Here is a 115066-nt window from a genome sequence, read left to right as displayed (position 1 = left end):
CTGCGCCAGAAAATGCCGAACCTGAGCCATCATTTTCTTGAAACCGTGCGCGACCACGCCTGAAGCCAGCACATGAAGGGGGGGCCGGCGCCTAGCGCCAGGCCTTCAGCACCGGGTTGACCACCACTTCCTTCACATGCTCGATCTTCAGCAGGCTGTCCTTGAAAACCATCAGTTCTTCAAAGCTCCTGTACCGAACGTCGAGCATCATGTCCACGTCGCCAAACAGGGAATAGGCATGCACCACCTGGCTGAACTGCTGGATCTTCGGAAACACCAGATGGCAGTTGCTGCCATTGAGCGTCAGCATCAAGAACGCCGCTTGCAGGGTCTCATCGCCCTCGGCGACGTTGATGGTGAAGCCCAGGATGATGCCTTTTTCAATCAGCTTTTGAACGCGCGACTCCACTGCGGTTCGAGACTTGTGAACTTGCCGCGCCAATTGCGCCAGGCTGACTCGGGAGTCATCCTTCAAGGCTGCAATGATCAGTTCATCAATCTTGTCCACTCTGCCGCCCCCACACCGTTCTTTTCGATAGCAGACTTTCATTGTCGCTCACGCATGCCTTCGGCCGATCACGTCGCAGACTGTACGCCAGGCGCGGGCTTTACGCCCAATCGACTTATCCACACCGCCCCCAGGATCACCAGGCCACCCAAGGCCAGGCGACCCAACGGCTCGTGCTGGTTCCAGATCAGCAGGTTCAGCAACAATCCTACCGGCACATGCAGGTTGTTCATCACCGCCAGGGTTCCGCCATGCACCAGGCAGGCGCCTTTGTTCCACCAATAAATGCCAAGGGCAGTGCTGACCAGCCCGAGGAACAGCAAGACACCCCATTGCAGCGGCGCTTGCGGCAGGAAATCGGCCTTGCCGAACAACAGGAACGCCGGCAACACCACCAGCAACGCACCGAGGTAGAAATAACCGAAACGCCGGTAGTGCGGCAGGTCACTTGGGTAGCGTGCCACCAGGTGCTTGTACATCACTTGCCCGGCGGCGTAGGTGAAGTTAGCCAGTTGCAGCAGCAGGAAGCCCATCAGGAAGTGCGGGGTGATCTGGTCGAAGCGAATCACCGCCGCCCCCGCCACTGCCACCAGGGCAGCAACCAGTGCCCACGGGTTGAAGCGCCGGTTGAGCGCATCTTCGATCAGGGTCACGTGCAACGGCGTGAGGATGGTGAACAGCAGCACCTCCGGCACCGTAAGCACACGAAAGCTCAGGTACAGGCACACATAGGTCACGCCGAACTGCAGCGCGCCGATCACCAGCAGGCCGCGCATAAAGGCAGGTTCGACCGAACGCCAGCGAGTCAGCGGGATAAAGACCAGCCCGGCCAGTACCACACGCACCAGCACCGCGAAGTAGCTGTCGACGTGACCGGCGAGGTATTCGCCGATCAAGCTGAAGGAAAATGCCTGAATCAGGGTGACAACCAGTAGATAGCCCATGTGCGCCTCGCATCGAATGGGCGGGACATTAAAGGTTTTCGGCGATTGAAGAAACTCGGGGCAAAAAAAACCCGACCTCGCTAAAGCGGCAGTCGGGCAGGAGCACTCAGGAGCAACAAGTGCAAAGGGAGGTTCGTACGCGTACTTGAAGGGTTTGCGTGGAGCGATATAAACACCGCGCGATTATCTGACGATTAAAGGATCAACCACCTCATGCCACGAGCTGTACCAGCTGGGCCTTGGCGTGGTTGATGCCCTTTTCCTGGAAGTCCCCGCTCAGGTTCACCCCTTCGGCGTGAATGAAAGTGACATCGTGGATGCCGATAAAGGCCATGACCTGGCGCAGGTACGGTTCCTGGTGATCGGAACTGGCACCGGTGTGGATGCCACCCCGGGCGGTCAACACAATGGCACGCTTGCCGGTCAACAAACCTTGCGGCCCGGTGGGGGTGTACTTGAAGGTCACACCCGCCCGCAACACGTGATCCAGCCAGGCCTTGAGGGTGCTGGGGATGGCGAAGTTGTACATCGGTGCGGCCATCACCAGCACGTCGGCGGCCAGCAGTTCGTCGGTCAACTCGTTGGAGCGGTCGAGGGAAGCCTGTTCGTTACCGTTGCGCTGATCCGCCGGTTTCATCCAGCCGCCGAGCAGGTTGGCGTCCAGGTGCGGAACCGGGTTGAGCGCCACGTCACGCACCGTGATCCGGTCCGTCGGGTGGGCGGCCTGCCATTGGCTGATGAACTGCTGGGTCAGTTGACGGGAGATTGAATCCTGCTGGCGGGCGCTGCTTTCGATGATCAGGACATTGGACATGGCTTCGTAGGCTCCATCTGTAATTGCTGTAAGTCGATGGAGTGGAGATTAGACAGAGCCAATTCGATAAAAAAGCGCAAAAAACTGCTATAACCAATCTATAAATTTGTTTATAAGCGGAGTATCGCGAGGGGCATGCTCCGCTGCTGTGTTATTTCGGCGCGCAGGCCAACGCGATACGCATCTTGATAATGGCGCGGTTGAACTTGACCGTGGTGTTGGTGCTTTTCCCCGCTGGCACCGTAACCGTGCGACGACGCGGCGATTCCGGGCCATTGGTGAACGTTACCGAACACACGGCGTCCTGGGTGCCGTAGTTATTCAGCTGGATCGAGCTGATATCGCCGTCCACGTCGGAGGCGGTGTAATCGATGCTCACGCCGTCGATCTTTTTCGTCACGTCGATGGGGTAGGCAAACGCGCTCATCGGCAGCAGCGTCAGCAACACACAACAGAATTTTCTCATTCGGCAGTCTCCAATAGGGACCGCCAGCTTAGGACAAGAGGAACACATCTTGAAAGCGCCCCGCGTTACCCTCGATCAATGGCGCACGCTGCAAGCCGTCGTCGACCACGGCGGCTTCGCCCAGGCAGCGGAAGCGCTGCACCGTTCGCAGTCCTCGGTGAGCTACACCGTGGCCCGTATGCAAGACCAACTCGGCGTGCCGCTGCTGCGCATCGACGGGCGCAAGGCGGTACTCACCGACGCCGGTGAAGTGCTGCTGCGCCGCTCCCGGCAACTGGTGAAAAACGCCAGCCAGCTGGAAGACCTCGCCCACCATATGGAACAGGGCTGGGAAGCCGAAGTGCGGCTGGTCGTCGATGCGGCCTATCCCAACGCGCGCCTGGTACGCGCACTCACCGCGTTCATGCCGCAGAGCCGTGGTTGCCGGGTGCGTTTGCGGGAAGAGGTGCTGTCCGGCGTCGAAGAGCTGTTGATCGAAGGCGTGGCCGACCTGGCGATTTGCGGCTTCAGCATCCCCGGCTACCTGGGCACCGAAATGAGCGACGTGGAGTTCGTCGCCGTGGCCCACCCCGAGCACGCCTTGCACCGCATGAACCGCGAGTTGAGCTTCCAGGACCTGGAAAGCCAGATGCAGGTGGTGATCCGCGACTCCGGCCGCCAGCAACCCCGGGATGTGGGCTGGCTTGGCGCTGAACAACGCTGGACCGTCGGCAGCCTGGCCACCGCCGCCGCCTTTGTCGGCAGCGGCCTGGGCTTTGCCTGGCTGCCACGGCACATGATCGAGCGTGAACTCGCCGAAGGCGTGCTCAAGCAGCTACCCTTGGAACAGGGCGGCAGCCGCCACCCCACGTTCTACCTGTATTCAAACAAGGACAAACCCTTGGGGCCGGCAACGCAGATCCTCGTGGAGCTGCTGCGCACCTTTGACACAGCCCCTCTGGACGCGCCTTTCGCCGCTCCCCAGCAAGCCTGAAACGGAGTTCATGCATGGCCTGGTTCGACCATGAAGGCTGCAGCCTGCACTATGAGGAATACGGCCACGGCACGCCGCTGATCCTGATCCACGGCCTGGGCTCCAGCAGCCAGGATTGGGAACTGCAGGTGCCGGCGCTGGCCCGCCACTACCGCCTGATCGTGGTGGATGTGCGCGGCCATGGGCGCTCCGACAAGCCTCGGGAGCGCTACAGCATCGAAGGGTTCACCTACGACCTGATCGCCCTGATCGAGCACCTGGACCTGCCGCCCGCCCATGTGGTGGGCTTGTCCATGGGCGGCATGATCGCCTTCCAACTGGCGGTGGACGAACCCGGCCGGGTCAAGAGCCTGTGCATCGTCAACAGCGCGCCGCAGGTCAAGGTACGCAGTGCCCGGGAGTACGGGTGGTGGGTCAAGCGCTGGACGCTCGCCCGTGTGCTCAGCCTCGCCACCATCGGCAAGGCACTGGGCGAGCGCCTCTTCCCCAAGCCGGGTCAGGCCGACCTTCGCCGCAAGATGGCCGAACGCTGGGCAAAAAACGACAAACGTGCTTATCTCGCCAGCTTCGATGCGATTGTGGGCTGGGGCGTACAGGAACGACTTTCGAGGATTACCTGTCCAACCCTGGTCATCAGCGCCGACCACGACTACACCCCCGTGGCCCAGAAAGAAAACTATGTAAAACTGCTGCCCGATGCGCGACTGGTGGTGATCGAGGATTCCCGCCATGCCACGCCCTTGGATCAACCCGAAGTCTTTAATACCACCCTGCTCGATTTTCTAGAGACAGTCGAAACCACTACCCAGGATCACTGACCCATGCTGAAAAAAATCGCCTTTTTTGCCGGTTCCGTTCTGTTCGCTGCCAACCTGATGGCCGCCGAGCCTTCCAAGGCGCCACACGTATTGATCTCCACCACCAACGGCGACATTGAAATCGAACTGGACCCGGTCAAGGCGCCGATCAGTACCAAGAATTTCCTCGCCTATGTCGACAAAGGCTTCTACACCAACACGATCTTCCACCGCGTGATCCCGGGCTTCATGGTCCAGGGTGGCGGGTTCACCCAGCAGATGTCGCAAAAGCCGACCGAAGCGCCGATCAAGAACGAAGCCAGCAATGGCCTGCATAACGTGCGTGGCACGCTGTCGATGGCCCGCACCTCGAACCCGGATTCGGCCACCAGCCAGTTCTTCATCAACGTGGCTGACAACGCCTTCCTCGACCCGGGTCGCGATGCCGGTTATGCCGTGTTCGCCAAAGTGGTCAAGGGCATGGATGTGGTCGACATCATCGTCAACTCCCAGACCACCACCAAGCAAGGCATGCAGAACGTGCCAATCGATCCTGTCCTGATCAAGTCGGCCAAGCGCATCGACTGAGGTCTGCAGGAAACTCCGCGCACGGCCCACAAGGCCGCGCGCGCATTTGAAAGGAGAGCCCGCCAGGCGGGCGTCAACCCTAATGCTCTATCGTCGTTTTGAACAACTGATCGATATTTTCCGCGACGCACCCAGCGCCGCCCCTCCCGACAAAGTCCTGCCCTTCTACCTCTACTACCTGCGCCAGGTGTGGCCGCACTTCGCCGCCTTGCTGGTGGTGGGCCTGATCGGCGCGCTGATCGAAGTCGCGCTGTTCAGCTACCTGAGCCGTATCATCGACCTGGCCCAGGGCACGCCACCCGCCAACTTCTTCCAGCTCCACAGCACCGAGCTGATCTGGATGGCCGTGGTCGCCCTGCTGCTGCGCCCGATCTTCGGCGCCTTGCACGACCTGCTGGTGCACCAGACCATCAGCCCCGGCATGACCAGCCTGATCCGCTGGCAGAACCACAGCTACGTGCTCAAGCAGAGCCTCAACTTCTTCCAGAATGACTTCGCCGGGCGTATCGCCCAGCGCATCATGCAAACCGGCAACTCCCTGCGCGACTCCGCCGTGGCGGCAGTGGACGCTATCTGGCACGTGGCGATCTACGCCATCAGCTCCCTGGTGCTGTTTGCCGAGGCCGACTGGCGCCTGATGATCCCACTCGTGACCTGGATCGTTTGCTACAGCCTGGCGCTGCGCTACTTCGTGCCGCGCGTGAAAGAACGCTCGGTGATCTCGTCGGAGGCACGCTCCAAACTGATGGGCCGCATCGTCGACGGCTACACCAACATCACCACCTTGAAGCTGTTCGCACACACCCAATACGAGCAGCAGTACGCCAAGGAAGCGATCATCGAGCAGACCGAAAAAACCCAGCTGGCCAGCCGCGTGGTGACCAGCATGGACATCGCAATCACCAGCATGAACGGCCTGCTGATCGTCACCACCACCGGCCTGGCCCTGTGGCTGTGGACACAGTCGCTGATCTCGGTGGGCGCGATTGCCCTGGCTACCGGCCTGGTGATTCGTATCGTCAACATGTCCGGCTGGATCATGTGGGTGGTCAACGGCATCTTCGAAAATATCGGCATGGTGCAGGACGGCCTGAAAACCATCGCCCAACCCCTGGCCGTGATTGATCGCGACAACGCCCCGCGTTTAAGCGTGCCCCGTGGCGAAGTCCGCTTCGAGCACGTGGATTTCCATTACGGCAAGCAGAGCGGGATCATTGGCGGCCTGAACCTTGAGATCAAGGCCGGGGAAAAAATCGGCCTGATCGGCCCGTCCGGCGCGGGCAAGTCGACCCTGGTCAACCTGCTGCTGCGCCTCTACGACCTGCAAGGCGGGCGGATCCTGATCGACGGCCAGGACATCGCTGAAGTGGCCCAGGAAACCCTGCGCGAACAGATCGGCATGATCACCCAGGACACCTCGCTGCTGCACCGTTCGATCCGCGACAACCTGCTGTACGGCAAGCCGGACGCCACCGACGAAGAACTCTGGGCCGCCGTGCACAAGGCGCGTGCCGAGGAGTTCATCCCGCTGCTGTCGGACTCGGAAGGGCGTACCGGGCTGGATGCCCACGTGGGCGAACGCGGGGTGAAACTCTCCGGTGGGCAGCGTCAACGTATCGCCATTGCCCGTGTACTGCTCAAGGATGCGCCGATCCTGATCATGGACGAAGCCACCTCGGCGCTGGATTCGGAAGTGGAAGCGGCGATCCAGGAAAGCCTGGAAACCCTGATGCAAGGCAAGACGGTGATTGCGATTGCGCACCGGTTGTCGACCATCGCGCGGATGGACCGCCTGGTGGTGCTGGAGAAAGGCCAGATTGCCGAGACGGGCAGCCATGCCGAGCTGCTGGCCCATGGCGGCTTGTATGCACGTTTGTGGCAGCACCAGACCGGTGGGTTTGTCGGCATCGACTGAAGCAAATGTGGGAGGGAGCTTGCTCCCGATAGCGGTGGGTCAGTCACCACATTTTGCGACTGACACTCCGCTATCGGGAGCAAGCCCCCTCCCACATTTGGTGGCCTGGATTTGTGTAAAAACCATGCTGTACTCAGTGCAGTGCCCAGACGGGCGCTGAAGTAAATCTGCAGGGAGCATCACTGATTTACTGATTGGGTAGAGCGATCTATCAAGGACGTGCTGCATGTCTTTGTTCAAGCGTTCAGTCACAGAGGGGTTGGGAACGTTTTGGCTGGTGTTGGGCGGTTGCGGGAGTGCGGTGTTGGCCGCCGCTTTTCCCGCCGTCGGGATCGGGTTGCTGGGTGTGGCCCTGGCGTTCGGGCTCACGGTGCTGACCATGGCGGTGGCCATCGGGCATATCAGCGGTTGTCACCTCAACCCGGCGGTATCGGTGGGGCTGGTAGTGGGCGGGAGGTTTCCGGCCAGGGAGTTACCGGCGTACATCGTGGCCCAAGTCATCGGCGGGGTGGTCGCCGCCGCATTGTTGTACTTCATCGCCAGTGGCAGGCCGGGCTTTGAACTGGCCGGCGGGCTGGCCTCCAACGGCTATGGCGAGCATTCGCCGGGCGGCTATTCAATGGCAGCGGGGTTTGTCTGCGAGCTGGTGATGACAGCGATGTTCGTGCTGATCATCCTCGGCGCCACCGACCACCGTGCCCAGAAGGGCCTCGCGCCCATCGCCATTGGCCTGGCCCTCACCTTGATCCACCTGATCTCCATCCCCGTGACCAACACCTCGGTCAACCCGGCCCGCAGTACCGGCCCGGCCTTGATCGTCGGCGGGTGGGCGATCCAGCAGTTGTGGATGTTCTGGCTCGCGCCGATCCTGGGTGCGGTGGCGGGCGGTGTTGTCTATCGATGGCTGGGCAAGGAGGAGCCGGCCTGAGGCAAAGGGTCAGCCCTGCCGGTAAGGCAGGGTTGCCCTCGCCTCTTCGGCATACGCCACAATCCCCACCCGTTCGCGCTCGAGGAAATCCTCGACGGCATTCTTCAAGCCGGGATGGCGCAGGTAGTGCCACGACCGGGTGATCACCGGTTCAAACCCGCGAATCAATTTGTGCTCACCCTGGGCGCCGGCGTCGAAGCGTTGCAGGCCGTGGGCGATGGCGTAATCCATGCCCTGGTAGAAGCAGGTTTCGAAATGCAGCCGGTCAAACTCCGCCAGGCAACCCCAGTAGCGGCCGTAGAAGCTGTCGCCACCGATCAGGCTGAAGGCCATGGCCACTGGGCGTGTGCCTTGCTTGGCCAGCACCACACGGATCGCCTCGGGCATGCGTTCGGCGAGCAGGCTGAAAAATTCGCGGGTCAGGTAGGGTGTCTGGCGGCGGACCGCGTAGGTATTGGCGTAGCAGGCGTAGACAAAATCCCATTGCGCCTCGCTCAACTCGTGGCCTTGCAACCACTGGAAGTCGATGCCCTGCCCCGCCACTTGTTCGCGCTCCTTGCGCATCTGTTTGCGCTTGCGGGAACTGAGGGCATCGAGAAAATCCTGGAAGTCACGGTAACCACGGTTCTGCCAGTGAAACTGACAACCCAGGCGCTGCAACCAACCCGGTTGTTGGGCTAACGCCTCATCGGCCAAGCCGTCGGTGAAGTTGATATGGGCACTGGAGAGCCCTTCGATTTCCAGGTAGCCCGGCAGGCTCTTCAGCAGTTCGAAACCATCGTCGACGCTGGCCGCCAACAAGCGGGGGCCGCTGACCGGGCTGAATGGTACGGCCGTCAGCAGCTTGGGGTAGTAATCAATGCCCGCACGCTCGCAGGCATCGGCCCAACCATGGTCGAACACGTACTCGCCATAGGAATGCCATTTGCGATAACTGGGCAATGCCGCCACCAGGCGGTCGCCTTCCCAGTGCAACAAATGTTCCGGTTGCCAGCCCGATTGAGGGCCCAGGCTGGCACTGTCTTCCAGCGCGCTGAGGAAGGCGTGCCGCACAAAGGGCTGGGCGTCCGGCACCAGTGCGTCCCAGGCCTGCGGAGCGATTTCGGACAGGTTGTCCAGGCGTTGCAGCGGCATCGGCATCCTCACTACGTCATGGCATGAAAGCCTGGCGAGTATCGCTTATCGCAGGTCCGGGCACACCCCCAAATCGCCCGACAAGGCTCTAAATCAATAGTTCCATTCTTAAATAATTTGTCATCTACATGACATCACTTCGCCACTGCGCCGTCATAAACGATCGTGATACTGACGCCTGTTTTTAGAGCGCCTGGTTCTATCAGGTGGTTACTTTTCCGTCCGTCATCGGTCGGTTGTGTCCTGGATGGTTTGCCATCCCTCCTCACTTTCGGAGATTGATATGCGTCTTGCTTCCACTAAAACTGCAGCGGCCCTGTGCGGGGGCCTGTTACTGGCCCTGAGCGTTCCGGCCAGCGCTGCAGTCGACGCTAAATTGCTCGACATGCTCAAGGCCAACGGCCAGATCACCGCTTCGCAGTACACCGAACTGCAAAACGAGTTGGCCAAAGACCAGAAAGAACAGCAGATCGCACGGCAAGCTCAACAAGAGACCAACGAACAGATCGCGGCCACCGCGAAGAAAACCAACGAGCTGAGCAGCTTCGACCAGAAGCTGGCCTGGGCCGCCAAGACTCAGTTCAAGGGTGATGTGCGCATGCGCCACGAGACCATCAAGGTCGAAGGCGAAAATGGCGTTACCCGCGCCGGCGTCACCGGTCGTGACAAGGACCGCGAACGGATCCGCGCGCGCCTCGGCGCCTACACCGAAATCAACCCGCAGGTGGACACCGGTATTCGTATCGCCACCGGCGGCGGCAGCGATGCGCGCTCCACCAACCAGGACCTGGACGGCTACTTCGATAAAAAATCGATCTGGCTGGACCTCGGCTATATCGACTACCACCCCGACCAGATCAAAAACCTGCACATCATTGGCGGCAAAATGCTGCAGCCCTGGGTCAACATGGGCGATGTGATCTGGGATAGCGACATCAACCCGGAAGGCCTGGCACTCACCTACAAGTACCCACTGGGCGGCAGCGCCGAGCTGTTCGGCAGCCTGGGTAACTACAACCTCAAGGACAACGTGGACGGTGACGGCGTGCAGTACCGCCATGACCTGCGCCTGACCACCGGCCAGTTGGGGACCCGCTTCTCGGTGACCGACAACCTGAAAATGACCCTGGGCGGCAGCGTCTACGCCTACCAGAACGATGAAGACAGCCGTGCCTCAGGCACCAGTACCCCGAACGTGCTGGCAACCAACGGCAACACCCCCAACGGCGAGTTCCGCCTGTATGAAGGCTTCGGTCAAGTCGATATCGGCGGCCTGGCGGTCCCCCTGTCGTTCTACGGTCAGTACGTGAAAAACAACGACGCAATCGACGATGCGGACACGGCCTGGTTGCTGGGTGCCAAGTCCAAGGTGTTCGGTTTCAACCTGGACTACAACTACCGCGACGTGCAGAAAAACGCCGTGGTGGGTGCCTTCACCGATTCGGACTTCGGCGGCGGCTTCACGGGTTCCCGTGGTCACAAGTTCAAAGTCGGCTATGACATCGACAAGAACTTCGCCGTCGGCGCGACCTACTTCCTGACCAAGACCGACACCTACAGCCGCACGCTGGTGGACGGTAGCGCCAAAGCCAACACCTTCCAGCTGGATGCAGAAGCCAAGTTCTAAAGATAAGTGTTCAAGACCTCGGGCCAGGACGGCCCGAGGTGGCTGTACCAGACTTGCGTGGGTGGATCGGTCCCCATCATCCGTCCGATCGCCCCACGCGAGCCTGCTTATTCCCCGCCTTTCTGATCCTTGAGCCGCTCGGCAGCCAGCCGCTGCGCCAAGGCATCCACATCCTTCACCGGTTCCTGCGGCAGCATCCGCAACGTCGCCTGCAGCAGGCGCATCTGGCGGATAAACCGTCGGCAGTTGGGGCAGAACATCAAGTGATGACGCACCAGCAGACGTTCGCGAAAGGTCAATTGCCCATCGAGATAGTCACTGGAACGTGCCACTTGTTCTTTACAGGTCAACATTCGCCCGTTTCCTCAAAATGCTCCACCGTGGCGAAGACTTTAAGCCGTGCTCGATGCAACAGCACGCGGACATTGGAGAGTGAGAGCGTCAGAAGATTACAGATCTCCTCCAGCTCCAACCCCTGGCGTTCACGCAGCACCAGCACGCTGCTTTGCAGTTCGGACAAACTCAGCAACGTGTGCTCCAGGCACTTGCGCAGTTCATCCTCGGTCAGCAAGGCTTCCGGGGTGTCCTGGTGCCAGGCATACGGGGCGACGGCCCAGTGGCCATCATCGGGGGAGAATCGATCATCGCCGATGGTGCCGTGGGGCGAAGGCAAGTCGTCGAGCAGCACTTCCCGGCGATTCTGCTTGTAGCGCCCCTTGGCGGCGTTGGCGGTGATGGTCAGCAGCCAGGTCTTGAGGCTGGAGCGCCCTTCGAATTTGGCCAGGTTGCGCACCACCGACAGCCAGGCGTCCTGCACCACTTCGTCGGCATGGCGCTGGCCGGCGATGGCATACGCCACCGCCCGCATCGCGCTTTGGTACGTGGTGACCAATTCCTTGTAGGCCCGTTGCTCGCCCTTGAGCAGTCGTTCAAGCAGGTGCGCGTCGTCCGCTGCTGCCATTCAAGACCTCGATTGTCTTAACGCTTGCGCAGGATCACGCTACCGATCGAATAGCCTGCGCCAAACGAACTGAGGACCGCGACGGCGCCCTTGGGCAGATCGTCCTGGTAGGTGTGGAATGCAATCACCGAACCCGCCGAGCTGGTGTTGGCGTAAGTATCGAGGATCACCGGTGCTTCTTCCACCGTGGCTTCGCGGCCCAGCAGTTTCTTCACGATCAGGTGGTTCATGCTCAGGTTGGCCTGGTGCAGCCAGAAGCGCTTCACATCGGCCACGTTCAACTGGTTCTCGGCCAGGTGCACACCGATCAGCTCGGCGACCATCGGGCACACGTCGCGGAAGACTTTGCGGCCTTCCTGCACGAACAGCTTGTCGGGCGCACCGATGCCCTCTTCCGCCGCGCGGTTGAGAAAGCCGAAGTTGTTGCGGATGTTATTGGAGAACTTGGTCAGCAGCTTGGTGCTCACCACGTCGAACTGATGCTCGGACGTTGCCAGGTCGGCGCGCTCGAGGACCACCGCCGTGGCGGCGTCGCCGAAGATAAAGTGGCTGTCGCGGTCACGGAAGTTCAAGTGGCCGGTGCAGACTTCCGGGTTGACCATCAGGATCGCCCGGGCCTGGCCCAGCTGGATGCTGTTGGCGGCGTTCTGGATGCCGAAGGTCGCCGAGGAGCACGCCACGTTCATGTCGAAACCGAAGCCTGCGATGCCCAGGGCTTCCTGGACTTCGATGGCGATGGCCGGGTAGGCACGTTGCAGGTTGGAACAGGCGACGATCACACCATCGATGTCGGCGGCAGTCTTGCCGGCGCGCTGCAGGGCCTGCTCGGCGGCACCAATGGCCATCTGGCAAAGCACCGACCACTCGTCATTGCTGCGTTCGGGCAGGCGCGGCGCCATGCGCTGCGGGTCAAGGATGCCGTCCTTGTCCATCACGAAGCGGCTCTTGATGCCCGAGGCTTTTTCGATGAACGCAGCGCTCGACTCCGTCAGCGCCTGGACTTCACCGCGCTCGATGGCAGCGGCGTTGTCCGAGTTGAACTGGTGCACGTACGCATTGAAAGACTGCACCAGTTCTTCGTTGCTGATGCTGTTGGCAGGGGTGTAAAGGCCAGTGCCGCTGATGACGACGTTATGCACGATCGTTCCTCTAAATCTGTCAGGCAGATGATATTGGTACCGACGTACCAAACCGTAAGTAGTTCTATTCCGCCCAGCGGACATCAAACTGGCATCGCTTTATTCCATCGCGCCGTGGCTACACACCAGCCCATCACGACGATCCCGGCATTTATAACCGCGAAGTTTGCCACAAACCCTGGGGTTTGGCGCCATATGCCGGATAAACACCCCGATCAAAACGCCATCAAGTTTCAATGTGGGAGGGGGCTTGCCCTGATAGCGGTGTACCAGACACAGGTTCTGCCACTGACACATCGCTATCGGGGGCAAGCCCCCTCCCACATTTGGACCTGTCTGGTCTGGATAACCGAGAAAGGGATCAGGCCTCGACCAGGCTCCACTGCTTGCTCAAGCGCTTGTCGGAAATCGGCACCTTGGTCCCCAACTGCTGGGCAAACAACGACACCCGGTATTCCTCCAACCACCAGCGATAAAGTTCCAGTTGCGGGTCGCGCTTGCCTTCCTGGGTGTGCTTGTTCAAGCGGTTCTGGTACTGCGCCCACAGGCCGCCCAGTTCGCTGCTCCACACACGATCCTTTTGCACCTGGCTAGGCAGTTTCTCCAGGCGCAATTCGATGGCCTTGAGAAAACGCGGCAATTCCTTGAACCACTGCGCCGGGGTTTCGCGCACAAAGCCGGGATACACCAGGCTGCTCAATTGCTGCTTGATGTCGTTCAGGGCCACGGCCTGGGCCAGGTCGATCTTGCCCTTGAAGCGCTTTTGCAGGCCATGCCAGAGCTTCAGCACTTCCAGGGTCAGGCGCGCCAGGCGTTCGGCGTGTTCGGTCCAACTGCCACGCTTGCGTTCAGCCAGCGCCGCCAACCCAGCACCGTCACGGGGCAAACTGGCTTCGCCTTCCAGCACACAGGTGTCGAGGCTGGCCAGCAGGATGTCTTCCACCAGGGCGTCGATACGCCCCAGTTCGCGGTACATCAGGCCCAGTTCAGTGAGGCCGGGCAATTTGCCGCGCAGGAATTTGGCCGGTTCCGCCAATTGCTGCATCAACAGGCGCTGCAACGCCCGGCGGTGCTGGAACTCAGCCTCGGCGGCGGTGGAAAAACGGCCCTCTTTCACGGTGCCGTTTTCTTCCACCAGCGCCGGATAGACCGTCATCGACAGCCCGGCGATCTTCTGCTGGGTTTTCTCGGCCACCGCCGCGAACACCTTGGCCTCCACCGGCTGCTGGCTTTTCGCGGTGTGCGGCACGGCCAGCGCGGCCTGGCTGGCTTCGGCAAACCGCGCAGTCAACTCGGCCAGGTCGCGGCCTTCGCCGAGGAACTTGCCCTGGCCGTCGACCACTTCCAGGTTCATCTTCAGATGGTTTTCCACCTGCTGCGCCGCTTCGGCCCAGGCCTCATCGCTGACCCGCGCCCCGGTCATGCGCAGCAATTCGCGCCCCAATGCCTGGGGCAGCGAACCCTGGCCAAACTCGATGCGCTGCAGCGCCGCCTTGACGAAATCCGGCACCGGCACGAAGTTCTTGCGCAGGGCCTTGGGCAGGTTGCGCACCAGGGCGATGCACTTGGCTTCGATCAGCCCCGGCACTAGCCATTCCAGGCGCTCCGGCGGCAAGGCTGGCAGCAGCGGTGCCGGTACGCGCAGGGTCACGCCGTCGCGGGGGTGGTTGGGTTCAAAGTGGTAACTCAGGGCCAGTTCCAGGTCGCCCAGGTGCAGGGTGTCCGGGTAATGGGCGGCAGTGACTTCACTGGCCTCGCGGGCCAGCACGTCTTCCTCGCGCATGATCAGCAACTGCGGGTCTTTCTGGCTGTTGACCTTGTACCAGCTGTCAAAGGTGGCGGTCTGGTGGATCTCCGCCGGCAGCCGTGCATCGTAGAAGGCGTACAAGGTCTCTTCGTCGGCCAGGATATCGCGGCGGCGTGCCTTGGCTTCCAGTTCGTCGAGCTGCTCCAGCAGTTGCTGGTTGGCCGTGAGGCACTTGGCGCGGGACTGGATCTCGCCACGCACCAAGCCTTCGCGAATAAACAACTCCCGCGACACCACCGGGTCAATCGGCCCGTAATGCACCGGCCGACGCCCGACCACGATCAGCCCGAACAGGGTGATCTGCTCGAACGCCACCACCTGGCCGCGCTTCTTCTCCCAGTGGGGCTCGAAGTGGTTTTTCTTGATCAAGTGCCCGGCCAGCGGTTCGATCCAGTCGGCATCGATCTTCGCCACCATGCGCGCATACAGCTTGGTGGTTTCCACCAGTTCGGCGGTCATCAGCCATTGCGGGCGTTTCTTGCCGATACCCGAGGACGGGTGGATCCAGAAGCGTCGCTGACGGGCGCCGAGGTAATCGCCGTCTTCGGTCTTCTGGCCGATCTGGCTGAGCAGGCCGGACAGCACCGCCTTGTGCAGCTTGGGGAAATCCGCCGGTTCTTTGTTGACGGTCAACTGCATGTCGCGGCAGATCAGGCTCAACTGGCGATGGGAGTCGCGCCACTCGCGCAGACGCAGGTAGTTGAGGAAGTTCTTGCGACACCAGTTACGCAGCGGGCTGGCGGTGAGTGCCTGGCGCTGCTCTTCAAAGCCACGCCACAGATTGACCAGCCCGGCGAAGTCCGAGTCCGCATCTTTCCACTGTGCATGGGCCTGGTCGGCGGCCTGCTGGCGCTCCGGTGGGCGCTCGCGCGGGTCCTGGATCGACATGGCGCTGGCCACGATCAACACTTCCTGCAAGCTGCCGAGCTTGGCGGCTTCAAGCAGCATGCGGCCCATGCGCGGGTCCACCGGCAGGCGCGCCAACTGGCGACCCAATGGCGTGAGCTGGCTGTTGCGGTCGACGGCCGAGAGTTCCTGCAACAGGTTGAAACCGTCGCTGATGGCCTTGCCGTCCGGCGGTTCGATAAACGGGAAATCGGTGATTTCGCCCAGGCGCAGGTGCAGCATCTGCAGGATCACCGCCGCGAGGTTGGTGCGCAAAATCTCAGGATCGGTAAATTCCGGACGGCCGATAAAATCCTCTTCGCTGTACAAGCGAATGCAGATCCCCGGTTCCACCCGGCCGCAACGGCCTTTACGCTGGTTGGCACTGGCCTGGGAAATCGCCTCGATAGGCAGGCGTTGCACCTTGGCGCGGTAGCTGTAGCGGCTGATGCGTGCGGTGCCGCTGTCGATTACGTAACGAATGCCCGGCACGGTCAGCGAGGTTTCCGCGACGTTGGTCGCCAGTACCACGCGGCGCCCTGGATGGGACTGGAAAATGCGCTGCTGTTCGGCCGGCGACAGCCGCGCGTACAACGGCAGGATCTCGGTGTGCTTGAGCTGGGCCTTGCGCAGCATCTCGGCTGCATCGCGAATCTCGCGCTCGCCGGGCAAAAATACCAGCACGTCGCCAGGGCTGCGGCGTTCGCTGCGCTCATAGGCGGCGATTTCATCAAGGGTGGCGAGGATCGCCTGGTCGACGGTCAGGTCGTCTTCGACGCGGTTGCCCTCCTCGTCCTGTTCCAGGGTCAATGGGCGGTACCAGGTGTCCACGGGGAAGGTGCGGCCCGAGACCTCGACAATCGGTGCGTCGTCGAAGTGCTTGGAAAAACGCTCCAGGTCGATGGTCGCCGAAGTGATGATGACTTTCAGGTCGGGACGACGCGGCAGCAGGGTCTTGAGGTAACCCAGCAGGAAGTCGATGTTCAGGCTGCGTTCGTGGGCTTCGTCGACGATGATCGTGTCGTAGCGTTCCAGGTAACGGTCGTTCTGGGTCTCCGCCAACAGGATGCCGTCGGTCATCAGCTTGATCAGGGTGTTGGCATCGCTCTGGTCTTCGAAGCGCACCTGATAGCCGACCAACGCGCCCAGCGGCGTGGCCAACTCTTCGGCGACGCGGCTGGCGACGCTGCGCGCAGCGATCCGGCGTGGCTGGGTATGGCCGATCAGGCCATATTGGCCGCGGCCGATCTCCAGGCAGATCTTCGGCAACTGGGTGGTCTTGCCCGAGCCGGTCTCGCCGGCAATGATCAGCACCTGATGCTTTTGCAGCGCGTCCTTGATCTCATCGCGCTTGGCGGCGATCGGCAAACTGTCGTCGTAACGAATCACCGGCAGGCTGGCCCGCCGCGCCGTGACCTGGGAGCAAGACGCCTGCATGCGCGTGACCCACTGCGCCAGCTTCTCCTCGTCGGGCTTCTTGCGCAGCTCGAGCAACTGGCGCCGCAAGCGGTGGCGGTCGGCGAGCATGGCGTGGTCGAGGTTTTTCAGCAGTTGGTCGATAGCGGGCGCTTGGTCAGTCATCAGGTACGCAAAGGTCGTCTATTTATGCCGGGTGCGGATTGTCGCAGAAAAGCAGCTGCGAGCGGCAAGCTTCAAGCGGCAAGTCAGGGCGGATCTGCTTTTACTTGCCGCTTTGAGCTTATGGCTGCTCTTTTCTTTTATAAGGGAAGACATCGATCACTTTGCCTGCACGAATCGCCTCCTGCAGGCCTTTCCAATAATCAGCGTTATACAGCTCGCCGTGCAGTTCATCGAACAGCTTGCGCTGGCCGGCGTCGGCGAACAGGAACGGCGGGAACTCTTCCGGGAACACGTCCAGCGGGCCGATGGAGTACCAGGGCTCCGAGGCCATTTCATCCTCGGGCGTGCGCGGCGCGGGGATGTGGCGGAAGTTGGCTTCGGTGAGAAAGCAGATTTCGTCGTAGTCGTAGAACACCACGCGGCCATGACGGGTGACGCCGAAGTTCTTCAGCAGCATGTCGCCGGGGAAAATGTTCGCTGCCGCCAGTTGCTTGATCGCCAGGCCGTAGTCTTCCAGGGCTTCGCGCACCTGGGCGGGGTTGGCGTTTTCCAGGTAGAGGTTGAGCGGGGTCATGCGCCGTTCGGTCCAGCAGTGGCGGATCAGCACGGTGTCGCCTTCCACTTCTACGGTGCCGGCGGCGACGTCCAGCAGCTCCGCCAGGCACTCGGGCTCGAACTTGCCCAGGGGAAAGCGGAAGTCGGCGAACTCCTGGGTATCGGCCATGCGCCCGACGCGGTCGACGCTTTTGACCAGGCGGTACTTCTCGATCACCGTGGCGCGGTTGACGTTTTTCGACGGTGAAAAACGGTCCTTGATGATCTTGAACACGGTATTGAAGCCCGGCAGGGTGAACACGCTCATGACCATGCCACGCACGCCGGGGGCCATGATGAATCGATCGTCGGTGGTCGCCAGGTGGTTGATCAGCGCGCGGTAGAACTCCGACTTGCCGTGTTTGTAGAAACCAATCGAGGTGTACAGCTCGGCAATGTGCTTGCCCGGCAGGATGCGTTTGAGAAAGCCGATGAATTCCGCCGGCACCGGCACGTCGACCATGAAGTAGGAACGGGTGAACGAAAAGATGATCGACACCTCGGCCTCGTCGGTGATCAGCGCATCGATCTGGATGCCCTGGCCTTCGCGGTGCAGCAGCGGAATCACCAGGGGCCATTGTTCGTCGCGGGTGTAGATGCGCCCGACGAGGTAGGCGCCTTTGTTGCGGTAGAGCACCGAGGAAAACAGCTCGACCTTGAGGTCCGGGTCCTTGCACACCCAGTCCGGCAGGTTTTCCCGCAGTTGGGCTTCGAGGCGATGCAGGTCGGCTGCCAGGTCGGCGTAGGGCTCGCTGAAACGATAGTCGGCAAAAATCTGCGCGAGCATCTCGGGAATCTGGCCGGCGGGCGCGTAGGTACGGGTTTGTGCCGCCCGTGCCCGGCGCAGGCTCGGCCGCGTGGTGTGGATGAACATGCAGCCGTCGCTGATCAGGTCATGGCTGAACAGACCGCAGAAGATCGAGTTGTACCAGGTCTCGGACAGCTCATCGTCAAAGCGCAGGTCGATCAGGCCGATATAGGCGCTTTTCACCAGGGGCCACAGGTCAATGTCGAGCAATGCGCTGCCCTCGAAGTTCGCACGCAGGCGCGCGCTCACTTCACCGACCTTGTCTTCGTACAGGTTGATCCGCGCCGCCGACGCCGCCTGCCCCTGTTGCCACTGGGCCTTTTCGAAACGCTCGCAGGCGCCATCGGTGATCTGGCGAAAGTGTTCGCGGTAATCGTCGAAGCCTTCGAGGATGGTGCGGGCGATAGCGAGGGCAGGCGTGGATGGCGACATGCGGGAAACCTCGAGCGGGCATCTGGAAGCCCTGAGCTTAGCCAGTGTACGCAGGCAGGAGAAGGGTCATTTTTTGCACTGACCTGTACAAGTCTGTTCATTTCGTACATTTATTTTCAATTTTTTTAATTCGACCATCCGGTCAATAAACACACCTTACAGTCGATCCGCGTTTGATCCACAGGCCTTGAGCGCCGTGGCCTGGCAGGTAGAAGCCGGAAAACCGCCAACCAGAACGGCCGCGGGTCCTCCATAAGGCTTTGGATCCAACTAAGGGAAACCCCGATTACTACCTTGATGGCACTTTGATATATAGCGCGCCCTCTCCCACCCTAACAAGGTCCGAAGACCGATCCGGGAGCAGGTTCTAATCGCCCAAGGAGCATTGAGATGTCATTGAGGAACATGAGGATCGGTCTGCGTGCCAGTCTGAGTTTTGGGGTTTTGGCCAGCTTGCTGGTGATTGTGGGAATGTTTGGCCTGGGCCAGATGGCCAAGCTGCGGGAAAGTGCGCTGGTCATTGAGCAAACCTGGATGCCGAGCATCGAGAATATCCATGACAGCGCAGCCTTGGTGGCCACCATCCGCCTGGAGTCCCTGCGCCTGGTGAGCACCGACGAATCTCGCGTGCGTGACACCAGCAGAGGCCTGATCAGCCGCACCAGCAGCGAACTGCAAGCCCTGCTCGATCGTCATGAAACCTTGCTGAGCAATGACGAAGAGCGCGAACTGCTGAAAACCCTCAAGGGCAATGTCGCGACGTACCTGGCCATCGTCGGACAGATGGTTGCGTTGGTGGACAAGGATCAACAGCAAGACGCCCTCGACCTGCTCGTCAGCCGCCTCGCCCCCCAGGGCACGATCCTGAGCCAGAGCCTGGAAAACCTGATCGTCTTTAACCAGAACGGCGTCGAAGCGGCGGCCGATTCGGCCGCACAGATGTATTCGAGCGCACAGTGGATTGTCGGCCTGATTATCGCAGTCGCATTGATCGCCACCTTGCTGCTGGCCTGGCTGCTGACCCGCAGCATCACCGCGCCGATCGGCCAGGCCCTGAACGTGGCGCGCACCATCGCCGCCGGCGACTTGAGCCAGCCGATCGTGGTGCGCGGCCATGACGAACCCGCGCAATTGCTGAGCGCCCTGGCGACCATGCAAGCGCAGCTGCAGACCACCATCCGAGGCATCAGCGAATCGGCGCAGCAACTGGCTTCCGCCGCGGAAGAAATGAGCGCGGTGATGGAACAAAGCACGCGCGGCCTGCAGGCGCAGAACGATGAAATCGAGCAGGCGGCCACCGCCGTGACCGAGATGAGCACGGCGGTGGACGAGGTCGCGGGTAATGCGGTGTCCAGCGCCGAGGCGTCCCAGGCTTCCGATGAGGACAGCAAGCACGGCCACTACCAGATCAGCGAAACCATCAGCTCGATCCAGAACCTGGTGGACGAAGTGCTCGGCGCCTCGAACAAGGCCGAAGGCCTGGCGCTGCAAGCCCAGGACATCAGCAAGGTGCTGGAAGTGATTCGCGGCATTGCCGGGCAAACCAACCTGCTGGCGCTCAACGCCGCGATTGAAGCGGCGCGTGCCGGTGAAGCCGGGCGTGGGTTCGCGGTCGTCGCCGACGAGGTGCGTTCGCTGGCACAGCGCACCCAGGACTCCACCGAAGAAATCGAACAGATGATCACCGGTATCCAGCAAGGCACCCAGGCCACCGTCGAGGCGCTGAACAGCAGCGCCGAGCATGCCGGCCAGACCTTGCAGCGAGCCAACAGCGCCGGCAGCGCCCTGGAAAAAATCACCGCCGCCATCTCGCAGATCAGCCAGCGCAACCTGGTGATCGCCAGCGCCGCCGAGCAACAGGCGCTGGTAGCGCGCGATGTGGACCGCAGCCTGGTGAACATCCGCGACCTGTCCACCCAGACCGCCGCCGGCGCCACCCAGACCTCGGCCGCCAGCCAGGAACTGTCGCGGCTGGCGGTGGACCTGAATGGGCTGGTGACGCGGTTTGTCCTGTAATCAATGAAGGCGGCGTGCAACACTCGCGGCCTTATTGATGTAGGAGTGTTCCGTGAGGCCTGTTGACACCCTTTACCTGCTGGGGCTCGCCGCCATCTGGGGCGCGAGCTTTCTGTTCATGCGCATTATCGCGCCGGAAATCGGCACGGTGCCGACCGCATTTTTCCGCGTATCGATTGCCGCCGCCGGGCTATTGGTGATCCTGGCGATGGCGCGGGTGAACTGGGATTTCCAGGGCAAGTTCAAGACAGTCCTGTTGCTGGGGGTGATCAACTCGGGGATCCCGGCGACCATGTATTCGGTGGCCGCCCAGGTGCTGCCGGCGGGTTACTCGGCGATCTTCAATGCCACCACGCCGTTGATGGGGGTGTTGATTGGCGGGCTGTTTTTCAGCGAACGCCTCACCCCGTCGAAAATCGCCGGGGTGTGCCTGGGTCTGTTCGGTGTAGGCGTGCTGACCCGTGCAGGACCGGTGGCGTTTGACCTGGAATTATTGATGGGCGCACTGGCTTGCCTGTTGGCCACCACCTGTTATGGCTTTGCCGGGTTCCTCGCCAGGCGCTGGCTGGACCAGCGCGGCGGCCTGGACAGTCGTCTCGCGGCCCTGGGCAGCATGCTGGGCGCGACGCTGTTTCTGCTGCCGTTGTTTGCCTACAGCGCGATCAGCCATCCGCCGGCGAGTTGGGGTGGGTGGCAAGTGTGGCTGTCGTTGCTGGGGTTGGGGCTGGTGTGTACGGCGTTTGCGTACGTGTTGTACTTCCGGCTGCTCACCGCGATTGGGCCGGTGAGGTCGATGACCACCACCTTCCTGATCCCGCCGTTCGGCGTGTTGTGGGGGGCGTTGTTGCTCGACGAGCCGTTATCGATGGCGCATTTATATGGCGGCGTGTTGATTGCCGGGGCGTTGTGGCTGGTATTGCGGCCTCGAAAACCGTAGGCGCCGGCTGGCCGGCACCTACGGGGGGCATCAGTTTTTGCGGAACACGAAGACCAGCCCAATGATGATCAAGCCCATCCCCAACAGGCTCAGCATCGCGAGCCGATTGCCGAAGATCAGGTAATCCATCACCGCCGTCACCGCCGGCACCAGGTAGAACAGGCTGGTGACGTTCACCAGGTTGCCCCGGGCGATCAGGCGGTACAGCAACAGCGTTGCCAGCAACGACACCACCAGGCCCATCCACAGCACCGGCAGGTAAAAGCCGGCGTTGTGTTCAACATGGAACGGCTGGAACGGCACGAACACCGAACACAACAGCAGCCCCGCCAGGTACTGCACCGGCAGGGTACCAAGGGGGTTGTCGGTGATGCGCTTTTGCATGATCGAGCCGAAGGTCATGCTTGCCAGGGCCAGCAGCCCGAACAGCATCCCGGCCAGGGACATGCCCGCCAGCCCGATGCCTTGGTAGACCACCATGATCAGCCCGGCCAAGCCCAGACTCAGGCCGAACATCCGGCGCCAGGATCGCTGGCGCTCCATCAGCACCACGGTGAGGATCGGCTGCACCCCCATGATGGTCGCCATGACGCCGGGGGTGACGCTGAGGTCCAGGGCCAGCAGATAGAAAATCTGATAGGCCCCCAGCAACACCAACCCGGTTGCCGCCGCGTACAACAGGGGCTTGCCGGGACGCGGCAGTTTCAGCGTGAGGATCGGCACCAGCACCACCAAGCCTGCAAGGGCGACGGCAAAGCGGATCAGCAGGAAGGCGAAGGGTGACGCATGGGCCAGGCCCAGCTTGGAGAAGATCGCCCCGCTGCTCCACAGCAGGACAAACAGGCTCGTCGAGGCCGCCGCGGCCACGGAGTGTTTCGAAAGAACGGACATGGTTACCACCTGTAATCAGGCAAAAAAAGCCGATTCAGCCGCAGAGGCTGAAATTCAGTAGTTTTTTTCAGGCAGGCAGAGCGGGCACAGCAACGTGCCGATCAGCCCGAAATGCCAACACCCGGCGGTGATACGACTGCGTACACCGGCGTGCTACTGACAGGTGGGGGGTAGTGACTGATCTGCGCAGGCTGCTTGTTCGCGCACGGCACGCGCACAGCGTTGACCGCTGAATCGACTACCGCTATGCGCAGGGAAGCTGGCATGTGCTGATCTTTTTGAAGGGATAAGGACGCGAGGACTATAACCAGCCGATGACATGTTTTGCAATCACTTGCCCAAGCCCTTTTGCGGGGAGGCGTTTTCACGTTTCGGGGCGCGGGCCGTCGCTATAATGCCAACCGGTTTTTTCCAAGGATTCCCCCATGCTCCCATTGCCCTGGCTGTACCTGGCGCTTCTTTCCATCGGCTATGCGCTGGCCTTGGCCTACGGGCAACTGGGCGTACTGGCGCTGGTGTCCGTCGCCCTGCTGTTGATCGCCGGCTATGCCGTACGCCAGCAGCGCACGCCGTGGGCGCGTTACCTGGGTCACGGGCTGTTTGTCGTGTTGGCGCTAGGCCTGGCGATGCACTGGCTGCCGGGGTTCCATAACGGTCGCGGCATTGCCCCGCAGCGCTTCACCCCCGATGCCGTGCCGTTCTCGATGTATCTGAACCAGGACAAACCGCTGATTGGTTTCTGGTTGCTGCTGGCCTGCCCGTGGATTGTGGCGCGGCGTCCGTTGCGCCTGTCGATCTGCGTCACCGCGTTGGTGCTGCCCCTTACCGCCATCGTCGCGCTGGGTGGCGCAGCCTTGCTGGGCGTGATCAGTTGGGCGCCGAAATGGCCGGACCAGGCCTGGCTATGGGTGCTCAATAACCTGTTGCTGGTGACCCTGGTGGAAGAAGCCCTGTTCCGTGGCTACATTCAAGGCGGCTTGAGCCGGCGCTTCAGACAGTTGCCCTACGGCGAAAACCTCGCGCTGCTGCTGGCATCGCTGCTGTTCGGCCTGGTGCACGTGGGTGCAGGGTGGCAATGGGTGCTGCTGGCGGGCATCGCCGGGGTCGGTTATGGCCTGGCGTATCGGTTTGGCGGGCTGGGTGCGGCGATTGCCACGCACGTTGGCTTGAATCTGCTTCACTTCGGGTTGTTTACCTATCCGATGCTGGCAGGCTGATGACTGCCTTCGGCGCTGCCCGGGTACTTTTACGACATTGGTAACACCTCGTAACCAGCCGAACGGTCAGTAGTCGGCCGCGTGCCCTTTGGGCAGAATCCCCCTTCGTTATCGCCCCACTCCGCACAACCCGGTCCCTACGCGCTGACACGCCTGGCACTGCGTTGAAGGCAGCTGTGCACCCGCGTTTCAGGCCCAGCTTTTACTCACCCTCCATACAAGAAGCCATCCCCATGCCTCTCAAGACACTGTCTATCTTCGGCACGCGCCCGGAAGCCATCAAAATGGCGCCGATGGTGATCAATCTCGCCAATGACGACCGTTTCCACTCGAGAGTGTGTGTCACGGCGCAGCACCGAGAGATGCTGGACCAAGTGCTTGAGCTGTTTGGATTGGTACCTGACTACGACTTGAACATCATGAAGCCGGATCAGAACCTGACGGATGTGACGACGGCAATCATCCAGGGGCTGCAAGCTGTCCTGGAAGACTTCAAACCCGATGTGATCCTCGTCCACGGGGATACGGCGACCACTTTTGCAGCCAGTCTGGCGGCCTATTACCAACAGATACCCGTTGCCCATATCGAAGCCGGGCTGCGTACCCACAACCTCTATTCCCCCTGGCCCGAGGAGGGCAACCGACGCCTGACCGGCAGCCTTGCCTCGATGCATTTCGCCCCCACCCAAACCTCGCGGCAGAACCTGATCAATGAGGGGGTGGCCGCCGAATGCATTCATGTCACGGGCAATACAGTGATCGATGCACTGCTCAGCGTTGTAGAGAAACTTCACGCCCCGACATCCCCTCTGCGCGGCCGCCTTGACCGGCAATTTGCCTTTCTGCCCCAAGACCAGCGGATGATCCTGGTGACAGGCCATCGCCGGGAAAACTTTGGTGACGGTCTTGAACGTATCTGCCAGGCCCTGGCTGAAACCGCCGCGCGTTTCCCGGCGGTGACCTTTGTCTACGCCGTGCACCTGAATCCCAATGTGCAGGAACCCGTGCGACGGCGACTGGCGAGCATCAGCAATGTACATCTGATCGAGCCGCTGGATTACCTGCCGTTTGTCTACCTGATGACCCGGGCGTACCTGATTCTCACGGATTCGGGCGGTATCCAGGAGGAAGCACCTGCACTGGGCAAGCCGGTGCTGGTGATGCGTGACACGACTGAACGCCCCGAGGCAGTCGATGCCGGGACGGCGCGGCTGGTGGGCACGGAGATCGCAAGCATTACCCACCACCTCAGGGAGCTGCTCAGCGATGACGCGGCCTACCGGGAGATGAGTAATGCCCACAACCCCTACGGTGACGGCAGAGCGTGCACACGCATTCGCGAAGTTCTGATCACAACCTGGCGAAAAAACGAGGCCGCGGCATGAGCGTGCCGACGCTCTGCGTCCTGGGCCTGGGTTATATCGGCTTGCCCACCGCCGCGCTGTTTGCCTCGCCGCAACGAACAGTCATTGGCGTCGATATAAACCCGCATGTCGTGGACCTCATCAATCTCGGCCAAGTGCATATCATAGAGCCCGACCTGGACCGGTTGGTCCGCTCGGCGGTCAGCCACGGCTACCTGCGGGCGACAACCCGGCCGGAGCCGGCGGATGCCTTCCTGATCGCCGTGCCCACCCCATTCCTGGAAAACCGCGAGCCAGACCTGAGCTATATAGAAGCGGCCTGCCGTGCCATCGCCCCGGTGCTGAAAAAGCACGACCTCGTGATCCTGGAGTCGACTTCTCCGGTCGGTACCACCGAACTGCTGGTGAAATGGCTGGCCAGTGTGCGTCCGGACCTGACCTTTCCCACCACCCATCAGCAAGCCAGTGACATCCGCATCGCCCACTGCCCCGAACGGGTACTGCCAGGGCATGTCTTGAGGGAATTGGTCAGCAATGACCGCATCATCGGGGGCATGACCGATGCCTGCTCAGCCGCAGCAGTACGGCTTTACCAGCAGTTTGTCGAAGGCCAGTGCATTGTCACTGACACACGCACCGCGGAAATGTGCAAGCTGACCGAAAACAGTTTCCGCGACGTCAATATCGCCTTCGCCAACGAACTCTCGATGATCTGCGCACAGTTGAAGATCGACCCATGGGAGCTGATCCGCCTGGCCAACCATCATCCGCGTGTGAATATCCTGCAGCCCGGGCCTGGCGTCGGTGGGCACTGTATAGCGGTGGACCCGTGGTTCATCGTCAGTAAAACACCGGACCTGGCGCTGTTGATCCGCACCGCACGCCTGGTCAACGACAGCAAACCCCAGTGGGTCATCCAGCAAGTCAAGGTGGCGGTGGCCAACCTTTTGTTCAAGCACCCCGGGCTGCGCGCGCACAACGTGCGAATTGCCTGCTATGGCCTGGCGTTCAAGGCAGACATCGACGACCTGCGTGAAAGCCCGGCACTTGGCATTGCCCGCCAGTTGGCCAACGAACTGGGGATAACGCTGCTGCTGGTCGAGCCCAATATCGATGCACTGCCCGACGACCTGACTGGCCATTCCCTGACCGACGTGGCCTGTGCCTGGGACAGCGCCCATATCCATGTGTTGCTGGTCGGGCATCGCGAATTCAGATCCATGTCAGCGCGACATAGCAACGGCGTGGTGATTGATGCTGCCGGCGTACTGGCGAACTGACGATGAATAATCCACAGCCACTCGCCGATACCCATGATCGCGTCATGGAAGCCTATTACGGCAAGCTGGGCGAACACTTCATGCAGGAAACCCGTGCGCGGATCCATTGGATCTGCGCACAGGTCACCGGCAGGACAGTACTCGACGTAGGTTGCTCCCAGGGCATTATCCCCGTGTTGCTGGCCCGTGAAGGCCACAGGGTCACGGGCGTGGATAACGACCCCAGGGCGTTCGAGCAGGCCAAAGATTACCTGAGGGCCGAACCCGATCACGTGCAGCGCAACGTCCGCTACTTGAATGCAGACTTTATGTCGCTGGACACCCAGGGCATGGAACCTGACAGCATCGTGATCAGTGAAGTGCTTGAGCACCTCATCCACCCGGCAGCCTTCGTCGAAAAAGCCGCATCGATGCTCAAGCCGCGTGGCCGGCTGATCATCACCGTGCCGTTCGGAGTGAATGACTTCCTTGACCACAAGCACACGTTCTACCTGCTGGAACCCTTTCGGCTGTTGAGTGCGTACCTGCAGGTCATCCAGGTCGAAATGCTGGGCAAGTGGGTGGGAATGGTCGCCATCAAAACAGAACCCGAGGGCTGTTCGCTGGGTGTCGAGCATCTACGTCAACTGGAAGCGGCGTTCGAGTCCGTCGAGCGTAACCTGCTTGGCCAGGTAGCCGGCGGTCGCCAACAGCGGGAACAGGTCAATCAGAAATACCGTGAAGCGACTGAGCGCATTCAGCAACTCAAGAACGAACTGGCGTACTCAACCGAGTGCAATACCCGGCAGCAAGGGCAAATAGAAGTCCTGACCGCCAATCTGCAGCGCGCAAACGCCAGGTGCCACCTGCTGGAAAATCGCTTGATCAAGACGCGGGCCAGCACCACTTATCAGTTGGGGTATCAACTGCGTGTGGGGGTGGGCTCGCTACGTGAATGCCTGCTTTTGCCTGGCGCCTTGTTCAAGCTGTATCAACAAGCCCGCGCACGTCGCAAAGGCAACGCACCTACGGCCCCCCCTGGCGATGATGCGATCCCACCGGCGCTGCCTGGCACCGCCGCTTTCCTTGTCACGCCGGCCCCCACTCCGCTGGCGGATGCAGAGCATGTGCGCAGCCAGCTGTTGCTTGCCCCCCATGACACGGCCAAGCCCTTCAGAATGGCCTGTGTGATGGACACCTTTACCCATGAGGCCTACCGGTATGAATGCGAGCTGTTGCAACTGACACCGGACCAGGGCCTGGCCGAACTGCAATCGTTCCAACCCGACCTGCTGTTTATCGAATCCGCGTGGCGCGGCCAGGATGGCCGCTGGCATAACAAGATCGCCCAGAACAGCACAGAGCTGCGCCAGGTCTTGCAGTGGTGCCGGGAACACAAGGTGCCAACGGTGTTCTGGAACAAGGAAGATCCGGTGCACTTCGAGACGTTCCTGGGTACCGCCACACAGTTCGACCTGGTGTTCACCACGGATATCGACTGTATTCATCGCTATAAAAGCGCGCTGGGGCATGAGCGTGTCTACCTGCTGCCCTTTGCCTGCCAACCGGCGATGCACAACCCGATCGAGTTGTACGAGCGCAAGGATGCGTTCTGTTTCGCCGGTGCCTACTACTGCCGATACCCCGAACGGACGCGGGACCTGGAACACTTCGTCAATGCCCTGCCGGGCTTTCGTCCGCTGGAAATCTACGATCGCAACTTCGGCCAGTCAGAAGCCAACTATCAGTTTCCGGCCCGATATCGGGGCTACATTGCCGGTACGCTTGAGGCGACACAGATAGACCTGGCCTACAAGGGCTACCGGTATGCGATCAATCTCAATTCGGTCAAACAGTCGCAATCCATGTTCGCCCGTCGTGCCTTTGAATTGCTGGGTTCCAACACCCTGACCGTCAGCAATTTTTCTCGCGGCCTGCGTGTGCTGATGGGCGACCTGGTCATCTGCAGCGACAACGGCCAGGAGGTCTTGCGTCGCCTCGACACGCCCGCCGGACACGCCAGGCTGCGGTTGGCAGGGCTGCGAAAGGTGATGCTGGAACACACCTATGCCCACCGGTTGATGTATGTGATGAGCAAGGTGACCCATCGCGTGCATGACCTGCCACTGCCGACGATTTGCCTGGTCGCTGAGGCGGCCGACGAGGCTCAATTGCAGGCGCTCATTGAGCATCTGCGGCGTCAGCGCTACCCCCGCGTCAAGCTGTATGTCGTGGTAAGCGACGCGCCGGCAAGGCAGCCCGCCACCGTTGACCCGCGCTTGCAGCTGATTGAGCGCAAACAGCTGGACAAGCTCACCCTCGGCGAGCTGGCAGGCGGCGCCGACTGGTTCGGCGCCATGCTTGCCGTGGACTACTACGGCCCTCACTACTTGCTCGACCTGGCCTTGGCCACGCGCTACAGCAAGGCCCGGGTGATCGGCAAGATGGCGCACCATGCCGCGGACGAACAGGATATACGCCTGATAAACCCAGGCCAGGAATACCGCAGTGCCACCGGGATAGCGGCACGTCGGGCCTTGATCAAGACAGAAGTGCTGGCACAACAGCCCGCCCGTGCCTGGCTGGAAAGCCTCCCGGCGCTCACCTACACCCACCCTCCATCCCTCGCGATCGATGCGTTCAACTACTGCGAAAACGCCGCGGGCACTGATCGACAGCACGTCGTTGCGGTGGTGGATGACCTCGAGCTGAACAGCGGAATCAGCCTCCAGCATCTCCAGCGCAGCAGTGAAACGATCCCGCCACTGAGCGCAGATACTGATGGCCCGCTGAGCAACGGCCGGGACCTGTCAGAACTGTTCGGCCCGCTGCGCAGCAAGTATCTGCGCGCGCAGGTCGAAGGCGGCACCTGGCATATCGACTCCTCCCTCGCGGACGGAAAACATGAATATCACTACGCCAGGCACGAGTTGAACGTTGCCCAGCTGAAACAGGCCGACGACACCTTGAGATTGCTGCTCGATGCCACGCCGGGCCTGAACCTGCAACTGGTCGTGCTGTATCTGGATGCGCAGAAACAACGGATCAGCCATGTCATGCAGCAGGCCAATCGCAATCAGGCCTGGGATATACCGCCCGAAACAGCGTACCTGCGCCTGGGCCTGCGGGCCCACGGCAGCGGCAGCACGACGATCAAGGCATTGGTTCAAGGACACCGGGAAATCCAACCCTCCCACCTCCTCGCCAAGGCCGCGCACCTGCTGCTGACCAACCACTACCCGGCCTATGACGACCTGTACCGTAATGGCTTTATTCATACCCGTGTCATGGCCTATCAGGAACAGGGCCTGGCGGTAGATGTCTTTCGTCTGCGCCCCGACGAGTCGATCAGTTATCACGAATTTGAAAATGTCGACGTGGTGACCGGCCCGGGCAGCGCCCTGGCAAGCATGCTGGACAGCGGACAGTACACGACACTGCTGGTGCACTTCCTGGATCCGCAGATGTGGGAAATAGTGCGCCCCTACTTGCCCCGCCTCCGGGTGATTGCCTGGGTGCACGGCGCGGAGATCCAACCTTGGTGGCGCCGGGCTTACAACTATGGCGACGAAACACTGTTGCAACTGGCCAAGCTCGACAGTGAGCGACGCATGGGCTTCTGGCTCAGCCTTTTGCAACCCATGCCGCCCAATCTGCAACTGGTATTCGTCTCCCGACAGTTTGCCGAAGACGTCATGGAAGACCTGGGGTTCAGGTTGCCGAGGAGTCAATACCGAGTGATCCACAACCCCATCAATACGCGGCTGTTTGCCTATCAGGAAAAACCGCCTGAGCAGCGCAAGAAAATCCTCTCGATCCGCCCCTATGTGTCACGCACCTACGCCAACGACCTGAGCGTCAAAACCATTCAACTGCTGGCGACCAAGCCATGGTTCAACGAACTTGAGTTCCTGATGGTCGGTGACGGACCCTTGTTTGAAGAAACCCTCGCACCGCTGCGTCAGTACCCGAACGTCACCCTCGAAAAACGCTATTTGAAACAATCCGAGATCGCCGACCTGCACAAACACTATGGCGTGTTTCTGTGCCCCAGCCGCATGGACACACAAGGGGTATCGCGTGACGAAGCCATGGCGTCGGGCCTGGTCCCTTTGACTAATCGGGTCGGGGCCATCCCTGAGTTTGTTGACGACGACTGCGGTTTTCTATCGGCCCCCGAGAGTTTCACCGGGCTCGGCGAAGGGATAGAAACACTGTTTTTCAACCCGGAAATATTCAGGGCGAAATCATTCAACGCCAGGCAACGCGTGCTTGCGCAGAGCGCTATGCATTTGATCACCGCGGCCGAACTAAGCCTGATACGGGAACCCCACGGTGAGCCGAGACGTTAAGGCATTGCAATACCGTATCCTGTCGGCACTTCTCTGGTGCGTATGCCTGGGCCAGCACCTCATGAGCATCGCTCCACGTGCGGTGTTGATGGCCCATACCGCACATTTCTGCGCACAAGTGTTGTTGATAACGACGTACTTCCTGCCGATCAAGATTGTCATCCTGCTCGGTTCAGAGACGGTCCCCGCCTATTTGCCAGCCCCGTTGAAAGGCCTCGATCAAACCGCCCTGATCATCGGGCTCGGTCTGTTGACGGTGATCCTTTACGCTTTTTACCTGGGCGCCGGGTTCATGGCCTCCCGTTACTCAAGGGCGGGGGCACGCGCCCTGATAGACGGCGGTGCCGAACCTGCGCGGCTAAAAACCCAATTGGCCCTGGCAGCCAGGACATTTTCCAGGTTTGCGCGGGGTTTATCCGACGCCATGTTTACCCTGATCGTCTTCTGCGTGCTGCTCTACCTCTACCCGTCCCTCCTGGCGATCGGCCTGGCTTATTCCGTGCTCGCTGCGGCTGTGCTGATTGGCTTGAACAACCGTAGCCAACGTGTGCAGGCGGTACTCTCCCGTCACCCACTCACGGTGGCCGATGCGTTTTACTCAATGGGCTTTCTGGCGGCATTCGCCTTCATCATTGTCGACTTTCTCTGCCTGACGCCTCCCCACCTGTACATCGCGTTGATAGCGCTGATCCTGATACGTCAAAGCCTCAGCAGACTGAAGGTCCTGACCCAGGACATTCTTTACCTGAACACCCACGCCCCGAGCATCAACCGGATGTTTCTCGCCCTCCACCCGACCCGCTGAACCCCGTCCACATCAACAGGAGTCTCCCGTGCCCCGCATCGCCATGATCGTCTGGAATGAGTTCCGCAACGACGCCCGCGTATTGAAGCAAGCCCGGACACTCCAGGCAGCCGGTTATCAAGTCACCGTGTTCGCCCTGCATGCGCCCGGCGTGACGCATCGCAAGGAGGTGCTGGCCGAAGGCATCCGCGTGGTACGCGTAGCGCGCAGCGTGCGCTGGGGTGCGGCCAACGCCGGATCGCCCCCATCGCCAGGCCCGTTCGCAGCCGAACAATCGATGCCCCTGCGACGCATTCTTTCGCGGCTTTGGGTACATGCAGGGCTGCTGCTACGCATCGCCCTGCATCGCGCTGCGGTGGTGCATGCCCACGACGTCAATACCCTGCCCACCGCCTGGCTGGCGGCCCGGCTCAGCGGCGCCAGGCTGGTGTATGACGCCCACGAAATCAGCACCAGCCGCGAGGGGTATGCGCGCTTTCGCAGCTGGGTAGGTTGTGTCGAAAAAACCTTGATGCCCAGGGCCGAAGGCATCATTACCACCACGCAAAGCCGGGCCAGGTTTTTTGCCAGGGCCTATGGAATCGCCCGCCCGCTGGTACTGCAAAACCGCCCCTGCCTGAGCGCCACCTCACCCGGCCAGAGGATTCGCCTTGAGTTGGGCTTGCGACACCCCTGGCCTATCGTTGTCTATCAGGGCGGCCTTCAACAGGGGCGCGGGCTGGAACGCTTGCTACGCGTGGCGGCGTCGTTGCAAGGCGCTTACCTTGTATTGATCGGGAGCGGCAGGCTTACCCCTGCCTTGATGGCATTGCGCACGGAACTTGGCCTGACAGACCGAGTGCACTTTATCCCGACCGTTGCACTGGCGGATTTGCCCAGCTACACCGCATCAGCCGATATCGGTGTGCAGCCGATCGAAAATACCTGCCTGAACCACTTCACCACCGACTCGAACAAATTATTTGAATATGTCATCGCCGGGCTGCCCGTGGTGGCCACGGACTTTCCGGAGATTCGCAAGATTGTCCGGGCCTACTCCATAGGACTTTTGGTACCGGCAGGCTCGGAGCAATCACTGCGCACCGCACTGCAGTGCCTGATCGATGAACCGTTATTGCGTCAGGCACTGGCGCAAAACGCAAAAAATGCCGCGCTGCATTTAAATTGGGAACGGCAGGAAAGCACGCTGGTGGCGCTGTACGAGCGTGTACTGCGGCGTAAAACCGAGGTGCGCGTATGACCAAGCGCATTCTCATATTGAGCTATTACTTTCCGCCCGATCTGTCGGCATTTCGCGTCGAGGCGTTGGTCAAGGCCTTGTTCACCCACGGTAACGGTGAGATAGAGATCGAGGTACTGACCACCCAGCCAAACCGCTACCCGTCCTATGAGGCTGACCCTGCCCACACCGCGCATCAGCCGAAGCTGTCCGTCACCCGCATCGGCCTCCCCGCGCACAGATTCAGCGCATGGGGCCAGGCCTGGGGGTTTGCCCACTATGCCTGCGGCGTCCTTCAGGCCGTGAAGGGTAAGCCGTATGACGTGATCGTGGCCACCTCTTCGCGACTGATGACGGCCGCACTGGGCGCCGCCATCGCGCGCAGAAAACACGCGCCTCTCTACCTGGATATTCGCGATATCTTTGTCGACGTCCTGCCCGAGCTTTTCCCCGGTGTTGTCGGCAAGCTCCTGGCACGGGTGTTTTCCCGCCTGGAAAAAGTCACCCTTGGGTATGCGACGCGGGTCAACCTGGTATCCCCCGGCTTCCTGAATTACTTCGCGCCTCGTTATCCACACAAGACCTTCTCAACCTACACCAACGGTGTGGATGATCTGTTTCTTGAAACCCCCTTCCCTACCGAACCGCCTGACGACCCGACACGCCTGCTGAAGATCGTCTACGCTGGCAATGTCGGCGCCGGCCAAGGCCTGGAAAAAATCCTGCCCGCCCTGGCCGAACGGCTGGCAAACAGGGCCTGTTTCTATGTCATTGGCGATGGCAGCACGATGAAAAAACTGAGCGAGGCGCTGATCAAAAGAAACGTAAGGAATGTCGAGCTTATTCCTCCCATGCCTCGCCATAGACTGATTCACTACTATCAGCAAGCGGATGTGCTTTTTTTGCACCTTAATAGCTTTAAGGCATTCTTGAAGGTCATCCCTTCCAAGCTGTTTGAATATGCAGCCACTGGAAAACCAATCCTGGCGGGGCTGGAAGGCTATTCAAAAGCGTTCACTCTTAACCATATTCCCAATGCTTGCGTGTTTGCCCCCGCAAACCCGGACGCTGCCGTTGCCGCACTCGCCCGTCTTGATCTGGGTACCACCGACCGAGCGGCATTTCTACAGGAGTATTCCCGCAGCAGGATCCAGCAACGCATGGCTCTGGACATTCTCGATACCACAACACCCGAAGAGCCGTGACCCTGGAAACTGCCAAGCCGATTGTTGCAAAAATAAGTTAAATAAACCCCCGTTACCGCCGATACCCAATGAAAGCCTTGCGGATTGAACAATCATGCGTAATAACCAGCCCGTTACCCAGCGCGAACGTACCTTCCCCGCTCAGCAACGGTTGATCTCCACCACAGATGCCAAAGGCGTGATCACCTACTGCAACGACGCATTCGTCGAAATCAGTGGATTCTCTCGCGACGAACTGGTGCGTGCCCCGCACAACCTGGTCCGTCACCCGGACGTGCCAGCGGCCGTGTTCGGGCATATGTGGACCACGCTCAAACAAGGCTTGCCATGGATGGGCATCGTTAAGAACCGTTGCAAGACGGGCGATCACTACTGGGTCAACGCCTATGTGACGCCGGTCTTCGAAGGCAACCAGGTGGTCGGCTACGAATCGGTGCGCATCAAGCCCACCGCCGAGCAGATCCGCCGTGCCGAGGCGCTCTACCAACGCATCAACCAGGGCAAGTCAGCCGTTCCCCAGCGGGACAAGTGGCTGCCGGTGTTGCAGGACTGGCTGCCGTTTATCCTGATCAGCCAGTTGAGCTTCATGATCGGTGCGTCGCTCAACTCCCACTGGGGCTTTGCCCTGGCGGCGGGTTTGTCGGTGCCATTGGGCCTGCTGGGCCTGAGCTGGCAACAGCGCGGCCTCAAGCGCCTGCTGCGCCTGGCCGAACAGACCACCTCCGACCCGTTGATCGCGCAGATGTACACCGACAGCCGTGGTGCCCAGGCGCGCCTGGAGATGTCGATCCTCAGCCAGGAGGCACGCCTGAAGACCTGCCTGACGCGCCTGCAGGATACTGCCGAGCACCTCAACGACCAGGCGGCCCAGTCCAATACCCTGGCGCATAACAGCTCCAGCGGCCTGGAACGCCAGCGCGTGGAAACCGAGCAGGTGGCCACGGCGGTCAACCAGATGGCGGCAACCACCCAGGAAGTGGCCAGCCATGTGCAGCGCACGGCCGATGCGACCCAGGAAGCCAATCGCCTGACCGGTCGCGGTCGCGATATTGCCGGGGAAACCCGCGAGGCGATTCAGCGTCTGTCGGTGGCCGTGGGCGAGACCGGCGTGACCGTCACCCAACTGGCCAAGGACAGCGACGAGATCGGCGGCGTAGTCGACGTGATCAAAGGCATTGCCGACCAGACCAACCTGCTGGCGCTCAACGCCGCCATTGAAGCGGCGCGGGCCGGTGAGATGGGCCGTGGGTTTGCGGTGGTCGCCGATGAAGTGCGCCAACTGGCGCAGCGCACGGCTGAGTCGACCGGGCAGATCCATGCCCTGATCGCCAAGCTGCAGCAAACCGCTGCCGCTGCCGTGCAAACCATGGACACCGGGCATCGCCAGGCCGAAGAAGGCGTGGCGCGGGTGATGGAGGCGGACCAGGCATTGGTGGGCATCAGTGAAGCGGTGGCGCATATCACCGACATGACCACCCAGATCGCGGCCGCCACCGAAGAGCAAAGCTCGGTGGCCGAAGAGATCAGCCGTAACATCAGCACCATTGCGCTGTTGGCGGACCAGACCTCGGAGCAGGCGTTGAACTCGGCGCAGTTGAGTGAAGAGCTGACGCATACGGCGAATACCCAGTATTCGTTGGTCGAGCGTTTCAACCGGTAGACCGCTATCGGGAGCAAGCCCCCTCCCACAGTTAACCGCGTACATCCCTTGGAATGCGGTCGAATGTGGGAGGGGGCTTGCTCCCGATTGGCCCTAGCAGGCGCTGAGAAACTCAGCCACCTGCACGGCCGCAGCCTCCAAATGCTGCTCATGCGTAAGCCCCGAAGCCTTCAACGGCTTCAAGTCGTGATCCCCCGCCACCAGCCACATCACCTCGATGCTCGGCGACAAATCATAGCCCTCCACTGCTCCCCGATTGCCCAGGGCATCCCGTTCGCCCTGCACGATCAGCGTCGGCGTGCTCAGCCCGGACAAATGCTCGACCCGTGGTTTCTCCGGTTTCCCCACCGCATAGAACGGATACCCCAGGCACACCAGCCCGTCGGCGGCCAATTCGTCCGCCAACAGACTCGCCATGCGCCCGCCCATGGACTTGCCGCCAATGGCCAGTTTCCCAGCGACATGACGTCGCACCTCGGCATACACCCCGCGCCAGGCTTCCAGCAGTCTTGGCGCCGGGTTGGGCGGGCGTTTGCCGCCGTCCAGTCGGCGCTGGGCCATGTAGGGAAACTCGAAGCGCAACACGTTGACGCCATGCCCGGCAAGGCGTGCAGCCATGTCGTTCATGAAGGATGAGTCCATCGGTGCGCCGGCACCATGGGCCAGGATCAACGTCACGCAATCACCCGAAGCAACGCCCGACGCGACATCCCAAAGCCAACCGTGTTCCCGCACACACTGCGCCCATTGATCCCCGTCAATACTGGCCTTGTGCTCTTTGCCCATGCTTGCCTCGCTATTCAGTCTGCCTATAACTCCAGCCCAAGTGCCGCATTTGCTTGGGTTGAACCGTGGATGGGGAACCATGAACACTACTTTAAGTACCGCCTATAACTACAAGGTGGTCCGCCAATTCGCCATTATGACGGTGGTGTGGGGCATCGTCGGCATGGGGCTCGGGGTTTTTCTCGCCGCCCAATTGGTTTGGCCCGCGCTCAACTTCGACTTGCCCTGGACCAGCTTCGGCCGCCTGCGCCCACTGCACACCAACGCGGTGATCTTCGCGTTCGGTGGCTGTGCGCTGTTCGCCAGCTCCTTCTACTCGGTGCAGCGTACCTGCCAAACCCAGCTGTTCGCGCCGAAAATCGCCGCGTTCTGCTTCTGGGGCTGGCAACTTGTCATCCTTCTGGCCGCGATCAGCTTGCCCTTGGGCTACACCAGTTCCAAGGAATACGCCGAGCTGGAATGGCCGATCGACATCCTGATCACCATCGTCTGGGTGGCCTACGCCATCGTGTTCTTCGGCACGGTGATGAAGCGCAACACCAAGCACATCTACGTCGGTAACTGGTTCTTCGGTGCGTTCATCATCACCGTGGCGATCCTGCACATCGTCAACAACCTGGAAATCCCGGTCAGCCTGACCAAGTCCTACTCGCTGTATGGCGGTGCGACGGATGCCATGGTGCAGTGGTGGTACGGGCATAACGCGGTAGGCTTTTTCCTCACCGCCGGCTTCCTCGGGATGATGTACTACTTCGTGCCGAAACAGGCCGAGCGCCCGGTGTACTCCTATCGCCTGTCCATCGTGCACTTCTGGGCGCTGATCACCCTGTACATCTGGGCCGGTCCTCACCACCTGCACTACACCGCGCTGCCGGACTGGGCACAGTCCCTGGGCATGGTGATGTCGCTGGTACTGCTGGCGCCGAGCTGGGGCGGCATGATCAACGGCATGATGACCCTGTCGGGCGCCTGGCATAAGTTGCGCAGCGACCCGATCCTGCGCTTTTTGGTGGTGTCCCTGGCGTTCTACGGCATGTCGACCTTCGAAGGGCCGATGATGGCGATCAAGACCGTCAACTCGCTGTCCCACTACACCGACTGGACCATCGGCCACGTACACGCCGGCGCCCTCGGCTGGGTAGCGATGATCTCCATCGGCGCGCTGTACCACATGATCCCGAAAGTCTTCGGTCGCGAGCAGATGTACAGCCTCGGCCTGATCAACGCGCACTTCTGGCTGGCCACCATCGGCACCGTGCTCTACATCGCCTCGATGTGGGTCAACGGCATCGCCCAGGGCCTGATGTGGCGTGCGATCAACGAAGACGGCACCTTGACCTACTCCTTCGTCGAAACCCTGGTGGCCAGCCACCCAGGCTTCATCGTGCGGCTGGTGGGCGGTGCGGTGTTCCTCAGCGGCATGTTCCTGATGGCTTACAACACATGGCGCACCGTGCGCTCGGCACAACCTGTCGAAGCCGCCCCTGTCGCGCAGATGGCCTGAGGAGTCTGTGATGAAACACGAAACGATTGAAAAGAACGTCGGCCTGCTGATGCTGCTCATGGTGCTCGCCGTGAGCATCGGTGGCCTGACCCAGATCGTCCCGCTGTTCTTCCAGGACGTGACCAACAAGCCGGTGGAAGGCATGAAGCCCTACACCGCGCTGCAACTGGAAGGCCGCGACATCTACATCCGCGAAGGCTGCGTACAGTGCCACTCGCAGATGATCCGCCCGTTCCGCGCCGAGACCGAGCGCTACGGCCACTACTCGGTGGCCGGTGAAAGCGTGTGGGACCACCCGTTCCTGTGGGGTTCCAAGCGCACCGGGCCTGACCTGGCGCGCGTCGGCGCACGCTACTCGGACGACTGGCACCGCGCGCACTTGTACAACCCGCGCAACGTCGTGCCCGAGTCGAAAATGCCGGCCTACCCGTGGTTGGTCACGGCGGCGGTCGACAGCAGCCACACCGAGACCAAGTTGAAAGTGATGCGCACCCTCGGCGTGCCGTACACCGACGACGACATCAGTGGCGCCGTGGCCAGCCTCAAGGGCAAGACCGAAATGGACGCGCTGGTTTCGTACCTGCAAGTACTCGGCACTGCCATCAAGAGCAAGAGGTGAGCCATGGGATTTGAATTCGATGCGGGCACCATCCGCGGCCTCGGCACGCTGGTGGTCGCCATCGCCTTTATCGGCCTGTCGCTGTGGGTGTTCAACAACCGGCGCAATGCGGAATTCGAGCAGGCGCGCCTGCTGCCCTTCGCCGATGAACCCTCTCCAACCGACGCTCAAGAAGAGCCTGTAACAAGGAGCAACCGGCCATGACTACCTTTTGGAGTACATGGATCTGCGTACTGACCCTCGGCAGCCTGATCGGCCTGACCTGGCTGTTGTTCGCCACCCGCAAGGGCGAGACCAAGGGCAGCGTCGACCAGACCATGGGCCATGCCTTCGACGGTATCGAGGAATACGACAACCCCCTGCCCCAGTGGTGGTTCATGCTGTTCGCCGGCACCCTGGTGTTTGCCGTCGGCTACCTGATCCTCTACCCGGGCCTGGGCAACTGGAAAGGCGTGTTGCCGGGCTATGAAGACGGCTGGACCTCGGCCAAGGAGTGGGACAAGGAGATGGCCAAGGCCGACACCAAGTTCGGACCGATCTTCGCCAAATTCTCGGCCATGCCCGTGGAAGAAGTCGCCAAAGACCCGCAGGCACTGAAAATGGGCGGTCGCCTGTTCGCCTCCAACTGCGCGGTGTGCCACGGCTCGGATGCCAAGGGCGCATTCGGCTTTCCAAACCTGGCTGACAACATCTGGCGTTGGGGCGGTTCGGCCGAAGCGATCAAGACCACCATCATGAACGGTCGCCACGCGGCGATGCCGGCCTGGGGCGACATGCTCGGCGACGACGGCGTGAAAAACGTCGCCGCCTATGTGCGCCACGACCTGGCCAAGTTGCCATTGCCGGCCGACAGCACCGCCGACCTGGCCGCAGGGCAAGCCGCATTCAACACCACCTGCGTGGCCTGCCATGGTCCGCAGGGCCATGGCATGGAAGCCATGGGCGCGCCGAACCTGACCCTGCCCGCCGGCTACATCTACGGCACCAGCCTCGCGCAGTTGCAGCAGACCATTCGCCACGGCCGCCAAGGCCAGATGCCCGCCCAGGAAGTGCTGCAGGGCAACGACAAAGTGCACCTGCTCGCCGCCTACGTTTACAGCCTGTCCCATAACGCTGATGGCGCAACGCCAGAAAGCCCAGCCCAGTAACACCTGACTGCCGCCCCAATCTGGGGCGGCAGCTCTACCGCGCTACGCGACCAAGTGTCGCACCCTTCCAAAGCACACCTTTCCCCTCCTGCCATTCGGGTCTACGCTTGCTTGCACAGCGGACCGATCCTGGCGTACGCGACGACAGTCGTTGCGACCCCCTAAATTTCCTGTCCACTCGATCAGCTTTCGATTTCGGATTTTATCCTTACGCCAAACATGGAAAGGGCGCAGAATCTGGCGTGGAACGCATTGACACAGGTCAGCCTTGCGTTGCAATGGCCCCTTGCTTTCTACATACTTGCGGCCGAATTTTACCTATAAAAAAACCTAAACCGTGGAACCTTAGAATGAGCACAGCAATCAGTCCGACTGCTTATAACTATAAGGTAGTCCGCCAGTTCGCCATCATGACGGTGGTCTGGGGGATCCTTGGCATGGGGCTCGGGGTGTTCATCGCCTCGCAACTGGTTTGGCCGGAATTGAATTTCGGTCTGCCATGGACAACCTTCGGCCGCCTGCGCCCGCTGCACACCAACCTGGTGATCTTCGCCTTCGGCGGATGTGCATTGTTTGCCACCTCCTACTATGTCGTGCAGCGAACCTGCCAGACACGACTCATCTCCGACAGCCTCGCGGCCTTCACCTTCTGGGGTTGGCAAGCGGTCATCGTCGGCGCCATCGTCACCTTGCCGCTGGGCTACACCACGACCAAGGAATACGCCGAGCTGGAATGGCCGATCGCGATTCTGCTGGCCATCGTCTGGGTGACCTACGCAGTGGTGTTCTTCGGCACCATCGTCAAGCGCAAGACCAAGCACATCTATGTGGGCAACTGGTTCTACGGGGCCTTCATCCTGGTGACGGCGATGCTGCATATCGTCAACCACGCCTCGTTGCCGGTCAGCCTGTTCAAGTCCTACTCGGCCTACGCCGGGGCGACGGACGCGATGATCCAGTGGTGGTACGGCCACAACGCCGTGGGTTTCTTCCTCACCACCGGTTTCCTGGGGATGATGTACTACTTCGTGCCGAAACAGGCCGAACGGCCTATTTACTCGTATCGCCTGTCCATCGTGCACTTCTGGGCGCTGATCACCCTGTACATCTGGGCCGGCCCGCACCACCTGCACTACACCGCGCTGCCGGACTGGGCCCAGTCCCTGGGCATGGCGATGTCGATCATCCTGCTGGCCCCGAGCTGGGGCGGCATGATCAACGGCATGATGACCCTGTCGGGCGCCTGGCATAAGCTGCGCACCGACCCGATCCTGCGCTTTTTGGTGGTGTCCCTGGCGTTCTACGGCATGTCGACCTTCGAAGGGCCGATGATGGCGATCAAGACCGTCAACTCGCTGTCCCACTACACCGACTGGACCATCGGCCACGTACACGCCGGTGCCCTCGGCTGGGTAGCGATGATCTCCATCGGCGCCCTGTACCACATGATCCCCAAACTGTTCGGCCGTGTGCAGATGCACAGCGTCGGGCTGATCAACGCGCACTTCTGGCTGGCCACCATCGGCACCGTGCTCTACATCGCCTCGATGTGGGTCAACGGCATCACCCAGGGCCTGATGTGGCGTGCGATCAACGATGACGGCACCCTCACCTACTCCTTCGTCGAAGCGCTGCAAGCCAGCCACCCTGGTTTCATCGTCCGCGCCCTGGGGGGTGCGTTCTTTGCCAGCGGCATGCTGTTGATGGCCTACAACGTCTGGCGCACCGTGCGTGCCTCGGACCCGGCAGAAGCCGAAGCCGCCGCCAAGATCGCCGTTGTGGGAGCCCACTGATGAAGCATGAAGTCGTCGAGAAGAATATCGGCCTGCTGGCCTTCTTCATGGTCATCGCCGTGAGCATCGGTGGCCTGACCCAGATCGTTCCGCTGTTTTTCCAGGACGTGACCAACAAGCCGGTCGAAGGCATGAAGCCGCGCACCGCCCTTGAACTGGAAGGCCGCGACGTCTACATCGCCAACGGCTGTGTCGGCTGCCACTCGCAGATGATCCGCCCGTTCCGCGCCGAAACCGAACGCTACGGCCACTACTCGGTCGCCGGTGAAAGCGTGTGGGACCACCCGTTCCTGTGGGGCTCCAAGCGCACCGGCCCGGACCTGGCCCGTGTCGGCGGGCGCTACTCCGATGACTGGCAACGCGCGCACTTGTACAACCCGCGCAACGTGGTGCCTGAGTCGAAAATGCCGGCGTATCCGTTCCTCGTGGAAAACAAGCTCGACGGCAAGGACACCGCGAAGAAGATGGAAGTCCTGCGCACCCTGGGCGTGCCCTACACCGACGAAGACATCGCCGGTGCAGCCGCAGCCGTGAAGGGCAAGACCGAAATGGACGCATTGGTGGCCTACCTGCAAGGCCTGGGCACCATCATCAAAAGCAAACGGTGATTCTTCATGGATATCGGGATGATTCGAGGCCTGGGCACCGTCGTGGTGATGGTGGCCTTTATCGGCCTGGCGCTGTGGGTGTTCAGTCCCCGGCGCAAGTCGGAGTTTGACGACGCGACCATGTTGCCCTTTGCGGATGATCCCGAAGCCATCAAGCACGTCGAGCAAGCTTCTAGGAGTAACAAAGAATGACTACGTTCTGGAGTCTGTACGTCACAGTCCTCAGCCTGGGTACCATCTTCGCCTTGACCTGGCTGCTGCTGTCGACCCGCAAGGGCCAGCGCGCCGAGCAGACCGACGAGACCGTCGGCCACTCGTTCGACGGCATCGAGGAGTACGACAACCCGCTGCCCAAGTGGTGGTTCATGCTGTTCGTCGGCACCATCGTCTTCGCCCTTGGCTACCTGGTGCTCTACCCTGGCCTGGGCAATTGGAAAGGCCTGCTGCCGGGCTACAACTACCTCGACAACGACAAGCAAACCCCGTTCGCCAACGGCCAGACCGGCTGGACCGGCGTGCACGAATGGGAAAAGGAAATGGCCAGGTCGGACGCCAAGTTCGGGCCGATCTTCGCCAAATTCGCGTCGATGCCGATTGAAGATGTCGCCAAGGACCCGCAAGCCCTGAAGATGGGCGGTCGCCTGTTCGCCTCCAACTGTTCGGTGTGCCACGGCTCCGACGCCAAGGGCGCCTACGGTTTCCCCAACCTGACCGACGCCGATTGGCGCTGGGGTGGCGAACCGGCGACCATCAAGGAAACCATCATGAAGGGCCGCCATGCCGTCATGCCGGCCTGGCTGGACATCCTCAAGGAGCAAGGCGTCAGCGACGTCGCCGCGTTCGTCGTCACCAACCTCGACGGCCGCAAGCTGCCGGAAGGCGTAAAAGCCGATGTGGCCAACGGCGAGAAACTCTTCGCCGCCAACTGCGTGGCCTGCCACGGCCCCGCCGGCAAGGGCACTCCCGCCATGGGCGCGCCGGACCTGACCCACCCGGGTGCATTCATCTACGGTTCGAGCTTCGCCCAACTGCAGCAGACCATCCGTTGGGGCCGCCAGGGCCAGATGCCTGCGCAGGAGCAACTGCAAGGCAACGACAAGGTGCACTTGCTCGCGGCGTATGTTTACAGCTTGTCCCATGGGGATAAGAAGGCCGAAGAGCAGTAAGGCTCTCGGAAACAAAAGAGCCCCGCCCAGCGAAAGCTGGCGGGGCTTTTTCATTTCCAAGGCCGTGCCCCCCCCCATGGGAAAAGCACGTTGACCGCTTGTAGCTTTAGGCTTGTGGCTTGCCAAGGCCAAGTAGTAACGTAACTACATTCAACCCGCTCCAGGGGAGGCGCACCATGACTTTCACCACCATTTCCAGTCGCGAATTCAATCAAGACACAAGCGGTGCCAAAAAAGCCGCTCGCCAAGGCCCGGTTTTTATCACCGATCGCGGCAAGCCTGCCCATGTACTGCTAAGCATTGAGGACTACCAAAAGCTGACAGGTCTCAATGCCAACATCGTTGACCTGCTGGTGATGCCGGAAGCGGCCGATATCGACTTTGAAACCGAACGTGCCGTGATCACTCATCGACCCGTGGACCTCTCTTGATGTATCTACTCGACACCAACGTCATCTCTGAACTGCGTAAACCCCAGGCTGATGCAAACGTGGTCGCCTGGGCCAAAAGTGTCAGCGCACCGCGTATGTTTATTTCGGCAATCACCCTGAAAGAATTGGAAACCGGGGTCTTGCGCATTGAGCGGCGCGACCCGGCTCAGGGGAAGGTGTTGCGAACTTGGCTCAAACGTCATGTGATGCCGGCCTTTGATGCCAGAATCCTGCCCGTCGATGCTGCAGTCGCGTTGCGTTGCGCACACTTGCATATGCCGGACCGCGCCAATGAAAGTGACGCATTGATTGCCGCGACCGCGCTGGTGCATGGGCTCACGGTTGTCACGCGCAACGTCAGCGATTTCAAATCCAGCGGCGTTCCACTGATCAATCCTTGGGACGAATGACCGCTTCCTCCACGAAAACCGTCCATACTTCCCAAGTCAATTGATCCAGGTCACGTACACCATCAATTGATTTCCCCCAACGCGACCAAAGGTCGCACCCTTTGAGCACCATCGGGGGCGTATCATTACGCCACTGCAAGACCCTTAATTTGACCCCGGTTGGCACGTACTGGCCGAGGCAAATCTCCACCGCCGTGGGATGCAATGATGAGCAACCAGATACCGGTACATGACGTTACCCCGCCTGCCAAAAACGCCAGCAGTGCTGACACCAAGACTGTCGACCTGTACGCCTCGCGCGAAAAAATCTACACCCGCGCCTTCACCGGCCTCTTCCGCAACCTGCGCATGCTCGGCGGTGCCGGCCTGTTCCTGCTCTACTTCGGCACGGTGTGGCTGAACTGGGGCGGCCACCAGGCGGTGTGGTGGAACCTGCCGGAACGTAAGTTCTTTATTTTCGGCGCGACCTTCTGGCCCCAGGACTTCATCCTGCTGTCGGGCATCCTGATCGTCGCCGCGTTTGGCCTGTTCTTCATCACGGTGTACGCCGGCCGCGTGTGGTGCGGGTATACCTGCCCGCAAAGCGTGTGGACATGGATCTTCATGTGGTGCGAAAAGGTCACCGAAGGCGACCGCAACCAGCGTATCAAGCTGGACAAGGCACCCATGGGGGCCAACAAGTTCCTGCGCAAATTCAGCAAGCACACGCTGTGGCTGTTGATCGGTTTTGTCACCGGCATGACCTTTGTCGGCTACTTCTCGCCGATCCGCGAGCTGGTGTTCGACTTCTTCACCGGCCAGGCCGACGGCTGGTCGTATTTCTGGGTCGGCTTCTTCACCCTCGCCACCTATGGCAACGCCGGCTGGCTGCGCGAACAGGTGTGCATCTACATGTGCCCGTATGCACGCTTCCAGAGCGTGATGTTCGACAAGGACACCCTGATCGTTTCCTACGATCCACGCCGTGGCGAAGTGCGTGGCCCGCGTAAAAAAGGCACCGACTATAAGGCCCAGGGCCTGGGGGACTGCATCGACTGTACGATGTGCGTCCAGGTATGCCCTACCGGTATCGACATCCGCGACGGCCTGCAAATCGAGTGCATCGGTTGCGCCGCCTGTATCGACGCCTGCGACACCATCATGGACAAGATGGAGTACCCGCGCGGCCTGATCAGCTACACCACCGAGCACAACCTGTCGGGGCAGAAAACCCACAAGTTGCGCCCACGCCTGATCGGTTATGCCCTGGTGTTGCTGGCGATGATCAGCCTGTTGGCCGGGGCGTTCTTCATGCGTTCGCTGGTGGGCTTCGACGTGAGCAAGGACCGCGTGCTGTACCGCGAAAACGCCGAAGGGCGCATCGAAAACGTCTACAGCCTGAAGATCATGAACAAGGACCAGCGCGATCACACCTACGTGCTCGACGCCGCCGGCCTGCCGGACCTCAAGCTGCAAGGCCGACGTGAAATCAGAGTGGCGGCGGGCGATATCGTCAGCATGCCGGTGGAGCTGTCGAGTGCGCCGGAGCAACTGCCGTCGAGTACCAACGAGGTGAAATTCATCCTCACCGATGCCGATGACGCCAGCGTCCATGTTGAAGCCAAGAGCCGATTCATCGGCCCACAAGTTCGATAACGAGAGAACTGAACAATGCCCGTAGCCACTGCCGCAAGCCCCTGGTACAAGCACCTCTGGCCCTGGATCATCATTGGGATCCTGGCCTGCTCGGTGACCTTGACCTTGTCCATGGTGACCATCGCGGTGAACAACCCGGACAACCTGGTCAACGACAACTACTACGAGGCCGGCAAAGGCATCAACCGCTCCCTGGACCGCGAACGGTTGGCCCAGACCCTGCAACTGCGCGCCAAGCTGCACCTGGATGAGCTGACCGGCGAAGTCGAACTGCAATTCACCGGCTACAGCAACCCGAACACCCTGGAACTGAACCTCATCTCCCCGACCCAGCCGGAGAAGGATCGCAAGATCAACCTGACCCGCAGCGACAGCGAACCGGGCCGCTACATCGGCCAGGTCACCGACAAGGTCGAAGGCCGCCGCTTCGTGGAATTGCTGGGCGTGGAAGGCGACAGGACCTGGCGCCTGTTCGAGGAAGAAGAAGTCAGCCACGACAAGGATTTGCTGCTGGGTGATGAACCGTTGCAGGGTGCTGAAGACCTGAAAAAATAGCAGCGCCCATGACCAGCCCAACCCCCTGCTACCACTGCGCCCTGCCCGTCCCGTCCGGCAGTCGCTTCACCGCCGTGATCCTCGGCGAGCGCCGCGAGCTGTGCTGCCCCGGCTGCCAGGCCGTGGCCGAAGCGATTGTGGCCGGTGGGTTGGAAAGCTATTACCAGCACCGCAGCGAAGCCTCGGCCAATCCCGAGACGCTGCCAGTGCAACTGGTGGACGAACTGGCGCTGTATGACCGCGCAGACGTGCAAAAACCCTTCGTGCACCATGAAGGCGAGCTCGCCGAAACCACCTTGTTGATGGAAGGCATCAGTTGCGCCGCCTGTGGCTGGTTGATCGAGAAACACCTGCGCAGCCTGCCCGCCGTGGCCGAGGCGCGGCTGAACCTGTCCAACCATCGCCTGCAGGTGCGCTGGGCCGACGGGCAATTGCCGTTGAGCCAGTTGCTCAGTGAACTGCGCCATATCGGCTATGCCGCCCACCCGTATCAAGCGGACCGTGCGGCCGAGCAACTGGCCAGCGAGAACCGCCTGGCCCTGCGCCAGCTGGGGGTCGCCGGGCTGCTGTGGTTCCAGGCGATGATGGCGACCATGGCCACCTGGCCGGAATTCAATATCGACCTGAGCCCCGAGCTGCATGTGATCCTGCGCTGGGTGGCGATGTTTCTGACCACCCCCATCGTGTTCTACAGTTGTGCGCCGTTCTTCAAGGGCGCCATGCGCGACGTGCGTACGCGTCACCTGACCATGGACGTGTCGGTGTCCCTGGCCATTGGCGGGGCTTACCTGGCCGGGATCTGGACCGCAATCACCGGCGTGGGCGAGTTGTATTTCGATGCGGTGGGCATGTTTGCGCTGTTCCTGCTGGCAGGTCGCTACCTGGAGCGCCGTGCCCGGGAGCGCACGGCCGCCGCCACCGCGCAGTTGGTCAACCTGCTGCCCGCCTCATGCCTGCGCCTCAAAGGTGACGGCCAGAGCGAACGTATTCTCTTGAGCGAACTGGCGCTGGGCGACCGCGTGCTGGTGCATCCGGGCGCGGTTCTGCCGGCAGATGGGGTGATCCTCGACGGCCGCTCCAGCATCGATGAGTCGCTGCTCACCGGGGAGTACCTGCCGCTGCCGCGCCAAACCGGGGATGCGGTCACTGCCGGCACGCTGAACGTCGAAGGCGCGTTGACCGTCGAAGTGCGCGCCCTGGGCCATGAGACCCGCCTGTCCGCCATCGTGCGCCTGCTGGAGCGGGCCCAGGCCGAGAAGCCGCGCCTGGCGCAGATCGCCGACCGCGCCGCGCAGTGGTTCCTGTTGTGTTCGCTGATTGCCGCGGCGGTGATCGGCCTGTTGTGGTGGGAGCTGGATTCATCGCGGGCGTTCTGGATCGTGCTGGCGATGCTGGTCGCCACCTGCCCCTGCGCGTTGTCCCTGGCCACGCCGACCGCCCTCACCGCCGCCACCGGCACCCTGCACAAGCTCGGGCTATTGCTGACCCGTGGCCATGTGCTCGAAGGCCTGAACCAGATCGACACGGTGATCTTCGACAAGACAGGCACCCTCACCGAAGGCCGCCTGGCGTTGAAAGCGATCCGGCCCCTGGCCACTCTGAACATTGACGAATGCCTGGGCCTCGCCGCCGCCCTGGAAAACCGCTCCGAACACCCGATTGCCCGCGCCTTCGGGCGTGCGCCGCTGGCCGCCGACGAGGTGCTCAGTTCCCCGGGCCTTGGCCTGGAGGGCCGTGTCGGCACACGCCAGTTACGCATCGGCCAGCCGGGGTTTGTTTGTGCACTCAGTGGGTGCCCGACTCCCGCCGCTCCGGAGGATGACGGCCAATGGCTGCTGCTGGGCGACGGCGACGGTGCCCTGGCCTGGTTCGTCCTCGACGACCGCCTGCGCAGCGATGCCCCTGCCCTGCTGGCCGCCTGCAAGGCGCGTGGTTGGCGCACGCTGCTGCTGTCGGGGGACAGTTCGCCGATGGTCGCCAGCGTCGCCGCTGAACTGGGCATCGATGAAGCCCACGGCGGCCTGCGCCCAGACGACAAGCTCCACGTGCTGCAACAACTGCACAAGGAAGGCCGCAAGGTGCTGATGCTCGGCGATGGCGTCAACGATGTGCCGGTGCTGGCCGCCGCCGACATCAGCGTGGCCATGGGCTCGGCCACCGACCTGGCCAAGACCAGCGCCGATGCGGTGCTGCTGTCCAACCGCCTGGATGCCCTGGTGCAGGCCTTTACCCTGGCACGACGCACCCGTCGGGTGATCATTGAAAACCTGCTGTGGGCGGGACTGTACAATGGCCTTATGCTGCCGTTTGCCGCCCTCGGTTGGATCACCCCGATCTGGGCGGCGATCGGCATGTCCCTCAGTTCGTTGACCGTGGTGCTCAACGCCCTGCGCCTGACTCGCCTGCCGAGTGCGCAGGCCACAAGCGCCCCTTTGGTAACCCGCCCGCTGCCGGCTTGAGCCGCGCGGGCATGGAGTGCAGATGCCAGCTCTATACGTGATGATTCCGGCGGCGCTGCTGTTAGTGGGCGTGGCCATCTACATCTTCTTCTGGGCGGTGGACAGCGGCCAGTACGACGACCTCGACGGCCCGGCCCACAGCGTGCTGTTCGACGACCAGGACCCCAACCACCTGGCGGCCGTGGACGAAGCCAACGGCCCCGAGCAACCGCCCGTGCCCAAAGACCCGCCCCATGCTTGAGCTGGCGCCGCTGCTGGTCTCTGCGCTCATCCTCGGCCTGCTGGGCGGCGGCCATTGCCTGGGCATGTGCGGCGGGCTGATGGGCGCGCTTACCCTGGCGATTCCCAAGGAACAACGCAGCCGTCGATTCCGCCTGCTGCTGGCGTACAACCTGGGGCGCATCCTCAGCTATGCCAGCGCCGGGTTATTGATCGGCCTCGCCGGCTGGGCGGTGGCCAACAGCCCGGCGGCCCTGTTCATGCGTGTGCTCGCCGGGTTGCTGTTGATCTGCATGGGGCTGTACCTGGCCGGTTGGTGGAGCGGCCTCACCCGCATCGAAAGCCTCGGGCGCGGCCTGTGGCGCTGCATACAGCCCGTCGCCAACCGTTTGCTGCCGGTGTCCAGCCTGCCCCGCGCGCTGCTGCTGGGCGCGCTGTGGGGCTGGTTGCCGTGCGGGCTGGTCTACAGCACCCTGCTGTGGGCCGCCAGCCAGGGTAATGCGCTGGACAGTGCGCTGCTGATGCTGGCTTTTGGCTTAGGCACATGGCCAGTACTGCTGGCGACCGGGTTGGCGGCCGAACGCGTGACCGCGTTATTGCGCAAGCGCAGCGTGCGTATGGCCGGGGGCCTGCTGGTGATTATTTTCGGTATCTGGACCCTGCCAGGTCCGCACCAGCACTGGCTGATGGGCCATTAAAAGGCTATGTGGCATAGCGCCGCTCCCCGTTGATGCAAATCAAGATGCCCTACCGGCCACGCCCCTAGACTCGGCTCACTAGCCTATCCGGGGAATGCCCGCATGCTCGACGCCATTCGTTGGGACCCACATCTGATTCAACGCTACGACCTGGCGGGACCGCGCTACACGTCCTACCCCACCGCCGTACAATTCGACAGCCAGGTCGGCACCTTCGACCTGCTCCACGCCCTGCGCGAAAGCCGCAAGGCCACGCGACCGTTGTCGCTGTATGTGCATGTGCCGTTCTGCGCGAACATTTGCTACTACTGCGCGTGCAACAAGGTGATCACCAAGGACCGCGGCCGCGCCCAGGCCTACCTGCAACGCCTGGAGCAGGAGATTCAGTTGGTGGCCTGCCACCTCGACCCGAAACAGTCGGTTGAACAACTGCACTTCGGCGGCGGCACCCCGACCTTTCTCAGCCACGACGAACTGCGCCAGGTCATGGGCAGCCTGCGCCAGCACTTCAATCTGCTCGACGACGACTCCGGCGACTACAGCATCGAGATCGACCCGCGCGAAGCCGACTGGGCGACCATGGGCCTGCTGCGTGAACTGGGCTTCAACCGTGTGAGCATCGGCCTGCAAGACCTCGACCCCGACGTGCAGCGCGCAGTCAACCGCCTGCAAAGCCTGGAAGAAACCCGCGCGGTGATCGACGCCGCCCGCACCCTGCAGTTTCGCTCGATCAATATCGACCTGATCTACGGCCTGCCCAAGCAGACGCCGATCAACTTCGCGCGCACCGTGGAGGAAGTGATCAAGCTGCAGCCGGACCGCCTGTCGGTGTTCAACTACGCGCATCTGCCGGAACGCTTCATGCCCCAACGACGGATCAACAGCGAGGAACTGCCATCGCCGGAATCCAAGCTGCTGATGCTGCAGACCACCATCGAGCAACTGACCCAGGCCGGCTACCGCTATATCGGCATGGACCACTTCGCCCTGCCGGACGACGAACTCGCCATTGCCCAGGAAGAAGGCACGCTGCAGCGTAACTTCCAGGGCTACACCACCCACGGCCATTGCGACCTGATCGGCCTCGGCGTATCAGCCATCAGCCAGATCGGCGACCTGTACTGCCAGAACAGCAGTGACCTGAACGGCTATCAGAACGCCCTGGCCAGCGCCCAACTGGCCACCAGCCGTGGCTTGCTGTGCACCACGGATGATCGGTTACGTCGGGAAGTGATCCAGCAGTTGATCTGCACGTTCAGCCTGGCCTTCGAGCAGATCGAACAGGCGTTCAACATTGATTTTCGCGGGTATTTCGACGAGGTCTGGCCGCAACTTGAGGCGATGGCGCAAGACGGCCTGATCGAACTGGATGCCCAAGGCATTCGCGTGCTGCCCGCCGGACGGCTGCTGGTGCGTTCAGTCTGCATGGTGTTCGATGCGTACCTGGAGCACCAGAACCGGCAGCGGTTTTCGCGGGTGATCTAGTTACATCGACAACGACGCGGCTTTGAGCGCGTCATCGGCGCTCATGGTCTTCATCGCTTTGGCCAGAGAGGTCTGGGCCGTCATCAAACCTGCCTGCAACGAACTGATCGCGCCTTGCACATTGGCGGTCTTGGCCGGGGCCTGCTCCGGGGTCAAGCTTTTGTCTGCCGCGATCGCCTGAAGCTCAGCCATTTTCTCGGCGATCTGCTGTTTCAGCTTGCGGATCATTTTCAGCACCTCCTTGACGTTATCGTCCAGGCCGCTGTCGTCGATATCGGCATTCGCGCTTTTGGGCGCCCCGGCCGCCTTGAACGCTGCGGCGGAAATAGTCACCGTCACCCCTTCAATCACCTTGGTTTCAGGCGCCGGCGCGGTCACGGGCAGCTTTTCCTCGGCCTCGGCAGCGGGCTTCAAGTCCTGCACGCTGGGTACACGGATGGCAGGGTTGTAAGCCGCGATAACAGACATGATCCGAGCTCCGAAGGGTAGATATGCAACTGTATCGGCAACGGTACAAAAAGCTTTATACCGTTGCCTGTTTTTTGTACAGGCTGGCTTCACTGCCCACCAGTGCGGTACCCTTACGTCTTATGTGTGTTTTCCCACAAGGATTTAAGAAATGTCCGAGCCAGTCAAACTGCGCGCTCACAGCCAGGCTCACTGCAAGGATTGCAGCCTGGCCCCCCTCTGCTTGCCACTTTCGTTGAATCTGGAAGACATGGATGCGCTGGACGAAATCGTTAAACGCGGTCGCCCGCTCAAGAAAGGCGAGTTTCTGTTTCGCCAGGGGGACAAGTTCGATTCCGTCTATGCAGTACGTTCGGGCGCGCTGAAGACCTTCAGCCTGAGCGACAGCGGCGAAGAGCAGATCACCGGTTTCCACCTGCCCAGCGAGCTGGTCGGGTTGTCGGGCATGGACACCGAGATTCACCCGGTGTCGGCCCAGGCCCTGGAAACCACCTCAGTGTGCGAAATCCCCTTCGAGCGCCTGGACGAACTGGCCCTGCAATTGCCACAACTGCGCCGTCAATTGATGCGCGTGATGAGCCGCGAGATTCGTGACGACCAACAGATGATGCTGCTGTTGTCGAAGAAAACCGCCGACGAGCGCATCGCCACCTTCCTGGTCAACCTGTCGGCGCGGTTCCGTGCCCGTGGTTTCTCGGCCAACCAGTTCCGCCTGAGCATGTCGCGCAACGAAATCGGCAATTACCTGGGCCTGGCGGTGGAAACCGTATCCCGTGTGTTTACCCGCTTCCAGCAGAGCGAACTGCTGGCCGCCGAAGGCAAGGAAGTGCATATCCTTGACCCGATCCAGCTGTGCGCACTCGCCGGTGGTTCCTTGGAAGGCTGATGCAGACGCTTGCGGCCGCGCCAATCGGTGAGGCCGCAGGTATACTTCGAGTCCGTTTTCCGCCCAGGACTCTTCGACGATGACTTTCGATTCGTTCGACATCAAATCCCTGATCCGCCCCGTCATCGACTTCCCCAAGCCTGGGGTGATCTTTCGTGACATCACACCGCTGTTCCAATCGCCCAAGGCCCTGCGCCTGGTGGCTGACACCTTTGCCCATCGCTATGTCGAGGCCGATTTCAGCCATATCGGCGCGATGGATGCGCGCGGCTTCCTGATCGGCTCGATCATCGCCTACCAACTGAACAAGCCGCTGATCCTGTTCCGCAAGCAGGGCAAGCTGCCGGCTGACGTGCTGTCCGAGGGTTACCAGACCGAATACGGCGAGGCCTTCCTCGAAGTGCATGCCGACAGCCTGTGCGAAGGTGATTCGGTGCTGATGTTCGATGACCTGATCGCCACGGGCGGTACCCTGATCGCGGCGGCCAACCTGGTGCGACGCATGGGGGCGAAGATCTTTGAAGCGGCGGCGATCATTGACCTGCCGGAACTGGGCGGCTCGCAACGCCTGGAAGACATGGGCATCCCGACGTTTTGCCTGACCCGCTTTGCCCTGACCGAACGGTAACGGCTGCGCGAACTGACGCTATCAGGGGCAAGTGGAATCGCCGCCCTGCCCCTCCCACATTTGATCCTGCGCTGATCGTCAGAGCGCGATCGGTTTACGACCGGCGAACGAATGCGCCAACGTGCCGCCGTCCACCAACTCCAATTCGCCACCCAGCGGCACGCCATGGGCGATTCGCGAAGTGACCAGGCCTTTGTTGCTCAGCAGTTGGGCGATGTAATGCGCGGTGGCTTCACCTTCCACGGTCGGGTTGGTGGCCAGGATCACCTCGGTAAAGGTGCCCTGCTCCTCGATACGCGCCACCAGCTGCGGAATGCCGATGGCCTCCGGACCCAGGCCATCGAGCGGCGAGAGATGGCCCTTGAGCACGAAGTAGCGCCCGCGATAACCGGTCTGCTCCACCGCATACACATCCATCGGCCCTTCCACCACGCACAGCAGCGTGTCATCGCGGCGCGGGTCGGCGCATTGCGGGCAGAGTTCTTCTTCGGTGAGGGTCCGGCACTGGCGGCAGTGGCCCACCCCGGTCATGGCCTGGCTCAAGGCCTGGGCCAACCGGGTACCGCCGCTGCGATCACGCTCCAGCAGTTGCAGCGCCATGCGTTGGGCGGTTTTCTGGCCGACACCCGGCAACGTGCGCAGGGCATCGATCAGTTGGCGAATCAGGGGGCTGAAGCTCATGGGCGAGTGGTCCGACAAAACAACGAGACGCGGTTTATACCCGCGCCTCGGATTAGCGTCAAATGCTCAATCCTGCGCGACCCGTACCACCAACTTGCCGAAGTTGCGCCCTTCCAGCAAACCGATAAAGGCTTCGGGCGCCTGCTCCAGGCCCTCGACCACGTCTTCGCGGAACTTGATCTTGCCGTCGCGTACCCACGGCGCCATGGCGCTGAGGAACTCCGGCTGGCGATCACCGTAGTCGTCAAACACGATAAAGCCCTGGATCCGTACACGCTTGGTCAACAACGTGCGTTGCAGCGCCGGCAAGCGGTCAGGCCCGCTGGGCGCTTCATGGGCGTTATAGCCGGCGATCAGCCCGCACAGGGGGATGCGCGCCTTGGGGTTGAGCAACGGCAGCACGGCGTCGAACACCTTGCCACCGACGTTTTCGAAATAAATGTCCACGCCCTTGAAGCAGGCCTGGGCCAAGTCGTCGGCAAACGTTGCGCTCTTGTGGTCGATGCAGGCATCAAAACCCAATTCGTCCACCACGTAGCGGCACTTCTCGGCACCGCCCGCAATCCCGACCACACGCAGGCCCTTGAGCATGGCCACCTGGCCGACCACCGAACCCACCGCGCCGGAGGCAGCCGCCACCACCAGGGTTTCTCCGGCTTTCGGCTGGCCGATGTCCATCAGGCCCATGTAGGCGGTCATGCCCGGCATGCCCAGCACCCCCAGGGCCATGGACGGGCTGGCCAGGCCATTGGGCACCGGGATCAGGTTGCGGCCGTCGGAAATGCTGTGGCTCTGCCAACCGGTGGCGCCGACGACCAGATCACCCACCTCGAATTTCGGATTCCGCGATTGCTCGACACGGCTGACAGCCCCGCCGGTCATCACCTCGTCGATTTCCACCGGCGCGGCGTAGGACGGTGCGTCGCTCATGCGCCCGCGCATATAAGGGTCGAGGGAGAGGTAGAGCGTCTTCAGCAGGACCTGGCCGTCTGCCAATTCCGGCAAGGTCACCCGTTCCAGGCGGAAGTTTTCCGGCGTGGGTGCGCCTTGAGGGCGTGAGACCAGGACAATGCGCTGGTTCAAAGTCGGTTCGTGAGGCATGAAGGGCTCCTTGATCGAATCTATCGGTATAGGGTGCAGACCATGGGTGCCGCGCCAGGGTTCGATTGGATTGGCACAAACAAAAATGCCAGGCACGAGGCCTGGCATTGGAGTCTAGCTAAAGCCTGGCGATCAGAACGGCAGCTTCATGCCCGGTGGCAGTTGCATGCCGGCGGTCACGCCGGACATTTTGTCCTGGCTGTTGGCTTCGATCTTGCGCACGGCGTCGTTGACGGCCGCGGCGAACAGCGCCTCGAGCATTTCCAGGTCATCTTCGCCCACGCCTGGCAATACGCTTGGGTCGATGCTCACGCGCTTGATGTCGTGACGACCGGTCATCACCACGCTGACCATATCGCCACCGGCTTTACCGGTGACTTCGGCGTTGGCCAGCTCTTCCTGCATCTTGGCCATCTTTTCCTGCATCTGCTGCGCCTGCTTCATCAGGCCGGCCATGCCACCTTTCATCATGGGAATCACCTCAAAAGTACGTGGATCAATGAATAGCCCGGTGTCAGGATGACTGGGGCACCGGGGCTTCGACAGGTTCAATTGTATCTTGGCGAACGACCGCACCGAACTGCTGCATCATTTGCTGGATGAGCGGATCGCCGTGGATCGAGTCCTCAGCCTCGCGCTGGCGGTTGATACGCCGGCGGGTCGCGGCCTGGGCCGGGGTTTCCTGCTCGGGCTTGATCAACTCGATGGCGATGGTCAGCGTGCGCCCATGGTACTGGTTCAGGGCATCGTTGAGGCGCCGTTGTTGGGTCGCGTTGAACAGGGCGCTGTGGGCCGGGTCCAGGTGCAACAGCCAGTGGTCGCCGTCGATGGCGATCAGGGTGCAGTTGGCGGCGATGCTGCCGGTCATGCCGGAAATCGGCAGTTTCGGGAACAGCTCCAGCCATTGCAGGGCCAGGCCGGTGGCCGGTGCCGCAGCAGGCTCCGCCTCGGGTTCCGGGGCCGGCTCGGCGGTGTGCTCGCTGGCCAGGTCGTCCAGGTAGCTGTAGGCCGAATCCATGTCCGGCTCGATGTAGTCTTCGTCCAGCGGCGGTTCGTCGTCGAGGTCGATGCCCGGGGTTGCGGCTTCGACCTGGGCCACGGTCGGCTCGGGCACCGGGGCCGACACCCACTCGGGGGCGGCCGGTACCACGCTGTCCGGCGTCGGCGCAGGCATCGGCGTCAGCTCAGGCTGCTCGCCAGCGGTTTCCAGTACCGGCTCGACATAGGGCTGCTGTTCGACCTCGGCCTCAGCGTCTACCGGGTCATTCCAGGGCAGGTCGACCACAGGCTCGGGCTCTACAACCAGTTCCGGCTCCACCACCGCTGCCACCACCACCGGTGCCGGCTCAGGCGCCGGTGCAACAGGGGCAGCAACCACTGGCGCGACCACCGCCGCGCCAGCCACTGGTTTGACGGAATCAACTGTGGCCTGGCTGATCCCCACTGGCTTTAGCGGCTGTCTCGGTGCGTCTGCCGAATCCGCCGGCCGGAAGGCCAGCATCCGCAGCAGGACCATCTCGAAGCCTCCGCGCGGATCGGGCGCCAAAGGCAGGTCGCGACGACCGATCAGGCCCATCTGGTAGTAGAACTGCACGTCTTCGGCCGGCAACGCCTGGGCCAGGGCCAACACGCGGTCGCGGTCGCCATGGCCGTTGTCGACACCTTCCGGCAACGCCTGGGCGATGGCGACGCGGTGCAGCACATTGAGGATTTCCGAGAGCACACCGTTCCAGTCCGGGCCTTGCTCCGACAGGTGGCGCACGGCTTCGAGCAACGCCTTGGCATCACCCTCGATCAGCGCGTGCAGCACGTCGAACACCTGGCCGTGGTCCAGGGTGCCGAGCATGGCGCGCACATCGGCGGCCATGACCTTGCCTTCACCAAAGGCAATGGCCTGGTCGGTGAGGCTCATGGCATCGCGCATCGAGCCATCGGCGGCGCGGCCCAGCAGCCACAGTGCGTCGTCTTCGAACGGTACGTTCTCGACGCCCAGCACGTGGGTCAAATGCTCCACCACGCGCTCGGGGGTCATGTTCTTCAGGGAGAACTGCAGGCACCGCGACAGGATCGTTGCAGGCAGTTTCTGCGGGTCGGTGGTGGCCAGGATGAATTTGACGTAGGGCGGCGGCTCTTCCAGGGTTTTCAACAAGGCGTTGAAGGAATGGCTGGAAAGCATGTGCACTTCGTCGATCAGGTAGACCTTGAAGCGGCCGCGGCTGGGTGCGTACTGCACATTGTCGAGCAACTCGCGGGTGTCTTCGACCTTGGTGCGGCTCGCGGCGTCGATCTCGATCAGGTCGACGAAACGCCCTTCGTCGATCTCGCGGCACACCGAGCAGGTGCCGCAGGGCGTCGAAGTGATACCGGTTTCACAGTTCAGGCATTTGGCGATGATGCGCGCAATGGTGGTCTTGCCCACTCCACGGGTACCGGTGAACAGATAGGCGTGGTGCAGCCGCTGGCTGTCCAAGGCATTGATCAGAGCCTTGAGCACATGGGTCTGGCCGACCATTTCGCGGAACGAGCGCGGACGCCATTTACGTGCAAGAACCTGATAACTCATCGAAAACCGTCGCAACTGGGAAGCGGAAGCGGGTAATGCTAGCGGAGCAAGGGGGAAATTGCATCCGGCACGCTCGCCTAATCTGACTAAGCTCTGCTGACTGGCCCCGAAAAGGCCTGAACCCGGAGAGTGTATGCGCGTAGTCCTGGGCGCTTTATGGATGATGACCACGGCTTGCCTGGCGGCGCCTGCACCGCTGCGTTTCTCGGTTTCCGACAGTTGGGCGATGCCCATGGTGCAGGTGGAGAACGGCCGGCCTACACAGGGGATTTTGTATGATTTGATGTTGAGCCTGGCCACCCAGGTTGGCCAGCCGGCGGAATTCCACGTGCTGGCCCGCGCCCGTATCGCCACAGCCATGGGGCACGGGGATATTGATGTGCGCTGTTATGTCACCCAGGCGTGGGTCGACAACCTGTCCGGCGACTACATCTGGAGCTTGCCTTTAATGGTGCAGCGCAATGTGCTGGTCAGTGTGCGCAACCAGCCGGTGCAGGTGCTCAAGCTGACACCCCAGCCGATCGGCACGGTGCTCAACTATCGCTATGGCGCCCTCGACCCACTGTTTGCCAACGGCCAACTCACCCGCGACGACGCCCGCAGCGAAGAACAGGTGCTGCACAAGCTGGTGGCGGGGCGATTCAACTACGCAGTGAGCAATGAATGGATCGTCGACCGTTTCAACCAGAAAATGCCAATCAGCCAGCGCTTGCACAAAGTTGCGCTGATTGAGGAGCAAAACCTCGGCTGCATCGTGCGCAACGATCCCGACGTGCCGGCCCAAAAGATCCTGCGCACTTTGCTGCGGATGAAAATGTCCGGCGAAATCGACGACATCATCAAGCTATACACTGGCGAAGACCCGGTCCCCCTGCACGCTCCTGACAAAAACTGACAGGCACTCCTTATAGACTCGGCGCCACACCACGCCCGTTCTCAAGGAGCCCACATGAACACCCTCGCCCATTACTTCCTGCTGTACGTCGACAGCCCGGCCACCAGTGCCCATTTCTATAGCCGCCTGCTGGGCAAGCCGCCGGTCGAATTGAACCCGACCTTTGCCCTGTTCATTCTGGACAATGGGGTAAAGCTCGGGCTGTGGTCGCGTCATACCGTCGAGCCGGCAGCCCGGTTCACAGGCGGTGGCGGTGAAGTGGGCTTCTCGCTGCCCGACATGGCCGCCGTGGACGCGTTGCACGACCAATGGGCAGAACGGGGCGCCATCATTGTCCAGTCACCGACGCCCATGGACTTCGGCTACACCTTCGTCGCCCAGGACCTCGACGGCCACCGCTTGCGCGCGTTTAGCCTGAACGACTGACCACCAGCGCCCCTCCAGGCTGATGGCCGCCACGCTGGCCAGCACGATCACAGCGCCCAGCATCACCTGCACGGCAATGTGCTCGCCCAGCAACGTCGCGGCCATCACCATCGCCACCGGCGGGATCAGGTACATCGCCACCGACGCGCGGCTGACCTCCACATGCTTCAACACATACCCCCAGGCCAGATACGCCAAGGCGCTGGGGAAAATCCCGAGCACCAGCACCGCCACGTTCTCTGCCAACGGCGCCTGCACCACTGCAGCCGGCAGGCCCGGCAGGTTCACACACAGCATCAGGGTGCCCGCCCACACCATGTAGCACGCCATGGTCAGCGGACTGTAGCGGTGGGCATAGTGTTTCTGCAGGGCGAAGTACACGCTCCACGACACCGCCGCCAGCAGGATCAACAAGCCACGCGGGTCGATCTCACCCAGCCCCTGATCCCCCCAGATCACCACCAGCACGCCGAGCAGCCCCAGCAAGACGCAGCCCCAGCGCCAGGCACTGACCCGTTCCTTCAGACAGAAAAACGCGATCAGCACACTGAACAACGGCGCCGACTGCGCCAGGACGCTGGACGCCGCTGCCGTTACCCATTGCTGCCCATAGTTGAGGCTGGTGTGATGCAGGAACACGCCGAAGAACCCCAGCACCAGCAACCACGGAACATCCCGCAGGCGCGGCCGGCCGATGCCCATCACCAGTGCCACACCGCCCATGAACAGCGAGGCAATCAAAAACCTTAGCAACGCCAATTGGCCGGGACTGTAGCTGTGCAGCCCCATGTGCACGCCAATCGGCGAATAGGCCCAACACAGGATGACGCTGGCGATGACTAGCGTAAGCTTTACAGGTGAAGGGGTATTCATCGATGGCGTCCAGAAACCGGGAAGGAGTGCCGTCAGTCTTGGCCCGGGCAAGGCGCAGGACAATTAACCGTTTCTGACTTCTGCAATCACTGGAACTGAGCAATGGAACTGGCCCAACTGAAAATGGTGCGAGCGGTGGCACAAACCGGCAGCGTGGCCCAGGCGGCCGTGCTGCTGCATTGCGTGCCGTCCAACATCACCACGCGCATCAAGCAGCTGGAAGGCGAGCTGGGCACACCGCTATTCATCCGCGCCGGACGTGGACTGGCCATCAGTGCCGCCGGTGAGATTTTCCTGGATTACTGCGAGCGCATCCTGGCGCTGGTGGATGAGTCCAAACGCGCCGTGGACGCCAATGCGATTCCCCGTGGCACCTTGCGTATCGGCGCGGTGGAGTCCAGCGCCAGCGGGCGCTTGCCGCCCCTGCTGGCGGAGTATCATCGGCGCTACCCCGATGTCAGCCTGGAACTGGTGACCGGCGCCTGGGGCCCGTTGCTCGACGACCTGCAACACCACCGCCTGGACGTGGCGCTGGTGGCCGCCGGCAACAAACGCACCAAGCTCGAACACAGCGTGGTCTACAGCGAACGCCTGGTGCTGATCGCCAGCGCGTCCAGCGCCCCCATCAGTGGCGCCGAGGACCTCGCCGGCCGCACCCTGCTGGTATGGCCACCCGGCTGCCCGTATCGCGCAGCCCTGGAAAACTGGGTCAAGCCCCATGACTTCAAGCCGACCATCGCCAGTTATGCCAGCTGGGGCACGATTATCGGCTGCGTCAGCGCGGGGATTGGCGTGGCGTTGGCGCCGGAGGGGATCCTGGCCCGCTATGAGCAGGCCAACCAGCTGGCGTCTTATCGATTTGAAGAGTTGGCGGCGGTGGATAACCTGCTGTTCTGGCACAAGGACACCCAGCGGCATCTGGCCAGGGACGCATTTGCCGAGCTGTTGCGGGAGACTTTTGACTAACTCGCAACATGTTGTTTCGGTTATCCTCCAGCGAAATTAATTCAAAATGTAAGGGACTACCATGAATTACTTCCGCCTGTTGTTGGCGGCGGCCGCTCTGAGCCTGCCTGCCGCGCCTGCCGTTGCTGCTGCCTCGCCTGCCCCCATTGAAACCAGTGCCCCCGCCGAAACAGCCGAGCACTTTCTGGCGTCACTCAACCAAAAGACCGGCACGGTCACCCTGCCCAGCGGCATCGCCACCCTCAAGCTCACCGACGAGTTCTACTACCTCGACCCCGCCGATACCGAGCGCTTGCTCACCGATGGCTGGGGCAACCCGCCGGGCTTCAAGACCCTGGGCATGATCGTGCCCAAAGCCGTCAGCCCATTGTCGGAACGCGGTTGGGGCGTGATCGTCAGCTACAAGGCAGATGGGCACATCTCCGACGAAGATGCGGCAAAAATCGACTACGCCGACCTGCTCAAGCAAATGCAGGAAGAAGACGAAGCAGAGAACAAGGAACGCCAGAAACAAGGCTACGCCGGCCTGCACCTGCTGGGCTGGGCCGAGCCACCGCGCTACGACGACACCACCCACAAGATGTATTGGGCCCGCGAACTGAAGGCTGACGACGCCGACCAGAACACCCTCAACTACAGCATCCGCGTGTTGGGCCGTGAAGGCGTACTGGAACTCAACGCTGTGGCCGCCATGGCCGACCTGGCCACCATCCAACAGGAATTGCCTAAGGTGCTGGCCTTTACCAACTTCACCGACGGCAACCTCTATACCGACTTCAACCCGAAAACCGACAAGCTTGCCACTTACGGCCTCGCCGCGCTGGTTGCCGGTGGGATCGCCGCCAAGGCCGGGCTATTTGCCAAGATCGGTATCTTCCTGCTGGCTGCGAAGAAGTTCCTGGTGATCGGCGTAGTGGCGCTGCTCGCAGTGATTCGCAAGCTGTTCAACCGCAGCAAGGCCTGAACCCCAGGCACAAAAACGCCGCAGCGTGCCCGGCACACTGCGGCGATTGGGATGACTCAGTTGGGCGCGACCAGTCGACTGTATTGATCCTGGCTGATCCAGCCACTGAACGAGCGGTCGTCGTCATTGATGAACTCGACCTGGGCCCAACCGTCCTTGAAGGCCAGCACACCGACCACATCGCGCTTGACGATATACGGACGCTTGGCGGCCTTGGCGCCTGGGGTTTTCAGCAGGTAAGCCTTGTCGGCGGATACCGTCACCAGGCCGATCCATTGTTTGCTGGCGGTCTGGGTCAGGTCCAGGCCGGTGGCAATCTCCGGCATCAGTACGTTCAGGCAGCCGGGGTGCTGGCGGCCCTCTTCCACCGTCAGGGTCACGCCATCGGTCGAAGGCGCCAGGCTGCCGGGATGAGCCTCGTCAAGCCACGTGGTGAGCGCCTCAGGCTTGCCTTGCAGGTAAAACGCGCAACGGCGGGTGACGCCCTCGCCCATGGCTTCCGAATAGAACCCTTCGACCTGATGCTCCGGCGTCACTGCCAGCATCAGCCCTTCGTACTTGCCCGAATGCAACGCGGCCGAACCGGCCAAGGCAGGGCCCACGGCGCACAACGACAACACACCTATCGCTAGAAAACGGATCATCCTATTTTTTCCCTTCAAGTTTTTCGTAGGCTTTTTGCATAAGGACGTCGTAGTTGCCGTAGTCCTCGCCGTTATAGTTACGTGCCATGCCGGTAAAATCCTTGGCTTTCATGGCCTTCATCAATGCCGGGCTCTTGCTGCAAAAACCGAGGAAGGCTTTTAGTTGGTTACCGGCATTCACCTTTAGTGCTGCCGAAAACTCAAACACCGTCTTGTAGCCGCACGAGGCAAAGTTAAAGCCCATGATCTGGAACATGCCCCACGACGCCGACATGAGGGCCGCTTCCTGGTCCAGGCCAAAAGCGGTGGCCATGGTTTCCCAAGCCTTGGCCTGGTCCTTGTTATTGGCCTGCCACTGCGGCCCGGCCTTTTTCTTGTAGGGGTAGGACAGCAGCGGGTGCGCCTGGTCGTAGATGTGCTTGGTGTACTTGCGAAACAAGTGCCCTTCAAACGCGATCACCGGCAACTTGGCCGGCCCGAACCCGGAACGCCCACCTGATTCCACGGTGGCGAAGGCCTTGATGATATTCACCGAAATACCGCTGCCCAATTGCGTGGCAGCATTCTGGAAATCCGTTTCACTGAGGGTCATGCCCCCGTCGCACGTGGCCTGGAGCATCAATTGCCGGTTACGCCGCTCGGCCTCGATCATCGCGCGCATGCGGTCCAGGTACACATTGACCGTGGCCTGCACCGCATCGCCCTGGTTGTTGCCGAATGCATTGAGAAAACTCGGGATGCGCATCGTCGGAAAGGCCTTCACCGGCACCTTCACCGCTTCTTCGATCAGGCTGTTGAACGTACGACCGGTGGGGTCGACCACACCATCGGGATGGGCATACTTGAGGTGGCGAAACTGGTATTGGCTGATGCACTGCACCAACTGGCCATCGCACTTGCCGTTTTCGGCCAGCGGGAAACCCATCTTGGGAATGATCAGATTGAATAAATACTGGATGCACTGCACATCGGCGGGCAAGTTGCGGGCTTTACCCGGCGCACCTACCGAAGCACTGATAAGACGGGGTAACCCTTGCAGGCTTTTCATCAAAGACATCCTTGTTAGTTAAAGAAGTGATAGCACTTCAATATCAAGTCGGCGCCCTCGTCATACTCTGTAACAAGTGGCCGGCGGAAACTAACAAGGCAGTTTGGGGTTGTCCAGAGGGGTGTTGGAAAGTTGTGAAACAACCATCATCGACCGCGCAATAAAACATCGGCAGTTGACTGAAAACAGGTCATTTGGATTTGAATCGAAGGGGGACTGCAAGGAAGAGCGCTATGGAGGCAACCCCACCAGCCACACCCCGGCACACAATGTTCCCGCTGTGGCTGCTGCCTTCCGGCTCTGACCAGGTTCACGGGTAATCGTTGCGGGGGGACCGATGGGGTCACCATAACGACGCTGGCCTCTCGGCAAGCGGGGCCATTGTACCGATCTCATCGGAAGTTACAACCGTTGGCAACGGATTAAAAATATGAAGAGGTTCAAGCACTTGCCATGGCCGTCAGCATCCCCTCCCACAGGGGTTCATCATTGTGCCTGCAACACCTCGTCCGCCCGGCCACCCTCTTCCTGGATCACCAGGTGGATGAAGTGCAGCTTGGCGATCACCGCCGGTGGCAGCACGAATGGGTAGAAGTCCGGCTGGCCCATGGCGCGGGACAGTTCATTGAGCATGCCCGCCAGTTCGATCCAGGCGTTGACGAAGGACAGGAATGCCACGCCGCCGGGATGTTCGGGGTCATAGAGGGTGGTGAGGGGGAATGGCTGGTAATCCAGGTCCATCTCACGGGCGCTCATGCCAAAGCCCAGGGCGGTGTCGACGGCGTCCATCATGTGCAGGTAGTGGGCCCAGGTTTCCGCCCAGTCTTCCCAGGGGTGCATGGTGGCGTAGGCACTGACGCAGGTCTGCTGCCAGTCGGGGCGTGGGCCGTTCTGGTAGTGCTGGTCGAGGGCCTCGGCGTAACTGGCGCGTTCGTCGCCGAACAGGCTGCGAAAAGGCTCCAGCCAGTGGCTGTTGGCGATCAGGCGATCCCAGTAATAGTGACCGACCTCATGGCGAAAGTGGCCCAGCAAGGTGCGATAGGGTTCGCGCATCTGCACGCGGATTTTTTCGCGGTGGGCGTCGTCGGCTTCCTTGATGTCGAGGGTGATCAGGCCGTTGGCATGCCCGGTCATGGGCGCGTTGCCTTCCAGGTCGATGCCGACGAAGTCGAACGCCAGGCCGCTGTCCTCGTCGACGCTCTTGGGCACCACTTGCAGGCCCAGGCTGATCAACTGCGCCACCAGCCGACGCTTGGCGGTCTCCACCTTGCGCCAGCGCTCAGGGTTCTCCGGGATCGACAGGTCGGGGATGGTGCGGTTGAGGCTGCACGCCACGCACAGCGGTGCGGTGCTGTGGGCGGGAATCAGCCAGTTGCAGGCCGCCGCGGTGTCAAGGTTGGCGCAGCGGCGGAAGGCGCCGGCATCGAGGTTGTCGTCCTGTAGCCAAGTGCCATCCACCGGCCCCGGCTGCAGGGAGGACAAGCGGCTTTGCTGCGGCTGATAACCCAGCAGGGCCTGACAGGCCAGGCATTGGCTGTTGCGAAAGAACAGCGCTTGCCCGCACCGGCACTGCCACACCTTGCTGTTACGCGAGGTTTCGGCCATGAACGGTGCGGCGATGCGCGAACTGAGTTGCTCGAAATAGCGGAACATGGCGATCTCTCCCTGGGTGACTGAGACTAGATCATCTGGGACTCAGGATCGTTCCACTTTCTTCAAGGGCGGCTTCGCAGCCTGGCGCGGGCGGTGCGACGATTCGACAAGCCCGCTCACCACCGGCGCTGCGTCAGACCGAAATGTTGTGTTTGGCAAGGAACGCGACAAAGGCCTCTTCGTCCAGCACCTTCAACCCCAGTTCGCTGGCCTTGGCCAACTTGGAGCCGGCACCCGGCCCGGCCACGACGCAATGGGTCTTTGCCGACACGGAACCGGCCACCTTGGCGCCGAGGCTTTCGAGCTTGTCCTTGGCCACGTCGCGACTCATCAGCTCCAGGGAGCCGGTGAGCACCCAGGTATGCCCTGCTTCGGGCAGGCCTTCGACCACCTTCTTCTCGCTCTGCCAGTGCATGCCGAAGTCCTTGAGCTGCTGCTCGATGGCCAGGGCATGGCTGGCGTTGTCCGGGTTATCGAAAAACTCGCGCACGGCCTTGGCCTGCTTCTCCGGCAGCGCCTGGCGCATGTCGAGCCAGTCCGCCTTGATCACACCTTCCAGGCTGCCGAACTTGTCCGCAAGTTTCTGCGCGGCGCCGGGGCCGACGGAGGGTACGTGCAGCTTGTCGAGGAAGCCGCCCAAGGTGGTACTGGCGGCGAACTCGGCGCTCAGCTCGCCCTGATCCTGCAATTGCAGGCCGCATTCATCAGGCGACAGCAACGCGCCGATCACGTCCTGGTTGTGGCTGTCTTCGAAGAAGCTGTGGATCTCATGGGCCACTTCCAGGCCCACATCCGGCAGGTACGTCAACACTTCCGGCAAGGCCTTCTGCACGCGCTCAAGGGACGCCAGGGAGCGCGCCAACACCTTGGCCGTCTCTTCGCCCACATCGGGAATGCCCAGGGCGTAGATAAAGCGCGCCAGGGTCGGGGTCTTGCTGTTTTCGATGGCGGTGATCAGCTTCTTGCTGGAAATATCGGCAAAGCCTTCCAGGTCGATGATCTGCTCGTATTTAAGCTTGTAGAGGTCGGCCGGCGAACCGATGAGTTTTTCATCCACCAGTTGCTCGATGGTTTTGTCACCGAGCCCGTCGATGTCCATGGCCCGGCGCGAGACGAAATGGATAATCGCCTGCTTGAGCTGGGCACCACAGGCCAGGCGCCCGACGCAGCGGTACACCGCGCCTTCGCTGACGGTTTCCTTGCCCTTGCTGCGCTTGACCAGCTGGGTGCGCTCCACATGGGAGCCGCACACCGGGCAGCTTTCGGGGATCTGCACCGCGCGGGCGTGTTCCGGGCGGCGCTCGGTGACCACGGAGACGACCTGCGGGATCACATCCCCGGCACGGCGGATAATCACGGTATCGCCGATCATCAAGCCCAGACGCGCGACTTCATCCATGTTGTGCAGGGTGGCGTTGGACACGGTGACGCCCGCGACCTTGACCGGTTTCAAGCGCGCCACTGGGGTTACGGCGCCGGTGCGGCCGACCTGGAACTCAACGTCGAGCAACTCGGTGAGTTCTTCCATGGCCGGGAACTTGTGCGCGATGGCCCAGCGCGGCTCGCGGGCGCGAAAGCCCAGTTCACGTTGGGAGGCGATGCTGTTGACCTTGAACACCACGCCGTCGATTTCATAGGGCAGGCTGTTACGTCGCTCGCCGATATCGCGGTAATAGTCCAAGCACTCCTGGATGCCCTTGGCCAGTTTCAGCTCATGGCTGATGGGCATGCCCCACTTCTGCAGTTGCTTCAAGTTACCGATATGGGTGTCGCTGATATCCCCGGTTACCTGGCCGATGCCGTAGCAGCAGAACTCCAGCGGGCGACTGGCGGTGATCTTCGAATCCAGCTGACGCAAGCTGCCCGCCGCCGCATTACGCGGGTTGGCGAAGGTTTTGCCGCCGACTTCCAGTTGCGAGGCGTTGAGCCGCTCGAAACCGGCCTTGGACATGAACACTTCGCCGCGCACTTCCAGGGTCGCCGGCCAGCCGCTGCCGTGCAGTTTCAACGGGATATTGCGCACGGTGCGCACGTTGACGCTGATGTCCTCGCCGGTGGTGCCGTCGCCACGGGTGGCGCCGCGTACCAATTCGCCATCCTGGTAAAGCAGGCTGACCGCCAGGCCATCCAGCTTCGGCTCACAGCTGTATTCCACCGCCGCGCCACCGCCGAACAGATCACCCACGGGCAGGTCGAGCCCCTCGGTGACCCGGCGATCAAATTCCAGCATGGTGGTTTCATCAAACGCATTGCCCAGGCTGAGCATGGGGATCTCGTGACGCACCTGGGTGAAGGCTGACAATGCCGCACTGCCGACCCGCTGCGTCGGCGAATCCCGCGTCACCAGCTCCGGATGCTCGGCCTCCAGGGCCTTGAGCTCGTGGAACAGGCGGTCGTACTCGGCGTCCGGAATGCTCGGTTCATCAAGCACGTGGTAACGGTAGTTGTGCTGATCCAGTTCAGCGCGCAGTTCGAGGATGCGGGTGTGGGCGGCGGTCATGGGTGTTCTCTCATAAAGCAAAAGAGCAGCCGAAGCTGCTCAAATGTTGGTGCGCTTATTCTAATGACAACGCTGGAAACCAATCCTCAGCGTTTCTGTGTCAGGGCGCGACGCTCGAACTCGACGATGCGCTGACGGTAGTGTTCGATGGTCTGGGCGGTCAGGACGCTGCGTTGGTCGTCCTTGAGCTCGCCGTTGAGTTCCTGGGACAGCTTGCGGGCAGCGGCCACCATTACGTCGAAGGCTTGTTTCGGGTGACGCGGGCCCGGCAGGCCGAGGAAGAAGCTCACCGCAGGGGTGCTGAACAGGTCGATGTCGTCCAGGTCGAAAGTGCCTGGCTTGACCGCGTTGGCCATGGAGAACAGCACTTCGCCGTTGCCGGCCATGCTTTCGTGGCGGTGGAAAATATCCATCTCGCCAAAGCGCAGGCCGCTTTCGAGGATGTTCTGCAACAGGGCCGGGCCCTTGAAGCCGGCGGCGTCGCGGCAGATCACGCTGATCACCAGCACTTCTTCGGCGGCAGGCTGATCGTTGACGGATTGACGCGGCGCATTCTTGCCGGCGTTTTCATCCGGGAAATCGTCATCACGGCTGCTGAAGCTCGGGCCTTCATCGACATCGAGGTTCAGGTCACCCTGATGGGGTTCGGCAACAGCTGCACTGGCGCGCTTGCCACGCTTGGAAGAGGGCTCGCGGGCTTCACGCACCGGTGCACTCATCGACGGCAGGTCATGCTCGTCCAGTTGCGGTTCCTTATGGGTATCCAGCACACGGGGCGGCCCCAGCAGCTCGGCGCTGCCGTCGTCGTCGGGCAAGTTGGACAGGTTGCGGTCCAGACGGAATTTGAGCTTGCCCTTGCCACCGCGCATGCGGCGCCAGCCATCAAAAAGAATACCGGCAATGACAATAATGCCGATGACGATCAGCCACTCGCGCAGACCGATTTCCATGTAATCCCGTGCCTCTAATAAAAAATGCTGAAAAATAAGGGGTTTAGCACCGTGCAAACCGCTTTAAAACGTGGCGCCAACTCTATGTTCTGACTGACGTTTTGCCCACGCACACGAAAAATTGACATTAAACTAGCACGACCAAAGATAACTTTACACCGTCTGTCAAAATGCCTTGAACAAATATGTCCATTTGCCACTTTCACCAGGCCGGTAAATCACCTGACATCGCGCTGAAAACTTTCGCTCATGGCGCAGCTCAGGATTCCACCATCGCCATCGCTTCTTCGACATCCACCGCGACCAAACGTGAACAACCCGGTTCATGCATTGTCACCCCCATCAACTGATCAGCCATTTCCATGGCGATCTTGTTGTGGGTGATATAGATGAACTGCACCGTCTGGGACATCTCCTTGACCAGTCGCGCATAGCGTCCAACGTTAGCGTCATCCAATGGGGCGTCAACTTCATCGAGCATGCAGAACGGCGCCGGGTTCAACTTGAAGATGGCAAACACCAGAGCCAACGCGGTCAGGGCTTTTTCGCCGCCGGACAACAAATGGATGGTGCTGTTCTTCTTGCCCGGAGGCCGCGCCATGATCGTTACCCCTGTATCGAGTAGATCTTCGCCCGTCAGTTCCAAGTAAGCGCTGCCACCACCGAAAACTTTCGGGAATAACGCCTGTAAACCGCCATTAATCTGATCAAAGGTATCTTTGAAGCGGTTGCGGGTTTCCTTGTCGATCTTGCGGATCACGTTTTCCAGGGTGTCCAGGGCTTCCACCAGGTCGGCGTCCTGGGCATCCAGATAACGTTTGCGCTCGGACTGCTGCTGGTATTCATCGATGGCCGCGAGGTTGATCGCGCCCAGTCGCTGGATACGTGCGGCAATCCGTTCAAGTTCTTCCTCGGCTTCTTTCTCGCTGGCCTGGGCGGTCAAGGTATTGAGCACGCCATGCAAGTCGTAGCCGTCTTCGAGCAATTGGTCTTGCAGGGCCTTGCGGCGCACGGTGAGGGCTTGCCATTCCATGCGCTGTTGTTCGAGCTGGCCGCGAATCAGCTGGGATTGCTGCTCGGCCTGGGTCCGGCGTTTTTCTGCGTCGCGCAGTTCGCGGTCGGCGTCTTCCAGGGCGATCTGCGCGGTCTTGAGTTCTTCGTCGACGGTCATGCGCTTGTCGAGCAACTCTTCAAGCTTGAGGCGCAGCTCTTCCAGCGGCGCTTCGCCCTCCTCCAGGTTGAGGCTCAGTTGCTCGCGTTTTTCGGTGAGGCGTTCGGACTGCATCTCCAGGCGCTCAAGGGCCTGGGCCGTGGACGCGTGCTGGGCCTTGAGCGAACCCAGGCGCACGGCCAACTGATGGGCGTGGTCCTTGTGCTGGCGGGCTTCCTGGCGCACGCGGTCGAGGCGTTCGCGCAGGCTGTCACGCTGGGCCAGCAGCAATTCACGCTGCTCGGTGTCCAGGGCCATGCTGTCGAGGGCCTCCTGCAACTGCAGGCGCGCTTCGCCGATCTGTTCGTGTTCCAGGGCGCGCTGTTCGCCCATCTCAGCCACTTCTTCGTCGAGGCGGGTGCGGCGCAGGGTCAGTTGCTCGGCCTTGGCTTTGCTCGCGGAAAGCTGGGCTTTCAATTCGCCTTGCTGGCGCGCTTCGTCCTGCAACAGGCGCCGCAGGTGTTCGCGGCCGGTCTCTTGCTGGCGCTGGGTGGCGCGCAGGGTTTGCAGTTCGGTTTCGAGGCTTTCCAGGGTGGCTTCGCGTTCTTCGCGCTCGGCGATCAGGTTGACGATTTCCTGGCCTCGGGCCAGAACGCCGCTTTCCGCTTCACTGGCGCGGCGCACCCGCAGGAAGTGGCGGCCGACCCAGTAACCGTCGCGGCTGATCAGGCTTTCGCCGCCCGCCAGTTGACCGCGCTGGGCCAGGGCCTGTTCCAGGGACTCCACCGGCTTGACCTGGCCCAGCCACGGCGACAGGTCAATCGCCGCTTCGACCTTGTCCAGCAGGCTGCCCGGCACTCGCGTGCCATCAGCGGCGGGGCTGAGCAAACGCAGATCGCCCTGGGCGAAGCCGGCCAGGTCGAAGCCGCCAAAATCATCCACCAGTACGGCTTGCAGGTCGGCGCCTAGAACGGTCTCTACCGCCAGCTCCCAACCGGCTTCAACTTTCAAGCCTTCGGCCAAGCGCGGACGCTCGGCCAGGTGCTGGTCACGCAGCCATTCGGCGGTGCCGGTGCCTGGGTCCAATGCCGCTTGCTGCAAGGCTTCAAGGGACGCCAGGCGGCCGTTAAGCCGCTGCAAATCACCCTGGGCCTGCTGCTGGGCCTGGGTCGCCTGTTGCAGTTGCTGACGCAATTGCTCCAGGCGCTCCACTTGTTGTTCTTCGCTGGCTTCCAGCTCTTCCAGCGTCATCTCGCTTTCGGCCAGTTGCTCGCTGAGCTCCATGATCGCCGCGTCTTCCGGGTCGGCGGCAAGCAGCACGCGCTCTTCCTGCAGGCGACGCTGGCGCTCGGCCAGGCGTTCCATGCTGGTTTCCAGTTGCTGGATGCGCGACTGCTGCACCTCGGCCTGGCGCCGCGGTTCGGCGGATTGCAGGTTGAAGGCGTCCCACTGCTCCTGCCAGCCGTGCATGGTGGTTTCGGATTCTTCCAGCGCAGCGGCGGCCTCTTCGGCGGCGGCGTTGGTGATGTCCTGCTCGGGGGTGAGCATGTCCAGCTCTTCGCCCAACGTCAGCAGCAAGGTGCGGTCGTGGCCCAAATGGGATTCGGTTTCCAGGCGCGCGCGTTCCGCTTCCTTCAAGTCATCCTGCAACTGACGCAGGCGCTGCTGGCCGTGCTGGATGCTTTGCTCGACCCGGGCGATATCACCGCCCACCGAATAGAAGCGGCCCTGCACCAGATTGAAGCGTTCGGACAGGTCATGGTGCCCGTCGCGCAGGCGCTCGATGGCGGCGTCGGCATTGCGCTGCTCGGCCACCAGCGCTTCAAAGCTGATTTCCTGGGTGCCGATGATCGCTTCGCGCTGACCCACCTGATCGTTCAACGCCTGCCAGCGCAGGGCCGACAATTGCGCCTTGAGCTGACGCTCTTCGCCCTTGTATTCCTGGTACTTCTCGGCCGCCTGGGCCTGGCGGTGCAGGCGCTCCAACTGGCGCTCCAGCTCTTCGCGCAGGTCGGTGAGGCGGGCGAGGTTTTCATGGGTGCGGCGGATACGGTTTTCGGTCTCGCGGCGGCGCTCCTTGTACTTGGAGATGCCGGCCGCTTCCTCGATAAAGTTGCGCAGGTCTTCGGGCTTGGCTTCGATCAGCTTGGAGATCATGCCCTGTTCGATGATCGAATAGCTGCGTGGGCCCAGGCCGGTACCGAGGAAGATGTCGGTAATGTCCCGGCGTCGGCACTTGGTGCCGTTGAGGAAGTAACTGTTCTGGCTGTCGCGCGTCACTTTGCGGCGGATCGAGATTTCCGCGTAGGCCGCGTACTCGCCGACCAGGGTGCCATCGGAGTTGTCGAACACCAGTTCGATGCTCGCCTGGCTCACCGGCTTGCGGCTGGTGGAGCCGTTGAAGATGACGTCGGTCATCGACTCGCCACGCAGGTTTTTTGCCGAGCTCTCGCCCATCACCCAGCGTACGGCGTCGATGATGTTCGACTTGCCGCAGCCATTGGGCCCGACCACTGCCGCCATGTTACTGGGGAAGTTCACCGTGGTCGGGTCGACGAAGGATTTGAACCCCGCCAGTTTGATGCACTTGAGCCGCACGTTTAGGCGTCCGCCAACGCAGCGATGACCAGCGAGCTGCTGCGCTGGCAGTAGGCCGACAGCACCTGGCGGATCTGCTCCAGGTCACGGGCGAGTACGGCGGCGAGCAGTTGCTCGAACAGCGCCAGGTACTCGCTCATGGACGCCTTGCGCTGATCCAGGGCCAGGTAATAGGCACGGTTCATCGCCGGCTGCAGGTTCTCGACGGTTTCCTGCAAATACGGGTTGTTGGCGAAGGGGTACGCGGCGCGCATCACATTGAAGCATTCTTCGACAAAGGCGCGGATGTCCTGGCGCTCGAAATTGCTCACCAGGCGCTGCTGGATCTGGACGAACGGCGCCATGTCGGCCTGGGTCTGCCAGCCCTGGGCGACCGCATTGCCAAGCAGGATATACAGCTCACTCATCAGCGTGCACAGGCTCTGCACCTTGTGCGCCGTGAGCTCGGTCACATGGGCGCCACGGCGCGGCAGGATCGCGATCAGGTGGCGGCGTTCGAGGATCAGTAAAGCTTCACGCACGGAGCCACGGCTGACATTGAGCGCCAGCGTGACTTTCTGTTCCTGGATCCGCTCTCCAGGCTTGAGATCGCCGCGAATGATACGTTCGGCGAGGTGGTGAGCGATTTGCTCGGCGAGACTGTCCGGCGCCTTGAACGTCATGTTTTCCCTTCAAAATCGTCTATCGGTACAAGCGCGGCAGTGTAGCGCATTGGCCCGCTGATGGCGCTACGCCCACCGTGGCGAATTTGGCATGAAATAAGCAACGCTGAACACCCACACGCCCCCAAAAACGCCGGTTTCAGAAGACTGAACCATAATTGAAAGTGTTGCGATCGCATTTTCCTGACCTTCTGGTCAGAAAATCATTGACCGAAAAGTCAGACATGACTAGATTCGGCGCAAAGCGGTTAACAACAATAATGAGTCTGCGAGGCCTTCCGTGATCCAGTTTTTACTTAACCAGGAACTCCGTAGCGAGCACGCCCTGGACCCCAACCTGACCGTGCTCAACTATCTGCGCGAGCATGTGGGCAAACCCGGTACCAAGGAAGGCTGCGCCAGCGGCGACTGCGGTGCGTGCACGGTGGTGGTCGGCGAGTTGCACACCGACCCTCAGGGCGTTGAGCAGATCCGTTATCGCAGCCTCAATTCCTGCCTGACATTTGTATCGTCGCTGCACGGCAAGCAGTTGATCAGCGTCGAAGACCTCAAGCACCAGGGCCAACTGCACAGCGTGCAACAGGCCATGGTGGAGTGCCACGGTTCGCAATGCGGCTTTTGCACCCCCGGGTTTGTGATGTCGTTGTTCGCCCTGCAAAAGAACAGCGACGCCCCCGACAGCCAGAAGGCCCACGAGGCCCTGGCCGGCAACCTGTGCCGCTGCACCGGCTATCGGCCGATCCTGGCCGCCGCCGAACAGGCCTGCTGCAACAAACCGGCGGACCAGTTCGACAACCGCCAGGCCGAGACCATCGCCCGCCTCAAAGCCATCGCGCCGACCCAAACCGGTGAACTCAACAGCGGCGACAAACGCTGCCTGGTGCCCCTCACCGTTGCCGACCTGGCCGACCTCTACGACGCCTACCCGCAAGCCCGCCTGCTGGCCGGCGGCACCGACCTGGCGCTGGAAGTCACCCAGTTTCACCGCACCCTGCCGGTGATGATCTATGTCGGCAATATTGAAGAGATGAAGCGCATCGAGGACTTCGACGACCGCCTGGAAATCGGCGCCGCCACTGCCCTCTCCGACTGCTACACCGCGCTGCACCACGAATACCCGGATTTCGGCGACCTGCTGCACCGCTTCGCCTCCCTGCAAATCCGTAACCAGGGTACCCTCGGCGGCAATATCGGCAACGCCTCGCCGATTGGCGATTCGCCGCCGCTGTTGATCGCCCTGGGGGCGCAGATCGTGCTGTGCAAAGGCAACACGCGCCGTACGCTGGCCCTGGAAGACTACTTCATCGACTACCGCGTGACGGCGCGCCAGGACAGCGAGTTCATCGAAAAAATCATCGTCCCCAAGGGCCACGCGCTGTTCCGTGCCTACAAGGTTTCCAAGCGCCTGGACGACGATATTTCCGCCGTGTGTGCGGCCTTCAACCTGAAGATCGACAACGGTGTGATCAGTGATGCCCGCGTCGCGTTCGGCGGCATGGCCGCCACGCCAAAACGCGCGAAAAACTGCGAAGCCATGTTGGTCGGCGCCACCTGGAACGCCGCCACCGTCGAGAAAGCCTGCGCCGCCCTCGCCGAGGATTTCACCCCGCTGTCGGACTTCCGCGCCAGCAAGGAATACCGCCTGCTCAGCGCCCGGAACCTGCTGCGCAAATACTTCATCGAACTGCAAACGCCGCACATCGAGACTCGGGTGACCGCTTATGTCTAACCATCACGCCGTGGAAAAAACCCAGGCCGAACTGGCCGCGCTGTTTGCCCAGGACCTGACCTCCGGAGTCGGCCGCAGCGTCAAGCATGACAGCGCCGCCAAGCACGTGTCCGGTGAAGCGCAGTACATCGATGACCGCCTGGAATTCCCCAACCAGTTGCACCTGTATGCACGCATGTCCGACCGCGCCCACGCCCGGATCATCCGCATCGACACCACGCCCTGCTACGCCTTCGACGGTGTGCGTATCGTCATCACCCACGAAGACGTGCCGGGCCTGAAAGACATCGGCCCGCTGCTGCCCGGCGACCCCTTGCTGGCCATCGACACGGTGCAGTTCGTCGGCCAGGTGGTTTTGGCCGTGGCCGCCCGCGACCTCGACACCGCACGCAAGGCCGCGATGGCGGCCGTGATCGAATACGAAGACCTGGAGCCCGTGCTGGATGTGGTCGAGGCCTTTCGCAACAAGCACTTCGTGCTCGACAGCCACACCCACCAACGGGGTGATTCGGCCGGCGCACTGGCGACCGCCAAGCACCGCCTCCAGGGCACCCTGCATATCGGCGGCCAGGAACACTTCTACCTGGAAACCCAGATTTCCTCGGTAATGCCCACCGAAGACGGCGGCATGATCGTCTATTGCTCCACGCAGAACCCCACCGAAGTGCAGAAGCTGGTGGCCGAAGTGCTGGACGTGTCGATGAACAAGATCGTCGTCGATATGCGCCGCATGGGCGGCGGTTTCGGCGGCAAGGAAACCCAGGCGGCGAGCCCGGCGTGCCTATGCGCGGTGGTGGCGCGCCTCACCGGCCAGCCGACCAAGATGCGCCTGCCGCGCGTCGAAGACATGCTGATGACCGGCAAGCGCCACCCCTTCTATATCGAATACGACGTGGGCTTCGACGACAGCGGTCGCCTGCACGGGATCAACCTGGAACTGGCCGGTAACTGCGGCTGCTCGCCGGACCTGTCCAACTCGATCGTCGACCGTGCCATGTTCCACGCCGACAACGCGTATTACCTGGGCGATGCCACGGTGAACGGCCATCGCTGCAAGACCAACACCGCGTCCAACACCGCCTATCGCGGCTTCGGCGGCCCGCAAGGCATGGTCGCCATCGAGGAAGTGATGGACGCCATCGCCCGCCATCTGGCGCTGGACCCGTTGGCGGTGCGCAAGGCCAATTACTACGGCAAGACCGAGCGCAACGTCACCCACTACTACCAGACCGTAGAGCACAACATGCTCGAGGAAATGACCGCCGAACTTGAAGCCAGCAGCCAATACGCCGAGCGCCGCGAAGCGATCCGCCTGTACAACGCCCACAGCCCGATCCTGAAAAAAGGCCTGGCGCTGACCCCGGTGAAATTCGGGATCTCATTCACGGCGAGCTTCCTGAACCAGGCGGGCGCGCTGATCCATATCTACACCGACGGCAGCATCCACCTGAACCACGGCGGCACCGAGATGGGCCAGGGCTTGAATACCAAGGTCGCGCAAGTGGTGGCCGAAGTGTTCCAGGTGGACATCGACCGCGTGCAGATCACCGCCACCAACACCGACAAAGTGCCCAACACCTCGCCGACCGCCGCGTCCAGCGGTGCGGACCTGAACGGCAAGGCCGCCCAGAACGCCGCCGAAACCATCAAGCAACGCCTGGTGGAATTCGCCGCGCGCAAGTACGACGTGAGCGAAGCGGATGTGGAGTTCCATAACGGCCATGTGCGCGTGCGCGAGCAGATCCTGACCTTCGAAACGCTGATCCAGCAGGCGTATTTCGCCCAGGTCTCGCTGTCGAGCACCGGCTTCTACAAGACCCCGAAAATCTTCTACGACCGCAGCCAGGCCCGCGGTCGGCCGTTCTACTACTTCGCCTTCGGCGCGGCGTGCTGCGAAGTGATCGTCGACACCCTGACCGGCGAATACAAGATGCTGCGCACCGACATCCTCCACGATGTGGGCGCCTCACTGAACCCGGCCATCGACATCGGCCAGGTAGAAGGAGGCTTTATCCAGGGCATGGGCTGGCTGACCATGGAAGAGCTGGTGTGGAACAACAAGGGCAAGCTAGAGACCTGCGGCCCGGCCAGCTACAAGATCCCGGCGGTAGCCGACATGCCTTTGGATTTGCGTGTGAAGCTGGTGGAAAACCGCAAGAACCCGGAAGACACCGTGTTCCATTCCAAGGCCGTGGGCGAGCCACCATTCATGCTCGGGATTGCCTCGTGGTGCGCGATCAAGGATGCGGTGGCGAGCCTGGCTGATTATCGCCATCAGCCGAAGATCGATGCGCCGGCGACACCGGAGCGGGTGTTGTGGGGGTGTGAGCAGATGCGCAAGTTGCAGACGGCGACAGCTGTCGAGCCTGAAACTGAAATGGCTTCGCTCTAGACCGAGGCGCTGCCATCGGGGGCAAGCCCCCTCCCACATGGGAATGCATTCCAAATGTGGGAGGGGGCTTGCCCCCGATGACGGCCTGACAGACACCACAAGAGGTGACTATGAACAACTGGATCAGCGCCCTCGCCGACCTGCAGAACCAGGGTGAACCCTGCGTACTGGTGACCATCATCGAAGAGCTCGGCTCCACGCCGCGCAATGCCGGTTCGAAGATGGTGATCAGTGCCGCGCAGACCTTCGACACCATCGGCGGCGGGCACCTGGAATACAAGGCCATGCAGATCGCCCGCGACATGCTCGTGCGCGGCCAGCAGAACACCCATCTGGAGCGCTTCAGCCTCGGCGCCAGCCTGGGCCAGTGCTGCGGGGGCGTCACCGTGCTGCTGTTCGAACCCATGGGCCAGGTGCAGGCGCAGATCGCGGTGTTCGGCGCCGGCCATGTCGGTCGCGCGCTGGTGCCGTTGCTGGCGAGCCTGCCGTGCCGGGTGCGCTGGATCGATTCCCGCGAGCAGGAGTTTCCGGAACATATCCCCCAGGGCGTGCGTAAAATCATCAGCGAAGAGCCGGTGGACGAAATTGCCGACCTGCCGGTGGGCAGTTACTGCATCGTCATGACCCACAATCACGCGCTGGATCTGGAACTCACCGCCGCCCTGCTCAAGCGCAATGACTTCGCCTACTTCGGCCTGATCGGCTCCAAGACCAAACGCGTCAAGTTCGAACACCGCCTGCGCGATCGCGGCTTCGACGCCGCGCAGTTGCAACGCATGCGTTGCCCCATGGGCCTCAGCGAGGTGAAGGGCAAGTTGCCGGTGGAGATTGCCATCTCCATCGCCGGCGAAATCATCGCCACTTATAACGCCAATTTCGGCCAGCACACCGCGAGCGCCGAACCCATTGCCAAATTGCTGCCGGCCTCGCGCCGCAGCCAAGCTATCAATTGAGACGACCATGCCTTTGACTCGCAAAGCCTACCGTGCCGCCCTCCTGCACAGCATCGCCGACCCCGCTGAAGTTGGGATCGAAGCCTCCTACGAGTATTTCGAAGACGGCCTGCTGGTGATCGAAAACGGCCGGATCAGCGCCGTGGGCCATGCCGGCGACCTGCTGCCGAGCTTGCCTGCCGACATCGACATCACCCATTACCAAGATGCGCTGATCATCCCCGGCCTGATCGACACCCATATCCACCTGCCGCAGACCGGCATGGTCGGCGCGTATGGCGAGCAGTTGCTGGACTGGCTCAACACCTACACCTTCCCGTGCGAAAGCCAGTTCGCCGACAAGGCCCACGCCGAAGAAGTCGCAGGCATTTTTATCAAGGAACTGCTGCGCAACGGCACCACCACCGCACTGGTGTTCGGCAGTGTGCATCCGCAGTCGGTGAACGCATTCTTTGAGGCGGCGGAAAAACTCGACCTGCGCATGATCGCCGGCAAGGTGATGATGGATCGCAACGCCCCGGACTACCTCACCGACACCGCCGAATCCGGCTACCAGCAAAGCAAGGCACTGATCGAACGCTGGCACGGCAAAGGCCGCCTGCACTACGCGGTCACCCCGCGTTTTGCGCCGACCAGCACGCCGGAGCAATTGGCGTTGGCCGGGCAACTGCTGGGCGAGTACCCGGACCTGTACATGCAGACGCACATCAGTGAGAACAAGCAGGAAGTCGAGTGGGTGAAGGCGCTGTTTCCGGAGCGCAACGGCTATCTGGATGTGTACGACCACTACAAGCTGCTGGGCGAGCGCTCGGTGTTTGCCCACGGCGTGCACCTGTGTGATGACGAGTGCGCACGGTTGGCGGAGACGGGGTCGGCGGTGGCGTTCTGTCCGACCTCGAACCTCTTCCTCGGCAGCGGCCTGTTCAACCTGCCGATGGCCGAGAAACACAAGCTGAATGTCGGCCTGGGCACCGATGTGGGTGGTGGCACCAGTTTCTCGCTGCTGCAAACCTTGAACGAAGCCTACAAGGTCATGCAACTGCAGGGCGCGCGGTTGAGCCCCTTCAAGTCGCTATACCTGGCCACCCTGGGCGGTGCGCGGGCGCTGCGCCTGGAAGACAAGATCGGCACGTTGCAGCCGGGCACCGATGCCGACTTCCTGGTGCTGGACTACAACGCAACGCCGCTGCTGAGCTATCGCTTGAAGCAGGCCAATAACATTGCCGAGACGTTGTTCGTGTTGATGACCCTGGGGGATGATCGGACGGTGTTGCAGACCTACGCTGCCGGCCAACTCGTGCACCAACGCTGATCTGCGCCACGACACAAAACAAATGTGGGAGGGGGCTTGCTCCCGATAGCGGTGGATCAGGCACTTAATTCAGTGACTGACACTCTGCCATCGGGAGCAAGCCCCCTCCCACATTTTTTAATCGGGTTTACAGCTTGACTGAAGAACGCCCCGGCTTCTTGGTCTGCAACAGATGCGAGAACACCGCATGCAAATCATCCGACGCACTTTCCTCGTCGAGGTTGAGCTTGCTGTCGATATGATCCATGTGATGCATCATCAAGTTCACCGCCAACGCCGCGTCCCGTGCTTCGATCGCATCGATCAGTTGGGTGTGCTCATCGTAGGAACAGTGCGAGCGGTTGCCGCTTTCGTACTGAGCGATGATCAACGAGGTCTGGGACACCAGGCTGCGCTGGAAGCTGATCAGCGGCGCGTTTTTCGCGGCTTCGGCCAGCTTGAGGTGGAATTCGCCGGAGAGGCGGATGCCCGCTCCGCGATCACCGCGGGAGAAGCTGTCGCGCTCGTCGTTGACCATCTGGCGCAGTTCGGCCAGTTGCTCAGCGGTGGCGTGCTGCACTGCCAGCTCGGTGATCGCTCGCTCTACCAGGCGCCGGGCCAGGAACACCTGGCGTGCTTCTTCCACGCTTGGGCTCGCCACCACCGCGCCACGATTGGGCCGCAGCAACACCACGCCTTCATGGGCCAGGCGCGACAGCGCGCGGCGAATGATAGTGCGGCTGACGCCGAAGATTTCGCCCAGTGCCTCTTCACTCAATTTGGTACCGGGTGCCAGGCGCTGCTCGAGGATCGCCTCGAAGATATGCGCGTAGACGATATCGTCCTGGGTTCCGCTGCGACCGGCCTTGCCGGCTCGCGGTTGTTTCTTGAGAGGTTGCAACTGTTCGTTCATGGGCACTCGGGTAGGGAGAACGGCGGCGAATTAACGGTAATACGGCAACTTTAAGGTAATACGGCAACACGGGGTCGCTGGCAAGTATCACCTAAAAACAGCGCACATTGTACACAACCCACTGCGCCAACACACTGTACGGCTGTTTGCGGTGCCGTCTGTATTGCAATGAGTCGTTACGTTTGAGTTTAGGCTTGAATCTGCGCCGTCACCGGCAAACACCCAGGTAAAAGGAACACCTCTCCATGACCGACGCCACCCAAGCGCCCTTGCGCCCGCTGGCCGACACTTCTGCCTCCGCCGTTGTCGCCGGCTTTATCGCCATGATGACCGGCTATACCAGCTCCCTGGTGCTGATGTTCCAGGCCGGCCAGGCGGCCGGCTTGACCACGGCGCAGATTTCTTCGTGGATCTGGGCGATTTCCATCGGCATGGCGGTCTGCAGCATCGGCCTGTCCCTGCGCTACCGCACGCCGATCACCATTGCCTGGTCCACCCCCGGCGCGGCGCTGTTGATCACCAGCCTGGGCGGTGTGAGTTACGGCGAGGCCATCGGCGCCTACATCACCTGCGCGGTGCTGGTGACGCTCTGCGGGCTCACCGGCAGCTTTGAAAAACTGGTCAAGCGTATCCCTGCGTCGTTGGCGGCCGCCTTGCTGGCGGGGATCCTGTTCAAGATCGGCAGCGAGATTTTCGTCGCTGCGCAGCATCGCACCGGCCTGGTCCTGGGGATGTTTTTCACCTACCTGATCATCAAGCGTCTGTCGCCACGCTACGCGGTACTGGCCGCCCTGATGATCGGTACCCTGCTGTCGGGGCTGATGGGCTTGCTGGACTTCAGCGGTTTCCACCTGGAAGTGGCGACGCCGGTATGGACGACGCCGCACTTCTCGTTGGCGGCAACCATCAGTATCGGGATTCCGTTGTTCGTGGTGGCGATGACCTCGCAGAACATGCCCGGCGTCGCCGTACTGCGGGCCGATGGCTATAACGTGGCGGCCTCGCCGCTGATCACCGCCACCGGCCTGGCCTCGCTGGTGCTGGCGCCCTTTGGCTCCCACGGCATCAACCTGGCGGCGATCAGCGCAGCGATCTGCACCGGCCCCCATGCCCATGAAGACCGTAATAAACGCTACACCGCCGCCGTATGGTGCGGGGTGTTCTACGGGATAGCCGGGGTGTTCGGCGCAACACTGGCGGCACTGTTCGCAGCCTTGCCCAAGGAACTGGTGCTGTCGATTGCGGCCTTGGCCTTGTTTGGCTCGATCATCAATGGCTTGAGTATCGCCATGAATGAGCCGAAGGAACGGGAAGCGGCGCTGATCACCTTTATGGTCACCGCGTCAGGCTTGACGTTGTTTTCCATCGGCTCGGCGTTCTGGGGGATTGTGGCGGGGGTGTTGACGCTGCTGATTCTGAATTGGCGCAAGGCATAAAAAAACGGCGACCCTCAGGTCGCCGTTTTTTTCAGTATCACTTAGCCGCGTTGATCGGCTTTTCCGGATACCACACGTCCAGCAGCGGGCTGACTTCAGCCTTGGTCAGCTCGGAACGGGTTTTCAGCCAGGCTTCGACGGCAGCACGCTGCTCTTCGGAGACCGAGCCACGCTTCTGCAGGCAAACCAGACCGTAGTCGTCGCCGCCGACATAGCCCAGGCCGTTGGCTTCCATGGCTTCTTTGATGAATGCTTCGAGGAAAGCGTCGATAGCTTCTTCACTCAGGCCTTCTTTGAAGTCCAGGTTCAGTTCGAAACCCAGCTCTTGAAATTCATCAACGCACAGTTTTTTGCGCAGACGCTGGGAACGGTTAGTCGCCATTGGAACAATCCTCATAAGTAATAACGGGCGGCACTTTAGCAGTTTAAGACGACGATTGCCCGACTCTCTGGGACAGGCGGCCGTTTGCTGTTAAAAAAACGCCAATTACCAGCTATCGTTCAGCTACAAGTGCCTTCACCTTGGGGCATAATGCCGACACTTTCATGACCATTGAGGGAATTTTCCTATCTACCCCTCGCCTTTTTCACCCTCCTCAGCAGTAGGGTTTTACTTCTTATGATCAAATCTTTGCGTCCATTGCTACTCGCCAGTTTTCTCCTGCCACTGGCCTTTTCCACCTCCGCGGCCCCGATCAACAATACCTTGCCTGCCAACGTCCAGCAGGCACTGGCCAAAGCCAAGCTGCAAAACACTGCGCTGTCCCTGGTGATGATCCCACTGAACGGCCCCGGCACCCCCACCGTGTTCAACGCCGACGTCTCGGTAAACCCGGCTTCCACCATGAAGCTGGTCACCACCTATGCGGCCCTGGAAATGCTCGGCCCCAACCACCAGTGGAAAACCGAGTTCTACACCGACGGCACCCTCAGCGGTGGCGTGTTGCACGGCAACCTGTACCTCAAGGGCGGCGGCGACCCCAAGCTGAATATGGAAAAACTCTGGCTGCTGATGCGCGACCTGCGGGCCAATGGCGTGCAGCAAGTCACCGGCGACCTGGTGCTGGACCGCAGTTTCTTCAACCAGCCGCAGTTGCCGGAATTCAATGATGACGGCAACGACGAGAACAAACCGTTCCTGGTCAAGCCCGACGCCCTGCTGGTCAACCTCAAGGCCCTGCGCTTTGTGACCCGTAACGATTCGGGCCGCGTGCTCGTCTCGGTCGAGCCGCCGATTGCCAGCATCCGCATCGACAACCAGGTCAAGGCCTCCAACGCCAAGCAGTGCACCGGCGACGTACGCTACAACCCGGTCACAGGCGCCGATGGCAGTATGACGGTCACCGTCAGCGGCCAATTGGCCGATGGCTGCAGCTCGCAGACTTATCTGTCGTTGCTGGACCACGCCACCTACACCGCCGGTGCGGTGCGGGCGATCTGGCAGGAACTGGGCGGCACCATCCAGGGCCGCGATATCCAGGCGCCGGTGCCCAAGGATGCCAAGGTCCTGGCCCGCGCCTTTTCGCCGGACCTGGCGGAAATCATCCGTGACATCAACAAATACAGTAACAACACCATGGCCCAGCAGTTGTTCCTGAGCCTGGGCGCGCAGTTTCGCAACGATGCCGACGGCGACGATGCCAAGGCCGCGCAACGTGTGGTGCGCCAGTGGCTGGCGAAAAAAGGCATCACCGCGCCACACCTGGTGATGGAGAACGGTTCGGGCCTGTCCCGTGCCGAGCGGGTCAGCGCCCGCGAAATGGCCGCCATGCTCCAAGCCGCCTGGAAAAGCCCCTACGCTGCGGAATACATCAGCTCGATGCCGATCGCCGGCACCGACGGCACCATGCGTAAACGCCTGAAGACCACGGCCATGCGCGGCGAGGCCCACGTCAAGACCGGTACCTTGAACACCGTGCGCGCCATTGCCGGGTTCAGCCGCGACAACAATGGCAACACCTGGGCGGTGGTGGCGATCCTCAACGATCCGAAGCCGTGGGGCGCGTCGTCGGTGCTGGACCAGGTGCTGCTGGATCTGTACCGCCAGCCAAAACTGGCGGCGGCAGCTCCCGTCCTATAGGAGCGAGCGTCAGGCCCGCGCCCTCTCGGCCTCCACCCGGTCCCTGCCCGCCTGCTTGGCCACGTACACCGCCGAGTCGGCACGCAACAACAGGCCATCAATGCCTTCATCCACCCGCCAGCTGGCCACACCAAAGCTGGCGGTGACGATGCCCACAGGCTCCATCGGCAGGTTACGCAGGGATTGCCACAACTCCATGGCCAGGCCATAAGCCTGCTCGCCATCGGTATTGGGGCACAGCACCATGAATTCCTCGCCCCCCAGGCGGCAGAACACGTCGGTGCGGCGCAGACGCTGACTGATGCGCCTGCACAACTCCTGCAACACCCCGTCGCCAACCGCATGCCCGTGCTGGTCGTTGATACGCTTGAAATGATCGATATCGAGCATGATCACCGACAGCGCCCCACTGGTCCGGTTGAGCCTCGCCATCTCGGCCCTGAGGCGGTCCTGGAAATAGCGACGGTTGTGAATCCCGGTCAGGGAATCTGTGATGGACAGCGCGCGCAGTTCCTCTTCAACCCGCTTCAAGTCGGAAATGTCCGACACATAGCCATGCCACAGCGTACCGCCCCCCGGTAACTCTTCCGGGGTGGCCTCGCCGCGAATCCAGCGCAACCCCCGTTGCGGCAACTGCACCCGGTACTCTTCGCGCCAGTGGCTCAACTGCAATGCCGACAGGCGAATCGAGGCCCGCACCCGCTCCGCGTCCAGCGGGTGGATTCGGTCGAAGACCTTCGTCGCATCCCGCTGCAACGCGCTGACCTCGATTTCATAGATATCGCGCATGCCGTCGCTGGCGTAGATAAAGCGCCAGTTATCCTGGGGTTCCAGGGTGAATTGGAAGATCCCCCCGGGTACGTGGGCACTGAGTTTCTTGAGCAGGCGGTCCCGCGCCGCCAGGGCCTCGTAGGCGCGTTTCTGCTCGGTGACGTCCAGGTAAATCGCGAGGTGACCGATCCACAGACCATGGTCATCCAGCAAGACGGTGGCCAACATATTCACAATCAGCTGACTGCCATCCTGGCGGACCAAGGTCCACTCCCGGGCTTCGTGCAGGTTGTCGGGGCTTTCCACCAGCATCGCCTGGCTCGCCGGGATACGCTTGCCCAAGGTCACGCTCAGGCTCGCGGAACGTGCCTCCAGCTCCAACGCCAAGTGCAGGCTTTCCAGGGTCAGCTTGCCCACCACCTGCTCGGCCTCGTACCCCAGCATCTGCTCGGCACCGGCGTTGAAGGTGTTGATCACGCCGCGCAAGTCAGTGGCAATGATCGCCACTTGTGTAGCGGCGTTGAGTACGCTGCGCAACTGGCCATGGGCACCCCGTAGTTCCTGCTCACGCAAGCGCAACTGCACAGTGCGTTGCTCCACCAGTTTCAACGCACGCTGGCGCTGGCTCACCAGCACATAGAGCAAGGCGCTGAGCAGCAGGCTGAGTAGGCTACCCATGGTCAGGATCGTGGACAGCGAGGAATAGTTGGCCTGCTCGAACACCTTGCTCGGGCGCAGGCTCAGGGCGTACACATGATCGCCCAGGGTCAGGCGACGTGCGCCAGCAAGGTCACTGTTGGCCACGGTATTGCCGGACTCGAAGAGCACGCGCTTTTGCAGGTCTGAGGTGTCGACGATCTGCATCACCAGGTTGTCCCGCTCCGCTTTGGGCAAACCGTCGGCGACCAACTGGCGCATGCTGATCACCGCCATCACGTAACCATATGGCTCATTTGGGGACGGCTCGGACGTGGGCAGGTGACTCACCGGCGCGACCAGTAATACACCCGTGGCATAAGCCGGCTCGACCCCCACCAACTGCATCGGTTGGGACACCGCCAGCTTGCCGCTCTTTTGCGCCCGCTCAAGGGTAGAGCGCCGCAGGGGCTGGGCCAACAGATCAAAACCCAAGGGCGACCCCAGCAGGCTTTGAGTCTGGCTGTAGAGCACCGGAACGTATTCATCACGCTCGGGCGCCGGGGCCAGTTCGCCGGCGCTATTAAGTTCACGGATAACAAAGGGTACCCCACGCAGGCGGGACACCTCTTGTTCAAACTGGCTGCGCTGTTCGCGAAACACACGGGGTGCCCAGGCGTAGGCGCGGGCGCGCAACAGTAACGGCTGGGCAAAGCCGTCGAACTCCTCGCGGGACACAACATCGGAATTGACGAAGAACCGCCGCAGGCTGTTCAGGCGTTGTTCCTGATCCTCGAAGCGTTCCTGCAAGCGGGTGTAACGCTCGTTGACCAGCAACTGAAAGCGCTGGCGAACCTGTTGCTGATAGAGGTCGGAGGCCGCCCAGGCGACGATGGCCGTCAGCGCAAAACCTGCCAATAACACCACCAACGCCACCAGCCAAGCCGACGCCTGTTCACTGATAAAGCCTAGGATTTTCGGGCGAACGGCTTGCAACGGCATAGGCAACACTCACAACGCCAGCGTGCGGGGGGTGTCACTTTGGCTAGGCCTTAAGTTATAGCCATCGGCCCAGGGTTTGACCAGCGTAAAAAAGCCGCAAGCCCGGAATAGTCCAGGCTTGCGGCTTTTTCGTGGCGGCGATCAGCGAGCAGTGATTTTCCACGCCCGGTGGATCTTCGCATTACGCGCAAAATCCGGATCGAGGGTCTTGTCGCTGATTTCCTCGACCGCATAGCGTTCGCTGAGATTGTCCTCCAGCTGGAACTTGCGGAAGTTGTTCGAGAAGTACAGCACGCCACCCGGTGCCAGGCGCGCCATGGCCAGGTCGAGCAACTGCACGTGGTCGCGCTGGACGTCGAAGATGCCTTCCATGCGCTTGGAGTTGGAGAAGGTCGGCGGGTCGATGAAGATCATGTCGAACTCATCGCGGCTGGCCTCCAGCCAGGCCATCACATCGCCCTGCTCCAGGCGGTTCTTGTCGGAAAAACCGTTGAGCGAGAAGTTGCGACGTGCCCAGTCCAGGTAGGTCTTGGACAGGTCGACACTGGTGGTGCTACGCGCGCCACCCTTGGCTGCGTGCACACTGGCGGTGGCGGTGTAGCAATACAGGTTGAGGAAACGCTTGCCGGCCGCTTCCTTTTGGATACGCATGCGCATCGGACGGTGGTCGAGGAACAGACCGGTGTCCAGGTAGTCGGTGAGGTTGACCAGCAGCTTCACGCCGCCTTCGCTGACCTCGGTGAACTTGCCCTGGGCACTCTGGCGCTCGTATTGCTTGGTACCGCTCTGGCGCTCGCGACGCTTGACCACCACGCGGCTCTTGTCGATGTTCAGCGCCTGGGGAATGGCCGCCAGGGCGTCGAACATGCGGGCCGAGGCTTTTTCCGGGTCGATGGATTTTGGCGCAGCGTATTCCTGGACGTGGACCCAGTCGTGGTACAGGTCGATGGCCATGGAGTATTCAGGCATATCGGCGTCGTAGACGCGGTAGCAATCCACCCCTTCACGCTTGGCCCACTTGCCCAGCAGCTTGAGGTTCTTTTGCAGGCGGTTGGCGAACATCTGCCCGCCTTCGCTCAGGCGCGCCTGCTCGACCACGGGGGCCGGGGCGGGCTTGATCGGGTTGCCGTTCTTGTTGTACTGGCGCTCCTGCGGCTCGACCGGAGCCTGGTCGTAAACGGCCTGCTCACGTTCGGCCTGGCGCTGTTCCGGGGTACGGCGCTCGCCGGTGACGAACTGATCCGGGTTGACCTTGATCAGCAGCAACTTGCACGGCAATGCGCCGTTCCAGAACGAATACTGCTTGTGGCTGCGGATCCCCATGCGCTTGCCCAGGTCCGGCGCGCCGGTGAACACCGCCGCTTCCCAGCCCATGCAGGCCTGGCGCAGGCGCTCGCCGAGGTTCTGGTAGAGGTACAACAGGCTGGCTTCGTCACCCAGGCGCTCGCCGTAGGGCGGGTTGCAGATCACCAGGCCTTTCTGGTTCTGGTCCGGGCGCGGCTCGAAGGTGCCGACTTCGCCCTGGTACACCTTGATCCAGTGGCTCAGGCCGGCGCGCTCGATGTTGTTGCGGGCGGGCTGGATCAGGCGCGGGTCGGCTTCGTAGCCCCGCACCCACAACGGCGGCTTGTTCATGCCAATGGCCGCGCGTTCAGTGGCTTCGGCGTGGAGTTTTTTCCACAGCGCCGGGACGTGGCCGAGCCAGGTGGTGAAGCCCCACAATTCGCGATTCAGGTTAGGTGCCATGTCGGCGGCAATCATCGCGCCTTCCACCAGGAAGGTGCCCACGCCGCACATCGGGTCAGTCAGCGCGCCGCCTTCGGCAGCAATGCGCGGCCAGCCGGCACGAATCAGGATCGCCGCCGCCAGGTTTTCCTTCAACGGCGCGGCGCCCTGCTGCAGGCGGTAGCCGCGCTGGTGCAGGCTGTGGCCGGACAGGTCGAGGGACAGGATGGCTTCGCCACGATCCAGGCGCAGGTGGATGCGCAGGTCGGGGTTGATCTTGTCGATGGACGGGCGTTCGCCGGTCGGGGTACGCAGCTTGTCGACGATCGCATCCTTGACCTTCAGCGCGCCGAAGTGGGTGTTGTCGATGCCTGAGCCGTGACCGCTGAATTCCACCGCCAGGGTACCGTCAGAGACCATGTGATCGGCCCATTCAATATCCAGCACACCGTGGTAGAGGTCTTCGGCGTCCTTCATCGGGAAGCGCTTGAGCACCAGCAACACACGGTTGGCCAGGCGCGACCAGAGGCATAGGCGATAGGCGGTTTCCATGTCGGCCATGCCGCGCACGGCCGAGGTGTGCTCGCGGGCGTCCTCAAGGCCAAGCCCGACGGCTTCCTCGATCAGCAGGCCTTCGAGGCCCTTGGGGCAGGTGAGGAAGAGTTCAAAACGGTCCGACATGGGGCATTCCAGGCTTTTCAGCAATAAGTGAACGGGCGACGCATCGCCGGCTCGGTTTTCAATCAAGCACTTTTCTTGAAGAGTGCTCGCGTGGCACGAATGTGCCGTTCCACCCCGTCTGACGGGCCTTGGAGCCTTTATTGACGGGGCAGAGAGAGAATTTGACGCAACAAAAAGAAATATTCCGACCCTTCGTCGAATAATAACCGACAGCAACAGAAGGACATTCTCACTAAAGGATTAAACCCATCCTCTTTGCAGGGTGCATCATAGCTGGCTTTGCCCAACAAATGGGGCGAAAAGCCATCCCAGCTTATGGCTATAGCATCGTTATCGTTACGTGCTTATGACAAAACGATCATTGAATCCATGTGACCTATTGGTTAGAACTCAACACAGGTTGGCGCCGCAACGACGCCGACACATAGGCTCGCCACGCCGGCAGCGAGCCCACCAACGGCAGAAAAACTCTGCCCGGCCTCAGACGAGGCCGAAGGATATCAAGACAGTCAACAAGTGAGGGAAACACCCTATGAGAAGACTTAAGCGTGATCCGTTGGAAAGAGCATTTTTACGCGGATATCAATATGGCGTTCATGGCAAATCCCGTGAGCTTTGCCCATTTACTCTACCGTCGGTACGCCAAGCCTGGATCAACGGCTGGCGAGAAGGACGCGGCGACAACTGGGACGGTATGACTGGCACTGCGGGAATCCACAGACTCAACGAACTTCACGCCGTCGGCTAATCAAGGGCATTTAATTCCGACACCACCTCGAATATGTAGCGACTTAACCACGCACGCCCTATCCAGGCGGCGGGCTTCGGCCCAGGGGCTCCTCTTAAGGAGCCCTTTTTATTGGCCTGAGCATAATGAGGACTACCGCAGGAGCGAGATTGCTCGCGAAGAACCCGAGGGCGCCGCGTTAAACCAGATGCGCCGCGCTATCGTTGACGTTCTTCGCGAGCAAGCTCGCTCCTACACGCGCAAGGCCGCAATCGCATCCACTGACTGGCGGATCAACGCCGGGCCCTTATAAATAAAACCAGAGTACAACTGCACCAGGCTGGCGCCCGCAGCGATTTTCTCGGCGGCATGCTTGCCTTCGGTAATGCCGCCCACCGCGATGATCGGCAAACGCCCGGCCAGCTCAGCGGCCAGCACCTTGACGATATGGGTGCTCTTGTCACGCACTGGCGCCCCCGACAGGCCGCCCGCTTCATCGCCATGGGCCAACCCTTCGACGCCGACACGGCTGAGGGTGGTGTTGGTCGCGATGACCGCATCCATGCCCGCATCCATCAGTGCCTGGGCCACCAGCACGGTTTCTTCGTCACTCATGTCCGGGGCGATCTTGATTGCCAGCGGCACGCGCTTGCCATGGCGCACGGCCAGGTCTTCCTGGCGTTGGCGCAGGGCTTCGAGCAGTTGCTTGAGCGAATCGCCGAACTGCAGGCTGCGCAGGCCCGGGGTGTTGGGCGAGCTGACGTTGACGGTGACATAGCTGGCGTGGGCGTAGACCTTGTCCAGGCAGATCAGGTAGTCATCCACTGCGCGCTCGACCGGCGTGTCGAAGTTCTTGCCGATATTGATGCCGAGGATGCCCTTGTACTTTGCGGCCTCGACACGCGACAGCAGATGATCGACGCCCAGGTTGTTGAACCCCATGCGATTGATGATCGCCTCGGCTTCCGGCAGGCGAAAGATACGCGGCTTTGGGTTACCCGGTTGCGGTCGTGGCGTCACGGTGCCGATCTCCACAAAACCGAAACCCAACTGCGCGAAGCCATCGATGGCCGCACCGTTCTTGTCCAGGCCGGCGGCCAGTCCGACCGGGTTGGGGAAGTCGAGCCCCATCACCGACACCGGCATTTTCGCCGGTGCCTTGCATACCAGGCCATTGAGCCCCAGGCGGCCACCGGCGCCGATCAGGTCCAGGGACAGATCGTGGGAGGTTTCCGGGGAGAGTTTGAACAACAGCTGGCGGGCCAGGGTATACATGGGCGGGCTAGACTCGGATGGCGGCGAAAGGTGGCGGCGATTATAGCGGGGTGGCGGGGTGCACGCGAGGCGCGCCGCCCAAACGTCAGTAGCGTTGCTGTACCAGGGCCTCATAACGTGCCCAGATTTTTTCTGCATAGCGCATGCGCAACGCGTCGCGCTCAGGGCCGGAGCCGGGCCCGACATTGTAGGACCCCACCGCCGTCCAGTTGTAGCCAAAACGCTGGATAAACTCGGCCAGTATGGACGCCCCGACTTCCACCGACAGGCAGGGCTCACTCAACAGCCTTTCCTCGGTGATACCCAGCTTGAGCAGGCGAGGCAAATGGATACTGTTGATCTGCATCAGGCCGATATCCCGTGTGCCGTTACCGTTGGCGTAGTTCATCGCATCCGGGCGAAAATCCGACTCCACGGCGGCGATAGCCTGTAGCAACTCCGGCTCGATATCGTAGCGATGGGCGGTTTCCTCCCAGCAATAGGCCAGTGCCTGATTGCCGCTCGTCACCAGGCCAAGCCACAGCAGCCGGCGCCAGAACTCAGCCATGACTGACTTGGCCACAGGCCGAACACACATGCGGCACGGTATCCATAGGCCCGGGCCCCTGCCGCGCAGCCTTCACAGGGCATGTAAAGCGATACCCGCGACCATAAATGGTCTTGATAAAGCCTTTGTCAGCGCCAAGATGCTTGCGCAGCGAATAAATGCAACGGGTCAGCGACTCCTCGGCGACCTCCCCCTGGGGCCAGGCCAACTCCAGCAAACGATCCTTGGTCATCAGTGCACCGCCAGAGACCAACAACAGCCGCAAAACATGCAGCTCCTTGGGTGGCAACTGGACGTCGCTGCCGTCGCCGGTCAGGCGACCATCGCCATGCAGCGTCCACTGGGAAAAGAGCAGGGACGTCGTCGTCAACTCATCATTCACGACGGCCATATCTACCTCGACATCCGACTACTGACATTGAAGTCCTTATTTTCCAGTACTGGCTCTTGTGCCCACATCACGACTATAAAAAACCACCTTGCAGCCCACGCTAGGAAAAAACCCATACAGCCGACGCTTTTTAGCAACACCCTGTAAGACACTTCACCCACAGACGTCAGGCGCTCCCCCATTTATAGACCTCGTGCAACTCAACACCCAACCGATCCTCCAGTTGCACCAACTCGCCCAATGCGAGCAACCGGCCATTAACCCGAACTTCCACGCAGTGGATGATGCCCGGCGACAATGGCAGCACCTTTCCAGCAGCAAAAGCTGCCAGGCGCCTGCGGCTGATCAGTTGTTCCTGTAGAAGAATTTCCAAATGCATGGGTCAACACCTTATTCACGGAGAGCTATCGCGACCCGGGCGTACAAACGCACGTTGCACGCGCTCGTATTGCGCCACACTCAACGGTGGTGCGCCCACGCCTGTGGCCAACGCCTTCAACTCGCTACCCGCGGCCCGGGCCTGAATCACAAACAGGCGAACCTTGGCCGGGCCGGCTGGAGCGGTGCTGCGTCCCGGCTCATGCGCCTCACGGCTGAACGCTCCCAGCCACAGGCGCTTGCCCTGCGCGACCCTCACCACACTGCTGGCACTCACCCGTCCGACCGCGGTCGGTTTGCCGCGCCGCCCCGCCTGGCTCAATTGTCGACCATCCTCGACATGGAGCAGCATCTCGATCTGGTTCGCTTCGGCAAAACGCGGCAGTACGCTGACCTGGGAGCCGTATTGCACGGGCTTCCAATCAGCATGGTCGGCTCCGGGAGCAGGCAGGTAGAAGGTGTGGTTATCCTGGAACACGGCCGGCACATTCTCCTGGGTGAGAATCACCGGCAACGTCATCACCCTTGCTCGCCGCCGGCGCTCCAGCGTGGCGATTTGCGCCATCACGCGGTTATCGTCCATCGGCTCCAGAATGCGCGTGGCCTGGGCCTTCCCATCCTTGTCCCAGTCAAAACCCAGCTTTTTCAGCTCGTTACGGTCCACATCCACCATCCAGAGCGAGACTTCGATAGAACGCTTGGGCGTGTCCAACTCCGCCACCAGGCGCTCGATGAACCCCAACTGCGCAGGTTTACCCTTGATCAGCAGGCTATTGGTATCCGGGTATGCGATCACCACCAGGTTCTTGTCGGCCAGCGGTCCCTTCTGTTCGGAACCCAACAGGGTTTCGATCGTCGACGCGATTCCCGGCACCGTGACCTTTTCGTCACCCATGGCATAGCCGCGGTCTGCCACGTGGGTGTTGAGTACCTGAACGACAGCAAACGCCTGGTTACCTACTTGTAACTCAGCACGCTCGCGATCCATCAATTGGGCCAGGCGCAAAACGTGGTCGACATAATGAGGTGGGCCGGACACATCGAATGTCCGTGCCCCGCTCACGCGCAGGGGGTAGCGCGTCTCATCAAGCCCCGAACGGCGCATGAGGCCACGAAACCGCTCGACAGATATATGCCGCAGCACCACTGCCGAACGTTTTGCCTCGCTGGCGTTGTAGAGATAGAGCGCCTGGCCATCGCTGTACCAGATCAAGCCGTACTGCAACGCAAGCGTCTCCAGGGCGTGCAGCGGCATAGCGAGGTCAATGACCTCGCTGATGCGTATGCGCGCCACTTCACCGCTCACGACGATGGGCAGGCCCATGGGCACGGACAAGGCGGTAAAGACGGTATGCAGGCTCTCGTCCTGCGCCTGGTAGATTTCGCCCCGGGCACCGGCACTTCCCAGCATCAGCGCGGCAAGCAGCAGCCAGAGACAGGGAGTGGTTACGGAAAAGTGAGCGTACACCTGGGATTTCCTGGGCGGCCTGGCAGTAAGAAGCGGCCATACTGAGAGGCAGCCGAGTTTCAATCTTGATGAAAAGTTGACGGCTGGCGGCGCCCATCGGCCCGTGGCATGTGCCTTGCTACGGACTCTGTATCAAGGCGCGCACCAACGGCGGAGCGGGCTTACGGACAAAGGCGTCGTTACCCGCAATGGCCTTGCATCGCCATCTGAGGGAACGACGCTTTTTTGTGAAAGAAAAGGTAGGTGTTGATGAACGATTCGGTTGGCAACAGCCCGACGAACGACCCGCTGGCCTGGGTCAACGGCAGTGATGCCCCGGAAAAGAGCAGCCTTGACCTGGGCTTCATGGCCTTGAGCGATTGCGCATCCCTGGTGGTGGCGGCGACCCAGGGTTTCGCACAGCCTTATGGCTTGACCCTCAACCTCAAGCGCCAATCTTCATGGGCCAACCTGCGGGACAAACTGGTCAGCGGCGAGCTGGACGCCGCCCACAGCCTGTACGGGCTGGTCTATGCCGTGCACCTGGGCATCGGCGGCGTCGCACCTACCGACATGGCAGTCTTGATGGGGCTGAACCAGAACGGCCAAAGCATCAACCTGTCCCGCAGCCTGCAACAGCAGGGCGTGGTCACTCCTGAGGCGCTGGACCGTCATGTGCACCAAAGCCGAACAAAACTGACTTTCGCCCAGACCTTTCCCACAGGCACTCACGCCATGTGGTTGTACTACTGGCTGGCGAGCCAAGGCATTCATCCGCTACAGGATGTGGACAGCGTCGTGGTACCACCCCCGCAAATGCTCGCGCACCTGCAGGCCGGGCGTATCGATGGCTTTTGCGTCGGCGAGCCCTGGTGCGCCAGTGCCGTCAAGCAAAACCAGGGCTTTACCCTGGCGACCAGCCAGGCGATCTGGCCGAACCATCCGGAAAAGGTGCTCGGCTGCACCCAGGCATTTGTCGACCAGTACCCCAACACCGCCCGCGTGCTGGTGATGGCGATCCTGGAGGCCAGCCGCTTTATCGAGCAAAACACCGAAAACCGTCGCTCCACCGCACAACTGCTCAGTGGCCGCGAGTACCTCGATGCCCCGCTCGACTGCATCGAGCCGCGCTTGCTGGGCGCCTATGACGACGGCCTGGGCAACCAATGGCAGGACCCCCACGCCCTGCGTTTTTTTGCCGATGGCGAGGTCAACCTGCCCTACCTCTGCGATGGCATGTGGTTCATGACCCAGTTTCGACGCTGGGGCCTGCTGCGCGAAGACCCTGACTACCTGGGCGTGGCGCGCCAAGTGCAACAGCTGGCGCTGTATCGTCAGGCCGCCGAGGCACTGGGCCTCGGCGACAACGGCCAGGACATGCGCAGCAGTCAACTGATCGACGGCAAGATCTGGGACGGCTCGGATCCCGCCGGCTACGCGCGCAGCTTCCGCCTGCATGCCATGGCGGACCCTACCAGCCGCCAAGCCTTGCGCTGACAGGAGGATTTCCATGCTGCGAATCCTGTTGATCAACGACACGCCACGCAAAGTCGGCCGCCTGAGGACAGCGCTGATCGAGGCTGGTTTTGAAGTGATCGATGAATCCGGCCTGACCATCGACCTGCCTGCGCGCGTCGAAACGGTGCGCCCGGACGTCATCCTGATCGATACCGAGTCACCGGGCCGCGATGTGATGGAGCAAGTGGTGCTGGTCAGCCGCGACCAGCCCCGGCCCATCGTGATGTTTACCGACGAGCACGACCCCGACGTGATGCGCCAGGCGATCAAGTCGGGGGTCAGCGCCTACATCGTCGAAGGCATTCAGGCGCAGCGCCTGCAACCGATCCTCGACGTGGCCATGGCTCGCTTCGAGAGCGACCAGGCCTTGCGCGCCCAGCTCCAGGCCCGTGACCAGCAGTTGGCCGAGCGCAAGCGCATCGAGTTGGCCAAGGGCATGCTGATGAAAATGAAGGCCTGCAATGAGGAAGAGGCCTACACCCTGATGCGCCGCCAGGCCATGAGCCGCCAGCAGAAACTGATCCAGGTGGCGGAGCAGATCATCGCCATGAGTGAACTGCTCGGCTGAGCACACTACGGCCAGCATGTTGGCGCAGGACTTGCTAAGTAATCACCACAGGTAACCAACGGCGGTTGCCCCTTCACGACAAAGACGTCGCACACCCGGTTTGCCCTTGCGAACCCGGTGGCGGCGTTTTTTTGTTTTGGCCCCGGTAGCACGGGGCCGGTGGGGCGGCCTCAGCCGGCAGCTCCATCACCAGGCCTTCTTACAAGACTCCCAACCGTTGAGGTGCGTGATGAAATCAAGCTTCTGGAAATCCGGGCACACCCCGACCCTGTTTGCCGCGTTCCTGTATTTCGACCTGAGTTTCATGGTCTGGTATTTATTGGGCCCCCTGGCGGTGCAGATTGCCGCCGACCTGCACCTGACCACCCAACAACGCGGCCTGATGGTGGCGACGCCGATCCTGGCCGGCGCGGTGCTGCGTTTCCTGATGGGCATGCTGGCGGACAAGCTGTCGCCCAAGACCGCCGGGCTGATTGGCCAGGTGATTGTGATCGTCGCCTTGTTCAGCGCCTGGAAACTGGGGATTCACAGCTACGAACAAGCCTTGTTGCTGGGACTGTTCCTCGGCATGGCCGGCGCGTCCTTTGCGGTGGCACTGCCGCTGGCGTCCCAATGGTACCCGGCCGAACACCAGGGCAAGGCCATGGGCATCGCCGGTGCGGGTAACTCGGGCACGGTGTTCGCGGCGTTGCTGGCCCCTGTGCTGGCGGCGGCGTTTGGCTGGAGCAATGTGTTCGGCTTTGCGCTGATTCCGCTGATCCTGACGCTGATCGTCTTCGCCTGGCTGGCACGCAATGCACCCGAGCGGCCGAAAGCCAAGTCCATGGCCGATTACTTCAAGGCCCTGGGCGACCGCGACAGCTGGTGGTTCATGTTTTTCTACAGCGTGACCTTCGGCGGTTTTATCGGCCTGGCCAGCGCCCTGCCCGGCTATTTCAACGACCAATACGGCCTGAGCCCCATGACTGCCGGCTACTACACCGCCGCCTGCGTGTTCGGTGGCAGCCTGATGCGCCCACTGGGCGGCGCCCTGGCCGACCGTTTCGGCGGAATCCGCACCCTGCTCGGCATGTACAGTGTCGCGGCAATCTGCATTGCGGCAGTGGGTTTCAACCTGCCCAGCTCCTACGCGGCACTGGCGCTCTTCGTCTGCACCATGCTCGGCCTGGGTGCGGGCAATGGCGCGGTGTTCCAGTTGGTGCCACAGCGTTTCCGGCGTGAGATCGGTGTGATGACCGGCTTGATCGGCATGGCCGGCGGCATCGGCGGTTTCGCCCTGGCCGCGGGCATGGGCGCAATCAAGCAGAGCACCGGCAGCTATCAACTGGCCTTGTGGCTGTTCGCCAGCCTGGGCGTACTGGCCTGGTTCGGCCTGCATGGCGTCAAGCGTCGCTGGAGAACCACCTGGGGTTCGGCCGCAGTGACCGCTGCGCGCGTCTGATGAGCCTGCAACTGAGCGTCGCCCACGCCAGCGCCATCGGCCCACGGGCGGAAAACCAGGATGCGCTGCGGGTCGTCACCCCCGCAGCGGAACTGGCGGCGAGCAAAGGCTACCTGTGCGCCATGGCCGACGGTGTGAGCCAGTGCGCCGACGGCGGCCTGGCCGCACGCTCGACTTTGCAAGCCCTGGCCCTGGATTACTACGCCACGCCGCAAACCTGGGGTGTGGCACAGGCATTGGAGCGCTTGCTGCTGGCGCAAAACCGCTGGTTGCAGGCCAATGGCGGCGGCCAGCCGTTGCTGACCACCCTCAGTGCCCTGGTCTTTCGCGGCCAGCGTTTCACCCTGGCCCATGTCGGTGATTGCCGGGCGTATCGCTGGCTGGACGGTGAGTTGCAGCGCATCAGCGAAGACCATGTGTGGGAGCAACCGGGCATGCAGCACGTGCTCAAGCGTGCCCTCGGCCTGGATCAGCACCTGGTGCTGGATTTTCTCGACGGTCAATTGCGTGAAGGTGAGTGCTTCCTGCTGCTCAGCGACGGCGTCTGGGCCACCCTGGGCGATCACAGCATCAGCGCGATCCTGCGCGAACAAACCGACCTGGACCTGGCGGTCACCACGCTGGTCAATGCCGCACACCTGGCGGGCAGCCAGGACAATGCCAGCGCCTTGCTGGTGCGCGTCGACACACTCGGCGCTGCCACCCTCGGTGACGCCCTGGTGCAATTGCAGCAATGGCCCTTGCCACCGCTGCTGAAATCCGGGCAACGCTTTGAAGGCTGGCAGGTGGACAGCGTGCTGGCGCAAAGCAGGCAGTCGTTGCTGTACCGGGTGCGCGATGCCCAACAGCAGCCCTGGCTGCTGAAAACCCTGCCACTGAGCCGCGACGACGACAGCGACGCCGGCCAGGCATTACTGTCGGAAGAGTGGTTTTTGCGACGGGTAGCCGGGCGTGCCTTTCCTGAGGTGCACGCCGCCAGCGGGCGCCAGCATTTGTACTACGTCATGCGGGAATACCCGGGGCAGACCCTGGCCGAGCTGTTCCAGCACCAGGGCCCATTGCCCCTGGCGCAATGGCAGTCCGTCGCCGAGCGTTTGCTGCGCGCAGTCGGCATGCTGCACCGACGGCAGATCCTGCACCGCGACATCAAGCCGGAAAACCTGCTGCTGGGGGATGACGGTGAATTGCGCGTGCTGGATTTCGGCCTGGCCTACTGCCCGGGTCTTTCCGAGGACCGGGCCCACGTACTGCCGGGCACCCCGAGCTTTATCGCGCCCGAAGCGTTCAATGGCGACCGTCCGACAGCCCAGCAGGATTTGTACAGCGTAGGCGTCACCTTGTATTACCTGTTGACCGGGCATTACCCCTACGGGGAAATCGAAGCCTTCCAACGGCCTCGATTTGCCCAGGCTGTCAGCGCCAGCCGCTATCGCCCGGATCTCCCCGATTGGCTCCCCCTGAGCCTGGAGCGCGCCGTGGCTGCCCAGCCGGCGCATCGCTATGAAACCGCCGAGGAATGGCTACTGGTGCTGGAACAGGCGGACCGCCATGAACTGAGCATCCGCCCCAGGCCCCTGCTGGAGCGCGAACCGTTGAAGGTCTGGCGCACCTTGGGCCTGGTCTCGATGCTGATCAATCTGATTCTTCTGTATTCACTCTTTCACAACTGACGTCAGCTCTAGACGAGGAAAAACCCATGAACGCAAAAGTCTGGCTGGTGGGCGCGGGCCCTGGCGATCCGGAGCTGTTGACCCTCAAGGCTGTACGGGCCCTGCACGAAGCCGATGTGGTACTGATCGATGACCTGGTCAACCCCGCAGTGCTGGAGCACTGCGCCGAAGCGCGGGTGATCACGGTCGGCAAACGCGGCGGCTGCCGCTCGACCCCGCAGGACTTTATCCACCGCCTGATGCTGCGTTACGCCCGCCAAGGCAAGTGCGTAGTGCGGCTGAAAGGGGGTGACCCGTGCATTTTCGGCCGCGGTGGCGAAGAAGCCGTATGGCTGCGCGAACGCGGCGTCGAGGTAGAGTTGGTCAACGGGATCACCGCCGGGCTGGCGGGGGCAACGAATTGCGCGATTCCACTGACGTTGCGTGGCGTCAGCCGCGGTGTGACCCTGGTCACGGCCCATACCCAGGACGACAGCAGCCTTAATTGGCGCGCGTTGGCCGAGGGCGGGACGACATTGGTGGTGTATATGGGAGTGGCCAAGCTGGGGGAGATTCGCCAGCAATTGCTCGAAGGCGGGATGGCGGCAGATATGCCGGTGGCGATGATCGAAAACGCCTCACTGCCCCAACAGCGCGAATGCCGCAGTGAGCTGTCGCGGATGCATGAAGACGCACAGGCATTTGCCTTGAAGAGCCCGGCGATTCTGGTGATCGGCCATGTTGCGGCCGCCGAGCAGACGGCTTATGTCGCAGCCGCAGTCAGCGCCTGAGGCAAATTCCAGGCGAAAAAAAACCCGGCCGAAGCCGGGTTTTTTCTACATCTCAGTAATTACTGAGCGGTAGCTTCAACCGACGCTTCTACGCGACGGTTAACAGCACGACCAGCTTCAGTTGCGTTGTCAGCAACTGGGCGGGATTCGCCGTAACCTACCGCGGTGATGCGGCTAGGCTGAACGCCATCTTTAACCAGGACTTGCTTAACAGCGTCAGCACGACGCTGGGACAGCTTCTGGTTGTAGGCGTCTGGACCTACGGAGTCAGTGTGACCAGCAACTTCTACGTTGGTAGCTGGGTACTGAGCCATGAAGTCGGCCAGGTTTTTCACGTCGCCGTAGCTGTTAGGCTTAACAACGGCCTTGTCGAAGTCGAACTTAACGTCCAGCTCAACACGAACAACCTGGGCAACTGGAGCTTCTGGCTCTGGAGTTGGCTCTGGAGCTGGTGCTGGGGTAGGAGCTGGAGCAGCTGCGCCAGCGTTACCGCCGAAGTTCACGCCCAGGCCAACCAGTGCGGAGTAGTCCCACTTGCCGTTGTCCAGACCGTAGTCAGCTTCAACACCGGCACGAGCGTACAGGTTGTTGGTGAAGTAGTACTTCACGCCGGTACCAACGGTAGCGAAGGTAGTCTGGTCGCGACCGCTGTGGCCGTCAGCCTGGACGTTGGTACGGCTCTGGTGACCGAAGCCGCCTTCTACGTATGGACGCAGGCTGTCTACGCCAGCTTGACCGAAGTGATACTGGGCAACCAGGCTGCCGGTATCGCCTTTGATCTTCTGGTTACCAGTACCGTCGTTCGAACGGGTGTGGTTGGTCTTGTCGTAGGACAGGTTCAAGGACAGGTCGTCGGTCAGGAAGTAACCGATGCGAGCGCCAGGATTGAAGCCGTCTTCGATGTGCTTGACGCTATCGTTGTACTGCTTCTTGTAGAACAGCTCGCCTTCAACTGCGCCTTGGCCTTGTGCCAGAACGCCGAAAGAAGTAGCGGCAATAAGAGAACCAATGGCCAAGCCCAAGGTGTTTTTCAGTTTCATCCGTTAAATCCCCATCTGGTGATTGTAAAGCAGTCCCACAAACCGGGGGACAACTCGGCGACAAGTCTAACAGAACTTGCCTACACGTAAGAGATATTTGCCACGCACTAAGTTTCAGTCTCGCCCGCAAATTTCTCACGTAATTTATCTAGAGCACGCTTGTAACGCATTTTTGTAGCACTCAAACCCATGTGCATGATGTCAGCGATTTCCTGGAACTCCAGCTCTGCGACAAATCGTAGCACCAGAATTTCCCGGTCAATCGGGTTCACATACACCAGCCAGCGATCGAGTCCGCCCTTTTCCTCGGGTGCCGGCGCCTTTTCTTCAGACGCCTCCTCAAGGGGGTCCAGACTCAAGGCGTCCATCAAGCGACGCTTTCGCCGTTCCTTCCGATACTGCGTGATGCACTCGTTGTAGGTGATGCTGTACAGCCACGTCTTGAACTTCGATTTGCCCTCGAAGTTCTTCAGGCCGTACAGCACCTTGAGCATCACTTCCTGACAGACATCATCCGCATCTCTATCGTTCCCTAAATACCTTGAACAAACGTTGAACAGAGTGCGTTGATATCTGCGCATCAATTCTTCATACGCGCGAGTTACGTGAAACAGCTCCGTGTGCGAGCGCGCGACCAACTCCTCATCAGAGAGCTCACGGGGGTCATAGCGCGTGGACAGCGTTTGGGCTTTATTCAAAACAAGTCGTGCCGACAGTCAGGTCAATGTCCGCTACAGCCCGGTCAGCCGGGCTTGCGGCGGCGTACATTAGCAGGGTTTACCGGGTTAGCGGCTACTGACCTGCTGCTCGAGGAGAATCCGATTGGACAGCGACACCAGGTCGCCGTCATCGGTCAGCACCGTCGTCTTGACTGTGCCGATCTCCTCGATTTGCCCTTCGACCTCGCCCACACGCACCTGTTGCCCAACCTGATACAACTCACGCACATAGATTCCCGCGAGAATCTGGCCGGCAATTTCCCGGCTTCCCAAGCCCATGGCCAGCGCAACGGCCAGACCAACGGTAATCAAAACGATGACGATCACGTGGTTGAGCAGGTCAGTCTTGACCTCCAACTGGCTGATCGCGACCGAAATACTGATGATGATCACCAACCCCTGGGCGATGCGCCCCAGGCCAGCGGCATAATCCAACCCCACCCCTTCAGCGGCGCCGCGCACCAGCCCATTGGCCAGTTGAGCAAGCAAAACGCCTACGAGAAGCACCAGCGCGCCGCCGAAAACCTTCGGTAAATACAGCGCCAGCATGTCGAGCGTAGCTGAAACTCGCTCAAGTCCAAGGGATTGCGCCGCAGAAACCAGAAAAATCAGCAAAACAAACCAATAGACGATCTTGCCGATCAACGTGGAGATCGGCACCTGCAACCCGGCGCGGCCCAGCAGCTTGGTCAGGCCGGTGCCGGCCATCAGGCGGTCAAGGCCCAGTTTCGCGAGCAATTTGGACAGCAGGGTGTCGAGCAGCTTGGCCACGACAAAGCCCAGCAACACCAGGACCAGGGCACCAAACAGGTTGGGGATGAAATTCGCCACCTTGGTCCACAATGCGGTCATCGCGGTGACCAGGCTCTGGGTCCAGAGATCAAGTTCCATATTCAATCAGCCTTATCAGCAGTGCGAGCAAGAGGTTTACGACGGGAAACCGGCGACACGTGGGCCGAACCGTTGTTCAGGGCCATCATCAACGCCGGCATCCAGCGGCCGAGCAGACCGAACAGGTCACCCGCGCCCACCTGACGGTTAGCGGTTTTCAATACGCGGCCCAGGCAGGCATCGTCGTCACGGTTGGACGGCGAGGCATTGAGCATGTCACGCAAAGACTGTTCGAACGGATCGTGCATAAAGACCTCTCGCAAGTGTTTTAAAAGACGAGGGTAAAATTCCTGGGGTCACATAGGCCCCTTCCTACGTTCAGGTCATATTCAGCTCAAACCCAGCGCAATCGTCGAAACAGCCACCATTGTCCGAGTGCCACCGAGACCATCAACAGGCATGCAATCACGAATCCGTAGGGGCTGGCAGAGAACGGTATGCCCCCCACATTTATACCCAGCAAACCGGTCAGGAAACTCATCGGCAGGAAGATTCCCGTGATGATCCCGAAGCGGTACATGGTGCGGTTCATGCGTACGCTCAAGCGTCGGTCTTCGGCCTCAAGCACAAGCCCCACGCGCTCCCGGGTCAATTCGAGTTCTTCCAGGTAGCGGGTCAGGCTGTTGTTCAATTCGTTCCAATAGTCGGCATCGTCGTCACAGAACCACGGCAATTTTATCCGCGTGAGCTGGGCAAAAATATCCCGCTGCGGCGACAGGAAACGCTTTAGCCCGGCCGCTCGGCGACGGATCTGCAAAACACTGCCATGTTCAGGTGTATACCGTTCGTCGGTATCGAGTTTTTCTTCCTCCGCATCGACGATTTCCGACAAATCCGTGACCAGATCCTGGACCTTGTTGGTCAGGTACTGCGCCATATAAAGGATGAGCTCCGAAGCGGTTTTCGGCCCCTTGCCATCCGCCAACTGCACCAGCAGTTCATCGGTGGCGCGCAACGGGCGCAGACGCAGGGAGATCACACGGCTGGCGGCAGCGAAGATACGTACCGAGACCATGTCTTCCGGCTCGGCCCCCGGATTGAGGTTGACCCCGCGCAGGAACAGCAGCAACTCGGCATCCGGCAGCGGCAACAGGCGTGGGCGGGTGTTCTCCTCCAGCAGCAGGTCACAGGCGAATTCGCTCAAGCCACTGGATTTGCGCAGCCAGGTCTGGGTCTGGGGATGGCTGCGATCCCAGTGCAGCCACAGGCTTTCCTGGGGCTGCAGTTGCAAGTCGTCGAGCTCAGTCCGGGCAATCGAACGCGCACCGCCTTTACCGTCCAGCACCAGGGCATGCACCAGCCCCCACTGCGCGTTTTCTTCCTCGAACATCCTCACCCCTGTCGGTTATTGCGGTTTATTCAGGCATCTGCAGCGGGCTTGGCGAGACGATCACGCCATTATTGTCGGCGTAGATGTACTCACCCGGGCGGAACGTCACACCCGCGAATGTCACCACGACGTTCAGGTCGCCGATCCCGCGCTTATCGGTTTTCATCGGATGACTGGCCAGCGCCTGTACCCCAAGGTCGGTCTGGGCGATCACATCGACGTCACGGATGCAGCCATAGATCACCAACCCTTCCCAACCGTTTTTCGCGGCTTTCTCGGCGATCATGTCGCCCAGCAACGCGCGCCGCAGGGAACCACCACCGTCGACCACCAGCACCTTGCCGGCGCCCGGCTGGTCGGCCTGCTCCTTGACGAGGGAGTTATCTTCGAAACATTTGATGGTGACAATCTCGCCGCCGAAGGAATCTCGGCCACCGAAGTTGCTGAACATCGGCTCGACTACCTGCACCAGGTCCGGGTAGGCGTCGCACAGGTCGGGGGTCACGTAATGGTTCATTGAAAAATTCCTTTCCGCCAAAGAAGTGTCTTTCGAAAGAAGCACCAGCCGGAGCCGGTGCGCAACATCCCATCCGCTTCGTCGTAACGCAATAACCACTGCGCGACTGAATATGACCAGAAGCGTTTAACGCGTCATATATTAGCCGCAACCACACACGAGCGAAACGCCCTTGGCAGAGCCCTGGGTCAAACTACGACCAATGCCTCGGGCTTGGCAGCCAATAAAGGTGCCAGCGGGTCGTTCAACCATTGCTCAACCAGCGGCCAGACCTCGGCCTGGGCGGCCTTGCTGACGAGCATTTCCACATGCCCGAAATCACCGCTGAACCCTTGCTGGCGCCCCAGGCACAGGTACTGACGGTGCTCGGAGCCGATCTGCTCGAACAGCTTACGGCACGCCCAGTCCGGATCCTGCCGATCGCCCGCCGCGCTGACGGCCAACAGCGGCACATCGACGTCCGCCAGGCCTTTCCACCAATCGCGCTTACCTTCGCCAAAGCGACCGAACAGGCCATTCCAGCGCATGGCTTCGATCAGCACGCCCGCCGGTTCGTCCTCCGGGCCCCGCTTGAGCCGCGAGCCGGACACTGCGCCGAAACGCTTCAACAGCAGACGGCCGGTCCACTCCACCGGGGGAAGTTTCAAGGGCCAGTGGCTGCGACTGACCTGACAGCCAAACAGCGCCACCGAGGCCACTGCCGGCGCCCCCAGGTGCTGCCCACCCAGGGCCGCCGCCAGGGTTGTAGCGCCGAGAGAATGACCCATCCAATGGGGAATCTGCGCACTTTGCTCACGCACAAAGGCGCCAATGGCCGGCAGATCGTAACGCGCGTAGTCGGCGACGCGGTTGCGGGCGTAGCCCTGGTTGCGCCGGGACAGCCCATGACCGCGCATTTCCGGGATCCACACATCGAACCCCTGGCGGGCCAGGTAGGCGCCCAGGCCGATCCCCTTGGGCGAATACCAGAAACGCCGGTTGGAAAAACTGCCGTGCAACAAAATAACCGGGATGCCCCGGTTTTCCGGGACATCGGCCAGGCCCAAACGGGTCACCGCCAGCTCGACGGTACCGTCGGGGCTGTTACCGGGCTTGAGGCGATACACGTCTTCACTCAGGTCGCCACGACGCTCAGCGCTGATCAGGGCGACAGGAAACAGGTTGCTGCTGCTTTGCATAATGCTCTTGCACAAAAAAGGGCGACGTCCGCAAGGATTCCGCCCTGTACAGATAAGAATGCCGGTCACCCTGACGGGGGACCGGCACTTTTGACATGGCGACCTCAGGCGGACGCTTGGCCTTCCGCCAGGAAGAACCAGGTTTCCAGCACGGAGTCAGGGTTCAGCGAGACGCTTTCGATACCCTGCTCCATCAGCCATTTGGCCAGGTCTGGGTGATCGGAAGGGCCCTGGCCGCAGATACCGATGTACTTGCCGGCCTTGTTGCACGCCTGGATGGCGTTGGCCAGCAGCTTCTTGACCGCAGGGTTACGCTCGTCGAACAGGTGGGCGATGATCCCGGAATCGCGGTCCAGGCCCAGGGTGAGCTGGGTCAGGTCGTTGGAACCGATGGAGAAGCCGTCGAAGAACTCCAGGAACTCTTCGGCGAGGATGGCGTTGGACGGCAGTTCGCACATCATGATCACGCGCAGGCCATTTTCGCCGCGGGACAGGCCGTTTTCGGCCAGCAGGTCGACGACCTGGCTCGCTTCGCCCAGGGTACGGACGAACGGCACCATGATCTCGACGTTGGTCAGGCCCATCTCGTTGCGCACACGCTTGAGGGCGCGGCACTCAAGCTCGAAGCAGTCACGGAACGCTTCGCTGATGTAACGCGAGGCGCCACGGAAGCCCAGCATCGGGTTCTCTTCTTCCGGCTCATAGAGCTTGCCGCCGATCAGGTTGGCGTATTCGTTGGACTTGAAGTCCGACAGGCGCACGATGACCTTTTTCGGGTAGAACGCCGCCGCCAGGGTGCTGATGCCTTCCACCAGCTTCTCGACGTAGAAGCCCACCGGGTCGTCGTAGCCGGCGATGCGCTTGTCCACGCTTTCCTTGATGTCCAGCGGCAGGCCGTCGTAGTTCAACAGGGCCTTGGGGTGCACACCGATCATGCGGTTGATGATGAACTCCAGGCGGGCCAGGCCCACACCGGCGTTCGGCAACTGCGCGAAGTCGAAGGCACGGTCCGGGTTGCCGACGTTCATCATGATCTTGAACGGCAGGTCGGGCATGGCGTCGATGGAGTTTTGCTTGATGTCGAAGCCCAGCTCGCCTTCAAAGATGAAGCCGGTGTCGCCTTCGGCACAGGACACGGTCACGCCCTGGCCGTCCTTGAGCAGTTGGGTGGCGTTGCCGCAACCGACCACTGCCGGGATCCCCAGCTCACGGGCGATGATCGCCGCATGGCAGGTACGCCCGCCACGGTTGGTCACGATAGCGCTGGCACGCTTCATCACCGGTTCCCAGTCCGGGTCGGTCATGTCGGAAACCAATACGTCGCCAGGCTGGACTTTGTCCATCTCGGACACGTCCTTGATGATCCGCACCTTGCCGGCGCCGATGCGCTGGCCGATGGCACGGCCTTCCACCAGCACGGTGCCGGTTTCTTTCAGCAGGTAGCGTTCCATGACGTTGGCCGAGGTACGGCTCTTCACGGTTTCCGGGCGGGCCTGCACGATGTACAGCTTGCCGTCATCACCGTCCTTGGCCCATTCGATGTCCATCGGGCACTGGTAGTGCTTTTCGATGATCATCGCTTGCTTGGCCAACTCGCTGACTTCCGCGTCGCTCAGGCAGAAGCGCGCGCGCTCGGCTTTGTCGACGTCCACGGTTTTCACCGAACGACCGGCCTTGGCCTCGTCGCCGTAGATCATCTTGATGGCCTTGCTGCCCAGGTTGCGGCGCAGGATGGCCGGGCGGCCGGCTTCAAGGGTGTGCTTGTGCACGTAGAATTCGTCGGGGTTGACCGCGCCTTGTACAACGGTTTCGCCCAGGCCGTAGGCGCCGGTGATAAACACCACGTCACGGAAGCCCGACTCGGTGTCGAGGGTGAACATCACGCCGGCGGTGCCGGTTTCCGAACGCACCATGCGCTGCACGCCAGCGGACAGGGCCACCAGCTTGTGGTCGAAACCCTGGTGTACACGGTAGGAAATGGCACGGTCGTTGAACAGCGAGGCAAACACTTCCTTGGCGGCACGGATCACGTTTTCCACGCCGCGGATGTTAAGGAAGGTCTCTTGCTGGCCGGCGAAGGAGGCGTCGGGCAGGTCTTCGGCGGTGGCCGAGGAGCGCACGGCGACGGCCATGTCCGGGTTGCCGGCCGACAGGGTGGCGAAGGCGGTGCGGATTTCTTCGTTGAGCTTCTCGGGGAACTCGGCTTCCATGATCCATTGGCGGATCTGGGCACCGGTTTTGGCCAGGGCGTTGACGTCATCGACGTCCAGGGCATCCAGCGCGGCGTGGATCTGAGCGTTGAGGCCGCTCAGTTCGAGGAAATCGCGGTAGGCCTGGGCCGTGGTGGCGAAACCACCCGGCACCGACACACCTGCGCCTGCAAGATTACTGATCATCTCGCCGAGGGATGCGTTCTTGCCCCCTACGTGCTCTACATCATGGACGCCGAGCTTATCGAGGGAAACTACGTACTCTACCAAGGTGATCTCTCCACTAACTGTGTTGGAAAAGCTCAGGACGCCGGCTGCTCGTAGGAGCGATTACCCGCGTTTGTGGCCTGGACCTGGAAAATAAGTGAGAATGCGGCCCACTATGGGACGGCAAAATCGCGCCTATCATATCCAAGATTCGTCATCAGCTTAAGGCCCAGGGCTCAAATGAAACGATCTGCTTTCTTTATCTCCGACGGCACCGGCATTACCGCCGAAACCCTGGGTCAGAGCCTGCTCGCGCAGTTCGAAAACAATACCTTCGCCAAATTCACGCGGCCCTATATCGACAGCGTGGATAAAGCGCGGGCCATGGTACAACAAATCAATCTGGCGGCTGAAAAAGACGGCTTTCGGCCGATCATTTTCGACACCATCGTCAATCAAGACATCCGTGAGATTCTCGCAACGTCGAATGGTTTCATGATCGACATTTTCTCGACGTTCCTGGCGCCGCTGGAGCAGGAGTTGAGCGAACACTCCTCCTATTCGGTCGGAAAGTCCCATTCCATTGGGCACAACTCCAATTATATGGAGCGTATCGAGGCGGTGAACTTCGCCCTCGACAACGACGACGGCGCCCGCACTCACTACTACGACAAGGCCGACCTGATCCTGGTCGGCGTGTCGCGCTGCGGCAAAACGCCCACCTGTCTGTACATGGCCATGCAATTCGGCATCCGTGCGGCCAACTACCCGCTGACCGAAGACGACATGGAGCACCTGACGCTGCCCGCCGCGCTGCGCGCCCATTCGCACAAGCTGTTCGGCCTGACCATCGACCCGGACCGTCTCACCGCCATCCGCAACGAGCGCAAGCCCAACAGCCGCTACTCCAGCTATGCCCAGTGCGAGTTCGAAGTGCGCGAAGTAGAAAATCTGTTCCGTCGCGAGAACATTGCGCATATCAATTCCACGCATTTTTCGGTGGAAGAGATTTCGGCGAAGATTCTGGTGGAGAAAGGTGTGGAGCGGCGCTTCAAATAATGCCTTGAGACACTGTTTTACTGTGGCGAGCGGGCTTGCCCCGCGCTGGGCTGCGCAGCAGCCCTAAACCAGTCACCGAGAACTGGCTGACACACCGCATTTATCTTGATTGGGGCTGCTTCGCAGCCCAACGCGGGGCAAGCCCGCTCACCACAACGAGCCTGCTCACAGCATGGACGTCCACTCGCTATAGGTGAAACCGCCCTCCCCCTTGCCCCAACGCCGTCGCCAACGCATCAAACCCCGCCCGCAACAACTGATCATCCCCCGAGGTATTGCAGATACTCGCCCGAATGAACTGCGGCACCGCCGTCTGCCCCACGGCAAACGCCTCGGCGGTGGCGATCAGGTAATTATTCTGCTTGAGCTCCGCCTCGATTTCCGACGCGCGCCAGGGCTCCGGCACCTCGATCCAGAAGTGCGGGCTGTTCAGGTGGGTGCGGTACGCCAGGCCGGCCAACAGGTCCTGCACCAGGGTCTTGCGGCGGCTGATCTCGTTGATCTGTTGGCGCAGCAGGTATTCCGCCGTGCCGTTTTCGATCCACTGCGTCGCCAGTTCCAGGGTCACCGGCGTGGCCATCCAGCAGGTGGAGCGCAACGCCGCCGAGATACGGCTGACCAGCGCCGGGGGCGCATGCACATAGCCCACACGCAGCCCGGCAGACACGGCCTTGCTCAGGCTGCTGATCAAAATCGTACGTTCGGGGGCAAAATGGCTGAGGGGCGGTGGACGGTCTTCAACCAACACGCCGTGGGCTTCGTCCTCAAGAATCAGCAGATTATGTTCCCGGCACACCTTCACCAGGGCTTCGCGGCGCGCCACGGATAACACCGCCGTGGTCGGGTTTTGGATGGTCGGCGTGCAATACAACGCTGAAACCCGGTGATTACGACAGACTTCATCCAGCGCGCTCGGCAGCACGCCTTCTTCGTCCATCTCCAGGCCGATCAGGCGGATACCCAGCATGCGAGCCGCGGTGATCAGCCCCGGGTAAGTCAATTGTTCGGTGACCACCGTATCGCCGGCGCGCAACAGGGCCATCATCGCGCACAGCAGGCCATGCTGGCCGCCGTTGACGCAGATCACCTGCTCGGGGATCGGATGAAAATCACGCTGCACCAGCCACTGCGCGCCCGCGTCGCGATAACGCGGCAGGCCGGCATCGGGGGTGTAGGCGCTGATGTCCTGGAGGAACTTGGCGTTGGTCGACAGGGTTTGGAAGCTCTGTGCCAGGAAGGTGGTTTCCTGACCCGGGATATGCATGTTGCGACTCATGTCGAAGTACTGGCGCGGCTCCTCGCTGAAGTTACGAAAGCCTTCATCACGCTGGCGCTCCATCCCACGCTTGCGGACGAAAGTGCCGTCACCCACTCGCGCTACTACCAAACCCAGACGCTCCAGCTCACCGTAGGCCCGGCTGATGGTGCCGATGGTCACCCCCAGATTGTCGGAAAGCACCCGATGAGGCGGCAGTTTTCGTCCCGGCTCAATCAAGCCTTCGAGGATGCCCCGTTCCATGACATCGGACAGGCGCTTGTACTTCACGCCCTGCCCGTTGGACAACCCCTCACGCATAATTGACACCATGTCAATATTTGTTTTGACAGCCATCTTTCGCCCTAATAGTGTGCTTTTACGGGTTCAATCGCCGAATTTCATAACTCATTACAAGTTCAATATAGAGTTCAATTCAGGCTCAGGGAAGCAATAAACGATGCCAATGTCCGCCGTTCTCGAAAACACCGCCAAAACCAAAACGCAAAAACAGTGGCTGGCCGGGCTGGTGACCAGCGTGATGTTCCTGATCGTGTGCCTGAGCTGGGGCACCACGTGGCTGGGGATCAAGATCGCCGTGGAGAGCGTGCCGCCGCTGACGTCCGCCGGCCTGCGCTTCCTGATCGCCTTCCCGCTGTTCCTGTGCTTTGCCAAGGTGCGCCGCGAGCCCATCCTGTTTCCCCGCGAGAGCCGCTGGTTCTTCGTGTTCGTGACCCTGTCCTACTTCAGCGTGCCCTACTACCTGCTCAACTACGGCGAGATGCATGTGTCATCCGGTCTCACCGCCCTGCTGTTCAGTTGCATGCCGGTATTCATCCTGATTTTCTCCGCGTTGTTCCTGCGCGAGCGCATCTACTTTTCCCAGGTGGTCGGCATCGGTATCGGCTTCGGCAGCCTCTACATGATCATCAGGAGCCAGGGCCTGCACCTGGACCACGCCGAGTTCCTGGGGGTACTGGCGATCCTGGCGGCCGCGATCATGCACGCCTTGTGCTACGTCATCACCAAGCAAAAAGGCAGCGCCATCAGCGTGATCACCTACAACACCCTGCCCATCGGCATTGCCGGGCTGATGCTGTTCGTGGCCGGGTTGTGGTTTGAAACACCGACCTTCGAAGCCATCACCCTGCGCTCCTGGAGCGCGCTGTTCTACCTGGGGCTGGTGGCCTCGGTGGGTGGGTTCATCGTGTATTTCATGCTGCTCAAGCGCTTGAGCCCGATCATCCTGTCGTTCGTGTTCATCATCTTCCCGGTGTTCGCGGTGATCATCGGCGCCTGGTACGAAGGCGTGGCGATTTCCCGCGACCTGATGCTGTATTCGGCCATCCTGCTGGCCGGCTTTGCGATCACCAAATTGCCCATTGAAAAACTCCTGGCCAAGAAAAATTGACCCGCCATCAACGCGAGAGAAACATGGACGTCCTCCGCCCAAAAGCCCTGGAACAGATCTACGCCCACGCCAGCCGCAGCTACCCCGAGGAATGCTGCGGCTTTGTCTTCGCCGACGGCAGCGTGTACCTGGGCAGCAACATCCAGAACGAACTGCACCGCAAAAACCCCGAGATGTACCCGCGCAGCGCGGCCAATGGCTACACCTTCTCGGTGGCCGACACCCTGCTGATGAACAAGGCGTTTCGCAGCGACAACCCGGTGGTGGTGATCTACCACTCCCACCCGGATGTCGGCGCCTATTTCAGCGATGAAGACCAGGACAAGGCCCTGTTCATGGGCGAGCCGATCTACCCCGTCAGTTACTTGGTGGTCGACGTTCGCCAGGGCCAGGCCCTGGGTTCAAAACTGTTTGCCTGGGATGGCGAGCATTTCACCCTTAACCCCTTCAACGACCTGCACACGGAGTTGTCCATGAACGCTGTCTCTTTCCCCGACATTCTGGTTCGCGTGGCCAAGCTGCCGGAATCGACCCTCGAGGGCGCCGGATCGACATTGCGCGAAGTCATTGAAAACCTCTGCAGCAGCCACCCGCAGTTGCGCGCCCATCTGTTTCACGAAAAGAACAACCAGCTCAAGGAACACTTCCTGTTCACCGCCGAGGAAGAGCTGATCGGCGCCGATGACCGGCTGCCGGAAAAAGCCCGCATCGAAGTGCTGCTCGCCACCTCCGGCGGTATGGACGTCGACAGCCTCAGCAACGAGGAAGTGCAACGTTACGTGCGCCATATCACCCTGCCCGGCGTCGGCCGCGAAGGCCAGTTGAACCTCAAGAAAGCCAAGGTCCTGATCATCGGCACCGGCGGCCTGGGCTCGCCCATCAGCCTGTACCTGGCAGCGGCCGGTGTCGGTACCCTGGGGCTGGTGGATTTCGACGTGGTGGAAAGCAGCAACCTGCAACGCCAGATCGTCCACGGCAACAGCACCCTGGGCATGCCCAAGGTCGACTCGGCCAAGCAGCGCTTGCAGGACCTCAACCGCCATATCCAGATCAACGCCCACGACACCGCCCTGAACGCCGACAACGCCCTGGAACTGGTGGGCGCCTATGACCTGGTCATCGACGGCACCGACAATTTCGACACCCGCTACCTGGTCAACGACGCCTGCGTGCAACTGGGCAAACCCCTGGTGTACGGCGCCATCTACCGCTTCGATGGGCAGATCAGCGTGCTCAACTACCAAGGCGGGCCGTGCTACCGCTGCCTGTTCCCCAGCGCACCGCCCGCGGAACTGGCGCCCAATTGCAGCGCCGGAGGGGTGATCGGCGTGCTTCCCGGGGTGGTCGGGATGATCCAGGCCACCGAGGCGATCAAACTGTTGATCGGCATTGGCGAGCCCCTGTCCGGCCGCCTGATGCGCTTCGATGCACTGGCGATGAAGTTCAGCGAAATCCGTTTCAAGCGCCGTGCCGACTGCCCGTGCTGCTCCGACCTGCGCCACAGCGAAACCCTGGCGCCAGCCGTCTGTGCGGACGCCGTGCCCAGCCAACCGTCCCTGGCCGAAGAGCGCTATATCAAGCCGCGCGGACTCAAGCAGGTACTCGAACACCCCAGCAGCGCCGACGTGCTGCTGGATGTGCGCGACGCCAGCGAACTGGAGGTGTGCAAATTACCGGGGGTGGTGCATATCCCCCTGGCCGAGCTGGATGGCCAACTCGGGCGCCTCAGCCGCGACAACACCCATTACCTGATCTGCTACGCCGGCACCCGCGCCGAGCAAGCGGCCAGCACCCTGCTGGCGGCGGGTTTCGCCAACACCAAAGTCCTGCAAGGCGGCATGAAACACTGGGTTCGCGACGTCGAACCCGACATGCCGTTGTACTGACCCGGGGGCTGACCGATGCTGCATAACTCTATCCTCGACGCCATCGGCCATACGCCGATCGTCCGCCTGGCGCAGTTTTCCGAAGACCTTGGCATCGAGGTCTACGCCAAGCTCGAATCCCTCAACCCGGGGGGCAGCCACAAGGCGCGCATCGCCCTCGGCATGATCCTCGACGCCGAGCGGCGCGGCGTGCTGATCCGTGACGCCGGGCAAACCATCATCGAACCCAGCGGCGGCAATACCGGTATCGGCCTGGTGATGGCCGGCAACGTGCTGGGCTACAAGGTGGTGCTGGTGATCCCGGACAACTACAGCCCCGAAAAACAGAAGCTGCTGCGCCTGTACGGCGCCAAGGTGGTGCTCTCCGACAGCCGCCTCGGCAACAATTCCCACGGTGAAAAATGCATGGAGTTGCAGCTGGAAAACCCCAGCTACGTGATGCTCAACCAGCAACGCAACGGCGCCAACCCGCAAACTCACCGTGACACCACCGCGCCGGAAATCCTCCGCGCCTTCGGTGATCGCCGTGTTGACTATTTCGTCAGCGGCATCGGCACCGGCGGCCATATCACCGGTATCGGCGAAACCCTCAAGGCCGCCTGGCCAGCCCTGCGCGTGATGGGCGTGGAGCCCGAAGAATGCGACCTGCTGAAGAACCAGCACGCGCCGCACCATATCCAGGGCCTGTCCATCGGCCTGATCCCGAGCATCCTCAACCTGGAGGTGATCGACGGCATGCTCAAGGTCTCGCGCCAGGACTGCATCGACATGATGAAACGCATCATGCGCACCGACGCCATCAGCCTGGGCCTGTCCTCCGCCGCCAACATGGTGGCCATCGCCAGGCTCGCCCCCGAATTGCCGCCCGAAACGGTGGTGTTGACCATGGTCTACGACAATGCCGACAGCTACCTGCCCAGTTTCGAATAACGGGTTTTCCAACCAGCCAGAATGCGGGGGTGCCTCCATGGGCGGCTTTATCGACATGCAACAGTTGCACGATGACTTGCTCACCCAGCTCATCAAGACCCTCACCCCCATGCAGATGAAACAGCTGGAGCCGCACCTCGCGCCGCTGATCCAGAATGCCGCCCAGGCGGTGGCCGAGGACTTGATCGCCTATGCCTATCGCGATCCGGCATCCCGTGGCCGCGGCGAACTGATCCTGGAGTCCTACGCCTCGTTCAAGGCGGTGCTCTATTACCGGCTTGCGCATCAGGTGTGGAATTTCCCCGACCAGACCAACGGCGTGTTTTCACGCATCGCCCTCAAGCTGAGCAACCAGGGCAAGGTCCTGTCCGGGGCCGAAATCCACCCGGCGGCGCGTATCGGCCGGCGCTTTGTGCTCGACCACGGCTACGGCACGGTAATCGGCGAGACCTGCGAGATCGGCAACGATTGCTACATCCTCTGCGGCGTGACCCTGGGTGCCCGCGGCATCGCCAACAATCCCGATGGCAAGCGCCATCCGCGCCTGGGCAACAACGTCGAGGTCGGTTCCGGCGCCCGGGTGCTGGGCTATGTGCTGATCGGCGACAACGTGTTTATCAGCCCTTCCTGTGTGATCACCCAGGACGTACCCGCCGGCACCAAGGTGAAGGTGGTGAACCAGATCCAACTGCAAAAAAACGATGAATCGGACCACAGCAACTACCTCGGGGCCTTCGCCCTGGATGAGCGCCTGCACGTGGTCGGCGAGGTAAATGCCAGCCACAAGGTCACGGTGCTGGACGCCGACTTTCATCCGTTGCAAGGCCTGATGCTGGAGCCAACGGTGAAGGAACGTCACCACCTGCAATTCAGGCTGCACCGCCTCGAATCCGGCAACTACCTGCCGCGCCTGCCGCTGAACCTGAAAGTCTGCGGGCCGGAATTCGAAATCACCCTGCTCTCCCCCCCTGGCTTGAGCGCGATGGTGCGCCACCTGCTGCAAGCCAGCCCACTGATCGTCGGAGGTTGAACATGTCCGTGCACACCATGGAAACCCTGGCGCTGTTTGACAGCGCGCCCTACCAGAACGCATT

Annotated in this window: 100 protein-coding genes and 1 other RNA gene (2 of these 101 cut by a window edge); 57 read left to right on the top strand and 44 right to left on the bottom strand. The window is 61.5% G+C overall.

All coding sequences use genetic code 11. The features are described from left to right. A protein-coding gene (locus B9N88_RS05890; protein ID WP_027603764.1) for a phenylalanine--tRNA ligase beta subunit-related protein crosses the window boundary here: on the top strand, nucleotides 1-63 show its end. The gene continues 615 nt to the left of window position 1, outside the view; 63 of the gene's 678 nt are visible here — the last part of the coding sequence; its start codon lies off the left edge, out of view; the stop codon is at nucleotides 61-63. Between the two features lie 28 nt (nucleotides 64-91). Here the strand turns inward: B9N88_RS05890 and B9N88_RS05885 are convergent, their stop codons facing one another. From B9N88_RS05885 to B9N88_RS05870, 4 genes are all read right to left on the bottom strand, one after another. After that, nucleotides 92-508, bottom strand: a complete 417-nt coding sequence (locus B9N88_RS05885) for an Lrp/AsnC family transcriptional regulator (protein WP_027603763.1) — start codon at nucleotides 506-508, stop codon at nucleotides 92-94. A 68-nt stretch (nucleotides 509-576) separates the two neighbouring features. Further along, complete coding sequence (locus B9N88_RS05880) at nucleotides 577-1452, bottom strand: carboxylate/amino acid/amine transporter (protein WP_027603762.1); 876 nt, start codon at nucleotides 1450-1452, stop codon at nucleotides 577-579. Between the two features lie 211 nt (nucleotides 1453-1663). Next, nucleotides 1664-2266, bottom strand: a complete 603-nt coding sequence (locus B9N88_RS05875; RefSeq protein ID WP_027603761.1) for an FMN-dependent NADH-azoreductase — start codon at nucleotides 2264-2266, stop codon at nucleotides 1664-1666. A gap of 151 nt (nucleotides 2267-2417) precedes the next feature. Further along, complete coding sequence (locus B9N88_RS05870; RefSeq protein ID WP_027603760.1) at nucleotides 2418-2732, bottom strand: hypothetical protein; 315 nt, start codon at nucleotides 2730-2732, stop codon at nucleotides 2418-2420. 49 nt (nucleotides 2733-2781) lie between these two features. Here B9N88_RS05870 and B9N88_RS05865 point away from each other — a divergent pair, with 49 nt between their 5' ends. The 5 genes from B9N88_RS05865 (at nucleotide 2782) to aqpZ (ending at nucleotide 7933) form a co-directional block, all read left to right on the top strand. After that, on the top strand, nucleotides 2782-3705 hold the full coding sequence (locus B9N88_RS05865; RefSeq protein WP_027603759.1) for a LysR family transcriptional regulator: 924 nt from the start codon (nucleotides 2782-2784) through the stop codon (nucleotides 3703-3705). A gap of 14 nt (nucleotides 3706-3719) precedes the next feature. Then, nucleotides 3720-4523, top strand: a complete 804-nt coding sequence (locus B9N88_RS05860) for an alpha/beta fold hydrolase (RefSeq protein ID WP_027603758.1) — start codon at nucleotides 3720-3722, stop codon at nucleotides 4521-4523. Between the two features lie 3 nt (nucleotides 4524-4526). Further along, a complete protein-coding gene (locus B9N88_RS05855; RefSeq protein WP_027603757.1) occupies nucleotides 4527-5090 on the top strand; it encodes a peptidylprolyl isomerase in 564 nt (187 codons plus the stop codon). A gap of 82 nt (nucleotides 5091-5172) precedes the next feature. Further along, entirely contained in the window at nucleotides 5173-7005 is a 1833-nt protein-coding gene (locus B9N88_RS05850; protein WP_027603756.1) for an ABC transporter ATP-binding protein, read from the top strand. Between the two features lie 226 nt (nucleotides 7006-7231). Beyond that, nucleotides 7232-7933: an aquaporin Z gene (aqpZ, locus tag B9N88_RS05845; protein ID WP_027603755.1), complete on the top strand. Its 702-nt coding sequence runs from the start codon at nucleotides 7232-7234 to the stop codon at nucleotides 7931-7933. 9 nt (nucleotides 7934-7942) lie between these two features. Here aqpZ and B9N88_RS05840 read toward each other — a convergent pair whose 3' ends face one another. After that, nucleotides 7943-9067, bottom strand: a complete 1125-nt coding sequence (locus tag B9N88_RS05840; protein ID WP_027603754.1) for a GNAT family N-acetyltransferase — start codon at nucleotides 9065-9067, stop codon at nucleotides 7943-7945. A gap of 283 nt (nucleotides 9068-9350) precedes the next feature. Here B9N88_RS05840 and B9N88_RS05835 point away from each other — a divergent pair, with 283 nt between their 5' ends. Next, nucleotides 9351-10694, top strand: a complete 1344-nt coding sequence (locus tag B9N88_RS05835; protein ID WP_027603753.1) for a putative porin — start codon at nucleotides 9351-9353, stop codon at nucleotides 10692-10694. A gap of 107 nt (nucleotides 10695-10801) precedes the next feature. On the opposite strand, the gene B9N88_RS05830 is transcribed toward B9N88_RS05835, so the two are convergent. The 5 genes from B9N88_RS05830 to aceK form a co-directional block, all read right to left on the bottom strand. Further along, entirely contained in the window at nucleotides 10802-11047 is a 246-nt protein-coding gene (locus B9N88_RS05830; RefSeq protein ID WP_027603752.1) for an anti-sigma factor family protein, read from the bottom strand. Next, nucleotides 11041-11655, bottom strand: coding sequence for an RNA polymerase sigma factor (locus B9N88_RS05825; protein WP_027603751.1), 615 nt, complete (start codon nucleotides 11653-11655; stop codon nucleotides 11041-11043). The genes B9N88_RS05830 and B9N88_RS05825 overlap by 7 nt, the downstream gene beginning before the upstream one ends. 17 nt (nucleotides 11656-11672) lie before the next feature. Next, on the bottom strand, nucleotides 11673-12794 hold the full coding sequence (locus tag B9N88_RS05820; protein ID WP_027603750.1) for a beta-ketoacyl-ACP synthase III: 1122 nt from the start codon (nucleotides 12792-12794) through the stop codon (nucleotides 11673-11675). 361 nt (nucleotides 12795-13155) lie between these two features. Beyond that, a complete protein-coding gene (gene hrpA / locus B9N88_RS05815) occupies nucleotides 13156-17067 on the bottom strand; it encodes an ATP-dependent RNA helicase HrpA (protein WP_027603749.1) in 3912 nt (1303 codons plus the stop codon). A gap of 118 nt (nucleotides 17068-17185) precedes the next feature. After that, on the bottom strand, nucleotides 17186-18901 hold the full coding sequence (gene aceK, locus B9N88_RS05810) for a bifunctional isocitrate dehydrogenase kinase/phosphatase (RefSeq protein WP_027603748.1): 1716 nt from the start codon (nucleotides 18899-18901) through the stop codon (nucleotides 17186-17188). A gap of 390 nt (nucleotides 18902-19291) precedes the next feature. On the opposite strand from aceK, the gene B9N88_RS05805 reads away from it, so the two are divergent. Both B9N88_RS05805 and B9N88_RS05800 read left to right on the top strand, forming a co-directional pair. Continuing rightward, complete coding sequence (locus B9N88_RS05805; protein WP_027603747.1) at nucleotides 19292-20917, top strand: methyl-accepting chemotaxis protein; 1626 nt, start codon at nucleotides 19292-19294, stop codon at nucleotides 20915-20917. A 52-nt stretch (nucleotides 20918-20969) separates the two neighbouring features. Beyond that, entirely contained in the window at nucleotides 20970-21854 is an 885-nt protein-coding gene (locus B9N88_RS05800; RefSeq protein WP_027603746.1) for a DMT family transporter, read from the top strand. A 30-nt stretch (nucleotides 21855-21884) separates the two neighbouring features. Here B9N88_RS05800 and B9N88_RS05795 read toward each other — a convergent pair whose 3' ends face one another. Further along, nucleotides 21885-22745, bottom strand: a complete 861-nt coding sequence (locus B9N88_RS05795; protein ID WP_027603745.1) for a DMT family transporter — start codon at nucleotides 22743-22745, stop codon at nucleotides 21885-21887. A 425-nt stretch (nucleotides 22746-23170) separates the two neighbouring features. Between B9N88_RS05795 and B9N88_RS05790 the strand changes: the two genes are divergently transcribed. The 8 genes from B9N88_RS05790 (at nucleotide 23171) to B9N88_RS05755 (ending at nucleotide 35826) form a co-directional block, all read left to right on the top strand. Continuing rightward, nucleotides 23171-23962 carry a CPBP family intramembrane glutamic endopeptidase gene (locus B9N88_RS05790; RefSeq protein WP_027603744.1) on the top strand — a complete coding sequence of 264 codons (792 nt, stop codon included), beginning with the start codon at nucleotides 23171-23173 and terminating at the stop codon, nucleotides 23960-23962. A 233-nt stretch (nucleotides 23963-24195) separates the two neighbouring features. After that, the gene (gene wecB / locus B9N88_RS05785; protein ID WP_027603743.1) at nucleotides 24196-25347 is read left to right on the top strand and encodes a non-hydrolyzing UDP-N-acetylglucosamine 2-epimerase; all 1152 of its coding nucleotides are present in this window, start codon (nucleotides 24196-24198) and stop codon (nucleotides 25345-25347) included. Then, nucleotides 25344-26606, top strand: coding sequence for a UDP-N-acetyl-D-mannosamine dehydrogenase (wecC, locus tag B9N88_RS05780; protein ID WP_027603742.1), 1263 nt, complete (start codon nucleotides 25344-25346; stop codon nucleotides 26604-26606). The genes wecB and wecC overlap by 4 nt, the downstream gene beginning before the upstream one ends. Before the next feature lie 2 nt (nucleotides 26607-26608). Continuing rightward, nucleotides 26609-30937 (top strand): methyltransferase domain-containing protein, encoded by a 4329-nt coding sequence (locus B9N88_RS05775; RefSeq protein ID WP_051429300.1) that lies wholly within the window; start codon nucleotides 26609-26611, stop codon nucleotides 30935-30937. Continuing rightward, complete coding sequence (locus B9N88_RS05770) at nucleotides 30921-31742, top strand: hypothetical protein (protein ID WP_027603741.1); 822 nt, start codon at nucleotides 30921-30923, stop codon at nucleotides 31740-31742. Before B9N88_RS05775 ends, B9N88_RS05770 begins: the two co-directional genes overlap by 17 nt. Nucleotides 31743-31770: 28 nt before the next feature. Next, nucleotides 31771-32982 (top strand): glycosyltransferase, encoded by a 1212-nt coding sequence (locus tag B9N88_RS05765; RefSeq protein WP_027603740.1) that lies wholly within the window; start codon nucleotides 31771-31773, stop codon nucleotides 32980-32982. After that, nucleotides 32979-34166: a glycosyltransferase family 4 protein gene (locus tag B9N88_RS05760; RefSeq protein ID WP_027603739.1), complete on the top strand. Its 1188-nt coding sequence runs from the start codon at nucleotides 32979-32981 to the stop codon at nucleotides 34164-34166. Before B9N88_RS05765 ends, B9N88_RS05760 begins: the two co-directional genes overlap by 4 nt. Nucleotides 34167-34260: 94 nt before the next feature. After that, nucleotides 34261-35826: a methyl-accepting chemotaxis protein gene (locus B9N88_RS05755; protein ID WP_027603738.1), complete on the top strand. Its 1566-nt coding sequence runs from the start codon at nucleotides 34261-34263 to the stop codon at nucleotides 35824-35826. Nucleotides 35827-35919: 93 nt separating this feature from the next. On the opposite strand, the gene B9N88_RS05750 is transcribed toward B9N88_RS05755, so the two are convergent. Beyond that, a complete protein-coding gene (locus tag B9N88_RS05750) occupies nucleotides 35920-36612 on the bottom strand; it encodes an alpha/beta family hydrolase (protein WP_027603737.1) in 693 nt (230 codons plus the stop codon). A gap of 79 nt (nucleotides 36613-36691) precedes the next feature. Here B9N88_RS05750 and ccoN (B9N88_RS05745) point away from each other — a divergent pair, with 79 nt between their 5' ends. The 16 genes from ccoN (B9N88_RS05745) (at nucleotide 36692) to hemN (ending at nucleotide 51342) form a co-directional block, all read left to right on the top strand. Next, nucleotides 36692-38116 (top strand): cytochrome-c oxidase, cbb3-type subunit I, encoded by a 1425-nt coding sequence (gene ccoN / locus B9N88_RS05745; protein WP_085205420.1) that lies wholly within the window; start codon nucleotides 36692-36694, stop codon nucleotides 38114-38116. A 10-nt stretch (nucleotides 38117-38126) separates the two neighbouring features. After that, on the top strand, nucleotides 38127-38735 hold the full coding sequence (gene ccoO, locus B9N88_RS05740) for a cytochrome-c oxidase, cbb3-type subunit II (RefSeq protein ID WP_017735321.1): 609 nt from the start codon (nucleotides 38127-38129) through the stop codon (nucleotides 38733-38735). A 3-nt stretch (nucleotides 38736-38738) separates the two neighbouring features. Continuing rightward, complete coding sequence (locus B9N88_RS05735; RefSeq protein WP_027603735.1) at nucleotides 38739-38939, top strand: cbb3-type cytochrome oxidase subunit 3; 201 nt, start codon at nucleotides 38739-38741, stop codon at nucleotides 38937-38939. Beyond that, complete coding sequence (gene ccoP / locus B9N88_RS05730; RefSeq protein ID WP_027603734.1) at nucleotides 38936-39883, top strand: cytochrome-c oxidase, cbb3-type subunit III; 948 nt, start codon at nucleotides 38936-38938, stop codon at nucleotides 39881-39883. The genes B9N88_RS05735 and ccoP (B9N88_RS05730) overlap by 4 nt, the downstream gene beginning before the upstream one ends. Before the next feature lie 350 nt (nucleotides 39884-40233). Beyond that, nucleotides 40234-41676 carry a cytochrome-c oxidase, cbb3-type subunit I gene (gene ccoN / locus B9N88_RS05725; RefSeq protein ID WP_027603733.1) on the top strand — a complete coding sequence of 481 codons (1443 nt, stop codon included), beginning with the start codon at nucleotides 40234-40236 and terminating at the stop codon, nucleotides 41674-41676. Further along, nucleotides 41676-42284 carry a cytochrome-c oxidase, cbb3-type subunit II gene (gene ccoO / locus B9N88_RS05720; protein ID WP_003193167.1) on the top strand — a complete coding sequence of 203 codons (609 nt, stop codon included), beginning with the start codon at nucleotides 41676-41678 and terminating at the stop codon, nucleotides 42282-42284. The genes ccoN (B9N88_RS05725) and ccoO (B9N88_RS05720) overlap by 1 nt, the downstream gene beginning before the upstream one ends. Nucleotides 42285-42290: 6 nt before the next feature. Next, nucleotides 42291-42476: a CcoQ/FixQ family Cbb3-type cytochrome c oxidase assembly chaperone gene (locus B9N88_RS05715; protein WP_003193169.1), complete on the top strand. Its 186-nt coding sequence runs from the start codon at nucleotides 42291-42293 to the stop codon at nucleotides 42474-42476. Further along, on the top strand, nucleotides 42473-43450 hold the full coding sequence (ccoP, locus tag B9N88_RS05710) for a cytochrome-c oxidase, cbb3-type subunit III (protein ID WP_027603732.1): 978 nt from the start codon (nucleotides 42473-42475) through the stop codon (nucleotides 43448-43450). The genes B9N88_RS05715 and ccoP (B9N88_RS05710) overlap by 4 nt, the downstream gene beginning before the upstream one ends. Before the next feature lie 176 nt (nucleotides 43451-43626). After that, on the top strand, nucleotides 43627-43881 hold the full coding sequence (locus B9N88_RS05705; protein WP_027603731.1) for a type II toxin-antitoxin system Phd/YefM family antitoxin: 255 nt from the start codon (nucleotides 43627-43629) through the stop codon (nucleotides 43879-43881). After that, complete coding sequence (locus B9N88_RS05700) at nucleotides 43881-44291, top strand: type II toxin-antitoxin system VapC family toxin (protein WP_027603730.1); 411 nt, start codon at nucleotides 43881-43883, stop codon at nucleotides 44289-44291. Before B9N88_RS05705 ends, B9N88_RS05700 begins: the two co-directional genes overlap by 1 nt. 207 nt (nucleotides 44292-44498) lie before the next feature. Further along, nucleotides 44499-45926 carry a cytochrome c oxidase accessory protein CcoG gene (gene ccoG, locus B9N88_RS05695; RefSeq protein WP_027603729.1) on the top strand — a complete coding sequence of 476 codons (1428 nt, stop codon included), beginning with the start codon at nucleotides 44499-44501 and terminating at the stop codon, nucleotides 45924-45926. A gap of 15 nt (nucleotides 45927-45941) precedes the next feature. Next, nucleotides 45942-46481: a FixH family protein gene (locus B9N88_RS05690; RefSeq protein WP_027603728.1), complete on the top strand. Its 540-nt coding sequence runs from the start codon at nucleotides 45942-45944 to the stop codon at nucleotides 46479-46481. Nucleotides 46482-46489: 8 nt separating this feature from the next. Next, nucleotides 46490-48940, top strand: a complete 2451-nt coding sequence (locus B9N88_RS05685) for a heavy metal translocating P-type ATPase (protein ID WP_027603727.1) — start codon at nucleotides 46490-46492, stop codon at nucleotides 48938-48940. Between the two features lie 22 nt (nucleotides 48941-48962). After that, the gene (gene ccoS / locus B9N88_RS05680) at nucleotides 48963-49181 is read left to right on the top strand and encodes a cbb3-type cytochrome oxidase assembly protein CcoS (protein WP_027603726.1); all 219 of its coding nucleotides are present in this window, start codon (nucleotides 48963-48965) and stop codon (nucleotides 49179-49181) included. After that, nucleotides 49174-49857 (top strand): sulfite exporter TauE/SafE family protein, encoded by a 684-nt coding sequence (locus tag B9N88_RS05675; RefSeq protein WP_027603725.1) that lies wholly within the window; start codon nucleotides 49174-49176, stop codon nucleotides 49855-49857. Before ccoS ends, B9N88_RS05675 begins: the two co-directional genes overlap by 8 nt. A gap of 102 nt (nucleotides 49858-49959) precedes the next feature. Then, nucleotides 49960-51342 carry an oxygen-independent coproporphyrinogen III oxidase gene (gene hemN, locus B9N88_RS05670; protein WP_027603724.1) on the top strand — a complete coding sequence of 461 codons (1383 nt, stop codon included), beginning with the start codon at nucleotides 49960-49962 and terminating at the stop codon, nucleotides 51340-51342. On the opposite strand, the gene B9N88_RS05665 is transcribed toward hemN, so the two are convergent. Further along, complete coding sequence (locus B9N88_RS05665; protein ID WP_081744372.1) at nucleotides 51343-51810, bottom strand: hypothetical protein; 468 nt, start codon at nucleotides 51808-51810, stop codon at nucleotides 51343-51345. 151 nt (nucleotides 51811-51961) lie between these two features. Between B9N88_RS05665 and fnr the strand changes: the two genes are divergently transcribed. Both fnr and B9N88_RS05655 read left to right on the top strand, forming a co-directional pair. Then, complete coding sequence (gene fnr, locus B9N88_RS05660; protein WP_027603722.1) at nucleotides 51962-52696, top strand: fumarate/nitrate reduction transcriptional regulator Fnr; 735 nt, start codon at nucleotides 51962-51964, stop codon at nucleotides 52694-52696. A 79-nt stretch (nucleotides 52697-52775) separates the two neighbouring features. Beyond that, on the top strand, nucleotides 52776-53324 hold the full coding sequence (locus tag B9N88_RS05655; protein ID WP_027603721.1) for an adenine phosphoribosyltransferase: 549 nt from the start codon (nucleotides 52776-52778) through the stop codon (nucleotides 53322-53324). A gap of 78 nt (nucleotides 53325-53402) precedes the next feature. On the opposite strand, the gene recR is transcribed toward B9N88_RS05655, so the two are convergent. The 4 genes from recR to dnaX all read right to left on the bottom strand — a co-directional run bounded on the left by recR (nucleotide 53403) and on the right by dnaX (nucleotide 57669). Further along, entirely contained in the window at nucleotides 53403-54005 is a 603-nt protein-coding gene (recR, locus tag B9N88_RS05650; protein WP_027603720.1) for a recombination mediator RecR, read from the bottom strand. Between the two features lie 66 nt (nucleotides 54006-54071). Then, nucleotides 54072-55106 (bottom strand): NADP-dependent oxidoreductase, encoded by a 1035-nt coding sequence (locus tag B9N88_RS05645; protein ID WP_027603719.1) that lies wholly within the window; start codon nucleotides 55104-55106, stop codon nucleotides 54072-54074. A gap of 132 nt (nucleotides 55107-55238) precedes the next feature. Beyond that, the gene (locus B9N88_RS05640) at nucleotides 55239-55577 is read right to left on the bottom strand and encodes a YbaB/EbfC family nucleoid-associated protein (RefSeq protein WP_003193199.1); all 339 of its coding nucleotides are present in this window, start codon (nucleotides 55575-55577) and stop codon (nucleotides 55239-55241) included. A 43-nt stretch (nucleotides 55578-55620) separates the two neighbouring features. Then, entirely contained in the window at nucleotides 55621-57669 is a 2049-nt protein-coding gene (dnaX, locus tag B9N88_RS05635; RefSeq protein ID WP_027603718.1) for a DNA polymerase III subunit gamma/tau, read from the bottom strand. Between the two features lie 133 nt (nucleotides 57670-57802). Between dnaX and B9N88_RS05630 the strand changes: the two genes are divergently transcribed. Continuing rightward, nucleotides 57803-58564 carry a substrate-binding periplasmic protein gene (locus B9N88_RS05630; RefSeq protein ID WP_027603717.1) on the top strand — a complete coding sequence of 254 codons (762 nt, stop codon included), beginning with the start codon at nucleotides 57803-57805 and terminating at the stop codon, nucleotides 58562-58564. 54 nt (nucleotides 58565-58618) lie between these two features. Further along, entirely contained in the window at nucleotides 58619-58990 is a 372-nt protein-coding gene (locus tag B9N88_RS05625; protein WP_027603716.1) for a VOC family protein, read from the top strand. Here the strand turns inward: B9N88_RS05625 and B9N88_RS05620 are convergent. Beyond that, entirely contained in the window at nucleotides 58904-59863 is a 960-nt protein-coding gene (locus tag B9N88_RS05620; protein ID WP_027603715.1) for a DMT family transporter, read from the bottom strand. The genes B9N88_RS05625 and B9N88_RS05620 overlap by 87 nt on opposite strands. Nucleotides 59864-59965: 102 nt before the next feature. Between B9N88_RS05620 and B9N88_RS05615 the strand changes: the two genes are divergently transcribed. Together B9N88_RS05615 and B9N88_RS05610 are read left to right on the top strand one after the other, a co-directional pair. After that, nucleotides 59966-60829, top strand: a complete 864-nt coding sequence (locus tag B9N88_RS05615; RefSeq protein ID WP_027603714.1) for a LysR family transcriptional regulator — start codon at nucleotides 59966-59968, stop codon at nucleotides 60827-60829. 61 nt (nucleotides 60830-60890) lie between these two features. Then, nucleotides 60891-61793: a DUF2167 domain-containing protein gene (locus B9N88_RS05610; protein WP_027603713.1), complete on the top strand. Its 903-nt coding sequence runs from the start codon at nucleotides 60891-60893 to the stop codon at nucleotides 61791-61793. Between the two features lie 56 nt (nucleotides 61794-61849). Here B9N88_RS05610 and B9N88_RS05605 read toward each other — a convergent pair whose 3' ends face one another. The 8 genes from B9N88_RS05605 to B9N88_RS05570 form a co-directional block, all read right to left on the bottom strand. Beyond that, nucleotides 61850-62437, bottom strand: a complete 588-nt coding sequence (locus B9N88_RS05605) for a hypothetical protein (protein WP_027603712.1) — start codon at nucleotides 62435-62437, stop codon at nucleotides 61850-61852. Nucleotide 62438: 1 nt separating this feature from the next. Continuing rightward, complete coding sequence (locus tag B9N88_RS05600; RefSeq protein WP_027603711.1) at nucleotides 62439-63485, bottom strand: N-acetylmuramidase family protein; 1047 nt, start codon at nucleotides 63483-63485, stop codon at nucleotides 62439-62441. A gap of 243 nt (nucleotides 63486-63728) precedes the next feature. Further along, nucleotides 63729-63825: signal recognition particle sRNA small type (gene ffs / locus B9N88_RS05595), an RNA gene on the bottom strand. A gap of 146 nt (nucleotides 63826-63971) precedes the next feature. Beyond that, nucleotides 63972-65138, bottom strand: a complete 1167-nt coding sequence (locus tag B9N88_RS05590; RefSeq protein ID WP_027603710.1) for a zinc-binding metallopeptidase family protein — start codon at nucleotides 65136-65138, stop codon at nucleotides 63972-63974. 133 nt (nucleotides 65139-65271) lie between these two features. Further along, nucleotides 65272-67638 (bottom strand): NAD-dependent DNA ligase LigA, encoded by a 2367-nt coding sequence (ligA, locus tag B9N88_RS05585; protein ID WP_027603709.1) that lies wholly within the window; start codon nucleotides 67636-67638, stop codon nucleotides 65272-65274. Nucleotides 67639-67724: 86 nt separating this feature from the next. Continuing rightward, nucleotides 67725-68588 carry a cell division protein ZipA gene (gene zipA, locus B9N88_RS05580; RefSeq protein WP_027603708.1) on the bottom strand — a complete coding sequence of 288 codons (864 nt, stop codon included), beginning with the start codon at nucleotides 68586-68588 and terminating at the stop codon, nucleotides 67725-67727. Between the two features lie 259 nt (nucleotides 68589-68847). Continuing rightward, nucleotides 68848-72336 carry a chromosome segregation protein SMC gene (gene smc, locus B9N88_RS05575; protein ID WP_027603707.1) on the bottom strand — a complete coding sequence of 1163 codons (3489 nt, stop codon included), beginning with the start codon at nucleotides 72334-72336 and terminating at the stop codon, nucleotides 68848-68850. A gap of 2 nt (nucleotides 72337-72338) precedes the next feature. Further along, nucleotides 72339-72998, bottom strand: coding sequence for a GntR family transcriptional regulator (locus B9N88_RS05570; RefSeq protein WP_027603706.1), 660 nt, complete (start codon nucleotides 72996-72998; stop codon nucleotides 72339-72341). Between the two features lie 280 nt (nucleotides 72999-73278). On the opposite strand from B9N88_RS05570, the gene xdhA reads away from it, so the two are divergent. The 4 genes from xdhA (at nucleotide 73279) to guaD (ending at nucleotide 79384) form a co-directional block, all read left to right on the top strand. After that, nucleotides 73279-74727 carry a xanthine dehydrogenase small subunit gene (xdhA, locus tag B9N88_RS05565; RefSeq protein ID WP_027603705.1) on the top strand — a complete coding sequence of 483 codons (1449 nt, stop codon included), beginning with the start codon at nucleotides 73279-73281 and terminating at the stop codon, nucleotides 74725-74727. Further along, nucleotides 74720-77119 (top strand): xanthine dehydrogenase molybdopterin binding subunit, encoded by a 2400-nt coding sequence (gene xdhB / locus B9N88_RS05560; RefSeq protein ID WP_027603704.1) that lies wholly within the window; start codon nucleotides 74720-74722, stop codon nucleotides 77117-77119. Before xdhA ends, xdhB begins: the two co-directional genes overlap by 8 nt. Nucleotides 77120-77229: 110 nt before the next feature. Continuing rightward, nucleotides 77230-78072: a xanthine dehydrogenase accessory protein XdhC gene (gene xdhC / locus B9N88_RS05555; RefSeq protein ID WP_027603703.1), complete on the top strand. Its 843-nt coding sequence runs from the start codon at nucleotides 77230-77232 to the stop codon at nucleotides 78070-78072. 7 nt (nucleotides 78073-78079) lie between these two features. Beyond that, nucleotides 78080-79384 (top strand): guanine deaminase, encoded by a 1305-nt coding sequence (gene guaD / locus B9N88_RS05550; protein WP_027603702.1) that lies wholly within the window; start codon nucleotides 78080-78082, stop codon nucleotides 79382-79384. Nucleotides 79385-79511: 127 nt separating this feature from the next. Here the strand turns inward: guaD and B9N88_RS05545 are convergent, their stop codons facing one another. Beyond that, nucleotides 79512-80276 (bottom strand): GntR family transcriptional regulator, encoded by a 765-nt coding sequence (locus B9N88_RS05545; protein WP_003175499.1) that lies wholly within the window; start codon nucleotides 80274-80276, stop codon nucleotides 79512-79514. A gap of 245 nt (nucleotides 80277-80521) precedes the next feature. Between B9N88_RS05545 and B9N88_RS05540 the strand changes: the two genes are divergently transcribed. Next, nucleotides 80522-81712, top strand: a complete 1191-nt coding sequence (locus B9N88_RS05540; protein WP_027603701.1) for a benzoate/H(+) symporter BenE family transporter — start codon at nucleotides 80522-80524, stop codon at nucleotides 81710-81712. Nucleotides 81713-81749: 37 nt separating this feature from the next. On the opposite strand, the gene B9N88_RS05535 is transcribed toward B9N88_RS05540, so the two are convergent. Then, the gene (locus B9N88_RS05535; protein ID WP_010208515.1) at nucleotides 81750-82094 is read right to left on the bottom strand and encodes a YggL family protein; all 345 of its coding nucleotides are present in this window, start codon (nucleotides 82092-82094) and stop codon (nucleotides 81750-81752) included. 237 nt (nucleotides 82095-82331) lie between these two features. On the opposite strand from B9N88_RS05535, the gene dacB reads away from it, so the two are divergent. Next, nucleotides 82332-83792: a D-alanyl-D-alanine carboxypeptidase/D-alanyl-D-alanine endopeptidase gene (gene dacB, locus B9N88_RS05530; RefSeq protein WP_027603700.1), complete on the top strand. Its 1461-nt coding sequence runs from the start codon at nucleotides 82332-82334 to the stop codon at nucleotides 83790-83792. A 9-nt stretch (nucleotides 83793-83801) separates the two neighbouring features. Here the strand turns inward: dacB and B9N88_RS05525 are convergent, their stop codons facing one another. After that, nucleotides 83802-86201, bottom strand: coding sequence for a sensor domain-containing diguanylate cyclase (locus B9N88_RS05525; RefSeq protein WP_027603699.1), 2400 nt, complete (start codon nucleotides 86199-86201; stop codon nucleotides 83802-83804). Between the two features lie 141 nt (nucleotides 86202-86342). Beyond that, a complete protein-coding gene (gene rlmKL, locus B9N88_RS05520) occupies nucleotides 86343-88607 on the bottom strand; it encodes a bifunctional 23S rRNA (guanine(2069)-N(7))-methyltransferase RlmK/23S rRNA (guanine(2445)-N(2))-methyltransferase RlmL (protein WP_027603698.1) in 2265 nt (754 codons plus the stop codon). Between the two features lie 532 nt (nucleotides 88608-89139). Here rlmKL and rmf point away from each other — a divergent pair. After that, the gene (rmf, locus tag B9N88_RS05515) at nucleotides 89140-89355 is read left to right on the top strand and encodes a ribosome modulation factor (protein ID WP_002553055.1); all 216 of its coding nucleotides are present in this window, start codon (nucleotides 89140-89142) and stop codon (nucleotides 89353-89355) included. A 231-nt stretch (nucleotides 89356-89586) separates the two neighbouring features. On the opposite strand, the gene B9N88_RS05510 is transcribed toward rmf, so the two are convergent. The 5 genes from B9N88_RS05510 to sctC all read right to left on the bottom strand — a co-directional run bounded on the left by B9N88_RS05510 (nucleotide 89587) and on the right by sctC (nucleotide 93336). Next, nucleotides 89587-90609, bottom strand: a complete 1023-nt coding sequence (locus B9N88_RS05510) for a quinone-dependent dihydroorotate dehydrogenase (RefSeq protein WP_027603697.1) — start codon at nucleotides 90607-90609, stop codon at nucleotides 89587-89589. Between the two features lie 85 nt (nucleotides 90610-90694). Further along, nucleotides 90695-91156, bottom strand: coding sequence for a transglycosylase SLT domain-containing protein (locus tag B9N88_RS05505; protein ID WP_027603696.1), 462 nt, complete (start codon nucleotides 91154-91156; stop codon nucleotides 90695-90697). After that, nucleotides 91149-91547, bottom strand: coding sequence for a winged helix-turn-helix domain-containing protein (locus B9N88_RS05500; protein WP_027603695.1), 399 nt, complete (start codon nucleotides 91545-91547; stop codon nucleotides 91149-91151). The genes B9N88_RS05505 and B9N88_RS05500 overlap by 8 nt, the downstream gene beginning before the upstream one ends. Nucleotides 91548-91713: 166 nt before the next feature. Beyond that, nucleotides 91714-91926 (bottom strand): FliM/FliN family flagellar motor switch protein, encoded by a 213-nt coding sequence (locus B9N88_RS05490; protein ID WP_027603693.1) that lies wholly within the window; start codon nucleotides 91924-91926, stop codon nucleotides 91714-91716. A 15-nt stretch (nucleotides 91927-91941) separates the two neighbouring features. Beyond that, the gene (gene sctC, locus B9N88_RS05485; protein ID WP_051429312.1) at nucleotides 91942-93336 is read right to left on the bottom strand and encodes a type III secretion system outer membrane ring subunit SctC; all 1395 of its coding nucleotides are present in this window, start codon (nucleotides 93334-93336) and stop codon (nucleotides 91942-91944) included. Nucleotides 93337-93642: 306 nt separating this feature from the next. Here sctC and B9N88_RS05480 point away from each other — a divergent pair, with 306 nt between their 5' ends. From B9N88_RS05480 to cobA, 5 genes are all read left to right on the top strand, one after another. Then, nucleotides 93643-94869 (top strand): CmpA/NrtA family ABC transporter substrate-binding protein, encoded by a 1227-nt coding sequence (locus tag B9N88_RS05480; protein WP_027603691.1) that lies wholly within the window; start codon nucleotides 93643-93645, stop codon nucleotides 94867-94869. A gap of 13 nt (nucleotides 94870-94882) precedes the next feature. Further along, the gene (locus B9N88_RS05475) at nucleotides 94883-95458 is read left to right on the top strand and encodes an ANTAR domain-containing response regulator (RefSeq protein WP_027603690.1); all 576 of its coding nucleotides are present in this window, start codon (nucleotides 94883-94885) and stop codon (nucleotides 95456-95458) included. 229 nt (nucleotides 95459-95687) lie between these two features. Further along, nucleotides 95688-96899: a nitrate/nitrite transporter gene (locus B9N88_RS05470; protein ID WP_027603689.1), complete on the top strand. Its 1212-nt coding sequence runs from the start codon at nucleotides 95688-95690 to the stop codon at nucleotides 96897-96899. Next, nucleotides 96899-98569, top strand: a complete 1671-nt coding sequence (locus B9N88_RS05465; RefSeq protein ID WP_027603688.1) for a bifunctional protein-serine/threonine kinase/phosphatase — start codon at nucleotides 96899-96901, stop codon at nucleotides 98567-98569. The genes B9N88_RS05470 and B9N88_RS05465 overlap by 1 nt, the downstream gene beginning before the upstream one ends. Nucleotides 98570-98595: 26 nt before the next feature. Further along, on the top strand, nucleotides 98596-99339 hold the full coding sequence (cobA, locus tag B9N88_RS05460; protein WP_027603687.1) for a uroporphyrinogen-III C-methyltransferase: 744 nt from the start codon (nucleotides 98596-98598) through the stop codon (nucleotides 99337-99339). 59 nt (nucleotides 99340-99398) lie between these two features. Here the strand turns inward: cobA and B9N88_RS05455 are convergent, their stop codons facing one another. The 8 genes from B9N88_RS05455 to ppsA all read right to left on the bottom strand — a co-directional run bounded on the left by B9N88_RS05455 (nucleotide 99399) and on the right by ppsA (nucleotide 107494). Next, entirely contained in the window at nucleotides 99399-100379 is a 981-nt protein-coding gene (locus B9N88_RS05455; protein ID WP_027603686.1) for an OmpA family protein, read from the bottom strand. A 107-nt stretch (nucleotides 100380-100486) separates the two neighbouring features. After that, the gene (gene sigX, locus B9N88_RS05450) at nucleotides 100487-101077 is read right to left on the bottom strand and encodes an RNA polymerase sigma factor SigX (protein ID WP_010208495.1); all 591 of its coding nucleotides are present in this window, start codon (nucleotides 101075-101077) and stop codon (nucleotides 100487-100489) included. A gap of 87 nt (nucleotides 101078-101164) precedes the next feature. Beyond that, nucleotides 101165-101989: a mechanosensitive ion channel family protein gene (locus tag B9N88_RS05445; RefSeq protein ID WP_003175519.1), complete on the bottom strand. Its 825-nt coding sequence runs from the start codon at nucleotides 101987-101989 to the stop codon at nucleotides 101165-101167. 2 nt (nucleotides 101990-101991) lie between these two features. Further along, the gene (locus B9N88_RS05440) at nucleotides 101992-102237 is read right to left on the bottom strand and encodes a hypothetical protein (RefSeq protein ID WP_015885347.1); all 246 of its coding nucleotides are present in this window, start codon (nucleotides 102235-102237) and stop codon (nucleotides 101992-101994) included. Nucleotides 102238-102323: 86 nt separating this feature from the next. Then, nucleotides 102324-103319, bottom strand: a complete 996-nt coding sequence (locus tag B9N88_RS05435) for a zinc transporter ZntB (RefSeq protein ID WP_027603685.1) — start codon at nucleotides 103317-103319, stop codon at nucleotides 102324-102326. Between the two features lie 25 nt (nucleotides 103320-103344). Next, on the bottom strand, nucleotides 103345-103836 hold the full coding sequence (gene rraA, locus B9N88_RS05430) for a ribonuclease E activity regulator RraA (RefSeq protein ID WP_027603684.1): 492 nt from the start codon (nucleotides 103834-103836) through the stop codon (nucleotides 103345-103347). A gap of 188 nt (nucleotides 103837-104024) precedes the next feature. Further along, nucleotides 104025-105014 carry an alpha/beta fold hydrolase gene (locus tag B9N88_RS05425; protein WP_027603683.1) on the bottom strand — a complete coding sequence of 330 codons (990 nt, stop codon included), beginning with the start codon at nucleotides 105012-105014 and terminating at the stop codon, nucleotides 104025-104027. 104 nt (nucleotides 105015-105118) lie between these two features. Then, the gene (gene ppsA, locus B9N88_RS05420) at nucleotides 105119-107494 is read right to left on the bottom strand and encodes a phosphoenolpyruvate synthase (RefSeq protein WP_027603682.1); all 2376 of its coding nucleotides are present in this window, start codon (nucleotides 107492-107494) and stop codon (nucleotides 105119-105121) included. 177 nt (nucleotides 107495-107671) lie between these two features. On the opposite strand from ppsA, the gene B9N88_RS05415 reads away from it, so the two are divergent. Beyond that, nucleotides 107672-108490 carry a posphoenolpyruvate synthetase regulatory kinase/phosphorylase PpsR gene (locus B9N88_RS05415; RefSeq protein WP_027603681.1) on the top strand — a complete coding sequence of 273 codons (819 nt, stop codon included), beginning with the start codon at nucleotides 107672-107674 and terminating at the stop codon, nucleotides 108488-108490. A gap of 187 nt (nucleotides 108491-108677) precedes the next feature. Here B9N88_RS05415 and B9N88_RS05410 read toward each other — a convergent pair whose 3' ends face one another. Continuing rightward, nucleotides 108678-110102: an aminotransferase-like domain-containing protein gene (locus B9N88_RS05410; RefSeq protein ID WP_027603680.1), complete on the bottom strand. Its 1425-nt coding sequence runs from the start codon at nucleotides 110100-110102 to the stop codon at nucleotides 108678-108680. A 160-nt stretch (nucleotides 110103-110262) separates the two neighbouring features. Between B9N88_RS05410 and B9N88_RS05405 the strand changes: the two genes are divergently transcribed. The 5 genes in view from B9N88_RS05405 to B9N88_RS05385 are tightly spaced (at most 37 nt apart) and all read left to right on the top strand, a layout consistent with a single transcriptional unit that may run on beyond the window. Beyond that, nucleotides 110263-111156 (top strand): DMT family transporter, encoded by an 894-nt coding sequence (locus B9N88_RS05405; RefSeq protein ID WP_161985727.1) that lies wholly within the window; start codon nucleotides 110263-110265, stop codon nucleotides 111154-111156. A 23-nt stretch (nucleotides 111157-111179) separates the two neighbouring features. Beyond that, a complete protein-coding gene (gene moeB / locus B9N88_RS05400; RefSeq protein ID WP_027603678.1) occupies nucleotides 111180-113042 on the top strand; it encodes a molybdopterin-synthase adenylyltransferase MoeB in 1863 nt (620 codons plus the stop codon). A 15-nt stretch (nucleotides 113043-113057) separates the two neighbouring features. After that, nucleotides 113058-113972: a PLP-dependent cysteine synthase family protein gene (locus tag B9N88_RS05395; protein ID WP_027603677.1), complete on the top strand. Its 915-nt coding sequence runs from the start codon at nucleotides 113058-113060 to the stop codon at nucleotides 113970-113972. 37 nt (nucleotides 113973-114009) lie between these two features. Beyond that, complete coding sequence (locus B9N88_RS05390) at nucleotides 114010-115002, top strand: serine O-acetyltransferase (protein ID WP_027603676.1); 993 nt, start codon at nucleotides 114010-114012, stop codon at nucleotides 115000-115002. A 2-nt stretch (nucleotides 115003-115004) separates the two neighbouring features. After that, nucleotides 115005-115066 carry the 5' end (the start) of an alanyl-tRNA editing protein gene (locus B9N88_RS05385; protein ID WP_027603675.1) on the top strand. The gene runs 667 nt beyond the window's last position, so 62 of the gene's 729 nt are visible here — the first part of the coding sequence; the start codon lies at nucleotides 115005-115007; the stop codon falls past the right edge of the window.

The organism is Pseudomonas sp. LAMO17WK12:I1 (assembly GCF_900177315.1).
GTDB classification, from domain to species: domain Bacteria; phylum Pseudomonadota; class Gammaproteobacteria; order Pseudomonadales; family Pseudomonadaceae; genus Aquipseudomonas; species Aquipseudomonas marginalis.
The sequence above is the reverse complement of the archived record's forward strand: the minus strand, read 5'-3'. Positions and strand labels throughout refer to the sequence as shown.

What these genes read in the sequence shown, in the direction of transcription:
- aceK (WP_027603748.1), bottom strand. Translation starts at nt 18,901, where the DNA reads ATGTCGCCATCCACGCCTGCCCTCGCTATCGCCCGCACCATCCTCGAA.
- B9N88_RS05690 (WP_027603728.1), top strand. Translation starts at nt 45,942, where the DNA reads ATGCCCGTAGCCACTGCCGCAAGCCCCTGGTACAAGCACCTCTGGCCC.
- B9N88_RS05610 (WP_027603713.1), top strand. Translation starts at nt 60,891, where the DNA reads ATGAATTACTTCCGCCTGTTGTTGGCGGCGGCCGCTCTGAGCCTGCCT.
- B9N88_RS05795 (WP_027603745.1), bottom strand. Translation starts at nt 22,745, where the DNA reads ATGTCCGTTCTTTCGAAACACTCCGTGGCCGCGGCGGCCTCGACGAGC.
- B9N88_RS05505 (WP_027603696.1), bottom strand. Translation starts at nt 91,156, where the DNA reads ATGGCTGAGTTCTGGCGCCGGCTGCTGTGGCTTGGCCTGGTGACGAGC.
- xdhB (WP_027603704.1), top strand. Translation starts at nt 74,720, where the DNA reads ATGTCTAACCATCACGCCGTGGAAAAAACCCAGGCCGAACTGGCCGCG.
- moeB (WP_027603678.1), top strand. Translation starts at nt 111,180, where the DNA reads ATGGACGTCCTCCGCCCAAAAGCCCTGGAACAGATCTACGCCCACGCC.
- B9N88_RS05835 (WP_027603753.1), top strand. Translation starts at nt 9,351, where the DNA reads ATGCGTCTTGCTTCCACTAAAACTGCAGCGGCCCTGTGCGGGGGCCTG.
- fnr (WP_027603722.1), top strand. Translation starts at nt 51,962, where the DNA reads ATGTCCGAGCCAGTCAAACTGCGCGCTCACAGCCAGGCTCACTGCAAG.
- dnaX (WP_027603718.1), bottom strand. Translation starts at nt 57,669, where the DNA reads ATGAGTTATCAGGTTCTTGCACGTAAATGGCGTCCGCGCTCGTTCCGC.
- B9N88_RS05855 (WP_027603757.1), top strand. Translation starts at nt 4,527, where the DNA reads ATGCTGAAAAAAATCGCCTTTTTTGCCGGTTCCGTTCTGTTCGCTGCC.
- B9N88_RS05675 (WP_027603725.1), top strand. Translation starts at nt 49,174, where the DNA reads ATGCTTGAGCTGGCGCCGCTGCTGGTCTCTGCGCTCATCCTCGGCCTG.
- B9N88_RS05750 (WP_027603737.1), bottom strand. Translation starts at nt 36,612, where the DNA reads ATGGGCAAAGAGCACAAGGCCAGTATTGACGGGGATCAATGGGCGCAG.
- B9N88_RS05545 (WP_003175499.1), bottom strand. Translation starts at nt 80,276, where the DNA reads ATGAACGAACAGTTGCAACCTCTCAAGAAACAACCGCGAGCCGGCAAG.
- B9N88_RS05600 (WP_027603711.1), bottom strand. Translation starts at nt 63,485, where the DNA reads ATGAAAAGCCTGCAAGGGTTACCCCGTCTTATCAGTGCTTCGGTAGGT.
- B9N88_RS05535 (WP_010208515.1), bottom strand. Translation starts at nt 82,094, where the DNA reads ATGGCGACTAACCGTTCCCAGCGTCTGCGCAAAAAACTGTGCGTTGAT.
- ccoS (WP_027603726.1), top strand. Translation starts at nt 48,963, where the DNA reads ATGCCAGCTCTATACGTGATGATTCCGGCGGCGCTGCTGTTAGTGGGC.
- B9N88_RS05455 (WP_027603686.1), bottom strand. Translation starts at nt 100,379, where the DNA reads ATGAAACTGAAAAACACCTTGGGCTTGGCCATTGGTTCTCTTATTGCC.
- B9N88_RS05540 (WP_027603701.1), top strand. Translation starts at nt 80,522, where the DNA reads ATGACCGACGCCACCCAAGCGCCCTTGCGCCCGCTGGCCGACACTTCT.
- B9N88_RS05860 (WP_027603758.1), top strand. Translation starts at nt 3,720, where the DNA reads ATGGCCTGGTTCGACCATGAAGGCTGCAGCCTGCACTATGAGGAATAC.
- zipA (WP_027603708.1), bottom strand. Translation starts at nt 68,588, where the DNA reads ATGGAAATCGGTCTGCGCGAGTGGCTGATCGTCATCGGCATTATTGTC.
- ligA (WP_027603709.1), bottom strand. Translation starts at nt 67,638, where the DNA reads ATGACCGCCGCCCACACCCGCATCCTCGAACTGCGCGCTGAACTGGAT.
- B9N88_RS05500 (WP_027603695.1), bottom strand. Translation starts at nt 91,547, where the DNA reads ATGGCCGTCGTGAATGATGAGTTGACGACGACGTCCCTGCTCTTTTCC.
- rlmKL (WP_027603698.1), bottom strand. Translation starts at nt 88,607, where the DNA reads ATGTCGGACCGTTTTGAACTCTTCCTCACCTGCCCCAAGGGCCTCGAA.
- B9N88_RS05480 (WP_027603691.1), top strand. Translation starts at nt 93,643, where the DNA reads ATGAACGATTCGGTTGGCAACAGCCCGACGAACGACCCGCTGGCCTGG.
- B9N88_RS05775 (WP_051429300.1), top strand. Translation starts at nt 26,609, where the DNA reads ATGAATAATCCACAGCCACTCGCCGATACCCATGATCGCGTCATGGAA.
- B9N88_RS05465 (WP_027603688.1), top strand. Translation starts at nt 96,899, where the DNA reads ATGAGCCTGCAACTGAGCGTCGCCCACGCCAGCGCCATCGGCCCACGG.
- wecB (WP_027603743.1), top strand. Translation starts at nt 24,196, where the DNA reads ATGCCTCTCAAGACACTGTCTATCTTCGGCACGCGCCCGGAAGCCATC.
- B9N88_RS05625 (WP_027603716.1), top strand. Translation starts at nt 58,619, where the DNA reads ATGAACACCCTCGCCCATTACTTCCTGCTGTACGTCGACAGCCCGGCC.
- B9N88_RS05875 (WP_027603761.1), bottom strand. Translation starts at nt 2,266, where the DNA reads ATGTCCAATGTCCTGATCATCGAAAGCAGCGCCCGCCAGCAGGATTCA.
- B9N88_RS05440 (WP_015885347.1), bottom strand. Translation starts at nt 102,237, where the DNA reads ATGCACGATCCGTTCGAACAGTCTTTGCGTGACATGCTCAATGCCTCG.
- ccoN (WP_085205420.1), top strand. Translation starts at nt 36,692, where the DNA reads ATGAACACTACTTTAAGTACCGCCTATAACTACAAGGTGGTCCGCCAA.
- B9N88_RS05615 (WP_027603714.1), top strand. Translation starts at nt 59,966, where the DNA reads ATGGAACTGGCCCAACTGAAAATGGTGCGAGCGGTGGCACAAACCGGC.
- B9N88_RS05510 (WP_027603697.1), bottom strand. Translation starts at nt 90,609, where the DNA reads ATGTATACCCTGGCCCGCCAGCTGTTGTTCAAACTCTCCCCGGAAACC.
- B9N88_RS05570 (WP_027603706.1), bottom strand. Translation starts at nt 72,998, where the DNA reads ATGACGTTCAAGGCGCCGGACAGTCTCGCCGAGCAAATCGCTCACCAC.
- B9N88_RS05825 (WP_027603751.1), bottom strand. Translation starts at nt 11,655, where the DNA reads ATGGCAGCAGCGGACGACGCGCACCTGCTTGAACGACTGCTCAAGGGC.
- B9N88_RS05620 (WP_027603715.1), bottom strand. Translation starts at nt 59,863, where the DNA reads ATGAATACCCCTTCACCTGTAAAGCTTACGCTAGTCATCGCCAGCGTC.
- B9N88_RS05470 (WP_027603689.1), top strand. Translation starts at nt 95,688, where the DNA reads ATGAAATCAAGCTTCTGGAAATCCGGGCACACCCCGACCCTGTTTGCC.
- aqpZ (WP_027603755.1), top strand. Translation starts at nt 7,232, where the DNA reads ATGTCTTTGTTCAAGCGTTCAGTCACAGAGGGGTTGGGAACGTTTTGG.
- B9N88_RS05700 (WP_027603730.1), top strand. Translation starts at nt 43,881, where the DNA reads ATGTATCTACTCGACACCAACGTCATCTCTGAACTGCGTAAACCCCAG.
- B9N88_RS05475 (WP_027603690.1), top strand. Translation starts at nt 94,883, where the DNA reads ATGCTGCGAATCCTGTTGATCAACGACACGCCACGCAAAGTCGGCCGC.
- B9N88_RS05715 (WP_003193169.1), top strand. Translation starts at nt 42,291, where the DNA reads ATGGATATCGGGATGATTCGAGGCCTGGGCACCGTCGTGGTGATGGTG.
- B9N88_RS05805 (WP_027603747.1), top strand. Translation starts at nt 19,292, where the DNA reads ATGTCATTGAGGAACATGAGGATCGGTCTGCGTGCCAGTCTGAGTTTT.
- B9N88_RS05655 (WP_027603721.1), top strand. Translation starts at nt 52,776, where the DNA reads ATGACTTTCGATTCGTTCGACATCAAATCCCTGATCCGCCCCGTCATC.
- B9N88_RS05605 (WP_027603712.1), bottom strand. Translation starts at nt 62,437, where the DNA reads ATGATCCGTTTTCTAGCGATAGGTGTGTTGTCGTTGTGCGCCGTGGGC.
- B9N88_RS05590 (WP_027603710.1), bottom strand. Translation starts at nt 65,138, where the DNA reads ATGTTCCGCTATTTCGAGCAACTCAGTTCGCGCATCGCCGCACCGTTC.
- B9N88_RS05410 (WP_027603680.1), bottom strand. Translation starts at nt 110,102, where the DNA reads ATGGCTGTCAAAACAAATATTGACATGGTGTCAATTATGCGTGAGGGG.
- rmf (WP_002553055.1), top strand. Translation starts at nt 89,140, where the DNA reads ATGAGAAGACTTAAGCGTGATCCGTTGGAAAGAGCATTTTTACGCGGA.
- B9N88_RS05395 (WP_027603677.1), top strand. Translation starts at nt 113,058, where the DNA reads ATGCTGCATAACTCTATCCTCGACGCCATCGGCCATACGCCGATCGTC.
- rraA (WP_027603684.1), bottom strand. Translation starts at nt 103,836, where the DNA reads ATGAACCATTACGTGACCCCCGACCTGTGCGACGCCTACCCGGACCTG.
- B9N88_RS05880 (WP_027603762.1), bottom strand. Translation starts at nt 1,452, where the DNA reads ATGGGCTATCTACTGGTTGTCACCCTGATTCAGGCATTTTCCTTCAGC.
- sctC (WP_051429312.1), bottom strand. Translation starts at nt 93,336, where the DNA reads ATGCTGGGAAGTGCCGGTGCCCGGGGCGAAATCTACCAGGCGCAGGAC.
- B9N88_RS05760 (WP_027603739.1), top strand. Translation starts at nt 32,979, where the DNA reads ATGACCAAGCGCATTCTCATATTGAGCTATTACTTTCCGCCCGATCTG.
- B9N88_RS05435 (WP_027603685.1), bottom strand. Translation starts at nt 103,319, where the DNA reads ATGTTCGAGGAAGAAAACGCGCAGTGGGGGCTGGTGCATGCCCTGGTG.
- ccoP (WP_027603732.1), top strand. Translation starts at nt 42,473, where the DNA reads ATGACTACGTTCTGGAGTCTGTACGTCACAGTCCTCAGCCTGGGTACC.
- B9N88_RS05525 (WP_027603699.1), bottom strand. Translation starts at nt 86,201, where the DNA reads ATGCCGTTGCAAGCCGTTCGCCCGAAAATCCTAGGCTTTATCAGTGAA.
- hemN (WP_027603724.1), top strand. Translation starts at nt 49,960, where the DNA reads ATGCTCGACGCCATTCGTTGGGACCCACATCTGATTCAACGCTACGAC.
- dacB (WP_027603700.1), top strand. Translation starts at nt 82,332, where the DNA reads ATGATCAAATCTTTGCGTCCATTGCTACTCGCCAGTTTTCTCCTGCCA.
- B9N88_RS05390 (WP_027603676.1), top strand. Translation starts at nt 114,010, where the DNA reads ATGGGCGGCTTTATCGACATGCAACAGTTGCACGATGACTTGCTCACC.
- ccoO (WP_017735321.1), top strand. Translation starts at nt 38,127, where the DNA reads ATGAAACACGAAACGATTGAAAAGAACGTCGGCCTGCTGATGCTGCTC.
- ccoG (WP_027603729.1), top strand. Translation starts at nt 44,499, where the DNA reads ATGAGCAACCAGATACCGGTACATGACGTTACCCCGCCTGCCAAAAAC.
- B9N88_RS05830 (WP_027603752.1), bottom strand. Translation starts at nt 11,047, where the DNA reads ATGTTGACCTGTAAAGAACAAGTGGCACGTTCCAGTGACTATCTCGAT.
- ccoP (WP_027603734.1), top strand. Translation starts at nt 38,936, where the DNA reads ATGACTACCTTTTGGAGTACATGGATCTGCGTACTGACCCTCGGCAGC.
- recR (WP_027603720.1), bottom strand. Translation starts at nt 54,005, where the DNA reads ATGAGCTTCAGCCCCCTGATTCGCCAACTGATCGATGCCCTGCGCACG.
- B9N88_RS05425 (WP_027603683.1), bottom strand. Translation starts at nt 105,014, where the DNA reads ATGCAAAGCAGCAGCAACCTGTTTCCTGTCGCCCTGATCAGCGCTGAG.
- B9N88_RS05415 (WP_027603681.1), top strand. Translation starts at nt 107,672, where the DNA reads ATGAAACGATCTGCTTTCTTTATCTCCGACGGCACCGGCATTACCGCC.
- B9N88_RS05850 (WP_027603756.1), top strand. Translation starts at nt 5,173, where the DNA reads ATGCTCTATCGTCGTTTTGAACAACTGATCGATATTTTCCGCGACGCA.
- B9N88_RS05685 (WP_027603727.1), top strand. Translation starts at nt 46,490, where the DNA reads ATGACCAGCCCAACCCCCTGCTACCACTGCGCCCTGCCCGTCCCGTCC.
- B9N88_RS05840 (WP_027603754.1), bottom strand. Translation starts at nt 9,067, where the DNA reads ATGCCGCTGCAACGCCTGGACAACCTGTCCGAAATCGCTCCGCAGGCC.
- B9N88_RS05665 (WP_081744372.1), bottom strand. Translation starts at nt 51,810, where the DNA reads ATGTCTGTTATCGCGGCTTACAACCCTGCCATCCGTGTACCCAGCGTG.
- B9N88_RS05735 (WP_027603735.1), top strand. Translation starts at nt 38,739, where the DNA reads ATGGGATTTGAATTCGATGCGGGCACCATCCGCGGCCTCGGCACGCTG.
- B9N88_RS05645 (WP_027603719.1), bottom strand. Translation starts at nt 55,106, where the DNA reads ATGCCTCACGAACCGACTTTGAACCAGCGCATTGTCCTGGTCTCACGC.
- B9N88_RS05445 (WP_003175519.1), bottom strand. Translation starts at nt 101,989, where the DNA reads ATGGAACTTGATCTCTGGACCCAGAGCCTGGTCACCGCGATGACCGCA.
- cobA (WP_027603687.1), top strand. Translation starts at nt 98,596, where the DNA reads ATGAACGCAAAAGTCTGGCTGGTGGGCGCGGGCCCTGGCGATCCGGAG.
- B9N88_RS05755 (WP_027603738.1), top strand. Translation starts at nt 34,261, where the DNA reads ATGCGTAATAACCAGCCCGTTACCCAGCGCGAACGTACCTTCCCCGCT.
- guaD (WP_027603702.1), top strand. Translation starts at nt 78,080, where the DNA reads ATGCCTTTGACTCGCAAAGCCTACCGTGCCGCCCTCCTGCACAGCATC.
- B9N88_RS05630 (WP_027603717.1), top strand. Translation starts at nt 57,803, where the DNA reads ATGCGCGTAGTCCTGGGCGCTTTATGGATGATGACCACGGCTTGCCTG.
- B9N88_RS05640 (WP_003193199.1), bottom strand. Translation starts at nt 55,577, where the DNA reads ATGATGAAAGGTGGCATGGCCGGCCTGATGAAGCAGGCGCAGCAGATG.
- B9N88_RS05870 (WP_027603760.1), bottom strand. Translation starts at nt 2,732, where the DNA reads ATGAGAAAATTCTGTTGTGTGTTGCTGACGCTGCTGCCGATGAGCGCG.
- B9N88_RS05790 (WP_027603744.1), top strand. Translation starts at nt 23,171, where the DNA reads ATGCTCCCATTGCCCTGGCTGTACCTGGCGCTTCTTTCCATCGGCTAT.
- xdhC (WP_027603703.1), top strand. Translation starts at nt 77,230, where the DNA reads ATGAACAACTGGATCAGCGCCCTCGCCGACCTGCAGAACCAGGGTGAA.
- wecC (WP_027603742.1), top strand. Translation starts at nt 25,344, where the DNA reads ATGAGCGTGCCGACGCTCTGCGTCCTGGGCCTGGGTTATATCGGCTTG.
- ccoO (WP_003193167.1), top strand. Translation starts at nt 41,676, where the DNA reads ATGAAGCATGAAGTCGTCGAGAAGAATATCGGCCTGCTGGCCTTCTTC.
- B9N88_RS05490 (WP_027603693.1), bottom strand. Translation starts at nt 91,926, where the DNA reads ATGCATTTGGAAATTCTTCTACAGGAACAACTGATCAGCCGCAGGCGC.
- B9N88_RS05705 (WP_027603731.1), top strand. Translation starts at nt 43,627, where the DNA reads ATGACTTTCACCACCATTTCCAGTCGCGAATTCAATCAAGACACAAGC.
- hrpA (WP_027603749.1), bottom strand. Translation starts at nt 17,067, where the DNA reads ATGACTGACCAAGCGCCCGCTATCGACCAACTGCTGAAAAACCTCGAC.
- ccoN (WP_027603733.1), top strand. Translation starts at nt 40,234, where the DNA reads ATGAGCACAGCAATCAGTCCGACTGCTTATAACTATAAGGTAGTCCGC.